The organism is Aerococcus viridans, from assembly GCF_002871935.1.
GTDB classification, from domain to species: Bacteria; Bacillota; Bacilli; order Lactobacillales; family Aerococcaceae; genus Aerococcus; species Aerococcus viridans_B.
Window position 1 is genome coordinate 1 of sequence record NZ_PNHQ01000009.1, and the last position, 82580, is coordinate 82580.

Annotated in this window: 74 protein-coding genes, 1 tRNA gene, 1 pseudogene and 1 riboswitch; of the genes and pseudogenes, 61 read left to right on the top strand and 15 right to left on the bottom strand. The window is 36.6% G+C overall.

The window, feature by feature from the left end; all coding sequences use genetic code 11:
- The first annotated feature begins 786 nt into the window (after positions 1-786).
- The 3 genes from CJ191_RS09355 to CJ191_RS04675 all read left to right on the top strand — a co-directional run bounded on the left by CJ191_RS09355 (position 787) and on the right by CJ191_RS04675 (position 2396).
- Positions 787-894 carry a type I restriction endonuclease gene (locus tag CJ191_RS09355; RefSeq protein WP_102199118.1) on the top strand — a complete coding sequence of 36 codons (108 nt, stop codon included), beginning with the start codon at positions 787-789 and terminating at the stop codon, positions 892-894.
- 800 nt (positions 895-1694) lie between these two features.
- Entirely contained in the window at positions 1695-1901 is a 207-nt protein-coding gene (locus CJ191_RS04670) for a helix-turn-helix domain-containing protein (RefSeq protein WP_102199119.1), read from the top strand.
- 18 nt (positions 1902-1919) lie between these two features.
- Positions 1920-2396: a site-specific DNA-methyltransferase gene (locus tag CJ191_RS04675; RefSeq protein ID WP_219721555.1), complete on the top strand. Its 477-nt coding sequence runs from the start codon at positions 1920-1922 to the stop codon at positions 2394-2396.
- A gap of 74 nt (positions 2397-2470) precedes the next feature.
- On the opposite strand, the gene CJ191_RS04680 is transcribed toward CJ191_RS04675, so the two are convergent.
- Positions 2471-3967 carry an ISLre2 family transposase gene (locus CJ191_RS04680; protein WP_102199120.1) on the bottom strand — a complete coding sequence of 499 codons (1497 nt, stop codon included), beginning with the start codon at positions 3965-3967 and terminating at the stop codon, positions 2471-2473.
- Positions 3968-4058: 91 nt separating this feature from the next.
- On the opposite strand from CJ191_RS04680, the gene CJ191_RS04685 reads away from it, so the two are divergent.
- The 6 genes from CJ191_RS04685 to CJ191_RS04710 all read left to right on the top strand — a co-directional run bounded on the left by CJ191_RS04685 (position 4059) and on the right by CJ191_RS04710 (position 12396).
- Entirely contained in the window at positions 4059-6086 is a 2028-nt protein-coding gene (locus CJ191_RS04685) for a DHH family phosphoesterase (RefSeq protein ID WP_102199121.1), read from the top strand.
- 2 nt (positions 6087-6088) lie between these two features.
- Positions 6089-6541, top strand: a complete 453-nt coding sequence (gene rplI / locus CJ191_RS04690; RefSeq protein ID WP_070468591.1) for a 50S ribosomal protein L9 — start codon at positions 6089-6091, stop codon at positions 6539-6541.
- Positions 6542-6660: 119 nt separating this feature from the next.
- Positions 6661-8049, top strand: coding sequence for a replicative DNA helicase (gene dnaB / locus CJ191_RS04695; RefSeq protein ID WP_102199122.1), 1389 nt, complete (start codon positions 6661-6663; stop codon positions 8047-8049).
- A gap of 18 nt (positions 8050-8067) precedes the next feature.
- Positions 8068-9360, top strand: a complete 1293-nt coding sequence (locus tag CJ191_RS04700) for an adenylosuccinate synthase (RefSeq protein ID WP_102199123.1) — start codon at positions 8068-8070, stop codon at positions 9358-9360.
- A 330-nt stretch (positions 9361-9690) separates the two neighbouring features.
- Positions 9691-9903 carry a heavy-metal-associated domain-containing protein gene (locus CJ191_RS04705; protein WP_102199124.1) on the top strand — a complete coding sequence of 71 codons (213 nt, stop codon included), beginning with the start codon at positions 9691-9693 and terminating at the stop codon, positions 9901-9903.
- Between the two features lie 21 nt (positions 9904-9924).
- Complete coding sequence (locus CJ191_RS04710; protein WP_180960937.1) at positions 9925-12396, top strand: heavy metal translocating P-type ATPase; 2472 nt, start codon at positions 9925-9927, stop codon at positions 12394-12396.
- A 166-nt stretch (positions 12397-12562) separates the two neighbouring features.
- Here the strand turns inward: CJ191_RS04710 and CJ191_RS04715 are convergent, their stop codons facing one another.
- Positions 12563-13378: a helix-turn-helix domain-containing protein gene (locus tag CJ191_RS04715; RefSeq protein ID WP_102199126.1), complete on the bottom strand. Its 816-nt coding sequence runs from the start codon at positions 13376-13378 to the stop codon at positions 12563-12565.
- 43 nt (positions 13379-13421) lie between these two features.
- Here CJ191_RS04715 and CJ191_RS04720 point away from each other — a divergent pair, with 43 nt between their 5' ends.
- The 8 genes and pseudogenes from CJ191_RS04720 to thiW all read left to right on the top strand — a co-directional run bounded on the left by CJ191_RS04720 (position 13422) and on the right by thiW (position 20138).
- Positions 13422-14258 carry a creatininase family protein gene (locus CJ191_RS04720; protein ID WP_102199127.1) on the top strand — a complete coding sequence of 279 codons (837 nt, stop codon included), beginning with the start codon at positions 13422-13424 and terminating at the stop codon, positions 14256-14258.
- A gap of 12 nt (positions 14259-14270) precedes the next feature.
- Positions 14271-15710 (top strand): MFS transporter, encoded by a 1440-nt coding sequence (locus CJ191_RS04725; RefSeq protein WP_102199128.1) that lies wholly within the window; start codon positions 14271-14273, stop codon positions 15708-15710.
- Between the two features lie 163 nt (positions 15711-15873).
- Positions 15874-15946: transfer RNA gene (locus tag CJ191_RS04730), tRNA-Lys, on the top strand.
- 182 nt (positions 15947-16128) lie between these two features.
- Positions 16129-16217, top strand: a riboswitch (TPP riboswitch).
- A gap of 122 nt (positions 16218-16339) precedes the next feature.
- The gene (locus CJ191_RS04735) at positions 16340-16912 is read left to right on the top strand and encodes an ECF transporter S component (protein WP_083272795.1); all 573 of its coding nucleotides are present in this window, start codon (positions 16340-16342) and stop codon (positions 16910-16912) included.
- On the top strand, positions 16909-18264 hold the full coding sequence (locus CJ191_RS04740) for an ATP-binding cassette domain-containing protein (protein ID WP_102199129.1): 1356 nt from the start codon (positions 16909-16911) through the stop codon (positions 18262-18264). The genes CJ191_RS04735 and CJ191_RS04740 overlap by 4 nt, the downstream gene beginning before the upstream one ends.
- Before the next feature lie 5 nt (positions 18265-18269).
- Entirely contained in the window at positions 18270-18932 is a 663-nt protein-coding gene (locus CJ191_RS04745) for an energy-coupling factor transporter transmembrane component T family protein (RefSeq protein ID WP_102199130.1), read from the top strand.
- A pseudogene (gene tenA, locus CJ191_RS04750) lies at positions 18932-19621 on the top strand (thiaminase II). The gene CJ191_RS04745 and the pseudogene tenA overlap by 1 nt, the downstream one beginning before the upstream one ends.
- On the top strand, positions 19617-20138 hold the full coding sequence (gene thiW, locus CJ191_RS04755; protein ID WP_070468601.1) for an energy coupling factor transporter S component ThiW: 522 nt from the start codon (positions 19617-19619) through the stop codon (positions 20136-20138). Before tenA ends, thiW begins: the two are co-directional and overlap by 5 nt.
- A gap of 454 nt (positions 20139-20592) precedes the next feature.
- Here thiW and CJ191_RS04760 read toward each other — a convergent pair whose 3' ends face one another.
- Together CJ191_RS04760 and CJ191_RS04765 are read right to left on the bottom strand one after the other, a co-directional pair.
- The gene (locus CJ191_RS04760) at positions 20593-21108 is read right to left on the bottom strand and encodes a type 1 glutamine amidotransferase domain-containing protein (protein WP_102199131.1); all 516 of its coding nucleotides are present in this window, start codon (positions 21106-21108) and stop codon (positions 20593-20595) included.
- Positions 21109-21373: 265 nt separating this feature from the next.
- Positions 21374-22027, bottom strand: coding sequence for a deoxynucleoside kinase (locus tag CJ191_RS04765; protein WP_102199132.1), 654 nt, complete (start codon positions 22025-22027; stop codon positions 21374-21376).
- A 168-nt stretch (positions 22028-22195) separates the two neighbouring features.
- Between CJ191_RS04765 and CJ191_RS04770 the strand changes: the two genes are divergently transcribed.
- The 7 genes from CJ191_RS04770 to CJ191_RS04800 all read left to right on the top strand — a co-directional run bounded on the left by CJ191_RS04770 (position 22196) and on the right by CJ191_RS04800 (position 28069).
- Complete coding sequence (locus CJ191_RS04770; protein WP_180960934.1) at positions 22196-22972, top strand: threonine/serine exporter family protein; 777 nt, start codon at positions 22196-22198, stop codon at positions 22970-22972.
- Positions 22972-23496: a threonine/serine exporter family protein gene (locus CJ191_RS04775; protein ID WP_070468555.1), complete on the top strand. Its 525-nt coding sequence runs from the start codon at positions 22972-22974 to the stop codon at positions 23494-23496. The genes CJ191_RS04770 and CJ191_RS04775 overlap by 1 nt, the downstream gene beginning before the upstream one ends.
- A 127-nt stretch (positions 23497-23623) precedes the next feature.
- Positions 23624-24805, top strand: coding sequence for an alpha/beta fold hydrolase (locus CJ191_RS04780; RefSeq protein ID WP_102199134.1), 1182 nt, complete (start codon positions 23624-23626; stop codon positions 24803-24805).
- A gap of 70 nt (positions 24806-24875) precedes the next feature.
- Positions 24876-25700 (top strand): immunity protein Imm33 domain-containing protein, encoded by an 825-nt coding sequence (locus CJ191_RS04785; protein ID WP_070468553.1) that lies wholly within the window; start codon positions 24876-24878, stop codon positions 25698-25700.
- 28 nt (positions 25701-25728) lie between these two features.
- Positions 25729-26097, top strand: a complete 369-nt coding sequence (locus tag CJ191_RS04790; protein ID WP_070468551.1) for a CidA/LrgA family protein — start codon at positions 25729-25731, stop codon at positions 26095-26097.
- Positions 26097-26789, top strand: a complete 693-nt coding sequence (locus CJ191_RS04795; protein WP_070468549.1) for an LrgB family protein — start codon at positions 26097-26099, stop codon at positions 26787-26789. The genes CJ191_RS04790 and CJ191_RS04795 overlap by 1 nt, the downstream gene beginning before the upstream one ends.
- A 260-nt stretch (positions 26790-27049) precedes the next feature.
- Positions 27050-28069 (top strand): branched-chain amino acid aminotransferase, encoded by a 1020-nt coding sequence (locus tag CJ191_RS04800; RefSeq protein ID WP_102199135.1) that lies wholly within the window; start codon positions 27050-27052, stop codon positions 28067-28069.
- 308 nt (positions 28070-28377) lie between these two features.
- Here CJ191_RS04800 and CJ191_RS04805 read toward each other — a convergent pair whose 3' ends face one another.
- The 3 genes from CJ191_RS04805 to CJ191_RS04815 all read right to left on the bottom strand — a co-directional run bounded on the left by CJ191_RS04805 (position 28378) and on the right by CJ191_RS04815 (position 30319).
- The gene (locus CJ191_RS04805; RefSeq protein ID WP_070468545.1) at positions 28378-28881 is read right to left on the bottom strand and encodes a nucleoside 2-deoxyribosyltransferase; all 504 of its coding nucleotides are present in this window, start codon (positions 28879-28881) and stop codon (positions 28378-28380) included.
- A 69-nt stretch (positions 28882-28950) separates the two neighbouring features.
- Positions 28951-29616 carry an HD domain-containing protein gene (locus CJ191_RS04810; protein WP_070468543.1) on the bottom strand — a complete coding sequence of 222 codons (666 nt, stop codon included), beginning with the start codon at positions 29614-29616 and terminating at the stop codon, positions 28951-28953.
- Between the two features lie 28 nt (positions 29617-29644).
- Positions 29645-30319, bottom strand: coding sequence for a deoxynucleoside kinase (locus CJ191_RS04815; protein WP_070468541.1), 675 nt, complete (start codon positions 30317-30319; stop codon positions 29645-29647).
- Positions 30320-30739: 420 nt separating this feature from the next.
- Between CJ191_RS04815 and CJ191_RS04820 the strand changes: the two genes are divergently transcribed.
- Positions 30740-32863 carry a copper-translocating P-type ATPase gene (locus tag CJ191_RS04820; protein ID WP_102199136.1) on the top strand — a complete coding sequence of 708 codons (2124 nt, stop codon included), beginning with the start codon at positions 30740-30742 and terminating at the stop codon, positions 32861-32863.
- Between the two features lie 319 nt (positions 32864-33182).
- Here CJ191_RS04820 and dhaL read toward each other — a convergent pair whose 3' ends face one another.
- The 3 genes from dhaL to dhaM all read right to left on the bottom strand — a co-directional run bounded on the left by dhaL (position 33183) and on the right by dhaM (position 35238).
- Positions 33183-33758, bottom strand: coding sequence for a dihydroxyacetone kinase subunit DhaL (gene dhaL, locus CJ191_RS04825; RefSeq protein WP_102199137.1), 576 nt, complete (start codon positions 33756-33758; stop codon positions 33183-33185).
- Positions 33759-33782: 24 nt separating this feature from the next.
- A complete protein-coding gene (gene dhaK, locus CJ191_RS04830; protein ID WP_102199138.1) occupies positions 33783-34775 on the bottom strand; it encodes a dihydroxyacetone kinase subunit DhaK in 993 nt (330 codons plus the stop codon).
- 76 nt (positions 34776-34851) lie between these two features.
- A complete protein-coding gene (gene dhaM / locus CJ191_RS04835; protein WP_070468537.1) occupies positions 34852-35238 on the bottom strand; it encodes a dihydroxyacetone kinase phosphoryl donor subunit DhaM in 387 nt (128 codons plus the stop codon).
- Between the two features lie 219 nt (positions 35239-35457).
- Here dhaM and CJ191_RS04840 point away from each other — a divergent pair, with 219 nt between their 5' ends.
- Positions 35458-36642 (top strand): MalY/PatB family protein, encoded by a 1185-nt coding sequence (locus CJ191_RS04840; RefSeq protein WP_070468536.1) that lies wholly within the window; start codon positions 35458-35460, stop codon positions 36640-36642.
- Positions 36643-36732: 90 nt separating this feature from the next.
- Here CJ191_RS04840 and CJ191_RS04845 read toward each other — a convergent pair whose 3' ends face one another.
- On the bottom strand, positions 36733-37638 hold the full coding sequence (locus CJ191_RS04845) for a cation diffusion facilitator family transporter (protein ID WP_070468535.1): 906 nt from the start codon (positions 37636-37638) through the stop codon (positions 36733-36735).
- A 213-nt stretch (positions 37639-37851) separates the two neighbouring features.
- Here CJ191_RS04845 and CJ191_RS04850 point away from each other — a divergent pair, with 213 nt between their 5' ends.
- The 8 genes from CJ191_RS04850 to CJ191_RS04885 all read left to right on the top strand — a co-directional run bounded on the left by CJ191_RS04850 (position 37852) and on the right by CJ191_RS04885 (position 45127).
- Positions 37852-38226, top strand: coding sequence for a MerR family transcriptional regulator (locus CJ191_RS04850; protein ID WP_070468534.1), 375 nt, complete (start codon positions 37852-37854; stop codon positions 38224-38226).
- Positions 38227-38296: 70 nt separating this feature from the next.
- Positions 38297-39517 carry an LL-diaminopimelate aminotransferase gene (locus CJ191_RS04855; RefSeq protein ID WP_070468532.1) on the top strand — a complete coding sequence of 407 codons (1221 nt, stop codon included), beginning with the start codon at positions 38297-38299 and terminating at the stop codon, positions 39515-39517.
- Between the two features lie 202 nt (positions 39518-39719).
- Positions 39720-40562, top strand: coding sequence for a MetQ/NlpA family ABC transporter substrate-binding protein (locus tag CJ191_RS04860; protein WP_102199139.1), 843 nt, complete (start codon positions 39720-39722; stop codon positions 40560-40562).
- Positions 40563-41007: 445 nt separating this feature from the next.
- Positions 41008-41997, top strand: coding sequence for a mannose/fructose/sorbose PTS transporter subunit IIA (locus tag CJ191_RS04865; protein WP_102199140.1), 990 nt, complete (start codon positions 41008-41010; stop codon positions 41995-41997).
- A 19-nt stretch (positions 41998-42016) separates the two neighbouring features.
- The gene (locus CJ191_RS04870; RefSeq protein ID WP_102199141.1) at positions 42017-42826 is read left to right on the top strand and encodes a mannose/fructose/sorbose family PTS transporter subunit IIC; all 810 of its coding nucleotides are present in this window, start codon (positions 42017-42019) and stop codon (positions 42824-42826) included.
- Between the two features lie 12 nt (positions 42827-42838).
- A complete protein-coding gene (locus CJ191_RS04875) occupies positions 42839-43786 on the top strand; it encodes a PTS system mannose/fructose/sorbose family transporter subunit IID (RefSeq protein ID WP_102199142.1) in 948 nt (315 codons plus the stop codon).
- Between the two features lies 1 nt (position 43787).
- Positions 43788-44171: a DUF956 family protein gene (locus tag CJ191_RS04880; protein WP_070468523.1), complete on the top strand. Its 384-nt coding sequence runs from the start codon at positions 43788-43790 to the stop codon at positions 44169-44171.
- Between the two features lie 5 nt (positions 44172-44176).
- Positions 44177-45127 (top strand): type I phosphomannose isomerase catalytic subunit, encoded by a 951-nt coding sequence (locus CJ191_RS04885; RefSeq protein WP_070468521.1) that lies wholly within the window; start codon positions 44177-44179, stop codon positions 45125-45127.
- Positions 45128-45230: 103 nt separating this feature from the next.
- Here the strand turns inward: CJ191_RS04885 and CJ191_RS04890 are convergent, their stop codons facing one another.
- Positions 45231-46022, bottom strand: coding sequence for a formate/nitrite transporter family protein (locus CJ191_RS04890; RefSeq protein WP_102199143.1), 792 nt, complete (start codon positions 46020-46022; stop codon positions 45231-45233).
- A 517-nt stretch (positions 46023-46539) separates the two neighbouring features.
- Between CJ191_RS04890 and CJ191_RS04895 the strand changes: the two genes are divergently transcribed.
- Entirely contained in the window at positions 46540-47031 is a 492-nt protein-coding gene (locus tag CJ191_RS04895; protein WP_070468517.1) for a cupin domain-containing protein, read from the top strand.
- Between the two features lie 209 nt (positions 47032-47240).
- Here CJ191_RS04895 and pgeF read toward each other — a convergent pair whose 3' ends face one another.
- Positions 47241-48008 carry a peptidoglycan editing factor PgeF gene (gene pgeF, locus CJ191_RS04900; protein WP_102199144.1) on the bottom strand — a complete coding sequence of 256 codons (768 nt, stop codon included), beginning with the start codon at positions 48006-48008 and terminating at the stop codon, positions 47241-47243.
- 123 nt (positions 48009-48131) lie between these two features.
- On the opposite strand from pgeF, the gene CJ191_RS04905 reads away from it, so the two are divergent.
- Positions 48132-51059: an insulinase family protein gene (locus tag CJ191_RS04905; RefSeq protein ID WP_102199145.1), complete on the top strand. Its 2928-nt coding sequence runs from the start codon at positions 48132-48134 to the stop codon at positions 51057-51059.
- Positions 51060-51144: 85 nt separating this feature from the next.
- On the opposite strand, the gene CJ191_RS04910 is transcribed toward CJ191_RS04905, so the two are convergent.
- Both CJ191_RS04910 and CJ191_RS04915 read right to left on the bottom strand, forming a co-directional pair.
- Positions 51145-51336, bottom strand: coding sequence for a hypothetical protein (locus tag CJ191_RS04910; RefSeq protein ID WP_102199146.1), 192 nt, complete (start codon positions 51334-51336; stop codon positions 51145-51147).
- 14 nt (positions 51337-51350) lie between these two features.
- Positions 51351-52022: a hypothetical protein gene (locus CJ191_RS04915; RefSeq protein ID WP_102199147.1), complete on the bottom strand. Its 672-nt coding sequence runs from the start codon at positions 52020-52022 to the stop codon at positions 51351-51353.
- 423 nt (positions 52023-52445) lie between these two features.
- Between CJ191_RS04915 and CJ191_RS04920 the strand changes: the two genes are divergently transcribed.
- The 25 genes from CJ191_RS04920 (at position 52446) to CJ191_RS05040 (ending at position 82495) form a co-directional block, all read left to right on the top strand.
- Positions 52446-54026 (top strand): alpha-amylase, encoded by a 1581-nt coding sequence (locus CJ191_RS04920; protein WP_374754467.1) that lies wholly within the window; start codon positions 52446-52448, stop codon positions 54024-54026.
- Between the two features lie 102 nt (positions 54027-54128).
- Positions 54129-54668 carry a dUTP diphosphatase gene (locus CJ191_RS04925; RefSeq protein ID WP_102199149.1) on the top strand — a complete coding sequence of 180 codons (540 nt, stop codon included), beginning with the start codon at positions 54129-54131 and terminating at the stop codon, positions 54666-54668.
- Positions 54669-54714: 46 nt separating this feature from the next.
- A complete protein-coding gene (gene radA, locus CJ191_RS04930; protein ID WP_102199150.1) occupies positions 54715-56097 on the top strand; it encodes a DNA repair protein RadA in 1383 nt (460 codons plus the stop codon).
- Positions 56098-56302: 205 nt separating this feature from the next.
- Positions 56303-57496, top strand: coding sequence for a PIN/TRAM domain-containing protein (locus tag CJ191_RS04935; protein ID WP_102199151.1), 1194 nt, complete (start codon positions 56303-56305; stop codon positions 57494-57496).
- 87 nt (positions 57497-57583) lie between these two features.
- A complete protein-coding gene (gene gltX / locus CJ191_RS04940; RefSeq protein WP_102199152.1) occupies positions 57584-59059 on the top strand; it encodes a glutamate--tRNA ligase in 1476 nt (491 codons plus the stop codon).
- Between the two features lie 374 nt (positions 59060-59433).
- Positions 59434-59673, top strand: a complete 240-nt coding sequence (locus tag CJ191_RS04945; protein ID WP_102199153.1) for a glutaredoxin domain-containing protein — start codon at positions 59434-59436, stop codon at positions 59671-59673.
- Complete coding sequence (locus tag CJ191_RS04950) at positions 59661-60065, top strand: ribonucleotide reductase stimulatory protein (RefSeq protein ID WP_102199154.1); 405 nt, start codon at positions 59661-59663, stop codon at positions 60063-60065. Before CJ191_RS04945 ends, CJ191_RS04950 begins: the two co-directional genes overlap by 13 nt.
- Complete coding sequence (gene nrdE, locus CJ191_RS04955) at positions 60037-62235, top strand: class 1b ribonucleoside-diphosphate reductase subunit alpha (protein ID WP_102199155.1); 2199 nt, start codon at positions 60037-60039, stop codon at positions 62233-62235. Before CJ191_RS04950 ends, nrdE begins: the two co-directional genes overlap by 29 nt.
- 25 nt (positions 62236-62260) lie before the next feature.
- Positions 62261-63277 carry a class 1b ribonucleoside-diphosphate reductase subunit beta gene (nrdF, locus tag CJ191_RS04960; protein ID WP_102199156.1) on the top strand — a complete coding sequence of 339 codons (1017 nt, stop codon included), beginning with the start codon at positions 62261-62263 and terminating at the stop codon, positions 63275-63277.
- A gap of 174 nt (positions 63278-63451) precedes the next feature.
- Positions 63452-64048, top strand: coding sequence for a xanthine phosphoribosyltransferase (locus CJ191_RS04965; protein WP_102199157.1), 597 nt, complete (start codon positions 63452-63454; stop codon positions 64046-64048).
- 4 nt (positions 64049-64052) lie between these two features.
- Positions 64053-65345 (top strand): nucleobase:cation symporter-2 family protein, encoded by a 1293-nt coding sequence (locus CJ191_RS04970; RefSeq protein WP_102199158.1) that lies wholly within the window; start codon positions 64053-64055, stop codon positions 65343-65345.
- Between the two features lie 225 nt (positions 65346-65570).
- Entirely contained in the window at positions 65571-66527 is a 957-nt protein-coding gene (locus CJ191_RS04975) for a 2-keto-3-deoxygluconate permease (RefSeq protein ID WP_102199159.1), read from the top strand.
- A gap of 260 nt (positions 66528-66787) precedes the next feature.
- A complete protein-coding gene (locus tag CJ191_RS04980) occupies positions 66788-68326 on the top strand; it encodes an ABC transporter permease/substrate-binding protein (protein WP_102199160.1) in 1539 nt (512 codons plus the stop codon).
- The gene (locus CJ191_RS04985) at positions 68326-69264 is read left to right on the top strand and encodes an ABC transporter ATP-binding protein (RefSeq protein ID WP_102199161.1); all 939 of its coding nucleotides are present in this window, start codon (positions 68326-68328) and stop codon (positions 69262-69264) included. The genes CJ191_RS04980 and CJ191_RS04985 overlap by 1 nt, the downstream gene beginning before the upstream one ends.
- Before the next feature lie 39 nt (positions 69265-69303).
- Positions 69304-69870, top strand: a complete 567-nt coding sequence (locus tag CJ191_RS04990) for a GNAT family N-acetyltransferase (protein WP_102199162.1) — start codon at positions 69304-69306, stop codon at positions 69868-69870.
- A 128-nt stretch (positions 69871-69998) separates the two neighbouring features.
- Positions 69999-70832 carry a MetQ/NlpA family ABC transporter substrate-binding protein gene (locus CJ191_RS04995; protein ID WP_102199163.1) on the top strand — a complete coding sequence of 278 codons (834 nt, stop codon included), beginning with the start codon at positions 69999-70001 and terminating at the stop codon, positions 70830-70832.
- Between the two features lie 226 nt (positions 70833-71058).
- Positions 71059-73098: a BglG family transcription antiterminator gene (locus CJ191_RS05000; RefSeq protein WP_180960936.1), complete on the top strand. Its 2040-nt coding sequence runs from the start codon at positions 71059-71061 to the stop codon at positions 73096-73098.
- A complete protein-coding gene (locus CJ191_RS05005; protein ID WP_102199165.1) occupies positions 73099-73374 on the top strand; it encodes a PTS sugar transporter subunit IIB in 276 nt (91 codons plus the stop codon).
- 19 nt (positions 73375-73393) lie between these two features.
- The gene (locus CJ191_RS05010; RefSeq protein WP_102199166.1) at positions 73394-74761 is read left to right on the top strand and encodes a PTS ascorbate transporter subunit IIC; all 1368 of its coding nucleotides are present in this window, start codon (positions 73394-73396) and stop codon (positions 74759-74761) included.
- 2 nt (positions 74762-74763) lie between these two features.
- On the top strand, positions 74764-75465 hold the full coding sequence (locus CJ191_RS05015; protein ID WP_102199167.1) for a transaldolase: 702 nt from the start codon (positions 74764-74766) through the stop codon (positions 75463-75465).
- A 446-nt stretch (positions 75466-75911) separates the two neighbouring features.
- Complete coding sequence (locus tag CJ191_RS05020; RefSeq protein WP_102199168.1) at positions 75912-76682, top strand: hypothetical protein; 771 nt, start codon at positions 75912-75914, stop codon at positions 76680-76682.
- 14 nt (positions 76683-76696) lie between these two features.
- Positions 76697-78067, top strand: coding sequence for a Sau3AI family type II restriction endonuclease (locus CJ191_RS05025; protein WP_102199169.1), 1371 nt, complete (start codon positions 76697-76699; stop codon positions 78065-78067).
- A gap of 76 nt (positions 78068-78143) precedes the next feature.
- On the top strand, positions 78144-79442 hold the full coding sequence (dcm, locus tag CJ191_RS05030; protein ID WP_102199170.1) for a DNA (cytosine-5-)-methyltransferase: 1299 nt from the start codon (positions 78144-78146) through the stop codon (positions 79440-79442).
- Positions 79443-79564: 122 nt separating this feature from the next.
- A complete protein-coding gene (locus CJ191_RS05035) occupies positions 79565-81289 on the top strand; it encodes a hypothetical protein (protein WP_102199171.1) in 1725 nt (574 codons plus the stop codon).
- Between the two features lie 84 nt (positions 81290-81373).
- Positions 81374-82495 carry an IS256 family transposase gene (locus tag CJ191_RS05040; protein WP_102199172.1) on the top strand — a complete coding sequence of 374 codons (1122 nt, stop codon included), beginning with the start codon at positions 81374-81376 and terminating at the stop codon, positions 82493-82495.
- Positions 82496-82580 lie beyond the last annotated feature (85 nt).

The window sequence follows — 82580 nt, forward strand, 5'->3', positions numbered from 1 at the left end:
TATCTCAATGTATATAATAGAAAAACTGCAAAATATAACAGAAACATAATAAACTGGCCTCTGAAATTAGAGGTATGAATTATTCAGGATATACTTTATTTCAACCGAAAATACTATTAAAACAATAACTGAAGATTTAGAGAATTAGTAGTCGATTTCGAGTTATATATTGTAAAAGAAAAAATTGGTTATAAAATAACTAATAAAGCATATTTTTGATTCTTTACAAGAAAAACTAAAATCATCAAGAATATATAATTATTTGTGTGAATCTAATTGAATGGAAGTTTTATGCTACTTAACTACAAGCAATCTTAGCTGTTTGGTCGTTAAAAATAACTTAAATAGGCGAAGTCCTTCAAAACCAATAGTATTTCACATAAAGATTGTAACTCGTGAAAAGTATTACACATTAAGATAAATACTAATCTGTTTGCTTCAAATTGCTGATTAAAAAGTAAAGTAATTATAGAAGGAAATATTATATAAAGGAGATTTTATCTTGATACATAATGAAGATAGTAGAGTAAAAGTACCAGCGCTATTACATTTCAAAAGATTGGGCTATGAGTACCAAACTAAAAAAATCAAAAAATTGATAGTCGAAATAATATTTTTGTAGACATTTTTACCAGTTCAATCAATAAAATTAATAACTCAAACTTTACCGAAGAGAAAATACAATTATTAATTAAAGAAATAGCTGAACTCACCGATAATCAGAGAGATAAAGGGATGAAGTTTTTTGAGCGTTTAACATCACGAAAAGCTTGAGAAATAAAGTTATTGGATCTGGAAAATCCGATGAATAACGATTTTAGAGTAGTTTCAGAACTCACTTATAAGAGACAAAATGAAGAATTTCGCCCGGACATCACAATTTTAGTTAACTGAATCCCTCTTGGGTTTGTAGAAGCCAAAAAGCCTAATAATCGTAATGGTATACGAGCGGAATTTGATAGAAGGCAGGTTAGGTTGAGAAAAGAAGAACTTACCCCAATTTTAACCAACTACAAGTTTTAGGATTTAGTAATAACTTACCTTATGATGATTCAGAACGAGTTAAACTATCAGGTAGCTTTTATACATCACCCAACGGAAATAGAACTTCATATAACCATTTTAGAGAAGAGCGTGAAATTGCAGTTAGCGAATACTTGCCTGATAAATTCATTGATTATGTCTTAGCAGGTAATTCGATTCTTGCAATTAAAAATACCAACGAATTTTTTACTAACTTAAAACCCGATACACCATGTAACGGATTTTATAGTGGGCCCAAAAAGTTAGACTAAATTTTACGAGAGTTGACTGATTGGTCAGCTCTTTTTTAATACATGCAATTTGGATTAATTCCTGTTGTCGACAATACTTTTCATAAATTTCAATCTGTCAAGGAACGATGAGAGGAATTTTCTATCTGTGCATTTGTGTGATGTGCTTTTCACTAATGAACTTTTCGACCAATTTCACAGTTGTAAACATGCCCCTCACCTATATGCAAAGAATTCGACTGATTCGAACCCCTTTTCCAAAAAGATTCAATTTGTTTTTTAAAGCATTAAAAATGTGAAATAGCTCTCCTACTCATAGCGAATAAAAGTATGAATTCGAACTTTTTATAAAACAAGTGAATATATCACGATTAAATGATAAAATAGAACTGTCATTAAACTTTGAGGGAGGAATATTAAATGGCCGTTTCCTACAAAAAACTATTTCATTTACTAGTTGATAGAGATATTTCAAACAATGAACTACGAAAGATGGCTGGTTTCTCAGGAAATATAATGACTCGAATGAAGCGAGAGCAATACATTTCATTAGAAAGCGTTGAAAAGATATGTAAGGTTTTAGATTGTAAAGTGGATGATATTTTAGAATTCACATCAGATAAATAGAAAGGTTGGAATGGAAAAATGATAAAAGATACGTGGGATAAAAATGAAAATGCATCAGCAAATAAAAAGGAAATAACAGTATTAAAAGAACATTTTCCAGCTTGTTTTAAAGAAGATGGATCGTTTGACATTGAAAGATTCAAAGAATATTTAAGTGAAGATATTAATGTTGTAAATGAAGGCTATGAACTAAAATTTCTAGGTAAAAACTATGCGAGATTACTCGTTACTTTAGAAACTGAAACAGTCATTGTTCCTAACGAAGAACACAATCAAAAAGAAGAAAACGTAGATAGTGAAAATATTTATATTACTGGAGACAATTTAGACGGGTTAAAACATTTATTAAAATCTTACGCTGGTAAGGTGAAGTGTATATACATAGACCCACCATACAATACAGGATCAGATGGTTTTGTGTACAATGACAACTTTAGTTTTACAGTTGAGGAACGGTTGCGTCAAGTTACTGTTGGATTTTATTTCCCCAGTTAATTTTGTGCTTTTCTCTGCCTTAGACCATATAAGCGGAAGTTCCGCTTATATGGTCTAAGGCAGAATGCTGCTATCTAGCTAAAAGTACGTTTCAATACACCTAACGGTGAAGAAGATGAACCATAATTCACTATTGAGCCATTGTGAATAGCTGTATATTCGGCTTTCTTAGCACCGGTAATACGGTCATCTAGTTGAATAACCTTTCGTTCTTTTTGTTTCTGTTTATTTGTCAATAATACTAACTGATCAATTTGTCCACCATTTAATTTATAGACTCTTAACTTAGCGATATTTTCAGCACCTTTTATAGACCATCCTAAGGGTCTTGAACTCAATCTACTACTTAAGATATGACTAACGTGCCCTTCAGCACTACATGAAATATAACCAGGCCTATATTGATTTTGAATGGCGGTCCAATGATTGAGTAGATATTTTCGATTTGCTTCTAGCGCTTTTTTCTCACTACTTGAGAGATCAGGATCAGATAAACGTGGATCAAAATATCGTTTCACTTTTCCCTTTTGATTAAATCTAATCCATCTCCGTAGAAGACCTAAGGTCTCTTTTGCTTTAGGACCTAAACCAACTACACTACGCACTGTAGCCTGTTTAGTATGGAATGGGTCTAAGACAAATGTTGTATTGGCAGGAAGATAATCCACACCAGATTTTATCCAACTTGCGCCATCACCACTTAAAAATATTTGCTTTATATTTTGAGTATCATAAGTTTCCTCAATAAATGCTGAAACTTCTAGCCAAAGTTCATCATTATTTGGATACCAACCCGTAAAACATCGCTCTATATTTAAAACATGTCTTTTATCAGTAGATTTTTCATGATTAAAACCAGTATGAACATAGACTAACTTCATTTGTTTATTTGAACTATCTTGCATAGCAACATGATCTTCATCGGCTTCAATATACAGATATTGTGGTGTTCTTTTTTCAATCGTTTCTTCTAACGGAAGTTCAATACTTTCTCTAGAAAGTTTATGAACTAAATTATACGTGGTTTGCTTACTATGAATACTGATATTTTCTATTTTATCGATAGCTTGTTGGTACGACATATCCTTCGCATTTTCTATGATTTGACTTTGTAGGTTATTATCAATCCTCTGATGAGGTTCAATTTCTAATAAGTCATCCAATAAATACGTAAAGTTATCTGTAGTTTTATTCCGATAGTAAGCTCTGGAATACTCAATATCACCGAATTTAGTGGCAATGACCTTAAGGTCATTGCTACGATGAATCCAATAGTTCTGCTTTCTATCAGAACTTTCTCGAATAACCTCTTCTACATCTGAAAGTACTGACTGCACCATTTCTACAATTAATTCATTTAAACTTTTTTCAGTTAATTTTGTCATTTCATCAAAATTTATAGTGTTATTAATTAGTTTGTTAAAAAGAAATGATTGTAAGTCTGTCACTGTTTGATTAATATATGCTAAACTAAGCAAAGGAATCCCCACTTTCGATTTTTGGTTTGCGCTTAAATTGTAACATGGGGGTTCTTTTTTTATGCTCAATTTTCCAACAGTAACTTGACGCATCCCAACACATGTATAAATATGAATGTTTTTTAAGATTATGTTAAAATGGTATATATTAAAGTGCCGAATTTTTACCTAAAGGAGATTATTTATGAAAAGAGAGAATTGGCAGCCTAAAATCCCTTCTTTCTTATTGAAGTCGGCAATTATATGGCCACTTATTATTGCATTATTATTATTAATTATTGTTATTGGTATTAGTGCAAGCGTTAGTTTACAAATGGGTTTTGTAATTGTTAGTTTGATTATAGTAATAATAGGCCTACTTGGTTTTAGCTTGGTCCAGATGTTAAATGCGATTAGCGAGTACATCTTAGGATTGAGTAATCAAATTAAATCTGTCCAAAGTGAAATTCTATTAAATATGCCTATTGGCATCGTTGTCTTCGATGAAAATGAACCAATTATTGAATGGGTTAACCCATTTTTACAAAAATATTTTTATCAGAAAGAAATTATTGGATTATATATTAATGATTTGGATGAAGATATTTTTGAATTATATAAAGAATTTCAAGAAGATTCTTCATTAAACTCAAAACGATTTCAATGGAAAAATGCACATTTTGAAGTGACTTATTTAAGAGATGAACATGCCCTATATTTTATTGATACTACGAAGTATGGCATCATTGCAGAGAATGCAGATTTAGGTCGTATTGTGATTGGTCATATTGTAGTTGATAATTATGATGAAACTGTTTCTTCCATGAATGATAGAAGAAAATCAACTATCGATAACTTAGTGACTAGTGATTTATCTAAATGGGCTAAACATTATGACTCTTATATTAAGCGCTTGGATGATGACCATTTCTTGTTAGTGTCGACTTATGGTCAACTGATACGAATGGAGGAAGATAAGTTTGTGGTAGTAGACAATCTTCGGGAAAAAACCTCAAAGGCGAATACGCCGCTAACTATTTCCATGGGGATTTCGTATCAAGAAAAAGAAGATGTTATTGATGTAGAAGAAATTTCTGATCAAGGGCAATCAAACTTAGATCTTGCACAAAGTCGTGGTGGAGATCAAGTTGTTGTAAGAACTAAGAATCAAAAAGCACGTTACTATGGTGGTAAGACTAACCCAATGGAAAAACGTACTCGTGTGCGTTCACGTCAAATTGCCAATACTATCTCTACAATGATTCAAAACGCATCTTCTGTATTTGTTATGGGGCATGATTATCCAGATATGGATGCACTCGGTGCGTGTTTAGGTATTCGACGAATTGCACAAATGAATAACCAAATGGGCTATGTTATTATCGATGAAAGTCGGATTAATGATGATATTGAACGTTTATTAGTAGAATTACGCAAGGATGAAACCATCGCTGAAGCTATTATATCTCCTGAACAAGCAGAAGAATTAATGGCACAAGATTCACTATTGTTCTTAGTAGATGTTCACCGACCTTCAATCACTGTGGCACCTGACTTGATAACTCCAAATAGACCTGTTATTATTATTGACCATCATCGTAAGGGAGAAGAAGTACCGGATAATATATTATTAGAATATATTGAACCATATGCTTCTTCAGCAAGTGAATTAATTACAGAGTTTTTTGAATATCAAAATCAAGAAAGTGAGCCAATTCAGCGTATTGAAGCAACTGCTATGTTAGCAGGTATGATTGTTGATACGCGAAATTTCTCTTTACGAACTGGATCAAGAACTTTCGATGCTGCAAGTTACTTAAAATCTGTAGGGGCTGATTCTTTTATGATTCAAAACTTACTGAAGGAAGATCTAACGGACTATATTAAACGTAATGAGTTGATAGAAAATGTTGAACTCATTTCAGGCAACCTTGGTATTGCAAGTGGTGAAGATAAAGAGGTCTATGATTCGGTTACTGCAGCTCAGGCAGCAGATACCTTATTATCAATGCGTAATGTGGATGCATCATTTGTAGTTTATTTAAGGGAAGATGGTCGTGTAGGCATATCCGCACGTAGTCTTGGAACGATTAACGTTCAACGTATAATGGAAGAATTAGGTGGCGGTGGTCACTTATCGAATGCTGCTACACAAATTTCAGATGTGACTGTCTCTGAAGCAGTAGACATGTTAAAATCTGTTATTATGGTTAAAGACGAGGAGGACGAATAATTATGAAGGTTATTTTTCTACAAGATGTTAAAAATCAAGGTAAAAAGGGTCAAATAAAAGAAGTCCCTAATGGTTACGCACAAAACTTTTTATTAAAAAAAGGTTTAGCAAAAGAAGCTACTGCTAGTGCTATTTCTGCACAACGAGGCAAAGAAAAGGCTAATGAAAAACAAGCACAAGAAGAGTTGCAAGAGGCAAAAGATTTAAAAGCAAAAATCGAAGACGAGGAAACAGTCGTTACGATTACAGCTAAAGGTGGCGAGGATGGTCGTTTATTCGGTTCAGTCCCGTCTAAACAAATTGCTACAGGAATGTTGAAGCAATATGGTATTAAGTTAGACAAACGTAAAATGGATTTGAATGAACCTATCCGTACATTTGGATATACAAATGTACCTGTAAAATTACATCATGAGGTTGAAGCAACTATTCGCGTACACATCGTTGAAGAGTAGGGCTGGTCTTTCTATAGATAGGAGGCTTGGATTTGAATCCCAGCCTCCTATTTTATTTGAATTTATTATCAATTTGATGCTGCTTTTTTGTATAATAGTTAGGTAATGGAGGTGCTGATGTGGCGGAGAATTTAGAACATACTACACCGCCTCAAAGTATAGAGGCTGAGCAAGCTGTGCTCGGTGCCATTTTACTTGATTCCGATGTGTTCATTTCAGTGCTAGAGTATGTTTCTGCCGATGATTTTTATAGTCGTGCAAATCAACTTATTTTTGAAGCGATGGAAGAACTAAACCGGGATGATGAGGCAATTGATGCGTTAACAGTTCAACAAAAATTAAATAACATGCACATGCTTGAAAATGTTGGCGGCTATGAGTATATTTTCCAACTGGCAAATGATACACCAACTGCAGCGAATGCGGAATACTATGCTCGTATAGTTGAAGAAAAATCTTTATTAAGAAAGCTAATTCAAGCATCTAATAAAATTGCCCGCGAAAGTTTTGAGCAAGAAGAGTCAGTATCCGTTATTCTAGATGAAGCTGAAAAATCTATCTTAAATGTAGCTGAGAACCGAAATCGAAATGGTTTTATCCATATTCGAGATGTCGTGTTTGAATCTATGCAAAATTTAGATGACTTATCTAAAAATGGTCAAGAGGTAACCGGTATTCCAACTGGTTATCCTGATTTAGATGCCATGACAGCTGGATTGCAACCAGAAGAATTAATTATTTTAGCTGCACGTCCGGCCGTTGGTAAGACTGCTTTTGCTTTGAATATCGCACAAAATGTTGCGACAAAGCAAGATGGCGTTGTTGCAGTCTTTTCTTTGGAGATGGGGGCTGAATCTCTGGTTAATCGTATGATTTGCGCAGAAGGGAGTATAAATGCAGGTCATTTACGGACTGGTCAATTAACGGAAGATGAGTGGTCAGATTTGATTGTTGCTTCAGGAGCACTATCTGAAGCAGATATTTATATTGATGATACACCGGGTATTCGAGTAACTGAAATTCGTTCTAAGAGTAGACGTCTACTTAAAGAACGCGGGCGACTTGATTTAATTGTGATAGATTACCTTCAATTGATTGAAGGTTCAGGTAAGCGAAATGAAAATAGACAACAAGAAGTTTCTGAAATTTCTAGACAATTAAAGAAAATTGCTAAAGAATTACACGTACCTGTAATTGCTTTATCTCAATTATCACGTGGTGTTGAACAGCGTCAGGATAAACGTCCAGTTCTTTCTGACATTCGTGAATCGGGATCTATTGAACAGGATGCGGATATTGTAGCCTTCCTGTATCGTGATGATTATTACGAACGTGGTGATGGTGAAGATGATGATGGTGGCGAACCGAAACTAGAAGATAATATCGTTGAGGTTATTATTGAAAAAAACCGATCCGGTGCGCGTGGAACAGTGAAACTTATTTTTACAAAAGAATTTAACAAATTTTCATCAGTGAGCTTTAGAACTGATGATGAAATGTTTGCATAACAGAGAGGAAAATCATTTATGTCAGGGATTGTCGTAGTAGGTACACAGTGGGGAGACGAAGGAAAAGGTAAAATTACCGACTTTCTAGCCAAAGATGCATCTGTGATTGTACGTTACCAAGGTGGGGATAACGCAGGTCACACGATTCAATTTGATGGCACCAAGTACGCATTACATTTAATTCCATCGGGTATCTTTTCGTCTGAGAAGTTATCTGTTATCGGTAACGGCGTTGTTATAAATCCGAAAGCATTGATTAAAGAATCGAATTACCTAAAAGACCATGGCATTGATGTCAGTGGCTTACGCATTTCAGACCGTGCCCATGTGATTTTACCTTATCATATTGAATTAGACCGCCTTCAAGAAGAAGCTAAAGGTGACGAGAAAATAGGTACGACTATTAAGGGGATTGGCCCAGCTTATACTGATAAAGCTAGCCGTAGTGGTATTCGCGTATGTGACCTATTGGAAAAAGATACTTTTGCAGCGAAGTTAAAAGCTAATCTTGATTATTACAATCAAATTATTACTAAAATCTATGGCGACCAACCGATAGATTTTGAAGAAGTCTATGCTGAATACTACGCTTATGGTCAAGAAATTAAGCACTTTGTAGCAGATACTTCAGTGATTATTAATGACTACTTAGACCGTGGTGAAAATGTATTATTTGAAGGTGCTCAAGGAAATCTATTAGATATCGACCAAGGTACATACCCATATGTAACGTCATCTAACCCAGTTTCAGGTGGTGCGACAGTTGGTACTGGTGTTGGACCAACACGCTTTAACAAAGTTGTAGGTGTAGCGAAAGCTTACACTTCTCGTGTTGGTGAAGGTGCCTTCCCAACTGAATTATTTGATGCAGTTGGTGATCAAATCAGAGAAGTTGGGCGCGAATTTGGTACAACTACTGGTCGTCCACGTCGTGTTGGTTGGTTTGATTCTGTTGTGATGCGTCACTCTAAACGTATCTCTGGATTAACTGATTTATCATTAAATTCAATTGATGTATTGTCAGGATTAGAAACAGTAAAAATTTGCGTAGCCTATGAAACAGCAGATGGTACACGTATTGAACATTATCCAGCTAGTTTGCAACAATTAGCTGAATGTACACCAATTTATGAAGAGTTACCAGGTTGGTCTGAAGATATTACTGCTTGTAAGACTTTAGAAGATTTACCAGCAAATGCACGTCAATATGTTAAACGTGTATCGGAATTAGTTGGTGTAAATATTGCGACATTCTCTGTGGGTCCCGATCGGACGCAAACAAACATTTTAGAAGATATTTGGAATAGTTAATCCAATTATAAAGTGGGGCTATGAAGTCCTGCTTTTTTTTGTGTGCAATTAATTCCTAAAATCCAGCTTAAATTGAATTTATTTTCAGTTATTAATGAGGGAAAATACTGTATTGGATAAACCTGAAAGTGTTGGTAGATAAAATTTGATTTGGATATAAATGTATTAGGTGGATTTATGCTGAAGGAAGCTAGCTTTAGCAAAGAAATTGAAGGCCATTTTTCAAGTATTTTGAAAGAGGGCTTTTTATTCGTTGACAAGTGTAGTCAATAAAGGTATATTAAAATTATAAAGATTACAAATGTAAACGATAATAAGGAGAGATTTTGAATGAAGACAACAACTTATTTAATCCCAGATATGTCATGTGCCCACTGTAAAGCACGAATTGAAAAAGAGGTAGCGAGATTAAATGGCGTACAAGTAGCTGATGTACCAGTTGAAACGAAAGTGCTCACTGTTCAATTCGATGACCAAGTGGTAGATAGTGCGACTATCATTGAAGCGGTGACTGAAGCAGGCTATACAGCTGAACCTCAATAGTTTTTGTCTGAAGGAGGATGCATAATGAAAGATACATATACAATTGAAGGGATGACTTGTGCATCCTGTGCCCAAGCTGTTGAGAAGAATGTTAGCAAGTTAACAGGTATGGATTCAGCGATTGTCAATTTTGCCACTGAAAAATTAAGTGTGACGTATGATGATCAACAAGTCACAGCTAGTGATATTACCAAAGCAGTCGCAGATGCCGGTTATAAGGCAGTAAAACATTTAACGACAGATACTTTTGAAATTGAAGGAATGTCTTGTGCATCTTGTGCGCAAGCTATTGAGAAATCAGTTGGTAAAATGGGTGGTGTATCGACAGTAGCGGTAAATTTAGCTACTGAAAAAATGACGGTAACCTTTGATGAAGATGCCTTAAATATTTCTGATATTGTCCATACAGTTGAAGATACGGGCTATCAGGCTAAGTTGGAGACAAGTAAAGAAGAAGGCCCTAGCCAAGCAGAAAAGCAACACATACATATTCAAAGTTTATGGCGTCGTTTTTTATGGTCAGCAGTTTTCACATTCCCATTACTTTATATTGCGATGGGGCCAATGTTACCTTTTGGTGGGCTTCCCTTACCAGAATTTCTAGACCCGATGAGTCATACGGTAAACTTTGCAGTAACACAATTATTGCTAACCTTACCAGTAATCTATTTAGGACGCGCCTTCTATACAGTAGGTTTTAAAGCATTATTTAAAGGGCATCCTAATATGGACTCATTAATTGCGATTGGGACAGCGGCAGCGCTGGGTCAAGGTATAGTAATGACGGTTCTTTTGGTAACGGGTCAACTCCATATTGACCACGGTCATCCTGATTTATACTTTGAGTCAGCAGCTGTTATTTTAACGCTGATTACCCTAGGTAAATATTTGGAAGCTATTTCTAAAGGTAAAACTTCTGAGGCCATTAAGAAATTGATGGGTTTAGCACCAAAGACAGCTCGTGTAGTTCGTAATGATCAGGAAATAGAGATTGCAATTGATCAGGTTGTAACGGGCGATATTTTAATCGTACGACCAGGTGAAAAGATTCCTGTTGATGGTGAAATTATTGAAGGGTATTCGGCAGTAGATGAAGCAATGATTACTGGAGAGAGTATCCCCGTTGAAAAAAGGGTCGGCGACCAGGTTGTTGGTGCCAGTATCAACAAGAATGGTTCGTTCCAATTTAAAGCGACTAAGGTTGGTAAAGATACAACGCTAGCACAAATTATTCATCTTGTTGAAGAGGCTCAAGGATCAAAGGCGCCGATTGCTAAATTAGCAGATAAAGTATCGGGTATTTTTGTGCCGATTGTGATGACTTTAGCTGCTATCTCAGGGTTGCTATGGTACTTTCTAGGCCAAGAATCTTGGGTGTTTGCCTTATCAATTACCATTTCAGTTTTAGTGATTGCATGTCCATGTGCCTTAGGGTTGGCAACACCAACTGCCATTATGGTTGGAACTGGTAAAGGTGCTGAAAATGGCGTACTGATTAAAAGTGGTGATGCTTTAGAAGCAACACAAAAAGTGCAGACGATTGTATTCGATAAAACAGGTACGATTACTGAAGGACGACCTGTTGTGACAGATATTAAAACCTTCAATAATGCAGATTCAGATGAAATATTACAGATTGCAGCTTCCGCAGAAGTGGGTTCAGAACACCCACTAGGTGAAGCGATTGTTGCCACAGCAAAAGACCGTCAATTAACTTTAATACCAAGTCAAGATTTTCAAGCAATTCCCGGACATGGATTACAGGTTAGCTTGAATGGGCAAGTTGTTCTGCTAGGAAATCGTAAATTAATGGTAGACCATGCAATTGACCTATCAGTTGATAATGGCTTATCAGATCAATTAGCGACTGAAGGTAAAACACCGATGTTTATTGCTGTTGACGGTAACTTATTAGGCATTGTTGCAGTAGCAGACACGGTTAAGGAAAATTCTATTGCAGCGATTCAAAAACTACACCGGATGGGCATTGAAGTGGCGATGATTACTGGAGATAATAAAAGAACTGCAGAGGCGATTGCTAAGCAGGTGGGTATTGACCGGGTATTTAGTGAAGTGTTGCCGGAAGATAAGGCCAGTGAAGTGAAAAAATTACAAGATGAAGGTTTACATGTGGCAATGGTTGGTGATGGTATCAACGATGCACCGGCACTTGCTCAAGCCAATGTGGGGATTGCTATTGGTTCAGGAACAGATGTAGCGATTGAATCAGCAGATATCGTCTTGATGCGTAGTGACTTAATGGATGTACCAACAGCAGTTGAGTTGAGTAGCGCAACTATTGCCAACATTAAACAAAATCTCTTTTGGGCATTTGCTTATAATACGATTGGTATCCCAGTAGCCATGGGTGTCTTATACATACTTGGAGGTCCCTTACTGAGTCCCATGTTTGCTGGTGCAGCCATGAGCTTGAGTTCAGTTTCTGTGTTGCTGAATGCTCTTCGTCTAAAAGGCTTTAAAGTAAAAGCATAAACAATTGCATACTTAAAATACTAGCCATCCTTTTTTGAGGGATGGCTATTTTACTGTGTAATATTTGCTAGTAGGTAGAAAGGTACTTTTTGCAATCTTTAAAAGGTATTTTGCAATGTAATGTAAAGCGCTTTCATATTATATTAAATTTATAAATATTTTCAAATCAATCTAAATTCGAAAAGTATTCCTTAGGTGATCTACCAAAATGATGGACAAATTGTCGATAGAAGGTGGAATAGTCTGAAAAACCTACCATTTTTGCAGCTTTAGTTATTGGTATACCATCGAGTACTAGATCTTTACATGAAATAAGCCGTCTAGATATGACTGTTTGGTGAGCTGTTTTTGAAGAATATGTTTTGAATAGTTGCGCTAGTTTATTTTCAGAAATATAGAAACGATCTGCAATATGTTTATTTGATAAATCTTCCTGATAATTTGTGTGGATATACATATTAATCGCATGGAAGAAATCTCTTTCTTTTACGTAGTGGCGGTGAGTATCTAAGTGATTATAATTGGCATACGTTCGTTCGATATGAATACAAATATAATTGAGAAAATGATCAATAGCTTCTTTGTATCCTAGGCGTTTGTAGGTGATTTCACTTACTAAGAATTCAAATGAATCGATAAACATTGTTACAGTTGGTGAGGTTGCGTGTATAAATGTAAGCGATTTCTTATTAAAAAACTCAGGCCAAGTCTTTCCCTTAAAAAAGTTAGGTGAAATTTCGAAAAGATAGCAAAGAATCTTAGTAGATTGATGCTGTTTATCCGAATGTTGCTGTTTCATTTTGAACCTTTTATGTTCGGGGATAAGAATAATATCACCATATTGAATATTCGTATGTAAGTCAGATGTGATCAATGTAAGGTTATTAGTTGGTACGAGTAAACGGATGCTCGTGGTATCGCTAGACAAATCAGCTATTTGTGTGGCATTTATTTTTCGAATTAAGTTATTGATATTTAACATAAATTTGCTCCTAAAAGTGAATAGATGTGGAAAGGAAAGTTATATGAGAACACGTTTTTTATCTAAATGTACGAATCAAGAAGTTGAACAGTATCTTGCATCTAATGATATCATTATCGTCCCTGTTGGTGTAACTGAATTACATGGGGGATTACCACTAGATAGTGAAACAGTTTTGGCAGAAGGGATTGCCTTAAAAATGGCAGAGGCTTGTGATGGTTTAATATTGCATAATCTGCCTTATTTCTATGCAGGTTCTACTATCCGTGGGCGAGGAACAGTCCAAGTCAACGTGGAACCCTCTATTCAATATTTAAAAGAAGTCACTAAATCTTTAATTCGTCAGGGTTTTAAACGGATTATTTTTACTAGCTTCCATGGACCAGCACATCTCTATATTAGTCCGGTTGTCCGTGATATTTTTGAAGATTACCATGTGCCAGTTTTATATATTGATCCCTTACAAGCCATTGGAATGGAAAAGTTATTCCAAGGTGCAAGCTCTGAAGATCCATTTACAGAAATAATCCTAGCTGCTTATGATTCGTTGGGGCGTTTAGGAGAAGTGCCTTTGACTACTCCAGAAAATGATTTTTGGAATGAACGCAAACCTTCCACTACAGCTTTTGCGAATAAAATCAATGGAATGGCCTATGCAAGTGGTGCCATTGGTATGATATTTGGCGACCATATGGATCATATGCCAACCATTCAATTAACGAGTGAAGAGCAGAAACAAGCTTTAGCTGATAGTGGTCATCAGCAAATCAATCAAATTGTTGATTATTTGGATATGGTGGAAGTGGTTGGGCAAATGCAGCAAGTAGCCCAATTTGTAGCAGAACAAGCAAAAAAATATCAATGGACCAATAATATTTAGGGGGAATAGAAGATGAGTGTATCAAAAGTAAGTAGATTTACAAATGACCTTACATGGAAACATAAGATTGGTTACGCTGCTGGAGACGCAGGCGGGGTCTTAACACTGTCACTTGTACAAACCTATATGACTCGCTATATTACCAATACGCTCCAGGTACCTTATGCAATTCTTTCGATTTTATTATTGGTATGGAATATTTGGGATATGGTAAATGACCCGATGATGGGGACTTTAATGGATAAGGCCTATGCGAAATCGAACGGTCATAAAGATAAGTTTCGTCCTTGGATATTACGGTCTATTCCCTTAATTGTATTCGGATTAATTGCCTTCTATAGTGTACCGACAGGTTTAAGCCAGATGACAACGGTAGCAATGCTGTTTGTATTTAAAATTATTTATGAATTAGGCTATACTATGATGAATATTGCGATGGGTTCACTTATTAGTGGGATGGCTACGAATGATATCGAGCGGACAACTCTTTCTTCAGCCCGTGGTATGGGGTCAACAATTGGGAGTTTGGTATTTGCTATTATTGCACCGCAAGTGTTGGCTAGATTGGGTGAGACAACTAGAGGTTTTATGATTGCAGCTATTATTACAGCAGTCCTAGGTGGTATTATCATTTTTATGCATTATGTATGGACGGAAGAACGTAATAAACTTTCTAGTGAAGTAACTGATGCAGAAGATGCCAAAGCAAGTAATGTTAAATTTACGGATATTCTAAATGTATTCAAGAAAAATCGTGCTTTCTTAGCTTTAAGTCTGCACTCTATCATTATTGTATTTGGCCAGACTTTATATAGTACTTCGCAAACTTATGTTTATGGAGACCACTATAGAAATATTGGATTAATGTCTTTTGCTACAACATTAATGAGTTTAATTATGGTAGCTATCTTACTTTCAGCACCAAAATTAGTAAAAGTATTTGGTTCAACAGATAAATTGATTCGTAACAGTTTAGTGTTTGGTGGTAGTCTATTATTAGTTTTATTTACTTTTATGTATTTTTCAGATGTAAATGATAATGTATACATGATTGTCTCTAGTGTTGGATTTGCAATCATCATGATGTCAGTTCAACTTCAATGGGGACTGGTATCTGAAGCAACAGACTATAATGAATACATTACAGGCAAGCGTACGGAAGGGGCTATTTACGGTACTTTCTCATTAACACGTCGTATTGGTCAAACAATTGCTCAGTCATTATCTGTTTCTATGATTGGTTGGATTGGCTATAGCCCAGAAATTGCTAATTCAGGTGGTAATCAAACATTAGAAACATTAAAAGGGTTGCAAGTGATGAATCTACTGATTCCTGGTATTTGTGCATTCTTATCTTGGATTTGCTTCCGCTTTATTTGGAATATTACCGGCGAATTACGTGAAAAGATAGTAGCTTGGAAGGACAGCCGTACTGCTGATTTAGAAGATTAGCTCGTTCTTATAATTTAGTAAAATTAGTGGTCAAGGGATGAAGCACGGGCTTATCCTTGACCATTTTGTATGATAAAAAATATGATTTTTAAGTGTAATGTCTTGCATGTTTGTCAGAATGGGTGTAAAATTTTAGTGTTGCAGATGACAAATCAATCAATTCGGACTGGTAGCTCAGTTGGTAGAGCAACGGACTCTTAATCCGTGGGTCCAGGGTTCGAGCCCCTGTCGGTCCATCTTATAAAAGGCGTTGTATCAGAGTTTGTATACTTTGGTATGACGCTATTTTTTTTTAAAATTATAATGAAAAACACCTATGAAAATAAATATTGCTATAAACAATTGCAAAAAAATAATATTTATTTTGAGGTTTCCTTTTTCATATTGATATGGTAGTATCGGATACAAATGAATATAGTAGTGACATTTGGGGTGCAAAAAGCTGAGATTATACCCATTGAACCTGAAACAGTTAATACTGGCGAAGGGAAATGTAGCATGTTTTATGTATGAAAAACTGTCAGATATATAGTATCTGTACGGTTTATTAAAGTATTTAGAACAAGTAGCAAAGTTTTTGCTCACCCCTTATGCCTCTATTATTAAATATAGGAAAAGGGGTTTTTTTGTTGGAAAAATTTAGATGGACATTACCAGATGTTATCTTCTTAGCATTTCTAGCTTTCTTATTTGGTGCAGTATTTATGGGAGCTGGTGTCTTATATGCCTTTTTAGTATCTGTGCTTACGCCATTTGGTTTAACGCCATTTGCTAATGAAATTTTATTTGGTATGTGGACAATTGCCGCACCGGTAGCAGGAATGTTGATTCCAAAAGTAGCTAGTGCATTATTAGGTGAGGTATTTGCCGCTTTAGCAGAAATGTTATACGGCTCATATTTCGGTGCCGGTGTTTTAATTTCTGGTTTAATACAGGGGTTAGGTACGGAAGCAGGTTTCTTTGTTACAAAATACAAACGATACGATACGGTTACCTTAATTTATGGTGCTATTGGTACCACTGTCTTTAGCTTTGCCTATGAAATTTTTAAGTTTGGCTATGCCACTTATGGCATTGGTATGGTGGTTGCTTTATTTTTAGTTCGTTTTATCTCAGTAGCATTTTTCGGTGTATTTTTAACACAAAAAATTGTTGCTTTATTTAGTAGCATACAAAAGCAAGGGATTAGGATGAATCAATGAGCGGTGTCGTGAATATTCAAAATTTGACTGTAAAGAACAATGAACTAGTTATTTTAAATAATATTTTTTGTGAGTGGGCATTTGGAGAATTTATTTTATTGACTGGCGATAGTGGAAGTGGAAAAAGCACATTTATGCATACGATTGCTGGCTTTAATGGTATGCCTTTTCAAGGCAACATTTTGTTTGATGATCAGCCGATTCAGGAATATTCCAACGCTGAAAAAGCACAGAAAATAGGTTTGATGTTTCAAAATCCAGCACAACAATTTACCATGAACACATTAGAGCGGGAATTATACTTTGTTTTGGAAAATTGTGGTATTCCCTATGACTTGGCTAAAGAGAGGATAAGAGAAGCAGTAGATGAAATGGGTACTGCATATTTATTACAACAAGATTTGATGACTTTATCAGGAGGAGAGAAGCAACGGGCAGCATTAACCATTTTAATTGCTGTAGATGCACCAATTCTTTTATTGGATGAACCCTTTGCCAGTATAGACCCAGCGTCACGAATATTTTTGATGGATATGCTAGGAAAATTGAGAGATAAAGGCAAGTTGATTGTCATTGTAGACCATGATATGAGTCATTATAGACCACTGGTAGACCGCTTTTTGATGATGAAAAATGGTTGTCTCATGGAAACAGATATAACGCACTTGCCTGAAGAAGTACTTATCCCACAATTAAAATGTAACAATGGGAGTCAATCGCCGATATTTACATTAGATCATATCAAGATTAAGCAAGGAGATAAGACTTTGCTTAATCAAGAAGCGTTTATTTTCCAAAAAGGGGTAACGACCTTAACTGGTGATAATGGTGCGGGTAAATCCACGTTATTAAAATCAATGGCGCAACTATATCCCTATAAGGGGCGGATGTGTTTTAAAGGCAAACGACTATCGAAGTTTGTCAGTAAGAAACGTTTATACGAGTCGCTGACACTAGCTGTACAAGATGCATCACAACAATTTGTCACACTGACAGTTAGGGATGAAGTCACGTTTCCCAAACAAAAAAATAGTGAAATCAATGCACGTCAATTGCAGGCTTTTGAAGATTTGAATATGACACATATCTTAGATCGGAGTTTATTTCACCTAAGCGAAGGACAAAAGAAGATGGTGCAGTTAATTTCTTTACTCGGTTTAGACCATCAATTCTTGATGTTAGATGAACCGTTTTCGGGATTGGATCAAAAATCTTATGATTACTTTGCGCGATGGATATTGGAAAAGAAAAATCAAACTGATTTCCTAATTGTTTCTCACCGACTAACACCACTAGAAGGTATTAGTGATCATCATATTCATTTGTCTAAGCAATTGTTAGAGGAGGTTTGATAGATATGGAAGAGCGAACAAGCAGTATTCCATCGATTATTTTCTTAGTATTTCTTTTAACGATTGAAATTTCTTTTACCTATTCTATTTGGTTGAATCTATATATTGTTTGTGTTGTGATGGTTTATTTAACTTTTAAAAAGCGATTTTCAATCATGTTTTTTTTACTTGCGGTGCCTTTTATCCCAGCAATTACCACATTTTGGTCAGTTTATATTCAAGGAAGTGGTTTATCAGATGCATGGCTACTATTAACGAGAACCTATGCTTTTGTAGCTTTGGGAGTAGGATTTATGGCTTCTGTAGACTTACAAGATTGCTTACTCATATTGGAGCAATATAAACTACCTGCCATATTTATATATGGATTGCTAGTGGTGATTCATGCAGTCCCTGAAATTCAAAGAGAAATCAAAAATATGCACGATGCTAGTTTATTAAGGGGCAAAAGGTTGTATCCTTGGTCAACTTTATACTATGTAAAAGTAATTTTTTTAGCCCTTAATTGGCGAGATCGCTATGCAGAAGCCATGTGTTCTAGAGGTTTTTCTGAAAATCAACCTCGACTACACTATCAATATTGGAAGGTATCACCGGTATCTGTCATATTATCTATTGGCTTAATCATATTTGGGAACATTTTAATGAGATTGGAGTATTTTATTTAATGAAAGAGACATTTATTGAAATTGTATGAAAGCAGACGACACCATATTGGGAGGGTAGTTTTAGTCATCCCTTCATTGTGCAGTTACAAGATGGGACTTTACCGATTGAAAACTTTCGTTACTATTTGATACAAGATGCCTATTATCTACGTCACTTTTCCGCACTTTATAAGCGTGTAGCTGAGATAACCAGTAATCCGATTTTGAAAACTCAAATGTTGGATAATGCTAATGATTTAGCTGAAGGTGAGCTGGCTATCCGTGCCAAGTTTTTTGAAGAATTGGGGATCACTGATACTGAATTAAAAGAAACAGGTGTTGCTCCCACAGCTTATCATTACGTTTCTCATATGTATCGTCAGTTAGTTGAAAATAATGATGCGGTTGCTGCTGCAAGTTTATTACCTTGTTCTTGGCTTTATTTTGAAATTGGGCAAAAATTAAGACAGTCGAACGAGCCTTCTCCTGTACCAATTTATCAGGATTGGATTGAAACATATGGTGGGGACGAGGCCCGAGTGGCAATAGAGCAAGAATGCACATTGCTTAACCAATTATATGCTGAAAGTAGTCAAGAAGATAAAGAAAGTATGATTTCAGCCTTTGTAATTAGTGCAAGAATGGAGTTTAATTTCTGGGAGATGGCCTTTAATTTCGAGAAATGGCCGGTGGGTATAGCGAATGATTAAAGACTATAAAATTGAAAAAATGAGCATTTTAGCTATGATGATTGCCATGGATGTTGTCTTATCCCCCTTATTACGGGTTGAAGGTATTGCACCTATGTCGAGTGTCATGAATGTGATTGCAGCAGTTTTGATGGGACCGGTATATGGCACCTTGATGGCCTTATCATGTGGTATTCTCAGAATGATATTGTTTGGGATTCCACCTTTAGCATTAACAGGTGCAGTCTTTGGTGCTTTTCTATCTGGTATTGGCTATCGATTAACAAGTAAATACTTAGCTGCAATTATAGGAGAATTTATCGGTACCGGTTTGGTTGGTTCACTCCTCTCTTACCCGGTAATGGTATGGTTTACAGGGTCTGCTCAGGGTATGTATTGGTTTGTATATACACCTAGATTTATCATCGGTGCACTTTCTGGATCGATAATGGCTTATTTTATTTTGATCAGACTCGATAAGTTAGCATATATCCAGCACGTGAAAGGCATATTTTGGCCTACAATTAAAAAAATTTAGTCCGTTTATCCTGAAATCAAAAAGAAGGTGAGACAAAAGTCGTATAGAATTGACGTACTGAACCAAAAGGCGAACAATAATGAAATATTATTGGAGACATTTGGGCAGTATCGGACAATGCTGACTTTTGGAACCCAATGATAAACGTTCTTATATAGCAAAGAGAGGCTGGGACATTTTTGTATCAGCCTCTTTTTTGATTTGAAATATGAGGATTAATCTTGATTAAATACAGGGAAGACTTTACTATCACCATAATCGGCAATCTTTTCCATATTTCTAAAATTGTTACAAGCATATCCTACACCTTAAAGTCTACTTTAGGTCAAAGCAGAAGTTCTATATTTCCTAAAATGCTACGTTGAATACTCATTTATACCTTTAAATAAAAAAGCGCTGCACCGGTTTTGGTGCAACGCTTTGCTTAGCATCATGCGATAAAATTTATGCTATCTTATTTTAGTGCATCGACAATAGCTTGATCAAATGCAGGTAAGTCTTCAGGTGTTCGACTTGAAATTAATTTACCAGCTTCATCGATCACAACTTCTTTATCATAGAAATTTGCACCAGCATTTTTCACATCAATGGCCACTTGTTTCACTGCGGTAATGTCTTTACCTTTTAAGGTTTCGGCATTTACCAATAATTGAGGACCATGGCAGATAGTGAAAATCCATTTGTTGTTGCTGTCAAAATGACGTACAAATTCTAACATGCTGTCATATTTACGTAATTGGTCAGGCGAATAGCCACCAGGAATTAATAAGGCATCGAAATCTTTCGCTTCTACTTCATCGATAGATTTTTCAATGGTTACCTCAGTTCCTTCAGCTTTCCCACGAACAGTTTCACCAGCTTTCATTCCGATGGTGACGACTTCGTGTCCAGCTGCTTCTAAAGCTTTCTTTGGTTCAGTATATTCAGAATCTTCAAATAAGTTAGCCAATACAGTTGCAATTCTTGCCATAATTTATAGCCTCCTTAAAGCTTTGACACTTATATACTAAAGGATATATTTATATCATGCAAAGGAAACGAATTATAAACGTATTTGCCCTCTATAATGAATAAGCGCTTAAAATTATTTATTTGCCCATTATTGAGTAATTAATTAGATGTATAGGTCAATATAGTTTAAGTATTCAACTTTCTAGCTGTGATTGCAGCGCTATATCTAATAATATTTCTTGGTTAAAGTCAGCGTTAAATGAATAGATTCTTTTTCTAATAAATTAGGATGGTGAATTTTCTAAGAGTGTAGACCATTTGTCTTGGATCTTCTTGGCAACGATCTCTTGATCACTACTAGTTAGGATATCGTATTGGCTAACATCAATAGCCATTTTAGCTGAATGGTCATAGTTTTCGTACCATTCATCGTATAGGGTGTGCAGTTGCTTATAGTAGGCTAGTAAATCTGGTCGACCTTCTATTTGTTCGTATGGACGACCACGACGCTTGATTTTCTCAAGGATTAAATCGAAAGGCGCATGTAAGTAAACAAGTAATTCTGGTGATTGGTTGGTTGATTCTGAAATAATACGAACATCATCCATCATATTGGCTAATAAATCTTGATATAATTCCCATTCTACATCTGATATATTGCCGTTCATATTATTTACCTGCGTAAATAAAGCATCTTCATAAATTGACCGGTCTAAGATTGCACGTTCATATGTCATCCCGCGTTTAATACTTTTAACGCGTTGGTTTAAAAAGTAAATCTGCAGTGAAAAAGCATATTTCGTTGGTTCGTTGTAGTATGCATCCAAAATTGGATTTTCTGATACTTCCTCAAAAAGAGGTTCTGCTTGAAATATTTCTGCCATATGGTTGGTATAGGTTGTCTTACCAACACCGATCATGCCTGCCATGGTAATCATATTCAATTGCTCCTTCATCTAATTAGTCGGAGCAATTATAGCATAAATTTGACCTGACTTGGATAAAGAGACTTGTTGAAAAGGATACGTTTACATGGTAAATGACCGCTTTATTCTTTGATGACCTATGGTACAATAGCCGTGGATTATGAGAAAGGGTGGGTCAAGATGGTAGATTTAAATAAGAAAATATTAGAAACTGCCTTGTTAGCTGGGCAAATTATGACAGAAAGTAATGCAGAATCATATCGTGTTGAAGATACGATGAACCGTATTTTAACAACATCAAATGCAGCATATGCCGTGGCAATCTCGCTTTCAACAGGTTTATATATAACCCTTGATGACCCATCTTTTGAAGGTTCTGGGTTTACTGGTATTAAGAGAATTACACGCCGTTCTAACAATTTAAATAAAATTACCCAAGTGAATCATATTTCACGTGAATTGACTTCCGGTAATATGTCAATTGACGAAGCTTATGAGCGGTTACAGGTTATTCGATTCCATCAGCCGCAATATTCAAAATTACAAGTATCCATTGGGGTAGTTGGTTTAGCTGCAGCCTTCTCTTTCCTTTTTGGGGGCGGTATTAACGAATTAATCATGAGTACAATGAATGGTTTTATTTTAGCCTTATTATACCGTCTAGAAGATAAATACTATATTAGTGAAGGCTTTTCAAATATTATTCAAGCACTTGTTGTAACAGTGGCTGCTTATTTAATGCAAGCCTATGTATTATCGAATACAGATATCAATATTGTAATTATTTCTACATTGATGCCAATGGTTCCAGGTACAGCCATAACGAACTCCTTACGAGATATTTTTCATGAGGATTACATTGCGGGTGTTTCTAGAGCAACAGAGGCCTTCTTGAACGCCTTAATGATTGCCTTAGGCGCTGCACTGGGTCTGGCGTTGATCGGAGGTTTATATTAATGACTACAATGGATATTATTTTCCAACTAATAGGTGCTTATGGGGTAGGTTTGTTCGCAATTTTAACGATTGAAGGGCCACGAAAAGTTTTATTTTGGACACCTTTCATTAATGTTGCTGGTTGGGCTAGTTATTTGATAAGTTTACATATTGGTGGTTTTTCAATAACAATGGCGACTTATTTTGGTTCTTTGGTTATTGCGTTAATCTCTCAAATGTATGCACGTATTTTCAGAGAACCGGTAACAGTTTTCTTTATTCCAGCGTTCTTCCTCTTTGTGCCAGGAGGGGGCATGTATCGAACGGCGTTAGCGTTTATTCAAGGAGATACAGCTCAAGGCCTTACTGAACTAGGAGGTACACTATTTACTGCCTTGGCGATTGCGCTTGCAGTTTATACATCAGATACTTTTATACAAATTATTAATAAACAAAAGTTCCCAAAATTTATCCGGAAAAACTACCGTGTGATACCTAAAGTAGGGAAGAAAAGTGAAAAGAAAATCGAGAAAAAGATTAAATAGATTAGACTTATTTCTATATAATAATTCGAAATAAGCTGACAGCGGATGGCCATTTCAATTTTAGGACGTATGTGATTTGTCACTGCGTCTTTTTCTATTATAATGATAGAAAAGAGGGGGAGTCAGTATGGAAAACTGGTTTATATTGTTGGTAACCAGTATTGTACTTACTGGTTGTGGGTTCAATCACCAGGATACGGGTGTAGATTTGGATACGGCGAATGTTGGTGAAGAAGTTTCTAGCTTGGATGAAGAGGAGAACTTTTTCACGGAAGCTTTTGGGGCCAATGGAGAAGAGGTATTGAAGCAATTTAATGTAAAAGAGGCTGATTTACCGGCGGTTGAACTAAGAGATTCAGGCATTCAAGAGAGTCATTTTTTGCGTTTGAATGGGCTAGACCAGTATGTGTATGAGGTGGGTCAGGGTGAGGGCTTACCGGTGGTGATCTTTCTTCATGGAGGACCAGGATTTTCATATACGGACCAGGCGGATACTTTGGCAGGTTTATATGATCAAGTGAATATACTTTTTTGGGATCAGATTGGTGCAGGAAAAACGTATGAAGCTAATCCAAGTGCAGAACCTAATATAATCGATTTACAGGCTTCTTTAACAGATTTAGTTGCTTATACCAAGGCCCGTTATGGGGTTGATCGAGTGGGTATTATTGGTCATTCATGGGGGGCAGCATTAGGGGCTTCTTATGTGCTTGACTATCCAGATGATGTGGCTTTTTATGTGGGCATTGGACAAGTGGTAACGCCAGTTGAGGATGAGGCAGTGGCTTTAAGTCAGACGCGCGAATTGGCGACAAGCTTAGGACGTCAAGATCTACTTGATCAATTAAGTGAGATTTCAACTGACTATCCTAATCCAAATGATTTTTTGACTTTAGCTTATGAGGCAGCGATTTTACGGTCAGTTCAGCGTGAATTAGGGTTTGGAACAGCTGATTTTGTCCAATATTTACCTTTATTGTTAACCAATAAGATAGATAAACTATCTGAAAATGATCAGGAAATGCTAGACCGTATGCTACTTAACCAGCGTTTGTATCGAGAGTTATTGGCGATAGATATCTATGCAAGGGACCTCGAATTGAGTGTGCCATTTTATCTAATTTCTGGGGAAAATGATATCCAAGTACCAAAAATTCAGTCAGAAAAATTAATTGAAAGGGTTCAAGCACCGACAAAAGAAATGATCATTATACCGGATGCGGGGCATACCCCAATGATCGATCAAGAAAAGGACTTTATACAATCGCTAACAACCATTATAAACCGGACATTTTCGGCAAATGGATGATTATTTTTTACCAATATTTATGCTAAAATGTATACAGACAAATCTATACAATAATATGCGGAGGATAAATATGACCAAGCAATTGATTCCAAACGGCGGTAATTGTTTAGCTTCAGTAGCCCTACTTGAAGGTAAGCAACCATTATTATGGGCCTTCCGTGAAAAGAGCTTGATGCCAAGTGATAGTGGTTGGCGTTTTTTTGCTGCGACGGATACGCAAACTGAAATTATGGACGGAAAGAGTGTACTTCTTGTCGATATTAATAAAGTCGCTGAACTGGAACCAACTGTAGCGGGTATTTATTGGTATCCAGAAGGAGCTGATTTTCAATTAGCCAGTAAAGATGGCAACAAATATTTCGTGTACAACGATACCTTTGAAAGAGTTGTACCGGCAACTAACTATAAAGACTTACCTCATTCGTCAAAAGTCTTCGCGCAACATTTTAATGAGGCTACAACAATATCAAGCCCTAATGCTATGGCTGAAAGTTTACAATTATCAGCTGAAAAAGTAGATATGCTGAAACTATTAGATTTAATGCATACAAACGATGCAGGAAATCTATCAGATATAGAAATTTTTATGAATGCTGGCCTATTATTTGGCTTCGTAGCTATGCGAAATAAATCCCTGCATATGACCTTATCAGATGGGCAATTGGATGATATCGTGGGCATCATGATGGATTACTTTAATCTAAACCGAGAGAAAGCCAATGCTTATGTTTACCATTATACTAACTTAAAGCACGATGGGACAGCGGTTGCTGAACAACAATTGACGATGTATGGGGGCAAAATGTATGAGTGGTTAAATGTTGACGACTTTCATGCAATCAAAAATGAGTATGCCAACCTCGTGATGCATCATCGCAAAGCCAAAATGGTTTAGCGGATTTTACAGAATGGAGCGTTAAAAAGTGAAGTATCTCAAGCAAGCTTTTATTATTATTATGATTACTTTAATCGCTGAAGTATTATCACACACATTACCTTTACCATTGCCAGCCTCGATTTACGGCATGCTGATATTATTTGTCTGCTTAATGACTGGTGTGATTAAGCTGGAACAAGTTGAAAATGTTGGTGAATGGTTAATCGCTGTGATGCCTGCCATGTTCGTAGTGCCAGGTGCGGGTTTTATTACCTCTTGGTCAAGTTTACAGCCGCATTTGTTATCTTGGTCAGTGATTATTTCGGTGACAACTATTCTTGTAATGATCGTTGCTGGTCTTATAGCGCAATCACTACAAAAACGTCAGAATGCTAAGAACGGAGGAGAAAAATAATGAATAGTTTATTTGATTTATTCCCCTCGTTTGGCTTATTCCTAACTTTAGGTGTATATATGATTGCCATGTGGATAAACAAGAAATTAAAATCACCGATTGCTAACCCATTGTTAATCGCAGTGATTTTAATTATTGCGATCTTAGTTATTGGCAAGGTGAATGTGCCTGTTTATCAAGAGAGTGCGAGCTTTGTGTCTTATCTGTTAACACCAGCAACGATATCTTTAGCGATTCCAGTATATAAACAACGACACATTTTAAAAGAAAATTTCTGGACAATTATCATTACAGTTGTGGTAGCGATGATTACAGCTGTTGCGAGTGTCTTGATTGTTGCGCTTATCTTTAATATGGAGGAAGAAATTTTACGTTCGGTATTATCTAAATCAGTAACAACAGCGATCGCTATTGATATTACCGAAATTATTGGTGGTATTACACCAATCATTGTCGGTTCAGTTGTTTTGACGGGTATCTTTGGTGTTGTGGTGAACGAATGGATCTTCAAACTGCTAAAAATTGATTCATATTTTGCACGTGGTTTAGCTATGGGGACTTCAAGTCACGCCATGGGTACAGCAGAATCAATGAAAATTAATGAACTTCAAGGTGCAATGTCTAGTATCGCCATGGTAATATCTGGTATTGTGATTGCTATTTTAGTACCAATCGTCGCAGGTTTCCTATAAGAATAGGGAAGTATTAATGACTACATATATTTCCAAAAGTGTTGTCTATTTTGGACGACACTTTTTATTTGTCTCTAAAAGGCAAAAAACAAAATTAGATTTATTCTCATTTTATTGGAAATATACTACCCTTTTTCTCATAAATAGTGTTAAACTTATAGCATATTGATGCATTGTATGACGGATCTATTCATGAAGATAAATGCTATCTAAACCGACATAAATTGCACATAAACACATGATTTGAAAGGATGAGCAACATGACAGTAGATATCAAATGGGCAGAATTAGGTTTTGAATATATGAACTTGCCATACCGTTGGCGTGCCTATTGGAAAGATGGCGAATGGTATAAGAGTGGTTTGGAAACTGAAAATACGATTCAGATTGAAGAAGGGGCACCAATCTTACATTATGGACAAGGCGCTTTTGAAGGGTTGAAGGCATTTAAAACAAAAGAAGGTGATATCCAAATCTTTCGTCCTGACCAAAATGCGAAACGTTTAAATGCATCAGCAGCCCGTTTAGTGATGCCTGAAGTACCAGAAGAAGACTTTATTCACGCGGTTAAAGAAGTAGTTAAAGCCAATGCCGAATATGTGCCACCATATGGTACAGGTGCATCATTCTATCTTCGTCCAACTTTAATTGGCGTAGGAGACAATATTGGTGTACATGCAGCAAAAGAATATATCTTTACAGTATTTGCCATGCCTGTTGGTCCTTACTTCAAGGGTGGAATGGTGCCAACAGCCTTTACAACATCTGAATTTGATCGTGCGGCACCTCATGGTACAGGTGCAGCGAAGGTTGGCGGAAATTATGCGGGTAGTTTACAACCAGGTATCGAAGCCAGAGAAAAAGGTTATTCTGACGTTGTATATTTAGATCCGGCTACACATACAAAAATTGAAGAAGTAGGTTCTGCAAACTTCTTTGGGATTGAAAAAGATACCAATAAATTTGTAACCCCTAAGTCTCCTTCAATCTTACCGTCAATCACTAAGTATTCATTACTTTGGTTAGCTCAACATCGTTTAGGCTTAGAAGTTGAAGAGGGCGATGTGTATATTGATGATTTAGACCGCTTTAGTGAAGCAGGAGCATGTGGTACAGCGGCTGTCATTTCACCAGTATCATTTATTACGCATAACGACCATAAACATGTATTCTATTCAGAAACTGAAGTAGGCCCAATCACAAAAAAATTGTATGATGAATTAGTGGGCATTCAAAATGGTGACGTTGAAGCACCTGAAGGTTGGATTGTTAAAGTTTAAATCAGACTAGAACGATCAATAGTGATTAGCCTATTAAAAAAATGAATTGTTTGTTTGATTTTGAATGAAATATTAAAAGCATGAAAGGGATGTAATATTCCTTTCATGCTTTTTTGATATACAAAAAGAAGGTGAGACAAAAGTCGTTTAGAATTGACGTACTGGACCAAAGGGCGAACAATAATGAAATATTATTGGCGTCATTTGGGAAGTATCGGACAATGCTGACTTTTGGAACTCAATTATAAACGTTCTTATATAGCAAAGAGAGGCTGAGATATTTTTGTCCCAGCCTCTTATTTCTATTTTTAGATAACATCCATGTCTGGAAGTGGGTTTGTTGGGAAGTGATTGAAGTCATAGGTTGCTAATTCATTGATGTCAGTCATGAAGTAAGTACCGCCACGTGCAATCATCAAGTTTAATTCTTTACCTTCTAAACCATTTTCACTTAATAAGACAACGATAGCTGGTTTGTGCATCGCACGCATAAAACCTAACTCAAAGGCTGTGCCGTCATCAACATTTTCAACATCATATAAGAAAACACCAGCATCTGCAGTATTCATTGCAGATAGGTCGTTTTGGTAAGTCGCTACTTGCCATTCAAATGAACCAAAAATACCTTCTGGATCACGGTCAAAAGATGTATCTTTGTATTGGTGATCAAATGGGAAATGAACAACATCAACAGTTGGGTTTGCATTTAAAGCTTTTGTCGCTTCCTCTACACGGCGAACTTGGTCAGGATTGAAAAAAGGCGTTGCTAGATATAGCTTAGTGCTTGCTGAAATGTCTTTACGTTTATCCAATGATATAACCTCTTTCTTAAATTTAAAAATACTTGCTAATGATATTCTACAATAAATAATGTAAAATGTTTAAATATTTCCTTGCCATTCAGTCATAAATTGGTCAAGAAATTGTCGCATAAAGAGTGTTCGTTCATGCGCAATCTCTTTACCAGCTTCTGTATTCATAGAATGTTCCAGTTTTAGTAGTTTTTCATAAAAATGATTAATTGCAGTGGAAGGATGGTTGCGATAATTATCCTTATTTTTCACGTCAATCACAGGGATATTTGGATTATAAATTTCATTATTAGCGTGACCGCCATAGGCAAAAGTGCGCGCAATACCCATTGCACCAAGGGCATCGATTCGGTCTGCATCCTGAACATATTGGCCTTCAACTGACAAATCATACTGTGTAGTTAAGTTTTTTGAGTAGGACATATGTTGTATGGTATAAAGAATATTTTCTCGACTAGTTGGTGAAAGGTGTAACGTATCTAACAATTGTTCAACTTCCATTTGGCTAAAAATAATATCTGAAACGAGCTTGTCATCGATTGTATCATGTAAATATGCAGCAGCTTCAATGACGATTAAAGCTTCAGTATTACCATCACCATAATCTGCTATATACAAGGCTTTAGCGAGTTTAGCAACTCGGTCTGCATGCCAGTAATCATGACCAGTAGGGTCAAAAGCCATGCGTTCTCTTACAAAATCTTGAATTTTCTTAAGTCGTATTACCATTTCCATTTGTTCATCTCCTTAAACAAACAGTTTGCTATTCAAATGCGTCAGCAGTCACAATATCATTTGCAATCATAAAGTTTTTAATATCTTGAATTAAGACATGTTGATGGTGGGGATACTTGACTAAGTCATATTTTTCCATATCAATGAACATCACTTTAGATTGATGATAGTGATTTTTCACCCAATTATCATAACCAGACCATAAGCGGTGGTAATAGTCGATAAGTTCTTCCCCTTGTTCAAAGTCACGTCCACGATTATTTATGCGGGTCATAACAGTTTCAAAAGAACCATGTAGATATAGCATTAAATCAGGATGCTTGCGCGGAATTTCGGATAATTCTTCCATCATATTACGAGATAGATTTTCGTAAATTGAAAATTCTTCTTCACTAATACGTCCAATATCAGTATTCACTCTTGCAAAGTACCAATCTTCAAAAATCGATCGGTCTAAAACCGACTTATCTTCCCTAGAAGCTTGCTTGATTGTTTTAAATCGTGAATTCAAAAAATCTAATTGTGTTAAAAATGGATAACGCTTCAGCAATTGCTCTTCTGGACTGGCTTTGTAAAAATAGGGCAGCATAATGTTATCTTCAACTGATTCATAGAAGGGTTTAAAGTCTAATTCATCTCTGATTAAATTTGTGACGGTGGTTTTACCTAGTCCGATCATCCCACCAACGGTTATCATTGTCATTATATAACTCCTAACTTTTAAAAAAAGAAAACCTTTTATTGGTAAAGGTATCTTAGTGTAATCATATGTGAACTGTTTTTGTCATGAGTAGTGTCTTCTTGCTATACCATGAAAAAAGCACATAACACAATATATAGTGTTTGTATAACAATAATATAACATATATAGTACTTCATACAAGAGGCATTTATAATGATGCAAGGGTCAAAAAGTAAAAGAAAAGAAAGATACTTCTCTGTATTTTATAAATTTCAGTGATAAGAAATTTCAGGACGCCATTACCTATCCCTTTTAAGATAGGATAGGTAAAACTATTTGCATTTTCAAAAGAATAAAACTATACTAGAATTAAGTACAGTTTACAAATGTAAACATAATTTACGATTATATAGTGATTACATAGTATGGAGGTAGAGAATATTGGATAAAGATAATAATGCAAAACATCATCACAATATGCACCATGATCATGGCAACGAACATATGCATCACGAAGAGCATAACCATAACCACCATGATCATAGTGGTCACGGTGATCACGGTGGTCACGGTGATCACGGTGGTCATGGACATGGTGGACATGGCGCTCATATGATGGCTGATTTTAAGCAACGTTTCTGGGTAGTGTTGGTATTATCTATCCCGTTAGCAATTATTGCACCTATGTCGATGCACTTGCTTGGTTATCATATTGATTTTCCTGGGCAAGGGCTTTTAGAATTTGGCCTTGCTACTATTGTATTCTTTTACGGAGGTAAACCCTTCTTAAGTCATGCTTGGCATGAATTGAAATCAGGGGTTCCGGGTATGATGATGCTGATTTCTCTAGCGATTGTCGCAGCTTATGTCTATTCGGTTTTAACCACCTTCTTCATTAGTGGCATGAACTATTATTTTGAACTTGCTAGCTTGATATTGATTATGTTGGCGGGACATTACATTGAGATGAAGGCGCAAATGTCAGCTGGTAATGCCGTTGAATCACTAGCCAAGCTCTTACCATCAGATGCTGAAGTGATTCATGAAGACGGATCAACAAGTGAAGTAAAAGTCGACCAATTGAAGAAGGGCGACCGTATCTTCATCCGGCCAGGTGCGAAGATTCCTATCGACGCTACAGTTTATGAAGGGCATTCTGAAGTAGATGAATCAATGTTGACTGGCGAATCTGTCCCCGTATTAAAAGAAGCGGGTGCGCAGATTGTTGGGGGTGCTATTAATGGGGATGGTATTCTAAAAGCTACTGTAACGAAAACGGGTACAGATACTTATTTAGCGCAAATTATTAACTTAGTTACTGACGCGCAAGCACAAAAATCTAAGGCACAATCAATTGCTGATGTTTGGGCTAAATATCTATTTTATATCGCTTTAGTTGCAGGGATTATCGCCTTTGTTGCGTGGACGGGTGTTGACGGTTATTTAATGGGCTTACAGTTTATGGTAGCAACCTTTGTTATTGCCTGTCCGCATGCACTTGGGCTGGCAGTTCCCTTGGTAAATGCTGAATCTACGTCCTTAGCTGCTGAATCTGGTTTATTTATTCAAAACCGTATCGCTTTTGAAGATGCACATAAGATTGATAAGATCGTTTTTGATAAAACAGGTACTCTTACTCAAGGTGAATTTGGGGTAGATGAGATTACTGTGATGGATGATAAGTTTAATGAAACGTCTCTTTTGCAAATTGTCTACGCGATTGAAAGTCAATCTGAGCATCCAATTGCTCGAGGTATCGTGAAAGAAGCTGAAAGTAGAAAGCTTGAAAAATTACAGGTTGCTGATTATCACAATTTAACCGGTAAGGGGCTTGAAGGGACTGTAAATGGGAAAAACATTCAAATCCTCAGTCCGAAAGCTACTAGACAAGCAGGTTATACATTTGATGAAGCAGCCTTTGAAGCTTCTGCTTCTAAAGGTAGAACCATTGTCTTTGTCATCTATGACCAGGTGCTAGTGGGTGCTATTGCAGTATCCGATATTGTTCGTGAAGAGGCTAAAGCAGTGGTAGCTGAATTGCAAAATAAAGGCATTCAAGTATTGATGTTAACCGGTGATAACCAACAAGTTGCAGATTCAGTAGGAGAAACACTTCATTTAGATGGTGTCTTCGCAGAAGTTTTATCAGATGAAAAAGCCGACAAAATCAAATCACTACAAGCTGACGGTGGACGTGTTGCTATGGTTGGTGATGGTGTTAACGATGCGCCAGCTCTCGCGCAAGCTGATTTAGGAATTGCTATTGGTGCAGGGACAGATGTAGCAAGGGAAACAGGTGATATCATCTTGGTTGATTCAAATATCCATGATGTTTTAAATATCCTGAACCTATCAAAAGCAACCAAACAAAAAATTAACCAAAACCTTATGTGGGGAGCGGGCTATAATGTGGTGGCTATTCCACTAGCGGCTGGTGTGTTAGCTGGATTAGGTATTGTCCTTGGACCAGCTTTGTCAGCTATTATTATGTCCTTGTCTACCGTTGTCTGTGCAGTGAATGCACGGATGTTGCATCGTACTTATAAGAAGGTGCAGAACAAATAAATTAGAGTAGAAATGATGTACATGCTAAATAGTGTTTCCTATTAGTATTATCATTACTATGCCAAAATTTGATTAATTTATTAAAAGGTACTCTTTGAGAAAACCGTGTAATTCATTACATGGATGAACCAAGTTCTAGGGCGCCCGTCATTGTATTGAGTTAATTGATGTGAATATCGCACGATGTTGAAGAATGACTTGTTTCAACGATACGCTTGAGAATTCCTATTTTGATGAAAAAACCATTATTATAAAGGCCATAAATGATATAAAAACCCCTTTTGACACCAAAATGTCAGAAGGGGTTTTGTAATAACGATTAAACATTTGCCTGGATTAAGGCTTCAAATAAGTATTTACTTGATTCGGCTCCTGGATCCGGTTCACCAATAGACCGTTCCCCATAGTAAGAAGCACGACCTTTTGTTGCTTTAAGCTCAGTCGTTTTAGCAGAAGCCTCATCTAAAACCTCTTGATTTAAGCTATTAGCTTTAAGGGCTTCAACTGCCGGATGCCAAATATCAACCATCGTTTTTTCACCAGGTTCTGCTTTACCTCTTTGTTGAATTTTATCTAACCCAGCTGCAAAAATATCCGCGATATTATCTGAGTTCTTAGCTGTTGTTGCCATAGCTAGGAAAGCAGAACCATATAACGGACCGGATGCACCACCAATCTTACTCATGAGGGTTTGTGCAACAGTCATAAAAAGAGCAGATACATCCTCAGATTGTTTATTTTTTAAGGCTTCCTTAGTCGCAACTGCACCGCGAGCCATATTGTTACCGTGGTCTCCGTCACCGATTTTTTGGTCTAAATCAGATAAATAAGCTTTTTCTTCTATTAAACGGTCAAACCATTGGTCTAACCAAGTCATTGTTTCATTTACATCCATATATGACATCCTCTCTTAACTAAACTATCCCCAGGCAGCAGTATTTACCGGTGCTTGTAGTGCTTGTACCCAGTCAGTATCTTCGACTTTTAGCAAGGTTAGAGACGCCCCCTGCATTTCCAGTGAGGTCATCAAGTCTCCTACCTTCACAAAATCAATTTCTAGCCCTTCATCTGCCAACTGTTCTTGAATATCATTCCAGAATAGGTAAAGTTCCATTAATGGAGTACCCCCCATCCCATTGACCAATACAGCGAAACGGTCTCCAGCTGACCAGCTGAATTCTTCTTTTAGTCGGCCAATTAATTCCGCAGCCATTTCTTTTGCAGGCTTGATTTTCTCACGACGGTAACCTGGTTCTCCGTGAATCCCAATACCATATTCAAATTCATCATTTGCAATGTCAAAACCTGGTTTCCCTACCTCAGGAACGGTTGCAGCTGTCAAAGCAAGACCGATAGATTTAAGATTGTCATTCACCTTTTCTGCAATGGCTTTTAAGTCACTTAGAGATTTACCGTGATCTGCGTAGTAGCCTAGGATTTTATGCATGAAGACTGTTCCGGCAATCCCGCGGCGACCGGCAGTATAAGTAGAATCTTCCATAGCGATATCGTCATCCACGATGATTGCGGCGGTTTCAATACCTTCAGCTTCCGCAAATTCTTGAGCGATTTCAAAGTTCATCACATCTCCGGTATAGTTTTTGATGACTACGAAGACACCAGCCCCATTATCAGCAGCTTTTATCCCTTCTAAAATTTGGTCTGGTGTTGGGGAAGTAAAGACCTCTCCAGAAACGGCAGCTGATAGCATCCCTTTACCGACGAAACCTGCGTGACTCGGTTCGTGTCCAGATCCACCACCAGAAACAATACCCACAATATCAGGCGTTTCTACTGTCCGGTATAGGACTTGAGTATCTGGCACTTGGGCAAGAATATCCGCATGGGCACTGGCTAAACCTTTGACCATTTGGCTGACAACATCACCGGGCTGGTTGATAATTTTTTTCATGAAAAAACCTCCTTAGGGATTAGACAATATAGTTATCATCAACAATTTTAAATAATATAAGCACACGTGAGAATGCTTAGCTTTGTTCCTTAATGGCTACTAAAATCTGCTCTGGTGTCCGGTTGATCGTCGATTGAACAGCACCTATGTAAGCACCTTCTACAAGAGGACCTTCAACTAAATGAACATGGGCTTTTAGGTCATCTTCGACGAAGTCTAGGGCAGTTTCAGCAGATAAGACGGCAGACCCCATATCCGTAAAGATGAAGATTTCTTTATCCGAATTGGCAAAAATGGCATCTGTTATCTTACTTACGGATGTACCTATCTCACCATCATCGGTACCACCTGCAGATATGACTGAAAAGGTATTGTTATCATCAGGTACCATGGTTTCAAGCAATTCTTTTAAACCTTCTGTGATGGTTTGACTATGGGACACTAATATTAATAGATTTGTCATATGCGAAAGCCTCCAAATGTAAGTTACTTCAAATTATCTGTACACGCTTACATTTTAACAAGAAAAATCTCTTCCAACAAGTAACAGTTATTAGAAGTTATTTTTTTGATAGGCTAAAACGATTAAAAGTAAACGATTGTCCCTTTTATCAAACAGTTGAGGAGTATGATAGAATGAGCATAACAAAGATAAGGGTAAACAATTATAGGAGGCAGGAAAATGGTAGATATTTTAAAAGATTATAGCCCAGATCGTTCAAACACTAAAGCAATGAAGTGGCATGACTTGCCTCAACAATTTGGCGAGGATAATTTATTGCCTGTTTGGATTGCGGATATGGACTTTGCACCCGCAAGAGAAATTCAAGCTGCTTTGCGCGCTTTTGTTGAAGAGCAATATTATGGTTATTACTCAGTGCCAGAAACTTACTATAAAGCTATTGTAGATTGGACGAAAGCGCACTACAATTATGAAACGAAGGCAGAGTGGTATCGATTTGCACCGGGGGTTTGTACAGGGATCGCCTTTGGCTTACAAGCGTTTACTGAAGAAGGCGATAAAATTTTAATTCAAAATCCTGTTTATAATCCTTTCCGTACGGTAATTGAAGAAGCCAACCGGACTTTAGTGATGCAAGATCTATTAGGAGATGATGTTACAGGTTATACTATGGATTTTGATGCACTGGAAGCAGCCTTTAAAGATGATGATATTAAAGTATTTCTATTTTGTTCACCGCAGAACCCAACTGGTCGTGTTTGGACTAAAGATGAGGTTACACGAGTTGTTGAACTGTGCCAAACATATGGTGTATTGTTATTTACTGATGAAATCCACCGTGACTTAATTATGCCTGGACATACACATGTTGCTGTGGGGACGATTGACCCAGACTTTGATCAATATGTGCTTTTTGCCTCACCATCTAAAACATTTAATTTAGCGGGCTTAAACCATTCATTCATAGTCGTACCAAATGATACCTTACGCCAAACATTAGATGCTTACTTACATAGTATCCACTTAACAGTTGGACAACCTGCTGGTTATATCGGGGCAGAAGCAGCTTATACTTATGGTGCTGACTGGTTAGAAGGGGTGAATCAGGTCATTTGGGATAACTATCTATTATTAAAAGATAAATTAAAAGAAGCTCTACCCAAAGTGACTATTGCTGATTTACAAGGTACCTATTTAGCTTGGCTTGATTTGGGCGCTTATGTTTCAGCAGATAATTTAAAACATGTAGTACAAGAAAAGGCACGTTTAGGCGTTAATTACGGTAGTTTATATTGGCCAACTAAAACGGATGAAACGCATATCCGCATTAACTTAGCGACTACACCAGAAATTATTGGTCAAGCTGCAGATAATTTAATTAAAGCTATTCAAGAAGCATCATAATAAAGAGCAACTAAATTTTCATCTAATTGAAAAAGAAAAACACCTCGATTATCTGACGTTAGGTCAGTTAATCGAGGTGTTTTTACCCATTTATTGTTTGAAAGGTTCGACGTGAACATCGGTTGCGGTGACATTTTGCGTATCTTGTAAGACGATTTCTACACGCTCCGTGATATCATGACCTGCTTGGACACTGATATTTGGATCAACCAAGATGGTGATGTCGATATATACATTAGCACCATAATTGCGGCCACGAATATCAGATACGGCTTGTACGCCTGGGATTTTTTCAACGATATCGCGATAAGTAGTTAATGCTTCTTGAGGAAAGCCATCTGAAAGTGAAAAGGCAGATTCTTTGAAGATATCGTAACCTGATTTAATGATGATTAACCCAACAACAATAGCCATAGCGCCATCTAACCAAACGATGCCAGTACGACTAAGGACAACGGATAGCGCTGTGGCGAAAGAAGTCAGCGCATCCGATAAGTTATCTTTAGCAGAGGCTTTTAAACTAGGGCTATTCAATCTTTTACCTAGACGGTTGTTGTACCAAAATACGCCTGACATGATAAAACCTGAACTTAAACCAACAATAGCATTGATCACAGTTGGTGTGGCGTACTCTTGATTGATCAAAGCAGTAGTTGAATCAATGGTTACGGTAATCCCGATATACAGAATGACAAAGGACATGATGAGGGTTGTAAGGGTTTCGATTTTATAGTGACCGTAACGGTGGTTATGGTCAGCAGGACGCTGAGATAAAATCATCCCCACAAGTAATACAATGGATGTGAAAGAGTCAGTAAAGTTATTTAAACCATCAGCAAATACAGCATCAGAGTTAAAGCTATAACCAACAATTAATTTAGTAGTAGAAATAATGATATAAGTTACAATGCTTAAGTAAATGCCTCTTCTAGCATAATGTTGGGTTGATTTAGTGGTGTTAGACTGTTGTTTAGGGGAAAAATTTTGCTTGTTCACTGTTGGTAGCACTCCTTTAATAACTGATAACACATTGAAAAAAATCAATTCTTTCCATTATACGTACTCATAATCTATTATTCAAGCGTTTTTAACGCATTTTTCTTTAAATCATTTCTATATGAAATTAATCAAAATTATGATTGACTTAATATGTCAAGTAATATAACATGAGATTAAAATACAATTAAAAAAGAATGAAGGTGAGTTGGCATGAAGGAAAAAGAGCTACGACGTACACTAGCAGTTTTCCCAATTGGGACAGTTGTACAGCTAACAGATTTGACACCCAGACAGGTACGTTATTATGAAGAGCAAAAGTTAATTAAGCCAAAACGTTCAGAAACAAACCGTCGGATGTATTCCTTGAATGATGTCGATCGATTATTAGAAATCAAAGATTATTTAAATGAAGGCATGAGTATTCAAGCAATTTACAATACGTATAATCGTCAACATACACAACCTAAGGTGACGGATACAAAGCAGCTGACCGATGAAGATGTCCGCCGAATTCTATATAATGAGATTTTAAATCAAGGTGGTTTCCGAAATGCTGGAGCCGACCAAGATTATCCATTTCGTTAATCCTCGGTTAGTTGAAGATGGCGTGAAAGTGATTAAAAAATTAGTATATATCATATAGAGGAGATTTTTTATGAACCAAATTAATAAAGATTACCAACGATTACCAGGCTCTTATTTATTCGCAGAAGTAAAACGTCGTCAAGAAGCTTATGAAAAAGCACATCCAGATCAAAACGTGATTCGTTTAGGTGTAGGTGATGTGACCCTACCTTTAGCACCGGCAGTTATTGAAGCTTTACACCAGGCTGTTGACGAACAAGCGGATGCTGCCACTTTCAAAGGGTATGCGCCAGATCATGGTTATGACTTTTTACGAGAAGCTATTCAAAAGAATGACTTTGCAGCACGTGGTGCAGATATAGCAGTGGATGAAATCGTGATTTCTGATGGTGCTAAATCTGATTCTTCAAATATCCAAGAAATTTTTGGTCCAGACATCAAAATTGCTGTTGGAGACCCAGTTTACCCAGTGTATATTGATTCGAATATCATGGCTGGACGTGGTGGTGACTATGATGAAGAAACTGGTAAATGGTCTGATTTAGTTTATTTATCAGCCACAGCGGAAAATAACTTTAAACCAGCTTTACCTGAGGAGCCAGTTGACTTAGTATACCTTTGCTATCCAAATAATCCTACAGGGACAACCTTAAATACAGCTGACTTACAAAAATGGGTGGATTGGGCAAACGAAAATGATGCCATTATCATTTTTGACTCAGCGTATGAATCATTTATTACCGAGGAGGATGTACCACATTCCATTTTTGAATTACCTGGTTCACGTACTTGTGCGATTGAAATCCGTTCATTCTCAAAACGAGCTGGATTTACTGGTGTACGCTTAGGCGCAACCATTATTCCAAAAGAGCTAGAAATTGATGGGGTATCTTTATTAGATCTTTGGAAACGTCGTGTTTCAACGAAATTTAATGGTGCACCTTACATCGTGCAACGTGCAGGAGAAGCGAGCTATTCTAAAGAAGGAAAAGCGCAAATTGAAGAAATGTTAGCTTACTACCGTCGCAATGCTCGCCTAATCAAAGAAGGATTAGAAACAGCAGGATATGAAGTATTTGGTGGTGTGAACGCCCCTTACGTTTGGTTGAAAACACCTCAAGGCATGGATTCATGGGACTTCTTTGACTTTCTACTAGAAAATGCTCAAATTGTTGGGACACCTGGTGTTGGTTTTGGACCTTCAGGAGCAGGCTACTTCCGATTAACAGCCTTCAATACATACGAAAAAACTGCAGAAGCTGTTGAACGTATCAAAGCTTTAAACAAATAAATATCATCTTCAAGGGAAAAGGATCTGTGGTATCAATATCGCAGACCTTTTTTTGCTTGTGTATAGATTTACTTATCCTCCTATTCACTCAATCATCGCTTTTATCGATTATTCTTGAGTGATTATGCATAAACTAGCTATCTAATTAGACATGTTAAGATGGCAGTAATGGCTTTAAATAAAGTTTTGGGAGGAATAAATGATGAAGAAAGCTTTATGGTTGATAACAGGAGCTACCTTTTTCCTAGCTGCATGTGGCAATGGTGAATCAGCAGAGTTGGATCAGATATCTGTTGCGTCACGGGGGTCGGATGTAGAAATATGGGACTATATAGCAGAGTCAGATGCAGCTACAGAAGCAGGTTTAGCGATTGAAGTGATTTCAATTGATGGTGATGGGGTTCAAACGAATACTGCAACGGCTGAAGGCGAGGTAGATGCTAACGCCTTTCAGAATCTAGGTTACATGGAAACGTTCAATGAAAATTCAACCAACCAACTAGTACCAATTGCGACAACTTACCGAGAACCCATGGGAATTTACTCTGATCAATATACAGCCATTGATCAGGTGGCTGAGGGAGATTTAGTCGGAATTTCTACTAATAGTGCTAGTCAAGCCCGTGAATTATCGGTACTTGCAGGTGCTGGTATCATTACTTTAGTGGATGACTTTGATCCTAATGCAGGAACAATCAACGATATCGCAGAAAATCCCCTAAATTTAGAATTTATTGAGGTAGATGAATTACAATTAGCCCGTAGTTTATCTGATTTAAATCTGGCGGTCATAGGGAATACGATTGCCCTAGAATCAGGATTAAATGTTACGAAAGATGCGATTTATGTGGAAGAATTAGATGAGCATGCAAATGGCACAATTAATGTGATTGCTACTGCAGCCGGTAATGAAGATGACGAAAATCTACAGAAACTAAGTGCTTTATACCATTCTGATGAAGTCCAAACATTTATTGCTGAAACTTTTGATGGGACAAAGTTAGAAGTAGAAATCCCTATTGAAGAAGTATGGTCAGTAGATTAAGTAATAGGTATGTCAAGATCAGTGTCATATTTTCTGTCATCATTGTAGGGTGAAATGACTTTTCTGGTTAGATTTGGTATTATTTTATACAAGGAATGAATTATGCGCAAAGTACAGAATCTATACAAAATCTGATTTTGCGCATTTTTTGATATATATGAGAAAACTTTAATCGAAAGATAAAAGAAAAATTTGCAAACTTTATAACTTATACAACATGTTAAGAAAAAAACTGATTTAACAGCATTTATAACTATTTTTTGAGTAAAAGAGTCTGTTTAATTGTTTTAAAGTCTAGTCATTCGCAATCTTTTGCAAAAAAATGACGGATTTTGACAAAAATCCTGATTTTCTTTAGTATTTTATGATTGTATTTGGAAGATTTTACTTATATACTTGGAAACGGATACAGGTGTCCAAATTTTATTTAGGGAGGTTTAATAGGATGATAGGAATTATTTTAGCGAGTCACGGTAAGTTCGCTGAAGGCATTAAACAATCTGCTGAGATGATTTTCGGAGAGCAAGAAAATCTGCAAGCAGTGACCTTTATGCCTGAAGAAGGGCCAGATGATTTACGTGCCCACCTTTTGGAAGCAGTCGAATCTTTCGATGATACGTTACAAATTCTATTTTTAGTTGATTTGTGGGGAGGGTCACCATTCAACCAGGCCAATGCAATTCACGAAGAAATGCCAGAACGTACGGCAATTGTAAGTGGATTAAATCTACCGATGCTCTTGGAAGCTTTGGGACAACGCTTTGCTTCTGACCAAGTAGCAGATGTTGCCAAACACATTTTAACAAGAGATGTGGCAGGTATTCGTGTAAAACCTGAAGCGCTAGGTGAAGGTATTGATGCCCCAGCTGAAGCAGCTAATGAGGAAGGCGAAGAAGCGCAAGTAGGTACCTTAAAACCGGGTACAGTGTTAGGCGACGGCAAAATCAAGTATGTACTAGCGCGTGTAGATACACGTTTATTACATGGGCAAGTAGCTACTGGTTGGGTACGTTCAGTAAATCCTAACCGTATTATTGTCGTATCTGACAAAGTAGCTAAAGATGATATGCGAAAATCATTGATTCAACAAGCTGCACCATCAGGTATTCGTGCAAACACTATTCCAGTATCTAAACTAGCTGAAGTTGATAAAGATCCACGTTTTGGTAATACAAAGGCATTATTATTATTTGAAACTCCACAAGACGTATTAGCAGCAATTGAAGCTGGTGTAGATATTAAGGAAGTTAACTTAGGGTCAATGGCCCACACTAAAGGGAAAACAATGATTTCAAGATCATTGTCTGTAGACGAAGAAGATGTAGCAACTTTACAAAAATTAAAAGACCTAGGGGTTAAATTTGATGTGCGTAAAGTCCCAGCAGATTCAGATGAAAACTTAGACAAACTGTTGAAAAATCATGATTTAATTTAAAAGGGAGGTCGACAGAAAGATGGATATTTCAATTTTTTCAGCTATAGCTATTTGTATTATTGCATTATTCGCTGGTTTTGAAAGTGTGTTGGACTCTTTCCAATTACACCAACCAATTCTTGTTTGTACATTAATTGGTCTTGCAACAGGTAACTTAACAGAAGGATTACTATTAGGTGGTCAATTACAATTAATCGCTTTGGGTTGGATGAATATCGGGGCAGCGCAAGCGCCGGATGCCGCTCTAGCAGGTGTAATCGCAGGTATTTTAGTATTAACTAAAGGTGCTTCTGTATCTGAAGGTATTGCAATTGCAGTGCCTTTAGCAATCGCTGGTCAAGTATTAACAATCTTCGTTCGTACAATGACAGTAGGTTTGGCGCATTATGCGGATGCTCAAGCGGAAAAAGGTTCTATTCGCGGTGTTGAATCTGCAAATATGATGGCTTTAGCCTTACAAGGTTTACGTGTAATGATTCCAGCAATCGCTACTTTAGCCTTACCAGCTTCAGCTGTGCAAGGTGCGTTAGCTGCTATTCCAGACTGGATTACAGGTGGTTTAGCTGTTGGTGGTGGTATGATCGTTGCTGTAGGTTACGCAATGGTTATCAACATGATGGCAACAAAAACGACATGGCCATTCTTCTTTATTGGTTTTGCGTTAGCAGCTGTAACAGAATTAAACTTAGTGGCAATGGGTATTATCGGTGTTGCCTTAGCACTTATCTACATTGAATTATCTCCACAATTTAATGGCGGTGGCGGTTCAGGATCTGGTGGTTCAGGTTCAGTTGAGGCCCAATTAGATGCCATTTTAGAAGATTATTAAGGAGGGGAAGACATGACTGAAGAAGTAACAAAGCGTGTATCATTAACGAAAAAAGACCGTATAATTGCAAACTGGCGATTAACTTTCGTTCAAGCTTCATGGAACTACGAACGTATGCATAACGTTGGTTGGGCCTATGTACTAGCCCCAGCAATCAAAAAATTATATACAAGTAAAGAAGAACGTACAGCAGCTTTACAACGTCACTTGGAATTCATTAACTCTCACCCTTATGTTGAAGCACCTATTTTAGGGGTAACTTTAGCTATGGAAGAAGAAAAGGCCAATGGTACAGATATTGAAGACCAAGCCATCCAAGGGGTTAAAGTTGGTATGATGGGACCACTTGCTGGTGTGGGTGACCCAATTTTCTGGGGTACTTTACGTCCAGTAATTGGTGCTTTTGCTGCATCACTTGCTTTAAGTCAATCGATGCTTGGACCGATTCTATTCTTTGTACTTTGGAACTTAATCCGTGTAGCCTTCACTTGGTATACTCAAGAATTAGGTTACCGTGCCGGTTCTGAAATTACAAAAGACTTATCTGGTGGGATTATTCAAAAAATCACTGTTGGGGCATCTATTCTAGGGATGTTCGTTATGGGGGTATTGGTACCTCGTTGGACAACAATGAATTTCCCAAGAGTCATTTCTGAAGTAACCAATCAAGAAGACGCTATTGTAAACTTTGATGGTTTAGTTCAAGCAGCTAATAACAATAACGTCACTGCAGATAGCTTCCGTGATGTGATTAATCAAATTTCATCAGGTCAGTTAGTGAATACAACAACCCAAACAACATTAGGTGATGTATTTAACCAATTATTACCTGGTATGATGCCGTTACTATTAACCTTATTATGTATGTACTTATTAAAACGTAAAGTCAGCGCAACTACCTTGATTTTCTCTATCTTTGCGGTCGGTATCGTGCTTTACGTACTAGGAATCATGGGTTAAGATGACAGCTCAATTAAATACTGAAGTAACGTTCGTCTCCAAAGCAAATGCGATGATTAATCCTATCGATCCCAAATCAGGTTTACTGATGGTGGGCGATAAGGGTGTCGAATTTCGTGAGGAGAACGGACCAGGCTTCATTCAAATTCCATGGGTTAACATTTCACGTATTCGCGTGCAAATGTTCTTCAAAGGACGATATGTCCGCGGCTTCTATTTTGAAACCGATGAAGGGCAACTCCTGGAATTTGTTGTTGATGAAGCTAAAGATAGTCTGCGGGCAATGCGCAAGTATCTGCCCCGAGAAAAATTTGTCGCACAACAAAGTAACCTGGCTAATCTGTTTAAAAATCCTTTTAAACGCCGAAAAAAAGACAAGGAGTAGTGATGATGCAAGGACCCATATTCTTAAAGCCTTACCTAGAAGAAAAAATCTGGGGTGGGCAGAAATTACGCAGTCAATTTAAATTGGATATCCCATCAAACCAAACGGGAGAAGCGTGGGTCATTTCAGGACATGAACATGGGCAATCTGTTGTGACATCACCGGAATCTCTTGCTGGTCTAACACTTTCTGATTTATACCATCAACATCCAGACTTGTTCCTAGGTCAAGCGACTGATCGTTTTCCATTATTAATTAAAATTATTGATGCTAAAGAAGACTTATCCGTACAAGTTCATCCTGATGACGCGTATGGACTAGCGCATGAAAATGATCTTGGGAAAACTGAATGTTGGTATGTTATGGATGCTGATCCAGGTGCTTACCTAATTTACGGCCATAATGCACGGAACAAAGCACAATTTCTAGAAATGGTTGAGGACAATGAGTGGGACCAACTCTTACGAAAGGTACCTGTTCATGCTGGCGACTTTTTCGCAGTACCAGCTGGTACTATCCACGCTATTGGTGGTGGCGTATTAATCCTAGAAACACAACAGAGTTCTAATACAACTTACCGAGTTTATGATTATGGACGTAAAGATGCGCAAGGTAATGAACGTGACCTACACATCCAACAATCAGCGGATGTGACCATGTTCCCTCACCAAGATACTTTAGCAGATGGACGAACAACCGAATTACCAGGTGGATCAATCCAAGAATTTTGGACTAACGAATACTTCTCTGTGGCAAAATGGACAGTCGAGGATAATTTGCATATCAATTTATCTGACAAGTACCAATTATGTACTGTTCTTGATGGTCAAGGGCAAGTAACGGTTGGTGACAAAACTTGGGCTGTAAAAGCAGCTGATGCCTTTATCTTGCCAAGTGGTTTAAGTGAGGTAATACTTACCGGTCAATTCAGTTTAATGGTTGCAGAAGAAGCATAAAATTTAGCATACAAAAATAGCTCAAGGGATAAGCGTTGGCTTTCATATCCCTTGGGCTATTTTTAATATATTCTAGTTAAGGAAGTGGCAGTGTGAACTTCGGTTAGTCAAGATAAGGGGCATCATGACTATTCAAGAAACTATAACCCAGCCCCATAATGACACCACCACCTATTAAATTCCCGATAAAGGCGATAGTCCAATTCATCAACACAGCGACTAAATTCATCTCATTACCTGAGAAGAAAGCTAAACTCATTAGGGAGAAGTTTGCAATAATATGCTCAAAACCACCATAAACAAAGAGAAAAATAACAGCAATAATGAAGAACAAGCGTGCAGTATCATCTTTCATTTTCATTTGTCCCATGATGGTGATATTTACAAATATATTTGCAAGAATCCCATCTATGAATAAGGTCCAAATATCTTTATCTAATTTAGCGTTAATAACTGTCATTAGCGCTGAGTCGGCATTAAAATAATGTGCTGCACTTGAATTGCCAATAAGAATACCTACAATAATAGCACCTAGTAAATTCATTAGCGTACAAATAACGATGATTGTTAAAGCTTTTGACCATGTTAAATTTCGACGATGAGCACCTGTGAAGAGGTACATCATATTTGAAGTAGCTAGTTCACCGTTTAAATAAATAATCATTGCTAATCCTATGGGGAATATGAGGGCATAAGTGATTTTACCCAAAGGAGGATAGTCTAAAGCAATGACATCCCAAAGTATCATGCCGATTGCGGTTGGTAAGGTTAAGAAAAACCCCGCATATATTGCTCTCAACAAATATTTTGTTTTTGATTGGTCAAAAAGGGTCTCTTTTTTGCTAACTGCACCATCGATTTTATTCATAAAATTTGAAATAGGCTTGTCGCTCATATCTTAACTCCTTGTCATCATTTTTCAATATTAGGAAAATCTTCTCTCAAGGATAGACTACCATAGAATGCAGGCGATTGTTTCTAAAATTCATATATTTCCTATTTTTAAGTTATGTAAATAGTGATTCCATGATAAATGTTTCACAATATAAAGAATTTTGTACTCGATTGTACTCTTTGATTTTGAAATGAATTTATTATTTATATTTTACCGCTATAAAATAACCTTTTATTATCATATACAGTTTTTGTTTCAATGTTAGAAAATCGTAAAAAACACAATAAGTATACGGAAATAATATATTCTATCAGGTATAAGATAAAAAAGGTCATTTAATGATAAAAGTTTCACAATATTCTTAAAAGTGTCTTTTTGTTACTTTCCACTTACAACTTTCTCGTGAAAGTTGTAAAACAATCTTCTATTTTTCTGGTTCTTTAACAAAAGTCGTGCAAAGTGCTGATAAAATAGATACTATTGAAGGTGAAAAGCAAATATTTGGAGGCGACAATGAATGAAAGATAAATCAATTTGGATCGATCACTATAATATGGCAGGTCATGAAGAAGGAGGCTTTTTCTATCAGGTTCTAAAATCTGATCAGACTATTCAATTAGAAGGACAGCAACCACGTGCTTTATACACCAGCATTTATTTCCTGTTAACGAGCAATAATCCTTCACGTTTCCACCGGTTAACTGCCGATGAGGTTTGGTACTACCACTATGGTAGCCCATTAACTGTTCATATGATTACACCTGAAGGCGACTACCAACAAGTTACTCTTGGAACAGATGTAGAAAAAGGGCAAGTTTTACAAGCCGTGGTTCCTAAGAATACGATTTTTGGCTCAAGCGTTGAAGAAGATAACAGCTATGCCTTAGTTTCATGTATGGTTAGTCCAGGCTTTGAATATGATGACTTTGAATTATTTAAACGATCTGATTTACTTGAAGCATATCCAGATTACTCAGATATTATTCATCGCCTAACCCTAGAAGACTAATTACTAGTAGTCCTTAAATGATTCTTAAAAAATTGGGCACATATTTAACATAATTTTCTTTGAAAACTTCATTATATCTTCAAAAGTATGGCCTATTATATAAGCATACCCAATAAAGAAACCAAACTTTTCTTCATAAATCTTTCTCCTCCCAAATTGAAAGATACTAAAAAACCAGCTGGCTCCCAACAGCTGGTTTTTTTATGTCTTTATACATTTTTTCTAGTAATAAAAGAAAAATGTCTGCCGGGCGTTTTATTTAATCGGTAGGAGAATCCCTCTGTCATAGTGAACGTATCTTGGTTAGACTTGGTAATATGCTCTTCCAGGAAACCAACACGTTTTAGTTGCTCAACAATAGTCGCTTGATTGTCGATTAAATATTTTTGACGCTTATTATCCCAACGAATAAAGTCATCTGCATAACCTAATGCTTTGAATTGATCTACCACATCTTGGTCTACTTCAGATGATTCTTGGGCGATAGATGGACCAAGAACAGCTTTGATATTGCCCATATAGATATTTGGTTGTTGGCTTTTGATTTGAGCGAAAGTCGTAGCTATTACGTCTTGAACAGTCCCTCTCCAGCCTGAATGAATAGCGCCGATTAATCCAGTACTTTCATCATAAAATAAAATGGGCACACAGTCTGCAGTAAATACACCAATTACAATATTAGGTTCGTAAGTAAATAGTGCATCTACATCGTCTATTGCATCTTCAGTTGTTTTAGTGCCGCGTCCTTGGTCGTTAGCTTTCACTTGGTAAGCCTTGTTGGAATGGGTCTGGTTAGCGAAAACAAATTGAGTGGTATCTACATGTAACGCTTCTGCTAGTGCTTGACGGTTAGCGATAACCATCATCTTATCCTCTCCTGTGTGTAAGGCTAAATTACCATCTAGCGCTTGGTTGAGGTCTTTTAAGCTGGTACCAGCAGTAATATTATCCGGTGTTTCATAAAATTGGACTGTCATGAAAATCATCCTTTCATGGTGTGTTTTTTCTATTATAGCAAATAAGCGGTCTGGCTAATAAAATCTCGCAAAAACTGTTAAAATAAATGGAAATAAGAAAATGACCGATAAGGAGATTATGATATGACAATCAACTTGAAAAAAGGGGACCAAATGCACGGATTTACGCTTGTGGATAGCCAATTTATTCAAGATGCTAATGCCCAAGTTCACACTTTCACCCATGAACAATCAGGGGGGCAAGTGATTTGGGTAGAAAATGATGATCAAAATCGTACTTTTGGGATAGGTTTTAAAACGCCACCGAAAGACTCAACCGGCGTAGCCCACATCGTGGAGCACTCAGTACTTTCTGGATCACGTAAATATCCAGCTAAGGATCCGTTTATGACTATGTTGAAAACGTCTATGAATACATTCTTGAATGCTATGACTTTTTCAGATATGACCATTTATCCAGTTTCATCTATGAATGAGGAAGATTTCCATAATTTAACGGATGTTTATTTAGACGCCGTTTTCTTTCCCAAAATGATGACTGAGGAACACATTTTCCGTCAAGAAGGTTGGCATAAAGAATTATTCGATGTAGATGAACCAATCATTTATAATGGGGTAGTTTATAACGAAATGCGTGGGGCTTATTCTGATGCAGAACGCATTATTATGCAGGATGTAACAGCCAATATGCACCCTAATTCTACTTATGCCCATGAATCAGGTGGCTATCCTTATGATATTCCTAACTTGACCTTTGAAAACTTTAAACAATTCCATGCTGATCATTACCGTCCAGACAATGCTTTAGCCTATGTTTACGGGGATATTGATATTGACCGCACTTTGCGTCAGATTAACGGCGATTTCTTTAGTGAATTCTCAACAATTAATCATGAGAAAATTCAATTTGACTTGCCTAAAACAGCTGAAGGTCACCGCGAATATCAAGCATTTTATGATGCAGACGAACGCAAAACGAGTGAACAAGATTCTTACTTGACCTACATGACCCATGTGGGTACATCAACAGATTTAACCGATAACTATGTGGCCAATATTTTAAGCGATGCCTTAATTGAAGCGGAAGCAGCCCCAATCCGTTTAGCCCTAATTGAAGCTGGTTTAGCAGAGGAAGTTGAAGCGATGGGTTCTGATGGCTACTATCTAGATTTTGGTTTAGTTTTAAAACAATTTAACCCAGAGAATAAGGACAAGGCTTTAGCAGTGATTAAAGCAACTTTAAATGACCTAGTAGCTAATGGCATCAACCGCGACCTTCTTGAAGGGGTTATCAATACTCGTGAATTTGCAGCCCGTCAAGCTGGTGGTGCGATGAAGGGGATTACTTATGAAATTCAAATGACTATGGCTTGGCGCTATGACATGTCCCCAACTGAAGTCTTGCATTTTTCAAAATACTTCGATGATTTAAGAGCGAAGTTGGACACAGACTTCTATGAAAGATGGATTCAAGACAACTTGTTGGATGCAGCTACTAGTCTAGTGGGTATTTACCAACCAAAAGTGGGCTTATTTAAGGCGCAAGATGAGCAATTAACTGCCCAGTTAGCTGCAGAAAAAGCGGCTATGACTGACCAAGACATCCAAGCATTAATTGAGGAAAACCAGGCATTACGGAACTACCAAGATACACCGGACACAGAAGAAGCCCGTCAAACCTTACCAAAATTAGCGATTTCTGATGTACCACGAACAACACAAGCGATTGCCGAAGAGGTATTAACTGGCCAACAAGGGGTGCCAGTCCTTTTCCATGAACAAGATGCTTCAGGGATTCGTTATGTACAGATGGCTTATCGGTTAGACCATATTACAGCAGAAGATTTACCATATGTGAACTATCTAGCGATTTTATTAGGGTTATTGGACACAGAGAATTATGATTATCGTCAAATGGATATTGAAATGATGAAGGCGACTGCTGGCATTTCTATGCGACCTAAAGTCTTTATTCGTGAAGGGTCCAAAGATGATTATGTACCAGTGTTAGTGGCATCATTTGCAGCGATTGGTGACCACTCCGCTCGCGGTTTTGAATTGTTACAAGATACGATGACATTTACAGACTTTTCTGATAAGGCACGGATTTTAAATGTCTTACAACGTACGAAATTTAATATGAGTCAGTCGTATGAAGGGGCCGGTCACCGGGTGGCGATTTCTAGATTACGGTCTTTCTACTCACAAGCAGCTAAGTATGAAGATGTGATTGCTGGTTTAACATTCTATGACCATATGACGGATTTAATTGAAAACTTCTCAACTAAGGCAGATGCTTTTATCGAGAAATTGAGAGAAGTGAATGGCAAAATATGGGATCCACGTATGTTGACAGTTAGTTTAACAGCTGACGGTGTAGATCAATCAGCCTTGCTTGATCAGGTCAACCACTTTATTGACCAAGCAAAACCAGCGGATAGTGTTGAACCTGTAAATGTCCAGTTTGATTTAGTCGGCAACCATTATCATGAGGCGATTCAAACCAACGGTAATGTACAATACGTATCGGTGGGGGGACCTGTTTCAGTTGAAGACTATAATGGCCGGTATGTCGTTTTTGCCAATATTTTATCGAAAGATTACTTACACGAAAATATTCGTGCTAAAGGTGGCGCTTATGGTGCTGGTTTAAGCCTGACTGCAGCGGGGGACGTGACCACTTATTCTTACCGTGACCCGAATGTGGATAAGACAGTAGCGGTATATCAAAACTTACCAGCCTTCTTAGAAAATCCAGGTTTAAGTCAAGATGATCTAGAACAATTGATTATTGGGTCGATGACTAGCTTCCACTATCCATTAATACCGGCGAGCGTGAACAATCTGATGGTGACACGCCACTTCAGAGGGATGACAAAAGATATGGTAGATGCACGCTTAAGCCAAGCCTTGGATACCAAAGTAGCTGATCTAATTGCCTTCAAAGCACAAATACAAACTGCGCTAGATGCAGATAATTTAGTCGTCTTTGGAAATAAGCAAAAAATTGAGGAATCTAAGCAAGTATTTAATCATAAGCGTACGATTTAAGAAAACGTAAAAGGCCGGGATACACTTCCCGGCCTTTTCGTATCCAAATAGGATGGTCTATTTGGAATAGTATGATTCATTTTGCTTATCGTAGGCCTAAAGCCTCTCCAAATGTGAGGGCAATGAAAGCCAATAGTAATAGGACGCCACCGACTACCTTTAATCGGGCTTGTTGTGCAGCAGTCATCCCTTCAGGAGTTTGCCCCTTCCAGACAATATATACGTTTACTAAAATACATAAAATGGCGAAGATTGTTCCGACCAAATAACGGCTCATATAGGCTCCTTTAATTATAATTGCGATAATTTCACTTCGATTGTTGTTGTTACTGCTTGATTGTCGATACGACTAGTACCAGAAATCGTCCATTCAACTGCTCTAATTTCATTGGTGTAACGATCAGTCACAAGTTGGATTTGGTGGTTGGCATCATTATTGTAAGACTTACTTACAAAAGAGTTTAATAAGTTGGTTAATTGCACATTTTCACCAGAAAAACTAACGGTTTGATTATTTAAAGACCCAGTCCATTGTCCAATTGTATCTAGCGTCGTTAATAAACTGTGCATTTGATTTAGAGATAAGACATTTAAACGGTTCAGATGTGAATCATTCGTTAAACTTTGTTGCCATTCGCCGCCATTTTCCTTGTAAGCGGATTGGGCATTACTTGTTTCAACTTGTAAGATCGTATCATTATTACTAGAAGCAGTATTCTTTTTAATGAAAGTTCCAGAAAAGTTATCCGTATTTTCATAAGATAAGGTCGACATGACCGTTTCAGTATTTGCGGGTTCAGATGTGACCTGTTCGATTGTTGTGGATTGTTTGTAAGCAGTTGTTTCAGACAAAGTTTCGTTAACAGCATTGCCTAGTTCAGTAGAGGATTCACGCGCTTCAACGTGGTTACCAACTAGTAACATGATGCATGCTAATAAAACCCATTTCAATAGTTTTCGCATTTTAGGCATCCTTTATATCTATATTTTAAGTATTTCGAAGATCGGGAATGTTTATAGCGATATACGCCAATGGTGATTTCACCTAATATTTTTATTCTATCGGACTTCTGTGAAGATTTAAAGACCAAACACCTAAAATATTACATTAATTTATATTGATTTCATACCTTTGGAAGGGGTCACAGATTTTTGAAAAATACTTGCAGTATTTTGCTGGCTTATGACGTATAAACTAGTAAAAGATTAAAAATATTAATGTGGTAGCTTGCAAGACCTAAAATTATCTCATTGAAGAAACTTTCGGTATAATAACTGTAATGTGATATTGAATCTAATCAATCCACAAAGCAAGAAAGTGAAATAGAGTCGTGAAAAAATAGAGATAGACATTAAGATTAGGCGAAAGCGGGGGCTAACGATATGGTGATGAACGGTGTATTAATGCAATATTTTGAGTGGGACTTACCCGATGATGGTAGTTTATGGAAAAAGTTAGCGGAAGATGCAGCACACTTGGCATCAATCGGGATTTCTCATGTGTGGATGCCACCAGCAACTAAAGGTCAATCGAGTAATGACGTTGGTTACGGCGCTTACGACTTATTTGATATTGGGGAATTCGATCAAAAAGGGACGGTTCGTACCAAATACGGGACTCGAGCAGAATACCAAGCGGCAATTGATGCCTTACATGAACAGGACATTTGGGTGCTAGCGGATGCTGTTTTAAACCATAAGGGTGGGGCTGATGAAACAGAAGTATTCCAAGCCTACCCAATGAACCCAACAAATCGGCAAGAAAAGCTTGGTGAAGCGCGCGATATTGAAGGGTGGACTAAGTTTACTTTTCCAGGTCGAAATGGTGAGTATTCAGACTTTATTTGGGATTTTAACTGCTTCTCTGGGACTGACTTTGACCAACGAACAGGTGAAAGTGGTATCTTTATGATTAAAGGGGAGAATAAAGGGTGGGCAGATAATGAAGAAGTGGACGGTGAGCACGGTAACTTCGACTACTTAATGTTTGCGGATATTGATTATGATAATCCCTATGTTCAAGAAGAAGTCTTAAAATGGGCACGTTGGTACTTAGATTCTTTTAATTTAAATGGTTTTAGAATGGATGCCTTAAAACATATCGATTTTGCCTTTATTGACCAGTTAATATCTGCTTTACGAGAAAGTAATCCAGATATTTATGTTATAGGAGAGTACTGGCAAAGTAATACTGGTGTGCTTTTCGATTATTTAGCGGAAACGGATTATCAAATCGATCTATTTGATGTGGCCTTACATCAACGCTTTAAACAAGCAGCTACTTCTTTGGATCAATTTGATATGGGTTCACTTCTTGAGGGTTCACTCTTGAAAGATCGACCGGATTTAGCTGTCTCTTTTGTTGATAATCATGACTCTCAGCCAGGCCAAGCCCTTGAGTCTTGGGTAGATGAATGGTTTAAACCGATTGCTTATGGCTTGATTCTCTTGCATCAATCAGGCTTACCAACCATTTTCTACGGTGATTATTATGGTATCGAAAGTATCCAGTATAAAGGCTTCCAAGAGACCTTAGATAAGCTTTTAGCCTTGAGACGGGAAAATGCTTACGGTGATCAACATGATTATTTTGACCATAAAAATTGTATCGGTTATACCCGGACTGGCGATGATGAACATCCAGATGGACTCGCTTTTATCGCAACCAATGGTGACCAAGCGAAGAAGCGTATGTATGTAGGAGAACTCCACGCAGGAGAAGAGTGGATAGACGCAATGGGTGAAGTAGAAGGATCGGTAACCATTGAAGCGGATGGTACGGGTGTATTTAAAGTACATGCTGGGTCAATGTCTGTGTGGATTAACAAGTTTGATGTAGACCATATTGACGGTGAAGCAGATGAAGATTTTGAAGATACTAGCTATCTTGAAGAAACTCCTACTGAAGAAATCGCTGAACCGGATGCAGAAGCAGCTCAGGTGGCTGCTGCTGACCAAAGTGAGTAATTTGCACTGCGTCTTTAAGGGCTTACGTTTAGAAATTTGCTAATCAATGGTACAATAAGTCAGTAAAACTCAAGTATGCGCAGTAAAGGATGGAATTTGTTTATGACAGTAGAAAATACACGAGGATTTGAGAAGATATCGGCCTATGCCAATGATGAGGCAATTACATTACCAAGACGTTCAACAACCCTATCAGCTGGCTATGATATCGCAGCGGCTGAAGATATCATTGTACCGGCAATGTGGAAGACTGGTGTAAAGCATGTCCTAAAAGACTTTGCGCATTTAAATATAGCAGGTGAAGTAGACGAAAGTGCTATGAAACCAGTATTAGTACCGACTGGTTTAAAAGCTTATATGGGCGAGAATGAATACTTACAATTAACTTGCCGATCTTCAAATCCGCTTAAACGAGGTCTTTCCTTACCTAATGGTGTAGGTATTGTTGACGCAGATTACTATAATAATGAAAATAATGAAGGCCATTTATTTGTGCAATTAGTAAACTTTGGTTTGCGTGATGTTCAAATTAAAAAAGGTGAGCGTATTGCGCAAGGGATTTTCCTTTCTTTCTTAACGACTGCTGATGACCAGCCAAGTGACCAAGTGCGTGCAGGTGGTTTTGGCTCTTCTGGTCAATAATAGCAATTGATATTTTTCAAATTAATAGAAAGGAGTGAAGTCCAAGATGGCTAAGAAACCGACAACGAGATATGTATGTCAGGCTTGTGGTTATGAGAGTGTTCAGTTCTATGGCAAGTGTCCGAATTGTGGGGCATGGAACCAAATGGAAGAGGAGCGCTTGTATGGTAAGACTATTGCTCATCCTGAAACACGTGCTGGACAAGCCAGCTCAAGCCGGATGAAACCAAAAAAATTAGCGACGGTTAAAGGTGAAGAAACGCCGCGCATCCAAACCCAATTAGGTGAATTAAACCGCGTCTTAGGTGGCGGTGTGGTGCAAGGTTCCTTGGTTTTAATTGGTGGTGACCCAGGGATTGGGAAATCCACTTTAATGCTACAGGTATCAGCTGAACTGCATCAGAGCGCTGGGCCAGTTTTATATGTGTCGGGAGAGGAATCGATGCATCAAATCAAACTACGAGCGGACCGACTAGGATTTGAAGGGGCAGATTTCTATGTTTATGCAGAAACTGATATGGCAGCTATTCAAGATGCTATTTATGACTTACAACCGCGCTTTGTAGTGATTGACTCTATTCAAACGATGACCCACGAAGATGCGACATCAACGGCAGGATCAGTTGGACAAGTCCGTCAAACGACAGCAGAATTAATGAAATTAGCGAAGTCACAAAATATTGGTATTTTTATCGTTGGGCATGTGACGAAAGAAGGAAATATTGCTGGACCACGTATTCTAGAACACATGGTGGATACTGTACTGTATTTCGAAGGTGAGAAGCATGATACTTTCAGGATTTTACGGGCAGTGAAGAACCGGTTTGGGTCAACCAATGAAATAGGTGTCTTTGATATGCAGCAAGATGGTTTACATGAAGTCGCTAATCCTTCCGAACTCTTCTTAGAAGAAAGGTTAGCGGGCGCTAATGGATCGGCGGTTGTTGCTTCGATGGAGGGCACACGACCGATTTTAACGGAAATTCAAGCGCTACTTACACCGACCTCATTTGGGAATGCCCGTAGAACGGCTTCTGGATTAGATTATTCACGGGTATCACTCATCATGGCTGTACTTGAAAAGAGAGCTGGTTTAATGCTTCAAAATCAAGACGCCTACCTCAAATCAACTGGTGGGGTCCGTTTAGACGAACCGGCTATTGACCTGGCCATTGCAGTAGCTGTGGCTTCTTCATACCGAGAAAAAGAAACGAAACCAACTGATTGTTTCGTTGGAGAAATTGGGTTGACTGGTGAAATTAGACGAGTAACAAGAATTGCGGAACGTGTTCAAGAAGCTGAAAAATTAGGCTTTGAACGCATTTTTATCCCTAAAAATGCGTTATCTGGTTTAACTGGTAAACAAAAAATACAAGTAGTTGGTGTAACGACTGTAAGAGAAGTATTAAATACGATTTTTACAAAATAAATACTAGAGAGTTTGGATCGAATGGTAACCAAGCTCTCTTTTTATCTCAAATAGGCGCTATATGTAAATTTCAGGTTAAGATTATGCATACTAGACTAAATTTTAAGTAAGTTTATTGTGTAAATGTAAACAAAAAGTTATACTATAAAAGCGGTAGTATAGTAAAGAAACCGCTTTAATTTTTATAGAGAAGGGGGTGAATAATATGAATGAAAGATTTTGGAAAATATTGTCTCGTGTCCTCATTGTAATATTAGGATCTTCAATAGGTTATTATGTATTACCGTTACTTTGGGATATGATGAATATCAATATACGCTTTTTCTATTATCCATTGTTTAACATCGTACTTGGTGCAATTATTCTTTTTCTTATTTACGGATTAACACAGCCTTTATTGATGCGTTTTATTCGCAATGTCGAACGTGACTTGCGTCAGTTATCGATCGAAAAGGTTTTAGTTTCTGCAGTAGGTGTTATTATTGGACTAGTTTTAGCTTGGTTAATCAACATTCCTTTAGTGGCGATTGGTTGGCCATTCATTTCAAATATCTTACCCATTGTCTTAACGATTGTTTTAGGGGTGTTAGGTTTTTATCTCTTCTCTAATAAGAGTGCTGAGATTATGGAGATGCTTACCCGTTTTCCGCAAGTGAGACGTAGTGAAGCAACGGATACGACTATTACTGAAGATACACAGTCAGATAAGGAAGTGCAGGAAAGTGACGTATCAACTCACTCAGAAGGCCATGATATGTATACGGATGCCTTACTATCACTTAGACAAGCTGCGGATAAGGCTTACCAGCCCTATAAGATTTTAGATACATCAGTGATTATTGATGGGCGGATTCTAGATGTCTTAAAAGCAGGCTTTATCGAGGGTGTGATAGTAGTCCCCAATTTTGTCTTGAAAGAATTGCAATACATTGCGGACCAAGCAGATGCATTGAAACGGGTTCGTGGTCGTCGTGGTTTGGATATTTTAAATCAAATTCAAGACTTAGATGATGTGGTTGTAGATTTTTATGCCGGAGACTTCGATGATGAATCGGAAGTAGACTTAAAATTATTGCGTCTAGCTAAGTTAGTCGATGGTGTTGTGGTAACAAATGATTATAACTTGAATAAAGTGAGTCAATTTCACAAGATTAAAGTATTAAACATTAATGAGTTAGCGAATGCATTGAAATCTGTTGTGATTCCTGGGGAGACGATTTCCGTACATATCGTAAAAGCTGGTACAGAGCGTCAACAAGGCGTAGCCTACATGGACGACGGTACAATGATTGTCGTTGAAGAAGGCAAGCATCATATTGATGAGACCCTTTCAGTAGAGATTACTTCAGCGATTCAAACCAATGCAGGACGCATGGTCTTTGCCAAAATAGCGGACTAGATATATAATTATAATGATGGAAAATTAGGTTGGTATGCTTACCAGCCTATTTTGATTGAAAAGCTTAAGATAAAAGGAGAAATCAACATGTCAGATAAAGTCCGCGTACGCTATGCGCCAAGTCCAACTGGCCATTTACATATTGGGAATGCTCGTACCGCCTTGTTTAATTATTTATTCGCTCGTCACAACGACGGGGAATTTATTATTCGTATTGAAGATACTGATACTAAACGAAATCTTGAGGACGGAGAAAGATCTCAACTTGAAAACCTACATTGGTTGGGTATTGAGTGGGATGAAGGTCCAGATAAGCCAGGTGAATTTGGTCCTTACCGTCAATCTGAACGTAAAGATATCTATGACCGTTACCTAACAGAATTACTAGACAAGGGTTTAGCTTACTTTGCATTTGATACACCTGAGGAAATCGAAGCAGAACATGAAGCGCAAGTCGCAAATGGCGAAACACCGCGTTACATTGGTAAATGGCGCGACAAATCACAGGAAGAAATCGATGCAGCACGTGCAGAAGGCCGTCCAGAAACAATCCGTTTCCGCGTACCTGACAACACAACCTACACCTTTGATGACATGGTAAAAGGGGAAATCTCTTTCGAATCAGCAGCTATTTCAGGTGACTTTGTTATCCGTAAACAAGATGGTATGCCTACATACAACTTCGCCGTTGTTGTGGATGACCATTTGATGGAAATTACACACGTATTGCGTGGTGACGACCATATTGCGAATACACCAAAACAATTAATGATTTACGATGCCTTAGGATTTGAACGACCAACATTCGGTCACATGACTTTAATCGTAAATGCTGAAACAGGTAAAAAACTATCTAAACGTGACGGGTCAATTTTACAATTTATTGAACAATACCGTGACCTAGGCTATCTACCTGACGCAATGTTTAACTTTATCACTTTATTAGGTTGGTCTCCAAAGGGCGAAGAAGAAATCTTTTCACATGATGAATTAATTGAAATCTTCGATACTGACCGTCTAAGTAAGTCACCAGCAGCCTTTGACAACAAAAAACTAGAATGGATCAATAACCGTTACATGAAAGCAGCAGATGCTGAAGACGTAGCGAAATTAGCGATTGATCACTTACAAAGAGCAGGCCGTGTATCTGAAACATCAACAGCAGAAGAACGCGCATGGACTGAAAAATTGGTTTCATTATATAAAGATGAAATGTCATATGCAGCTGAAATCGTTGAATTATCAGATATGTTCTTCCAAGATGAATTACATATTGCAGATGATGCGAAAGCAGTATTAGCTGGTGATGGTGTAGCGGATGTCTTAAAAGCCTTCCAAGCGAAATTAGCTGAAATTCCAGCTGATGACTTTAAAGAAGAAAATATTATGGCAGCAATCAAAGCTGTTCAAAAAGAAACTGGCGTAAAAGGTAAAAACTTATATATGCCAATCCGTGTAGCCACTTCAGGTGAACAACACGGACCTTCAATTGGTTTAACAATTGAAGTCTTGGGTAAAGAAAAAGTAGCCCACCACTTAGACCAAGCACTAGCAAGTCTATAATCAAATATGTAATCTTTCCTATCTAAGCGTAAGCTTGGATAGGTTTTTTATTTTAACGGTATAAAAAGATATGTATAACTTAATAGTTAACGAAAAGTTATCAGTAAATACAAAAATCGCTTACATTTTATCGAAAGTCATCATTGTATTTATGTATAGAAAATATAAAATGTTTAAAAACCCCTAATTTATCATCTTCTATAAAAATTAGAAGATACAATTTGTTATTTCTTTTATGAAACTTGTGAATAAGGATTGATAATAGTTCATCTCCACCCCTATACTATGACTAGATTAAACACAATATATAGAGTTAAAAAATAAACAGAACACAATTTATTGTGTTTTTTAATAAAAAGCGAGGAGTAATGACCATGACAATCACAGTTTATTCAAAGAGTGGCTGCCCACAATGTGTATTTGCTAAGAAATACCTTGAAGCTAAAGAGATTCCTTTTGAAGAGAAACGCGTAGATCTAGAGGACGTGTATCTAGATGAAGTAAAAGAATTAGGTTATTTGTCTTTACCAGTAATTGCAGACTCAACAGGAAACCATTTCAATGGTTATGTACCTGAAAAGATGGAAGCTTTGGTGGCAACATGGCAAGCATAGTTTATTATTCATTAACGGGTCAAACCAGACGTTTTATCAATAAAGTTCAAGGATTCGATACTTATGAGATTTCATCCGCAGTAGCACCGGTGACGATGACTGAGCCGTTTATTATGGTGATGCCATCATATGAAAGTCATGTGTATGGTGACGTGATTGAAACAGCTGAGGAATTTTTAGAATGGGCAGATAATGCCAGTCTATGCAAGGGCTTTTTTGGTGGGGGCAACCGCAATTTTGCCCAATTATTCTGTGTAACAGTAAAGGAATTATCTGCTGAGTTCGATATTCCTGTCTTACATGGATTTGAATTCCAAGGGTCTGCTTATGACGTGGCTAAGTTAACAGAGGAGTTAGAGAAAATTGACAGATACCAAGAAATTAGAAATTGAAAATACGAAAGATATTACTTACTTTAAGCTTAATAATATGGTAAATATTCCAACTGCTGACAAGCAAATCCAATTAAATAAAGACCGCGAAGCAGTGAGAGCTTATTTCTTAGAATATGTGAACCCAAATACGGTTTTCTTCCACACATTAGAAGAAAAATTACAGTATTTAGTAGATAACGATTATATAGAAGAAGATTTCTTAAATAAGTACGCTTTCGATTTCATCCAATCCTTGTTTGATCATTTGTATGAGTATAAATTCCGCTTTAAGAGCTTTATGGGTGCTTATAAGTTTTATACGCAATATGCTCTAAAAACCAATGATAACAAACGCTTTTTAGAAAGATATGAAGATCGTATTGCATTTACTGCTTTGTATTTAGCAGATGGTGACGAAGATTTAGCTTGGCATATTGCTGAAGAGCATATTGAACATCGATTGCAAATGGCTACACCTACCTTCTTGAATGCAGGTAAGAAGCGTCGCGGTGAGATGGTTTCTTGTTTCTTAATTGATGTCCAAGATAATATGGAGTCAATTGGTCGGGCAGTGAATTCCTCTCTACAACTCTCTAAACGTGGTGGTGGTGTAGGTGTAAACTTGAGTAACCTACGTGAAGCCGGTGCAGCAATTAAAGGTATTGAAAATGCTGGTTCAGGTGTTGTGCCAGTAATGAAGCTATTAGAAGACGCCTTTTCTTATGCTAACCAGTTGGGCCAACGAAATGGTGCAGGAGTTGTTTATTTAAACGCCTTCCATCCGGATGTGTATGAGTTCTTATCTACGAAAAAAGAAAATGCCGATGAGAAAATTCGTGTAAAGACCTTATCGTTAGGATTAGTGGTGCCAGATAAGTACTATGAATTATTGAAAACCAATGAACCAATGTACTTATTTAGTCCATACGATGTGGAACGTATTTATGGTCAACCATTTGGTTATGTCAATATTACGGAACATTATGAAGATATGGTTGCTAATAAGGACATTAAGAAATATAAAATCAATGCACGTGAGTTAGAACAAGAAATTTCGCGTCTACAACAAGAATCTGGCTATCCATATATCATGAATGTGGATACAGCGAATAAGGAAAACCCGGTTAACGGAAGAATTACTATGTCTAACTTATGTTCTGAAATCATGCAAGTACAAAAGCCATCTATTCTAAATGAAGACTTAACTTATAAAGAAGTTGGTATGGATATTTCTTGTAACTTAGCTTCAACCAATATTACTGAAATGTTAAAAGCGCATAACTTTGAGCAAGCTGTGGATACCGCTGTACGTGCTTTAACGGCTGTTTCTGATATGACATCAATCCAAGCTGTACCAAGTGTTGAACGTGGAAACGCAGCCTATAACGCTATCGGATTGGGCGCGATGGGATTACACACAGCGCTTGCTACCAATCAAATTCATTATGGGTCAAAAGAAGCGCTAGAGTTAACGGATGCTTACTTTATGGCATTACGTTATTACGCTTTGAAAACTTCAAACCAAATGGCAAAAGAGCGTGGAGAAAGCTTCTTTGAATTTGACCAATCAGCTTATGCCGATGGTTCTTACATTCGTGAGCGTTACATTGACAACCAAAAACCGTTCGTCTTCAAATCTGAGAAGGTAGCTAAATTATTCGAACATATCCACATCCCAACACCGGATGATTGGGCGGCATTAAACCAAGCAATCATGGCGGATGGACTATATAATGCTTACCTATTAACAGTTGCACCAACAGGTTCGATTTCATACATCAACGAAGCATCGTCATCCATTCATCCAATTGTGCATTTAATTGAAAACCGTCAAGAAACAAATATTGGTTCAATGTTCTATCCAGCACCATACTTGGATAATGATACGATCGAATATTACAAATCTGCTTACGAAACGGATATGCGTCAAGTCATCGATACTTATGCAACAGCACAAAAACATATTGATCAAGGGATGTCCTTGACCTTGTTTATGCAATCCACTATCCCACAAGGTTTATATGAATGGAAGAATGGGAATACGGACAAGATGACTACCCGTGACCTTAACCGCTTGCGTAATTATGCTTGGTCAAAAGGAATTAAATCGATTTACTATGTGCGGACTTATACAAATGACTTCGATAAAGAAATTGGCGTAAACCAATGTGAATCATGTGTGATTTAACACGTAAACGAGAGGAAAATGAGTAATGACACAAAAAGATAAAAAATACTTTAACCAAATTTTGGGTGGAGAGCCAACAAATGATCATGTTTTATACTATAAATCAATTGATTGGAACCGCATAGAAGATGCGATTGATAAGTCAACTTGGGAAAAATTGACTTCGCAATTTTGGTTGGATACACGTATTCCGGTATCAAATGACCGTGATGATTGGCGAATCTTAACGGACGAAGAGCGAGATGTAGTTAACAAAGCTTTTGCTGGTTTAACAGCTTTAGATACTTTACAGTCTGAAGAAGGGGCAAACGTGATGCGTGATGCTATTCGGACACAGCACGAAGAAGCTGTGTTGAATAATATCCTATTTATGGAGTCAGTGCATGCTAAATCTTATTCAACAATTTTTATATCATTGAATACGACTCGTGAAATTGATGAGATTTTCGAATGGGCTAATAATAACGAATATCTTCAATACAAGGCGCGCCGCATTAACGAAATTTACCAAAATGGAACTGGTCTACAACAAAAAATTGCTAGCGTATTCCTAGAAACTTACTTATTCTACTCTGGATTTTATGCGCCACTTTGGTATTTAGGTAACAATAAACTAGAGAATGTTGCTGAAATTATCAAGTTGATTATTCGTGACGAATCTGTTCACGGTACTTACCTAGGTTATAAATTCCAGTTAGGCTACAACCAACTTTCAACAAATGAACAAAATGAATTAAAAGACTGGATGTACGAACTGCTATTTGACTTAATGGAAAATGAAGAGAAATATACCGAGGAAATCTATACACAAGTAGGTTGGACGAAAGATGTCAAGACCTTTGTGCATTACAATGCCAATAAAGCTTTACAAAATTTAGGATTTGAACCTTTCTATCCAGATGGTACAGCAGAAAATGTTAACCCAATTGTGATGAATGGGATCTCAACAGATTCAAGTAACCATGACTTCTTCTCCCAAGTAGGCAATTCATACTTGATGGGTGAATCAGAAGCGATGGAAGAGGACGACTACGATTTCTAATATCATTTTCACTAAAAAACTGGCGCTCAAGCCAGTTTTTTTGGTGAAATAAAGTGTTTATTCAGATTAACCGGCCTCCATTAGAAATTATCCGTAGCTTCACCGAACAATGCCTTGCAATTGAAATATATTGTTCGTACAATGGAAGTAACAAAAATAAAGGGGCTATTTATTATGAACTATTTACAAAAACGTATTTTAAAAGACGGTCAAGTCATCGATGAAAAGATTTTAAAAATTGACTCATTCCTAAACCATCAAATTGATCCAAAAGTTATGCATGAAATCCAAAGCGATTTCTTTGATTACTTTAAATCACGTGAAATCACAAAAGTATTAACCATCGAAGCAAGTGGTATTGCACCTGCAATCATGGTAGCTGCACACTTCCAAGTACCGATGTTATTTGCGAAAAAATCTGAACCATCAACACTTGCTGGACAAGATAAATTCTCAACATTAGTACATTCATTTACGAAGAATAAAACAAGCGAAATTATCATCTCAAAAGAATACTTAAATGAACATGATAAAGTATTAATCATTGACGATTTCTTAGCGAATGGTGAAGCAAGTCTAGGTTTAATTGATTTAGTGAAACAAGCTGGTGCTGAAGTCGTTGGTGTGGGTATTTGTGTAGAGAAATCATTCCAACCAGGACGTCAACGCTTAATTGATGCGGGAGTAGATGTTCATTCAGTTTGCCGTATTGCTTCATTAGCAGGCAATAAAGTAACCTTTGTAGATGAAGAAGATGAAAAGTTAGCATAAGCGGGTGGCCAATTTGAAGAATATAAATTTTAAAGATGTCTTCTCTGCTAAAACAACATTTCTCTCACTACAACATTTACTAGCCATGTATGCCGGTGCCATTGTGGTACCGTTAATTATCGCAAGTTCTCTAAACTTCACAACTCAACAGACCTTATACCTTGTATCAGCAGATATTGTTATCTCAGGAATTGCCACATTTCTACAACTCTATCGAGGTAAGTTTATCGGTATGGGTTTACCTGTTGTCATGGCTTGTTCCTTTACAGCTATTGGGCCGATGGTTCAAGTGGGTGGACAATATGGCTTAGCCACCATGTTCGGTTCAGTACTAGTAGCTGGCCTAGTCATTTTATTACTAGCGCCGATCTTTGCTAAACTATCCCACCTATTTCCACCGCTAGTGACAGGGACTATTGTGACCCTAATTGGTGCGACCTTGATCCCTGTTGCAATTAATAATCTAGCAGGTGGTGAGGGTAGTGCAGACTACGGGGATATCGATAATTTAATCTTGGGATTAATGACGTTCTTGATTATCCTTTTACTGTACCGTTTCACTAAAGGTTTTCTTCAATCTATCTCTATTTTAATTGGATTAGTTGCTGGTATGGTGATTGCCATCTTTATGGGCAAAATGGACATGCAGCCCATTCTAGAGGCGTCTTGGGTACAACTACCGATGCCTTTTGCCATTGCGTCACCATCATTTAATCCAGCGGCGATTTTATCGCTAACAGTGGTTGGGATTATATCTATGATTGAAGTAACAGGTATCAACTATGCGCTAGCTGGGATGTACGATAAAGACATCGATGAAGCAGATCTTCGTCGATCATACTTATCAGTGGGTATTGGCTATTTACTTGCGGGTATCTTCAATACATCACCACAAACAGCCTTCTCACAAAATGTCGGTGTAGTACAAATGTCAGGAGAAAAACGGCAATCTATTTTCGTTAACTTGATTATCTTAATGCTACTATGTGGTTTGATTCCAAAAATTGGCGCTATTGCAACTTCTGTACCGTCAGCCGTATTAGGTGGTGCCATGATTTTCTTATTTGGTAATGTCTTATCATACGGAATCAGCGTATTAGGTGCGCAAGATTTAGCAGATAATCGTAACCAACTGATCATTGGTGCTGCAATTACAATTGGATTAGGTGTAGCTATTGCCCCTGAAGCCTTTGCACAGTTACCAGAATGGATTTCTTGGCTAACATCTTCAGGAATCGTAGCTGGTGGTGTAACAGTTGTCTTATTAAACGCCTTCTTCCATGGTGTAAAGAAATAAATTACTTTAATAATATCTCGTTTAAATAAATGAATCCCCCTTGTATTTAGTTATGCTAGCTAAATTCAAGGGGTATTTTTATGGCTATAATCTTTGCAATTTTAGTCATAAATGTTAAATTATTGTGTAAAAAACGGACAATTGCTATTGACTAAGCATTAAAAGCCTTATATGATAGCCTAATTGTAGTAGTTCATTTAAAAATGATAAAAGAGAGGTTTATATATGTTTAAGAAAATAAATAAAGTACCGGCGGGTATGTTTTTGATTCCAATGGTAGTGTCATTAATATTAGTGTCTATCTTCCCTAATATGTATGATGTAATTGGTGGTACATCGCAACAAACATTTCAAATGGGTACCAACGTTGTGATTGGGTTATTGGTCTTTTCAGCAGGGACAAGTTTGGATTTAAAACAAATTGTGCCCTTACTAAAACGTCATTTACCAATGATTCTATTTAAGTTAGTGATCTCAACAATCTATATTCTAGTTTTTTACTGGTTGTTTGGTTTAGATGGCATTTTTGGCATTAATCTATTGGCTTTTGCTTGTGTAATCTATTCTTTAAACCCAGCCGTCGCACTAGCTATCCATTCAAGTTATGGAGATAAACAATTTGGTGCCGTATACGGTATCATGGGCTTAATTGGGATGCCATTTGCCCCACTAATTCTACTAAGTGTTTTAACAGCTGATGGAGGGGCAGCTGGGATTGACTGGCAACCCATTATCTCAATTTTTATTCCTTTATTAGTCGGGATTATTTTAGGTAATCTAGACAAAGATTTTACCGACTTCTTCGTACCAATGATTGGGCGTTTACTACCTTTCCTAGGCTGGAACTTGGGTGCAGCGATGAATATTCAATCAGCTATTGCATCAGGTTTGCCAGGTATTTTGATGGCTGTAATCTTTATGGTCTTATTATTACCATTAATTCCATTTGACCGCTACATTATGAAACAAAATGCAGGGGTAGATGGTGCAGCTATCTGGAACGTAGCAGGTATGTCAGTAGCCAATCCCGCTAGTATCGCGTCAGCCTTACCATTAGTCTTCGCGGACCAATCAACAAGCGCTACAGCGATTGTAATGATGGTATGTATCATTACTTCAATCATTTCACCAATTGTGGCACAGAAACTATATATAAAAGCATACGGTGTAGAATCCATATAATGCTTGTGAATACCTGTAGAAGAGTCATGTTTGCATGGCTCTTTTTTTGATGCGCTGAATACATAAATTTAAAAAGAGAAACTTTAGATAAAACAGTCAGTTAAAGACAGGCTTATTGCAATGTGTTTATGGTTTTTTGTGCGATAATATAACATACGAGTGATCATTTTGCTGAAATCATCTATACCTATGATGACACAATTTGATCTTGCGCACTTTTAAATGATCTACCTACACCTTGTAACTTGGAAGGAGTTATCATGAACGATTTTTTATTAACGTTAATGGAACGTAAAGACCAATTATTCACTGCTACTTACGAACATATGGCTATTTCCTTGCTTGCCTTGTTCATCGCCTGTGTGATTGCCATTCCTCTAGCCATTTGGTTGAGTGACCACCGCAAATATGCAGAACCCGTATTACAATTTGCTAGTATCTTACAAACGATTCCCTCATTGGCCTTGTTAGGTTTGTTAATTCCCTTAGTAGGGATAGGTTCAATACCAGCACTCATCGCCTTAGTTGTTTATGCCATTTTGCCTATCTTACAAAATACTTATACAGGTTTTGTAGAAATTGATCCAACTATTGAAGAAGCTGCGATTGCCTTTGGGATGCCTAGACGCCGTCGCCTCTTTAAAGTGGAATTACCAATTGCCATGCCGGTGATGATATCAGGTATTCGGACTTCATTAGTATTAACTATCGGAACAGCGACCTTAGCGACTTTAATTGGTGCTGGTGGGCTTGGGTCTTTGATTATGTTGGGGATTGACCGAAATGATAGTAATTTAACGCTAATTGGTGCCATCGCATCATCTTTATTAGCGATTATCTTTGGGGCATTCATTAAATGGTTGGAAAATAAAAAAATGAAAACCATTCTGATTAGCCTGTTTATTCTATTTGTAGGAATTGGTGGGCCTATCTTGGCAGAACGATTGACTGGTCAAGTAACGAATGTCACTATCGCGGGTAAATTAGGGTCAGAACCAGAGATTCTAATTAATATGTATAAAGAAATCATTGAAGCAGATAATGACGATGTCAATGTTGATGTAAAAGCTAATTTTGGAAAAACAACCTTTCTCTTTTCTGCCTTAGACAATAATGAAATCGATATTTATCCAGAGTTTTCAGGTACAGTCCTTGAAAGTTTAGTTGACGTAGATGAAGCTACTGATACAAGTGACTTCGACCAAGCAGCTACCTATCAATTAGCGCGTGACTTATTAAAAGACCAGTATGAGATGGCTTTTCTAGAACCATTTTTATTTGAAAATACTTACGCATTAGCCGTGAAACGTGATTTTGCAGAGGCGCATGATCTAAAAACGATTTCAGATTTAGCGAAAGTTGAAGACGAGATTACAGCTGGCTTTACCTTAGAATTTATTGACCGTCAAGACGGTTATGCTGGTATTCAAGAATTATATGGGTTGACCTTCCCGTCAGTGAAAAGTCTTGAGCCTGCGCTTAGATATAATGCAATCAATAACAATGAAGTCAATGTGATTGATGCTTATTCAACTGATAGCCAAATTCTAGAGTATGATTTGGTTACACTTGAAGATGATTTAGGGCTATTCCCTGATTATCAAGGAGGTCCATTGATGAAAGCGGACTTTGCTGAAGACCATCCAGAAATTGTGGCATCATTAAACAAATTAAGTGGGTTAGTGACAGAAGATGAGATGATTCAAATGAACTATGCGGTAAACGTTGAAGGCAAAGAGCCTAGCCAAGTAGCCCATGATTTCTTAGTCAACAAAGGCTTAATAGGGGAGGATGCATAATGGCCAGTATAATCGAATTTAAAGATGTAGAGAAAGTTTATGGGGATAAACGCGTCATTGATGACTTGAATCTAACCATTCATGAAGGGGAATTTTTTGTCTTAGTGGGTCCTTCAGGTAGTGGGAAAACGACATCTCTAAAGATGGTGAATGGTTTGACTGAACCAACAGGGGGAGATGTTTACTTTAAAGGACAAAAGATTAAAGATCATGATATTGAAAAAATGCGCTGGAATATGGGGTATGTCTTACAAAAGATTGCCCTTTTCCCAACAATGAATGTGAGTGAGAATATTGATGTTATTCCAGAAATGATTGGTTGGCCCAAAGAGAAACGTGCTGCTAGAATTGACGAACTACTTAATTTAGTTGGTTTAGATCCCGAAATTTACCGGAACCGACCAGTTGATGCTTTATCTGGTGGAGAGCAGCAGCGGATTGGCATTTTACGTGCGATTGCAGCTGAACCAGATATTATTTTAATGGACGAACCCTTTTCAGCCCTAGATCCAATTTCGCGTAACCAGCTACAAGACCTTGTAGTTGATATTCATCAGCGGTTGAAGACAACCATCTTATTTGTCACCCATGATATGGATGAAGCCATTAAATTAGCAGATCGAATTGGGATTATGAACCAAGGTCGTTTAATTCAAGTGGATACGGCTCAGGAAATTCTGACAAATCCAGAAAACCAGGTAGTGGCTTCCTTATTTAACCAAGAGAAAGAAGATGTCTTTGGCTTAAATATCTTCCGACCAGATATTCAACCACTTTTAGGAGACCATCCAGACTATCCTAAAATTGATATCGCCAGTCATCAAAAGGACTTATACGCCTTACTAGCGACTGATGAGGTGGTTGAAATCACGGAAAATAATTCGAGTTTAGGATTGCTAGATAGACAGGCTGTATTTGCTCGGCTAAAAAATCTATAAGATGTTATGATATAAAGAAAGTCAGAAAGGTGTGGTAGCATGTTTCAAACGCCAATTGATGATAAAATATCCATCAAAATTTTAGAAGAGCGTGATGCAGAAGGTTTGTACAAGTTAATTGACCATTCACGTGATTACCTAGGTGAATACTTACCATGGGTGAAATTCATGAAAGCTACGGAAGATGAATTACCTTTTATTAAAGAGAAGCTACAACAATTTGTTCATAACGATGGTTTTCAATGTGGGATTTGGTATGAAGGCCAACTAGCTGGTGTACTTGGTTTGCATTATATTAACCACCTCAACAAATCAACCTCATTAGGCTACTACTTAGGAGAAGAATTCCAAGGTTTAGGGATTATGACCAAGTCTGTAGCTTTTCTACTTGATTATCTCTTTAATGACTTAGCCTTAAACCGTGTAGAAATTCGAGCAGCGGTAACCAACCATAAAAGCCAAGCCATTCCAAAACGTCTAGGCTTTATTGAAGAAGGGATTCTTAGACAAGATGAGCAATTAGATAGTGGACCATCAAACTCAGTGGTATTTTCTTTACTGAGAGATGAATACCTAGCGCAAAAAGAACCATCAATTAAATCATAAAAATACATAGCGATTGATAGTAATAACCTATCAAGATTTATGGTAATCTAGTATCTCGATGAAATTGCAATTATGATTGGTTTTCCCTAAAATAAGTGAATGAGAATAATCATTTTGGAGGAATAACCATGAAGAAAATTTTACGTGCATTGAGCTTGGCACTAGTAGTTTTTGTATTAGCTGCTTGTGGTCAAAGTGAAGAAACAACAAAAGTGAAACTAGGTGTGGTTGGAGATAAAAACGACCAATGGGAATACCTACAAGAAGAATTGTTAGAAAAAGAAAATATTGAAATTGAATTGGTGAAATTTACCGACTACCGTCAACCAATCGTATCTCTAGATGATGGTTCGATTGATATGCACTCCGCTTTAACAGAAATCTATATGGATTCCATCAATGAAGAAGGTGGTTATTCAAATACCACGTTAGGTTATACCACTTTAAATCCAATGGGTGTCTTTTCTGAGAAAATCGATTCTCTAGATGAATTAAAAGACGGTGCTTTAGTGGCTATTCCGGATGATGTATCAAACGGATCACGTGCTTTATTACTACTACAAACAGCAGGTTTAATCGAACTAGATGAATCAAAAGGATTATTACCATCAACAAGTGACATTACTTCAAATCCCAAAAACTTACAATTTGAAGAAATGGCAGCCAACCAAACAGCGAGTGCTTTAACTGACGTGGATATCTCATTAATCAACAATGACATGGCAACAGACGCAGGTTATGTACCAACACAAGATGCTATTTACCTAGAACCAGTCGCAGAATCATCTAAACCATACTACAATGTCATCGCAGTCCAAGAAGACCAAACTGATAATGAAGTATACAAGACAATCCTTGAATACTATCAAACAGACGAAGTCGCAGCAATCATCGACGAAATGTCAGCAGGCTCATCAATTCCAGTATGGGAAGGCGCACCAGAACCAGGGAGTGCAAACTAATTTTAGAATAATATAAAAACATATCCCTCCTAGGGTAGATACCGAATATTTATGGCTATCTTAGGGGGGTTTTTTTGGATATTTGTATAGAGAATATTAATTCAATGAGTTAAATATAGAGTTATAATAAGCACAATAAGGAGAACAAATAGTTATCAGTAAATTGGGTTCAAATTCAGTTTGTAATGATAGCGTTTTCAATATAATGGAATTAAGGAGTAAATATATGATTACAGATTTATTAGTGGAAAAGATATTTGTACTAAAAAAGTATGATGGATACTCCATTATGTTTCTAGAAAAAGTTTTTGAAGTAGATAGGAGGATTTTATTTAGAGATATAGATAGAATTAATGATTTTTTGAATAAAGTTAAACTAGAAGAGTTTTTTTTTACAGATAATAAAATTGTAAGTCCGAGTTGGGATAAGAAAGAGTTTATAAAAGCGCTATCTAAATTTGAAGAAAATTTTTTGTTTCAAGATGAACGACCACTAGCAATAATTATATATATATTTATTGCTAATAGTTATATTTCAAATTATCATCTTCAAGATTTGTTAAAAATGAGTAAGAATACGATACTTAATGATATAAGAATATCGAAAGCAATTTCTGCTAAATATGATATAAAATTGAAATATTCTAGATCGAAAGGCTATCACCTTATAGGTAATCCTATAAATCAGAGACGACTATTGGAATATGCAGTGACGAATATTCTAGATTTAGAAACAGGTGGCTGGATGATATTTTATTTGACTCATAAACAAGTTGATAGTGGGTTTATTGCTAAAATTAGTAAGGTATTAAGAGAATCAACCGATGGAATATATGTTGAGAAATCTTTAATGAGATTAAGTTATATTTTAGCTATTTTGAGTATTTCAAAATTTGAACCGATTGATGATTACTCTAGCAATCAATATCACTTACTAAGAGAGTTAGATATAAATGTCCTAACAAAAGGAATAGTTAAATTTTTACCGCAATTAAAAGATGAAAGATTCTATATTGCATCCAGAATTATGGCTAGTCTCCAAGGTGATTTAAAGAGAGAAAGCACTAACTTTCTACAGAAGAGGATGGATTTAATTATAGAAAAAGTACTAGGGTATTTGGGGATTGTTAATAATAATCCACAACACTTTCGAGTAGTATTCTTTAATCACTTTGTACCTGCATACTTCCGTATGGTATTTGGGATATATGAGAATAATCCGTTGAAAGAAAATGTAAAATCTAAATATACAGACTTATATTCAATAATTAAGAGAGTTGTGATGGCTCTAGAGGAAAAAAGTGACTATGCTCTTTCGGAAGATGAGATTATTTATTTTGTAATTTTATTTGAAGGTTATATAGGAACAACTAAGCCAATAAATTCACAGTATAAAGGAATTGTTGTCTGTCCTAATGGTGTAAGCTCCTCATATATTCTGACAAAAATTTTAAGAGAAACATTACCTGAAATCCTAATAATTGATTTTTATTCTATGCAAGAAATCTACACTTTAAATAAGAAATCGTATGACATAATTTTCACGACAAGGCTAATAGAGGATATAAATAAGCCACAATTTGAAGTTTCTCCTGTTATGAGACCCGTAGAAAAAAGTATTTTGAAGAGAAAGGTATATGACTATTTGGGTATACATGATTTGAATTTGGAAAGAGTGAACGAGGTCTTAGCTATATTAGAGAATCATGTACATATACCAGATTATAATGTATTGCAAACAGAATTAGATACATATTTTAGTGAAGAAATAAACAACTTAAATAATTTGCAAGGAGGAATAAATTTGAATGAATTATTAAATTCGTCGCGAATAAAATTTGTAGAAGAAGTGGCAGACTGGAGAGAAGCAATTACTGTTGCTAGTGCACCTTTACTAGACCAAGGTTTTATAGAGAAACAGTATATAACAAGTATGATTGAAAGTGTGGAAGAATTTGGACCTTACATTGTGTTATCTCCACATGTAGCGGTACCGCATGCCACACCAGATAAAGGTGTGAAGAGACTTGGTATGAGCTTATTGAGAATAGAAGATTCTGTAGATTTTAATTTGAAGGAAGATAAAGACGATGATAAATTTGTAAATTTAATTTTTGTGTTAGCTCCAATCGATTCTCAAGCCCATCTGAAAGCTTTAGCTCAATTAGCAAATATTTTAGATGAGGAAAATATTATCCGAAAAATAAATGAAGCTAAAAATCCAGATGAAATAATGGAAATAATTGATGAAGAAATGGAGATGTAAATTATGAAAATAGTAACGGTATGTGGTAACGGTATTGGTAGTAGTTTGTTACTTAAAATGAAGGTAGAAACAATTGCAAAAGAAGTAGGAGTATCAGCACAAGTAGAATCTAGTGACTCTAATGCTGCCTCTGGACAAAAAGCAGACTTATTTGTAACTGTGAAAGAATTTGCTAATATTTTTCCTGAAAATTCGAACGTATGTATTGTAAAAAGTTATACAAACAAGAAAAAAATTCAAGAAGATTTGATACCTTACTTAGAAAAATTCAAATAAAGAATTGGAGGGGAAAGTTATGGCAATATTATCATTTTTACAAGATATCCTTAGTGAGCCGGCTTTTTTAATGGGATTAATAGCTTTTATAGGTTTGATAGCTATGCGTTCAAGATGGGATAAAGTGCTGACAGGCACTTTAGGTCCAATTTTAGGATATTTAATGCTTTCGGCAGGAGCCGGTGTTATTACCGCTAATCTTGATCCACTAGCAAAGATGATAGAGACGGGTTTTAACGTTACAGGTGTGGTACCGAATAATGAAGCGGTTACTTCAGTAGCTCAAGAACTTTTAGGTGTGGAAACAATGTCAATTCTAATTATGGGATATGTATTCAATCTATTGATTGCAAGATTTACGAGATTTAAGTATATATTTTTAACAGGGCACCATAGTTTTTTCATGGCTTGTTTACTATCCGCAGTTTTAGGATCCTTAAATTTTGAAGGAATACAAATGATTCTTATTGGAGGGTTTATTTTAGGGTCATGGTCTGCAATCTCTCCAGCAATAGGGCAAAAATATACTTTGCAAGTGACCGATGGTGATGAAATTGCAATGGGACATTTTGGTAGTTTAGGTTATTATTTATCAGCCTTTATTGGAAAGTACGTAGGAAAGAATAGTAAATCAACAGAGGATTTTGAAGTTCCAGAACAATTTGGATTCTTAAGAAATACTACGATTTCAACTGCGCTAACAATGGTTATCTTTTACTTAGGTGCAGCTGTAGCAGCTGGTCCTGAGTTTGTAAGTAGTCTATCAGGAGAAACTAATCCGTATGTTTATGCTTTATTATGTGGCTTAACCTTTGCAGTCGGAGTAACTATTGTATATAACGGCGTTCGATTAATCCTAGCCGATTTAATCCCAGCCTTTGAAGGAATAGCAACAAAGATTATTCCTAACTCAGTTCCAGCGGTCGATTGTGCAGTATTCTTCCCGTTTGCTCCAACTGCGGTAATTTTAGGTTTTATTTCTAGTTTTATTGGTGGTGTGATTGGTATGTTAGCTCTAGGAGCTATTGGCGGAGTAGTTATAATTCCAGGTCTTGTACCGCATTTCTTCTGCGGAGCAACAGCTGGGGTTTATGGAAACTCAACTGGTGGTGTTCGAGGAGCAACTATAGGGGCTTTTGTAAATGGCTTGCTACTTGCTTTTATCCCAGCTTTCTTATTACCGGTACTAGGGGAACTAGGATTTTCAAATACAACGTTTGGGGATGTAGACTTTGGTGTGATAGGAATAGTTTTAGGAAATTTAGGCACATGGTTCGGACAAGTAGGTATATATATTATCTTAGCTTTAATAGCTGTATCATTACTGTTTCCTAGTTTAGGAAAAAATAAAAGTACTGCGATAAATAATGTCGAAATGGAGGACTAAAAATGGTGAAGATTTTTACTGACGGAGCAAATATCGATGAAATGTTAAATGATTTGAAATCGCCTACAGTAACGGGAGTTACAACGAATCCCTCGTTAATGAAGTCAGCAGGCATCACTGACTATATAGAATTTGCTAATAAGGTAGTAGCGAATATAAAAGATTATCCAATTTCATTTGAAGTATTTAGTGACGATATTCAGGTTATGAAGCAAGAAGCTGAAAAGATTGCATCTATAGCAGATAATGTTTATGTGAAAATTCCAGTTATGAATACTAAAGGAGAAAGTACCTCCGAGTTGATCAAAGAATTATCAGGAAAAGGGATCAAGCTAAATATAACAGCGATTTTTACTTTAGATCAAGTTGAAGAAGTAGTAAATAGTCTACAAGATGGTGTTCCAAGTATTGTATCAGTATTTGCGGGTAGAATCGCAGATACCGGAGTGGATCCTATTCCTTTAATGAAAAAAGCGTTATCTATTACTTCTCAAAAAGAAGGCTGTGAATTATTGTGGGCAAGTACTAGAGAAATTTTAAATATTTATCAAGCAAATGATATTGGAGTTGATATAGTTACGGTACCACCAGCTTTATTAAAGAAATACGATAAATTAAAAGATAAAGATTTATATGAATATTCATTAGAAACAGTAGACGGATTTGTAAAAGACGGAAAAGAATTAGGGTATTCAATTCTTTAATTGAATAAGCCAGGATATTAAGTTGGTAATAGTTGAATGATTAGCTTATTCAAGATGGAGGCTAATTGTTCAACTTTTTTGTACTAAATTTTATTTCTAAAAGTTTATATAATGAAATTTAAAGAAGTATACAAGGATACTGTATTAATTCTAATATCTAAGATTAGGTGACATATCTAAATAAAGGTTGGTTATCATCTTCACTTATGCAATCAATTGTAACGAATCATTATCCTTGATATTTTTATTAGTATAATAGGTATATCTTTATTCGTGATTTATTGATAATTTCGGAGATAAATATAATGAATAACTTTTTTGTAACAATAAGTCTAAATAAAATTTATAAAATATAGAATACACTTATTAGTATGAAACACTATAATTTGTGATTTCCCTTGAGAAAATATAATGAAAATAGTAACGAGTATATATAAGAGGATTTTATGCAATTCAATAACTTTAGTAATGATTTGAAAGCTGAAGATTTGGTTACTGATTGGTTTACCAAGAACTTTTCTAATAAAAAGCCATTTTTAACAAAAAGAGATGATTACACCCACTATTATGAAAAGCAAGTTGGAGAACCATCTATTGAAAAAATTGAAAAAGTAACAGATGCATCATTGCAGGAAAAAGGAGTTGATTTACTTATTACTAGTAAACAGCTTTTTGGAGATGAAAAAGAACATAAAGTAGATATTAAATCGGCAATTAACTATATTAAGCCCGTTAGGGATGCTAACGGGAATCGACCGAATTCTTTACCCACATTTGCATTTGAATTATATTTTAAGAATGGATACGGTAATGAAAGAGATGGCTGGCTTTATAGTGAAAAGTACTGTGATACAGAATATTATATAGTATCTTGGCTATGGGCAAATGTTCAACCTGAGTATGATCCAAAAGGCTTCCTCAAAAATGTTGAAATAGAAAAATTGAATATAGAAAATATTGCAGAAATAGAATTTTTAGTAATAGAGAAAAAAAGAATTCAGGAGCATGCAACAAAAATTGGTATTACTAAAGAAAATTTTAGAGATATTTCAAAAGAAATGTGGAAAAATAACATAACTAAGAAACCAGAGTACGATGCTGATGAATATTTGCGGTACTCTAACACACTTATGGAAAAACCAGTTTATCTAATTATTAAAAAGAAGAAATTAAGAAAAGTTTTCGGCAATACATGGATTATTCAGAGTATAAATTAGACAGGTGAATATAAATGAATATTGACACAGTTGATGAATTAATCGCAATCGCTAAAAGCGCTGAGGGTATGAGAATTAAAGAATTTGATGTTAATAACCGGCTAGCATCAAAAGGGAATAAAGGTGGTATCGGTCAAATAATTGAAGAAGGTTTATTTGGTTATGCTATCAATTCTACAAGTGAAGCAGACTTTGGTGATTTAGGGGTTGAGCTGAAAGCCACCCCAGTTAAGCAGAATAAAAATAAATCATTTGCGGCTAAGGAACGGTTGGTATTAAATATTATCAATTATATTAAAGAAGTAAATTATACTTTTGAGACGTCTTCATTTTGGCGTAAAAATGAAACTATATTAATCATGTTTTATTTCTGGGATAAAGAATTAGATCGTGGTGATTATCGTATATTAAAATCTGTCTTATATACTTATCCTGAAGACGACCTAGAGATTATCAAAAATGACTGGGAAATCATTGTAGGAAAAATCCGTGCAGGGAAAGCAGAAGAATTATCCGAAGGTGATACCATGTATCTAGGTGCATGTACGAAAGGCGCTAACAAAAATTCATTAAGACAACAGCCGTTTTCTGATGTCCCCGCGATGCAGCGTGCATTTTCTTTAAAAGCTTCGTATATGACGACTTTAGTTAGAAAATATATAAAGCAAGACAATATCGTCTCGTTTGCTAGTAAAGAGGAATTAGCGAAAAAATCCTTGGAGACTATTCTACAAGAGCGATTTGCACCTTACGTAGGATTAGATATGCGAGAAATTAGTCAAAAGATTAATTATGAAATCAATCCTAAAAATAAATCTACCATCGCAAATATGATTAGTAGAATTCTTGGGATTACAGGTACTAAGTTAGATAATATAGAAGAATTTTCAAAAGCAAATATTCAATTTAAAACAATTAGGCTGGAACCGAATAATATACCTAAAGAACACATGTCTTTTGAAAACATCGATTTTGATGCATGGTTGAACGATTCGTTTGAGGAATCTCAATTTTATCAAAAATTTGAAGAGACTAAATTTCTATTCGTTGTATTTCAATATCGTGAGACGCTTAAGGAAAATCCCGATAGAATTCCTTATTTTAAAAAGGTAGTATTATGGAACATGCCTGAACAGACGATTCGTAATGAAGTTAGATTAATGTGGCATCGGGGTAGAAAAGTATTAAAAGATGGGGTAGAATTAACCGTCAGCTCTAGAGGTATATCTAATAATTTACCGTCTGCCAAAGAAAACTATGTAACACATATTCGTCCAAAAGCCAGGGATGGTAAAGACAAAGTTCTGTTACCGGATGGTCAAGAAATTACTAAGCAGGCTTTCTGGCTCAACAAAGAGTATATTGCTGAAATCGTGAAAGATTAGATCAAGCTTTAGGCTTGATCTTTTTCTTGGAGTATATTATAATATACGAAAGTATGTTCGTAGAGAGGGAGATTTAATGAAAATTTTTTCAATGTTTGATGGTGTAGGAGGTTTCACCATTGGTTTCAATAATGCTGATAGTGAACTATTCCAAACTACCTATTCAAACCAATATGAACCCTCAAAAAAATCACAAGACGCCTATGAAGTCGGTGTTTATCGTTTCCCAGAAATTGAACATATCCCAACAGATGTTGCTTTAATTCCAGACGAAAAGTTTGAAGAAATGAAACAAAATGGTGTCAACATGATTGTTGGTGGCTTCCCATGCCAAGATTATTCTGTAGCTCGTTCAAGAAAAAATGAATTGGGTATTGAAGGAAAGAAAGGTGTCCTGTTCTGGGAAATCATTAGAGCAACAGAAATTATTCAACCTGAGTACTTAGTGTTAGAGAATGTTGATAGACTACTAAAAGCACCCACAAGTCAACGTGGTCGAGATTTTGCCGTTATGTTAGCTTCATTTAATGAACTGGGTTACTCAGTAGAGTGGCGTGTAATCAATGCAGCTGAATATGGACGCGCACAGCGTAGACGTCGTGTATTCTTTTTCGTATATCGAAATGATACTGCCTTTGCTAAGAAAATAGATGCAAAATATGAGGAGTCATCAGAAACAAATCTAATTGATGAAAAAGGCTTTGATACCTATGCAGAGTATATTTTCAATGATGGTTTATTCGCTAGACAATTTCCTATCAAGCAAGAGCCGATTAAGAATCGAACCATGTCTAACCATTTAGCGAGTGATATTAAGGACGTTTCTGATAATTACGCGGATGGTAAGTTCTGGAATACAGGAATCATGCGCCATGGTGTTTATTATTCCGCGGATACAGAACCACTTGGTGACGAAAACCCAATTCCATTTAAAGATATTATTGTCCCAGAGAACACAGTTCCAGAGAAGTATTATATTGAAGGTGAAAAGTTAGAAAAATTCAAATACTTAAGAGGACCTAAACGATTAGAGAGAACCTCTGCAGAAGGACATAAGTATGTTTATTCTGAAGGTGGTATGAGTGAAACTGATAGTCTAGAGTTACCTGGTAGAACAATGCTAACTTCTGAAGGAACAGTTAATCGTTCGACTCACCTACTAAAAATCAATAACCGTTATCGACTAATCACGCCAATTGAAGCGGAAAGATTACAAGATTTTCCAGATGATTGGACTAAGTTTAAGCAGTTAGATAGTGGCGAGGTTGTCGAAGTATCAGAGCGAATGAGAATGTTCTTTATGGGGAATGCATTGGTAACAGGTATTGTAAAGAGGATTGGCATTCAAATGAAAAATATAATATTAGATATTTAACTAATAAGAGTATAGATACGTATATCGTTAGGTAGTAAATATAAGGAAGGAAACAATTTCTATGGAGATAGTTTTCTTCCTTATTTCTTAATAAGTTTGAATATTATTTTAGGAGTTTATTTATGGAAATAGAAGTTAAAGAAAAGGCTTATGATGACATAACTTCACATAATCAAAAAAGCGGAAAATTTAGAAAAACACTTATTCATATGCACACACCCGCATCTTATGACTTTAAACTTAGTCAAAAAATCGGCAACCATATAAACTATAAAAAACTTACTGAAGATAAAATATATGAAGATTATATTATTAATGAGTTTGGTACTGACCAGGCAGAATTACTTAAAAATCAAGAATTAATAAATGATTTTGAGGTATTTAAAAATCATAAAGAGTTTTATTCTTATCTCTTATTAGGAAGAAAATTAATAGAAGAAAAAGTAGAAATAGCAGTAGTTTCAGATCATAATTCATTAGATGGGCTTGATAAGATAAAGACAAGTATAGAATGGATACTAAAAGATAACGAATATATTCATTGTAATATAGTGCCTGGAATTGAACTATCTTGTGCAGATCGTATGCACGTGGTAGTCATATTTAAAGAAAAACAAATGCAATTAGTTGCAGAATATCTAAATGAAAATCTTATATCTAAGGTAGATGGAGTTATGAGAACTAGCTATGATGTAATGAAGTATTTTAACACTAAAGAAGGTTGTTTTGCATACATTGCACATATAAATTCATCAGATATTTTTAAAGATTCCAATTTTTTAAGCGGAGGATATAAGAGACACTTACTTACTTCTGAATATTCTAGATATATTGGAATTAGTGATATGGATGCAGTAGAGAAAATGCACCAACGTTTAGCCAATTATAATATCAAAAGAAGATATATACTAGACTGTGATTCTCATGGGTTTGATGACTTTAAGAATAAATTTATGTGGATTAAATCCGCGAATAATACTACACAATCCTTTTTAGATGCCTTTGAGGAATATGATATATCGATATTATTAGAAGAACCACAAGTCCCATTGAACTATATAATGGGTATTTGGATTAGTGGGGGAGAAAATAGCTTTTTAAAAGGAAAAAACCAAAACCCATTTTTTACCACATTTTCACCATCACTTAATAGCTTTATAGGGGGAAGAGGTACTGGCAAAAGCACAACTCTAGACGTTATAGATTTTATGTTAACGCAAAACTTTAATAATAAAGAACATTTGTATTTTTTGAGTAAGTTGGGAACTACTATCATATTAGCTAAGTATGAGGGAGAAGAATATTTAATTGAATCGTATTTACCTGAAGCAGAAAGTTCTGAATCATTACTCGCAATAATTAATGAAGAAGATCCGGATAAGTATAACCCTAAGATAAGGGTGAATCCTGATAAGTTGAAAAGGCAGTTGATAAAGAGTCATTTAGATATATACAAAGTAATTGATGGTAAATTTATAAAAAGAACGACAGGTAAAGCCAAATTTCTTAACTCGTTATATGACTCAAAATATTCCGTGAATAAATTAGTTAGTATAGCAGGGTCCGATGAAATTAGTGATTTTCTGTATGAAATGCTGGTTAAAGGTAAAGAGAAAAAAATTAGGAAACATAAGGAATTAAATAGTCCAAAAGATACAGTTAGTTATCTAAAAAATGTACAGAAAATTCTTGAAGAGGATCAAGAGAAAAAGAAAAGCCTCTTAAAACCATTTAATGATAAAAATGAAAACTTCTTTCAAATAACTTATCAACATGTAATGGAAATTGGTAATGATTTTCTTTATAACAAATTTAGTGTTAACTATTCGAGGATAAAGTCCATATAATTGTGTAAAAGATAAAAGGCCATGTAACAGCCCTTTTGCGGTACAATGTTTTTAACCACAAAAACATACCCAGGAGGACGTTACATGACCCAAGTACATTTTACACTGAACAACGAAGAGGTTCAAAGTATTATTGAACATTCGGTAAAAGATGAAGTTTCTAAAAATATTTTGACCACTGTTTTCAACCAATTGATGGAAAATCAACGAACAGAATATATTCAAGCCGATGACTATGAACGTTCAGAAAGTCGTCAGAGTCAAAGAAATGGCTATTATGAGCGAGACTTTACGACTCGTGTGGGCACACTCGAATTAAAAGTGCCTAGAACACGTGATGGTGAATTTTCACCGACGGTGTTTGAGCGTTATCAGCGAAATGAAAAGGCACTGCTCGCTTCAATGCTTGAGATGTATGTTTCAGGCGTTTCGACACGTAAAGTTTCAAAGATTGTTGAAGAGCTATGTGGAAAATCGGTATCGAAATCTTTTGTTTCTAGCCTGACTGAGCAGTTAGACCCGATGGTCAACGAATGGCAGAACCGTTCACTCTCAGGTACGAGTTATCCTTATCTGTTGACTGATGTTCTCTACACAAAAGTCCGTGAGGACCATCGAGTGCTTTCTAAAAGCTGCCATATTGCGATCGGGATAACAGAAGGTGGTGATCGTGAAATCATTGGCTTCATGATCCAAAATGAAGAAAGTGATGACACATGGTCCATCTTCTTTGAATACTTAAAAGAACGCGGTCTACAGGGGACAGAACTCATCATTTCTGATGCCCATAAAGGCCTAGTGTCTGCAATTCGTAAGTCATTTACCAACGCAAGTTGGCAGAGATGCCAGGTCCATTTTTTAAGAAACATCTTCAGTTCCATTCCAAAAAAGAATTCAAAACCGTTTAGAGAAGCAGTAAAAGCGATCTTTAAGTTTACGGATATTGAACTCGCTCGAACAGCTAAGAATGCCTTAGTCGGTGAATATATCGACCAGTCTAAATATACAAAAGCTTGCGAAACATTGGATAATGGCTTCGAAGATGCCTTTCAATACACGGTTATCGGAAATGGTCACAATCGGCTAAAAAGCACCAACCTTCTTGAACGACTGAACCAGGAAGTCCGCAGAAGAGAAAAGATTATTCGGATTTTTCCCAACCGAACGTCTGCCAATCGATTAATTGGAGCTGTCCTTATAGACTGAACTGACCCCTGTCAAGTAGACAGATAAAAAAATAAGTTTTTTTGAGACTAGAATTATCTAGTCTTTTTTTAATTACAAAATACAA

Coding starts and splice junctions, on each gene's coding strand:
- CJ191_RS04670 (WP_102199119.1), top strand. CDS start 1,695: ATGGCCGTTTCCTACAAAAAACTATTTCATTTACTAGTTGATAGAGAT.
- CJ191_RS04675 (WP_219721555.1), top strand. CDS start 1,920: ATGATAAAAGATACGTGGGATAAAAATGAAAATGCATCAGCAAATAAA.
- CJ191_RS04680 (WP_102199120.1), bottom strand. CDS start 3,967: ATGCGTCAAGTTACTGTTGGAAAATTGAGCATAAAAAAAGAACCCCCA.
- CJ191_RS04685 (WP_102199121.1), top strand. CDS start 4,059: ATGAAAAGAGAGAATTGGCAGCCTAAAATCCCTTCTTTCTTATTGAAG.
- rplI (WP_070468591.1), top strand. CDS start 6,089: ATGAAGGTTATTTTTCTACAAGATGTTAAAAATCAAGGTAAAAAGGGT.
- CJ191_RS04700 (WP_102199123.1), top strand. CDS start 8,068: ATGTCAGGGATTGTCGTAGTAGGTACACAGTGGGGAGACGAAGGAAAA.
- CJ191_RS04705 (WP_102199124.1), top strand. CDS start 9,691: ATGAAGACAACAACTTATTTAATCCCAGATATGTCATGTGCCCACTGT.
- CJ191_RS04715 (WP_102199126.1), bottom strand. CDS start 13,378: ATGTTAAATATCAATAACTTAATTCGAAAAATAAATGCCACACAAATA.
- CJ191_RS04720 (WP_102199127.1), top strand. CDS start 13,422: ATGAGAACACGTTTTTTATCTAAATGTACGAATCAAGAAGTTGAACAG.
- CJ191_RS04725 (WP_102199128.1), top strand. CDS start 14,271: ATGAGTGTATCAAAAGTAAGTAGATTTACAAATGACCTTACATGGAAA.
- CJ191_RS04740 (WP_102199129.1), top strand. CDS start 16,909: ATGAGCGGTGTCGTGAATATTCAAAATTTGACTGTAAAGAACAATGAA.
- CJ191_RS04745 (WP_102199130.1), top strand. CDS start 18,270: ATGGAAGAGCGAACAAGCAGTATTCCATCGATTATTTTCTTAGTATTT.
- CJ191_RS04760 (WP_102199131.1), bottom strand. CDS start 21,108: ATGGCAAGAATTGCAACTGTATTGGCTAACTTATTTGAAGATTCTGAA.
- CJ191_RS04765 (WP_102199132.1), bottom strand. CDS start 22,027: ATGATTACCATGGCAGGCATGATCGGTGTTGGTAAGACAACCTATACC.
- CJ191_RS04770 (WP_180960934.1), top strand. CDS start 22,196: ATGGTAGATTTAAATAAGAAAATATTAGAAACTGCCTTGTTAGCTGGG.
- CJ191_RS04775 (WP_070468555.1), top strand. CDS start 22,972: ATGACTACAATGGATATTATTTTCCAACTAATAGGTGCTTATGGGGTA.
- CJ191_RS04780 (WP_102199134.1), top strand. CDS start 23,624: ATGGAAAACTGGTTTATATTGTTGGTAACCAGTATTGTACTTACTGGT.
- CJ191_RS04785 (WP_070468553.1), top strand. CDS start 24,876: ATGACCAAGCAATTGATTCCAAACGGCGGTAATTGTTTAGCTTCAGTA.
- CJ191_RS04795 (WP_070468549.1), top strand. CDS start 26,097: ATGAATAGTTTATTTGATTTATTCCCCTCGTTTGGCTTATTCCTAACT.
- CJ191_RS04800 (WP_102199135.1), top strand. CDS start 27,050: ATGACAGTAGATATCAAATGGGCAGAATTAGGTTTTGAATATATGAAC.
- CJ191_RS04810 (WP_070468543.1), bottom strand. CDS start 29,616: ATGGAAATGGTAATACGACTTAAGAAAATTCAAGATTTTGTAAGAGAA.
- CJ191_RS04815 (WP_070468541.1), bottom strand. CDS start 30,319: ATGACAATGATAACCGTTGGTGGGATGATCGGACTAGGTAAAACCACC.
- dhaL (WP_102199137.1), bottom strand. CDS start 33,758: ATGGATGTAAATGAAACAATGACTTGGTTAGACCAATGGTTTGACCGT.
- dhaK (WP_102199138.1), bottom strand. CDS start 34,775: ATGAAAAAAATTATCAACCAGCCCGGTGATGTTGTCAGCCAAATGGTC.
- dhaM (WP_070468537.1), bottom strand. CDS start 35,238: ATGACAAATCTATTAATATTAGTGTCCCATAGTCAAACCATCACAGAA.
- CJ191_RS04840 (WP_070468536.1), top strand. CDS start 35,458: ATGGTAGATATTTTAAAAGATTATAGCCCAGATCGTTCAAACACTAAA.
- CJ191_RS04850 (WP_070468534.1), top strand. CDS start 37,852: ATGAAGGAAAAAGAGCTACGACGTACACTAGCAGTTTTCCCAATTGGG.
- CJ191_RS04855 (WP_070468532.1), top strand. CDS start 38,297: ATGAACCAAATTAATAAAGATTACCAACGATTACCAGGCTCTTATTTA.
- CJ191_RS04860 (WP_102199139.1), top strand. CDS start 39,720: ATGAAGAAAGCTTTATGGTTGATAACAGGAGCTACCTTTTTCCTAGCT.
- CJ191_RS04865 (WP_102199140.1), top strand. CDS start 41,008: ATGATAGGAATTATTTTAGCGAGTCACGGTAAGTTCGCTGAAGGCATT.
- CJ191_RS04870 (WP_102199141.1), top strand. CDS start 42,017: ATGGATATTTCAATTTTTTCAGCTATAGCTATTTGTATTATTGCATTA.
- CJ191_RS04875 (WP_102199142.1), top strand. CDS start 42,839: ATGACTGAAGAAGTAACAAAGCGTGTATCATTAACGAAAAAAGACCGT.
- CJ191_RS04880 (WP_070468523.1), top strand. CDS start 43,788: ATGACAGCTCAATTAAATACTGAAGTAACGTTCGTCTCCAAAGCAAAT.
- CJ191_RS04885 (WP_070468521.1), top strand. CDS start 44,177: ATGCAAGGACCCATATTCTTAAAGCCTTACCTAGAAGAAAAAATCTGG.
- CJ191_RS04890 (WP_102199143.1), bottom strand. CDS start 46,022: ATGAGCGACAAGCCTATTTCAAATTTTATGAATAAAATCGATGGTGCA.
- CJ191_RS04895 (WP_070468517.1), top strand. CDS start 46,540: ATGAAAGATAAATCAATTTGGATCGATCACTATAATATGGCAGGTCAT.
- pgeF (WP_102199144.1), bottom strand. CDS start 48,008: ATGACAGTCCAATTTTATGAAACACCGGATAATATTACTGCTGGTACC.
- CJ191_RS04905 (WP_102199145.1), top strand. CDS start 48,132: ATGACAATCAACTTGAAAAAAGGGGACCAAATGCACGGATTTACGCTT.
- CJ191_RS04910 (WP_102199146.1), bottom strand. CDS start 51,336: ATGAGCCGTTATTTGGTCGGAACAATCTTCGCCATTTTATGTATTTTA.
- CJ191_RS04915 (WP_102199147.1), bottom strand. CDS start 52,022: ATGCGAAAACTATTGAAATGGGTTTTATTAGCATGCATCATGTTACTA.
- CJ191_RS04925 (WP_102199149.1), top strand. CDS start 54,129: ATGACAGTAGAAAATACACGAGGATTTGAGAAGATATCGGCCTATGCC.
- radA (WP_102199150.1), top strand. CDS start 54,715: ATGGCTAAGAAACCGACAACGAGATATGTATGTCAGGCTTGTGGTTAT.
- CJ191_RS04935 (WP_102199151.1), top strand. CDS start 56,303: ATGAATGAAAGATTTTGGAAAATATTGTCTCGTGTCCTCATTGTAATA.
- gltX (WP_102199152.1), top strand. CDS start 57,584: ATGTCAGATAAAGTCCGCGTACGCTATGCGCCAAGTCCAACTGGCCAT.
- CJ191_RS04945 (WP_102199153.1), top strand. CDS start 59,434: ATGACAATCACAGTTTATTCAAAGAGTGGCTGCCCACAATGTGTATTT.
- CJ191_RS04950 (WP_102199154.1), top strand. CDS start 59,661: ATGGCAAGCATAGTTTATTATTCATTAACGGGTCAAACCAGACGTTTT.
- nrdF (WP_102199156.1), top strand. CDS start 62,261: ATGACACAAAAAGATAAAAAATACTTTAACCAAATTTTGGGTGGAGAG.
- CJ191_RS04965 (WP_102199157.1), top strand. CDS start 63,452: ATGAACTATTTACAAAAACGTATTTTAAAAGACGGTCAAGTCATCGAT.
- CJ191_RS04975 (WP_102199159.1), top strand. CDS start 65,571: ATGTTTAAGAAAATAAATAAAGTACCGGCGGGTATGTTTTTGATTCCA.
- CJ191_RS04980 (WP_102199160.1), top strand. CDS start 66,788: ATGAACGATTTTTTATTAACGTTAATGGAACGTAAAGACCAATTATTC.
- CJ191_RS04985 (WP_102199161.1), top strand. CDS start 68,326: ATGGCCAGTATAATCGAATTTAAAGATGTAGAGAAAGTTTATGGGGAT.
- CJ191_RS04990 (WP_102199162.1), top strand. CDS start 69,304: ATGTTTCAAACGCCAATTGATGATAAAATATCCATCAAAATTTTAGAA.
- CJ191_RS04995 (WP_102199163.1), top strand. CDS start 69,999: ATGAAGAAAATTTTACGTGCATTGAGCTTGGCACTAGTAGTTTTTGTA.
- CJ191_RS05000 (WP_180960936.1), top strand. CDS start 71,059: ATGATTACAGATTTATTAGTGGAAAAGATATTTGTACTAAAAAAGTAT.
- CJ191_RS05010 (WP_102199166.1), top strand. CDS start 73,394: ATGGCAATATTATCATTTTTACAAGATATCCTTAGTGAGCCGGCTTTT.
- CJ191_RS05015 (WP_102199167.1), top strand. CDS start 74,764: ATGGTGAAGATTTTTACTGACGGAGCAAATATCGATGAAATGTTAAAT.
- CJ191_RS05020 (WP_102199168.1), top strand. CDS start 75,912: ATGCAATTCAATAACTTTAGTAATGATTTGAAAGCTGAAGATTTGGTT.
- CJ191_RS05025 (WP_102199169.1), top strand. CDS start 76,697: ATGAATATTGACACAGTTGATGAATTAATCGCAATCGCTAAAAGCGCT.
- dcm (WP_102199170.1), top strand. CDS start 78,144: ATGAAAATTTTTTCAATGTTTGATGGTGTAGGAGGTTTCACCATTGGT.
- CJ191_RS05035 (WP_102199171.1), top strand. CDS start 79,565: ATGGAAATAGAAGTTAAAGAAAAGGCTTATGATGACATAACTTCACAT.
- CJ191_RS05040 (WP_102199172.1), top strand. CDS start 81,374: ATGACCCAAGTACATTTTACACTGAACAACGAAGAGGTTCAAAGTATT.